General features: G+C 71.9%; 104 protein-coding genes (1 of these 104 only partly in view). 68 read left to right on the forward strand and 36 right to left on the reverse strand.

All coding sequences use genetic code 11. The features are described 5' to 3' along the window. Positions 1-394: 394 nt before the first annotated feature. Together ACH4RC_RS18050 and ACH4RC_RS18055 are read right to left on the reverse strand one after the other, a co-directional pair. The gene (locus tag ACH4RC_RS18050; RefSeq protein WP_398201619.1) at positions 395-835 is read right to left on the reverse strand and encodes an OsmC family protein; all 441 of its coding nucleotides are present in this window, start codon (positions 833-835) and stop codon (positions 395-397) included. A 19-nt stretch (positions 836-854) separates the two neighbouring features. Continuing rightward, positions 855-1,724, reverse strand: a complete 870-nt coding sequence (locus tag ACH4RC_RS18055) for a GntR family transcriptional regulator (protein WP_398201622.1) — start codon at positions 1,722-1,724, stop codon at positions 855-857. Positions 1,725-1,919: 195 nt separating this feature from the next. Here ACH4RC_RS18055 and ACH4RC_RS18060 point away from each other — a divergent pair, with 195 nt between their 5' ends. The 5 genes from ACH4RC_RS18060 to ACH4RC_RS18080 are packed head-to-tail and all read left to right on the forward strand — an operon-like array spanning position 1,920 to position 8,075. Next, the gene (locus ACH4RC_RS18060; RefSeq protein WP_398201625.1) at positions 1,920-3,191 is read left to right on the forward strand and encodes an extracellular solute-binding protein; all 1,272 of its coding nucleotides are present in this window, start codon (positions 1,920-1,922) and stop codon (positions 3,189-3,191) included. Positions 3,192-3,229: 38 nt separating this feature from the next. Next, complete coding sequence (locus ACH4RC_RS18065) at positions 3,230-4,198, forward strand: carbohydrate ABC transporter permease (protein ID WP_398201628.1); 969 nt, start codon at positions 3,230-3,232, stop codon at positions 4,196-4,198. Further along, positions 4,195-5,034, forward strand: a complete 840-nt coding sequence (locus ACH4RC_RS18070) for a carbohydrate ABC transporter permease (RefSeq protein ID WP_398201630.1) — start codon at positions 4,195-4,197, stop codon at positions 5,032-5,034. The genes ACH4RC_RS18065 and ACH4RC_RS18070 overlap by 4 nt, the downstream gene beginning before the upstream one ends. A gap of 45 nt (positions 5,035-5,079) precedes the next feature. Beyond that, positions 5,080-6,645 (forward strand): beta-N-acetylhexosaminidase, encoded by a 1,566-nt coding sequence (locus tag ACH4RC_RS18075; protein WP_398201633.1) that lies wholly within the window; start codon positions 5,080-5,082, stop codon positions 6,643-6,645. Then, on the forward strand, positions 6,642-8,075 hold the full coding sequence (locus tag ACH4RC_RS18080) for a cellulose binding domain-containing protein (protein WP_398201635.1): 1,434 nt from the start codon (positions 6,642-6,644) through the stop codon (positions 8,073-8,075). The genes ACH4RC_RS18075 and ACH4RC_RS18080 overlap by 4 nt, the downstream gene beginning before the upstream one ends. 289 nt (positions 8,076-8,364) lie before the next feature. On the opposite strand, the gene ACH4RC_RS18085 is transcribed toward ACH4RC_RS18080, so the two are convergent. Both ACH4RC_RS18085 and ACH4RC_RS18090 read right to left on the reverse strand, forming a co-directional pair. Further along, positions 8,365-8,862 carry a hypothetical protein gene (locus ACH4RC_RS18085; protein ID WP_398201638.1) on the reverse strand — a complete coding sequence of 166 codons (498 nt, stop codon included), beginning with the start codon at positions 8,860-8,862 and terminating at the stop codon, positions 8,365-8,367. After that, the gene (locus tag ACH4RC_RS18090) at positions 8,826-9,695 is read right to left on the reverse strand and encodes an alpha/beta fold hydrolase (RefSeq protein ID WP_398201641.1); all 870 of its coding nucleotides are present in this window, start codon (positions 9,693-9,695) and stop codon (positions 8,826-8,828) included. The genes ACH4RC_RS18085 and ACH4RC_RS18090 overlap by 37 nt, the downstream gene beginning before the upstream one ends. A gap of 210 nt (positions 9,696-9,905) precedes the next feature. Between ACH4RC_RS18090 and ACH4RC_RS18095 the strand changes: the two genes are divergently transcribed. The 4 genes from ACH4RC_RS18095 to pgm all read left to right on the forward strand — a co-directional run bounded on the left by ACH4RC_RS18095 (position 9,906) and on the right by pgm (position 17,934). Continuing rightward, positions 9,906-14,219 carry a discoidin domain-containing protein gene (locus tag ACH4RC_RS18095; protein WP_398201643.1) on the forward strand — a complete coding sequence of 1,438 codons (4,314 nt, stop codon included), beginning with the start codon at positions 9,906-9,908 and terminating at the stop codon, positions 14,217-14,219. A 124-nt stretch (positions 14,220-14,343) separates the two neighbouring features. After that, positions 14,344-15,378 carry an aldo/keto reductase gene (locus ACH4RC_RS18100; RefSeq protein ID WP_398201646.1) on the forward strand — a complete coding sequence of 345 codons (1,035 nt, stop codon included), beginning with the start codon at positions 14,344-14,346 and terminating at the stop codon, positions 15,376-15,378. A 63-nt stretch (positions 15,379-15,441) separates the two neighbouring features. Beyond that, positions 15,442-16,212, forward strand: a complete 771-nt coding sequence (locus ACH4RC_RS18105; protein ID WP_398201648.1) for a Clp protease N-terminal domain-containing protein — start codon at positions 15,442-15,444, stop codon at positions 16,210-16,212. 99 nt (positions 16,213-16,311) lie between these two features. Beyond that, the gene (gene pgm / locus ACH4RC_RS18110) at positions 16,312-17,934 is read left to right on the forward strand and encodes a phosphoglucomutase (alpha-D-glucose-1,6-bisphosphate-dependent) (RefSeq protein WP_398201652.1); all 1,623 of its coding nucleotides are present in this window, start codon (positions 16,312-16,314) and stop codon (positions 17,932-17,934) included. Here the strand turns inward: pgm and ACH4RC_RS18115 are convergent. Both ACH4RC_RS18115 and ACH4RC_RS18120 read right to left on the reverse strand, forming a co-directional pair. Beyond that, on the reverse strand, positions 17,927-18,610 hold the full coding sequence (locus ACH4RC_RS18115; RefSeq protein ID WP_398201655.1) for a phosphonatase-like hydrolase: 684 nt from the start codon (positions 18,608-18,610) through the stop codon (positions 17,927-17,929). The genes pgm and ACH4RC_RS18115 overlap by 8 nt on opposite strands. Beyond that, complete coding sequence (locus tag ACH4RC_RS18120; protein WP_398201657.1) at positions 18,607-19,413, reverse strand: GntR family transcriptional regulator; 807 nt, start codon at positions 19,411-19,413, stop codon at positions 18,607-18,609. The genes ACH4RC_RS18115 and ACH4RC_RS18120 overlap by 4 nt, the downstream gene beginning before the upstream one ends. Positions 19,414-19,540: 127 nt before the next feature. On the opposite strand from ACH4RC_RS18120, the gene ACH4RC_RS18125 reads away from it, so the two are divergent. From ACH4RC_RS18125 to ACH4RC_RS18135, 3 genes are all read left to right on the forward strand, one after another. Beyond that, positions 19,541-20,716: a TIGR03364 family FAD-dependent oxidoreductase gene (locus ACH4RC_RS18125; protein WP_398201661.1), complete on the forward strand. Its 1,176-nt coding sequence runs from the start codon at positions 19,541-19,543 to the stop codon at positions 20,714-20,716. A 557-nt stretch (positions 20,717-21,273) separates the two neighbouring features. Next, the gene (asnB, locus tag ACH4RC_RS18130; protein WP_398201663.1) at positions 21,274-23,115 is read left to right on the forward strand and encodes an asparagine synthase (glutamine-hydrolyzing); all 1,842 of its coding nucleotides are present in this window, start codon (positions 21,274-21,276) and stop codon (positions 23,113-23,115) included. Between the two features lie 128 nt (positions 23,116-23,243). Further along, a complete protein-coding gene (locus ACH4RC_RS18135; protein WP_398201666.1) occupies positions 23,244-23,633 on the forward strand; it encodes a VOC family protein in 390 nt (129 codons plus the stop codon). Between the two features lie 59 nt (positions 23,634-23,692). On the opposite strand, the gene ACH4RC_RS18140 is transcribed toward ACH4RC_RS18135, so the two are convergent. Then, positions 23,693-23,929, reverse strand: a complete 237-nt coding sequence (locus tag ACH4RC_RS18140) for a hypothetical protein (protein WP_398201668.1) — start codon at positions 23,927-23,929, stop codon at positions 23,693-23,695. A gap of 73 nt (positions 23,930-24,002) precedes the next feature. Beyond that, entirely contained in the window at positions 24,003-25,757 is a 1,755-nt protein-coding gene (locus ACH4RC_RS18145) for a flavodoxin domain-containing protein (RefSeq protein WP_398201671.1), read from the reverse strand. A 105-nt stretch (positions 25,758-25,862) separates the two neighbouring features. On the opposite strand from ACH4RC_RS18145, the gene ACH4RC_RS18150 reads away from it, so the two are divergent. Both ACH4RC_RS18150 and ACH4RC_RS18155 read left to right on the forward strand, forming a co-directional pair. Further along, positions 25,863-26,834, forward strand: a complete 972-nt coding sequence (locus tag ACH4RC_RS18150; RefSeq protein WP_398201673.1) for a glutathione S-transferase family protein — start codon at positions 25,863-25,865, stop codon at positions 26,832-26,834. 38 nt (positions 26,835-26,872) lie between these two features. After that, a complete protein-coding gene (locus ACH4RC_RS18155; protein WP_398201675.1) occupies positions 26,873-28,030 on the forward strand; it encodes a dihydrofolate reductase family protein in 1,158 nt (385 codons plus the stop codon). Here ACH4RC_RS18155 and ACH4RC_RS18160 read toward each other — a convergent pair. Then, positions 28,021-28,965, reverse strand: coding sequence for a DMT family transporter (locus tag ACH4RC_RS18160; protein WP_398201678.1), 945 nt, complete (start codon positions 28,963-28,965; stop codon positions 28,021-28,023). The genes ACH4RC_RS18155 and ACH4RC_RS18160 overlap by 10 nt on opposite strands. Positions 28,966-29,059: 94 nt before the next feature. Between ACH4RC_RS18160 and ACH4RC_RS18165 the strand changes: the two genes are divergently transcribed. The 4 genes from ACH4RC_RS18165 to ACH4RC_RS18180 all read left to right on the forward strand — a co-directional run bounded on the left by ACH4RC_RS18165 (position 29,060) and on the right by ACH4RC_RS18180 (position 32,871). Continuing rightward, entirely contained in the window at positions 29,060-29,692 is a 633-nt protein-coding gene (locus tag ACH4RC_RS18165) for a TetR/AcrR family transcriptional regulator (protein WP_398201680.1), read from the forward strand. Continuing rightward, positions 29,689-30,123, forward strand: coding sequence for a protein phosphatase (locus ACH4RC_RS18170; RefSeq protein ID WP_398201682.1), 435 nt, complete (start codon positions 29,689-29,691; stop codon positions 30,121-30,123). The genes ACH4RC_RS18165 and ACH4RC_RS18170 overlap by 4 nt, the downstream gene beginning before the upstream one ends. 136 nt (positions 30,124-30,259) lie before the next feature. Continuing rightward, positions 30,260-32,161: a tetracycline resistance ribosomal protection protein Otr(A) gene (gene otr(A) / locus ACH4RC_RS18175; RefSeq protein ID WP_398201685.1), complete on the forward strand. Its 1,902-nt coding sequence runs from the start codon at positions 30,260-30,262 to the stop codon at positions 32,159-32,161. Positions 32,162-32,226: 65 nt separating this feature from the next. Continuing rightward, positions 32,227-32,871 (forward strand): DUF4230 domain-containing protein, encoded by a 645-nt coding sequence (locus tag ACH4RC_RS18180; protein WP_398201688.1) that lies wholly within the window; start codon positions 32,227-32,229, stop codon positions 32,869-32,871. On the opposite strand, the gene ACH4RC_RS18185 is transcribed toward ACH4RC_RS18180, so the two are convergent. Beyond that, a complete protein-coding gene (locus ACH4RC_RS18185; RefSeq protein ID WP_398201690.1) occupies positions 32,859-33,725 on the reverse strand; it encodes a putative protein N(5)-glutamine methyltransferase in 867 nt (288 codons plus the stop codon). The two genes, ACH4RC_RS18180 and ACH4RC_RS18185, sit on opposite strands and share 13 nt — an antisense overlap. 250 nt (positions 33,726-33,975) lie before the next feature. On the opposite strand from ACH4RC_RS18185, the gene ACH4RC_RS18190 reads away from it, so the two are divergent. Further along, the gene (locus ACH4RC_RS18190) at positions 33,976-34,710 is read left to right on the forward strand and encodes a 2OG-Fe(II) oxygenase (RefSeq protein WP_398201692.1); all 735 of its coding nucleotides are present in this window, start codon (positions 33,976-33,978) and stop codon (positions 34,708-34,710) included. A gap of 26 nt (positions 34,711-34,736) precedes the next feature. Here ACH4RC_RS18190 and ACH4RC_RS18195 read toward each other — a convergent pair whose 3' ends face one another. From ACH4RC_RS18195 to ACH4RC_RS18205, 3 genes are all read right to left on the reverse strand, one after another. After that, entirely contained in the window at positions 34,737-36,164 is a 1,428-nt protein-coding gene (locus ACH4RC_RS18195) for an MFS transporter (protein ID WP_398202309.1), read from the reverse strand. A gap of 50 nt (positions 36,165-36,214) precedes the next feature. Then, entirely contained in the window at positions 36,215-36,670 is a 456-nt protein-coding gene (locus tag ACH4RC_RS18200) for a MarR family winged helix-turn-helix transcriptional regulator (RefSeq protein WP_398201694.1), read from the reverse strand. A gap of 125 nt (positions 36,671-36,795) precedes the next feature. Continuing rightward, the gene (locus ACH4RC_RS18205) at positions 36,796-37,425 is read right to left on the reverse strand and encodes a TetR/AcrR family transcriptional regulator (protein WP_398201695.1); all 630 of its coding nucleotides are present in this window, start codon (positions 37,423-37,425) and stop codon (positions 36,796-36,798) included. Positions 37,426-37,577: 152 nt separating this feature from the next. On the opposite strand from ACH4RC_RS18205, the gene ACH4RC_RS18210 reads away from it, so the two are divergent. Further along, positions 37,578-39,032, forward strand: coding sequence for a cytochrome P450 (locus ACH4RC_RS18210; protein WP_398201697.1), 1,455 nt, complete (start codon positions 37,578-37,580; stop codon positions 39,030-39,032). 18 nt (positions 39,033-39,050) lie between these two features. Here the strand turns inward: ACH4RC_RS18210 and ACH4RC_RS18215 are convergent, their stop codons facing one another. Beyond that, positions 39,051-39,794, reverse strand: a complete 744-nt coding sequence (locus ACH4RC_RS18215; RefSeq protein WP_398201700.1) for an MgtC/SapB family protein — start codon at positions 39,792-39,794, stop codon at positions 39,051-39,053. Between the two features lie 136 nt (positions 39,795-39,930). Between ACH4RC_RS18215 and ACH4RC_RS18220 the strand changes: the two genes are divergently transcribed. From ACH4RC_RS18220 to ACH4RC_RS18260, 9 genes are all read left to right on the forward strand, one after another. Then, positions 39,931-40,191, forward strand: coding sequence for a hypothetical protein (locus ACH4RC_RS18220; protein WP_398201701.1), 261 nt, complete (start codon positions 39,931-39,933; stop codon positions 40,189-40,191). A 232-nt stretch (positions 40,192-40,423) separates the two neighbouring features. Beyond that, positions 40,424-41,599 carry a cytochrome P450 gene (locus ACH4RC_RS18225; protein WP_398202311.1) on the forward strand — a complete coding sequence of 392 codons (1,176 nt, stop codon included), beginning with the start codon at positions 40,424-40,426 and terminating at the stop codon, positions 41,597-41,599. 34 nt (positions 41,600-41,633) lie between these two features. Next, the gene (locus ACH4RC_RS18230) at positions 41,634-42,422 is read left to right on the forward strand and encodes an arylamine N-acetyltransferase (RefSeq protein WP_398201703.1); all 789 of its coding nucleotides are present in this window, start codon (positions 41,634-41,636) and stop codon (positions 42,420-42,422) included. Positions 42,423-42,507: 85 nt separating this feature from the next. Then, positions 42,508-43,644, forward strand: coding sequence for a substrate-binding domain-containing protein (locus ACH4RC_RS18235; RefSeq protein WP_398201705.1), 1,137 nt, complete (start codon positions 42,508-42,510; stop codon positions 43,642-43,644). A 103-nt stretch (positions 43,645-43,747) separates the two neighbouring features. Then, complete coding sequence (locus ACH4RC_RS18240) at positions 43,748-45,103, forward strand: ABC transporter substrate-binding protein (protein ID WP_398201707.1); 1,356 nt, start codon at positions 43,748-43,750, stop codon at positions 45,101-45,103. Positions 45,104-45,134: 31 nt separating this feature from the next. Next, a complete protein-coding gene (locus tag ACH4RC_RS18245; RefSeq protein ID WP_398201708.1) occupies positions 45,135-46,118 on the forward strand; it encodes a carbohydrate ABC transporter permease in 984 nt (327 codons plus the stop codon). Beyond that, positions 46,115-46,987 (forward strand): carbohydrate ABC transporter permease, encoded by an 873-nt coding sequence (locus ACH4RC_RS18250; RefSeq protein ID WP_398201711.1) that lies wholly within the window; start codon positions 46,115-46,117, stop codon positions 46,985-46,987. The genes ACH4RC_RS18245 and ACH4RC_RS18250 overlap by 4 nt, the downstream gene beginning before the upstream one ends. Before the next feature lie 23 nt (positions 46,988-47,010). Next, complete coding sequence (locus ACH4RC_RS18255; RefSeq protein WP_398202313.1) at positions 47,011-47,991, forward strand: hydroxyacid dehydrogenase; 981 nt, start codon at positions 47,011-47,013, stop codon at positions 47,989-47,991. Beyond that, on the forward strand, positions 47,988-49,877 hold the full coding sequence (locus ACH4RC_RS18260) for a DUF2264 domain-containing protein (protein WP_398201713.1): 1,890 nt from the start codon (positions 47,988-47,990) through the stop codon (positions 49,875-49,877). Before ACH4RC_RS18255 ends, ACH4RC_RS18260 begins: the two co-directional genes overlap by 4 nt. On the opposite strand, the gene ACH4RC_RS18265 is transcribed toward ACH4RC_RS18260, so the two are convergent. Together ACH4RC_RS18265 and ACH4RC_RS18270 are read right to left on the reverse strand one after the other, a co-directional pair. Then, positions 49,865-50,509, reverse strand: a complete 645-nt coding sequence (locus ACH4RC_RS18265; protein WP_398201715.1) for a TetR family transcriptional regulator — start codon at positions 50,507-50,509, stop codon at positions 49,865-49,867. The two genes, ACH4RC_RS18260 and ACH4RC_RS18265, sit on opposite strands and share 13 nt — an antisense overlap. Before the next feature lie 4 nt (positions 50,510-50,513). Further along, positions 50,514-51,989, reverse strand: a complete 1,476-nt coding sequence (locus ACH4RC_RS18270) for an MFS transporter (protein WP_398201717.1) — start codon at positions 51,987-51,989, stop codon at positions 50,514-50,516. A gap of 226 nt (positions 51,990-52,215) precedes the next feature. Between ACH4RC_RS18270 and ACH4RC_RS18275 the strand changes: the two genes are divergently transcribed. Both ACH4RC_RS18275 and ACH4RC_RS18280 read left to right on the forward strand, forming a co-directional pair. Further along, complete coding sequence (locus ACH4RC_RS18275) at positions 52,216-53,115, forward strand: Gfo/Idh/MocA family protein (RefSeq protein ID WP_398201720.1); 900 nt, start codon at positions 52,216-52,218, stop codon at positions 53,113-53,115. Positions 53,116-53,209: 94 nt separating this feature from the next. Then, positions 53,210-54,400, forward strand: coding sequence for a DUF4032 domain-containing protein (locus tag ACH4RC_RS18280; protein WP_398201723.1), 1,191 nt, complete (start codon positions 53,210-53,212; stop codon positions 54,398-54,400). A 13-nt stretch (positions 54,401-54,413) separates the two neighbouring features. Here ACH4RC_RS18280 and ACH4RC_RS18285 read toward each other — a convergent pair whose 3' ends face one another. Further along, positions 54,414-54,962 (reverse strand): hypothetical protein, encoded by a 549-nt coding sequence (locus ACH4RC_RS18285; protein WP_398201726.1) that lies wholly within the window; start codon positions 54,960-54,962, stop codon positions 54,414-54,416. 461 nt (positions 54,963-55,423) lie between these two features. Here ACH4RC_RS18285 and ACH4RC_RS18290 point away from each other — a divergent pair, with 461 nt between their 5' ends. From ACH4RC_RS18290 to ACH4RC_RS18310, 5 genes are all read left to right on the forward strand, one after another. Beyond that, complete coding sequence (locus tag ACH4RC_RS18290) at positions 55,424-56,245, forward strand: helix-turn-helix domain-containing protein (RefSeq protein ID WP_398201728.1); 822 nt, start codon at positions 55,424-55,426, stop codon at positions 56,243-56,245. A 132-nt stretch (positions 56,246-56,377) separates the two neighbouring features. Next, a complete protein-coding gene (locus tag ACH4RC_RS18295; RefSeq protein ID WP_398201729.1) occupies positions 56,378-57,370 on the forward strand; it encodes a PhlD in 993 nt (330 codons plus the stop codon). 74 nt (positions 57,371-57,444) lie between these two features. Beyond that, positions 57,445-58,134, forward strand: a complete 690-nt coding sequence (locus tag ACH4RC_RS18300) for a TetR/AcrR family transcriptional regulator (protein ID WP_398201731.1) — start codon at positions 57,445-57,447, stop codon at positions 58,132-58,134. Positions 58,135-58,142: 8 nt separating this feature from the next. Continuing rightward, on the forward strand, positions 58,143-58,922 hold the full coding sequence (locus ACH4RC_RS18305; RefSeq protein WP_398201732.1) for an SDR family NAD(P)-dependent oxidoreductase: 780 nt from the start codon (positions 58,143-58,145) through the stop codon (positions 58,920-58,922). A gap of 151 nt (positions 58,923-59,073) precedes the next feature. Beyond that, a complete protein-coding gene (locus tag ACH4RC_RS18310; protein ID WP_398201735.1) occupies positions 59,074-60,177 on the forward strand; it encodes an acyltransferase family protein in 1,104 nt (367 codons plus the stop codon). On the opposite strand, the gene ACH4RC_RS18315 is transcribed toward ACH4RC_RS18310, so the two are convergent. Then, a complete protein-coding gene (locus tag ACH4RC_RS18315; protein ID WP_398201737.1) occupies positions 60,158-60,847 on the reverse strand; it encodes a DUF2470 domain-containing protein in 690 nt (229 codons plus the stop codon). The genes ACH4RC_RS18310 and ACH4RC_RS18315 overlap by 20 nt on opposite strands. A gap of 196 nt (positions 60,848-61,043) precedes the next feature. On the opposite strand from ACH4RC_RS18315, the gene ACH4RC_RS18320 reads away from it, so the two are divergent. Genes ACH4RC_RS18320 through ACH4RC_RS18330 form a run of 3 tightly spaced genes read left to right on the forward strand, consistent with a single transcriptional unit; the run spans position 61,044 to position 62,401 of the window. Beyond that, positions 61,044-61,358, forward strand: coding sequence for a plasmid mobilization protein (locus ACH4RC_RS18320; RefSeq protein ID WP_398201739.1), 315 nt, complete (start codon positions 61,044-61,046; stop codon positions 61,356-61,358). Positions 61,359-61,406: 48 nt separating this feature from the next. Beyond that, positions 61,407-61,994, forward strand: a complete 588-nt coding sequence (locus ACH4RC_RS18325; protein WP_398201741.1) for a VanZ family protein — start codon at positions 61,407-61,409, stop codon at positions 61,992-61,994. Positions 61,995-61,999: 5 nt separating this feature from the next. Then, a complete protein-coding gene (locus tag ACH4RC_RS18330) occupies positions 62,000-62,401 on the forward strand; it encodes an ATP-binding protein (protein ID WP_398201743.1) in 402 nt (133 codons plus the stop codon). Positions 62,402-62,434: 33 nt separating this feature from the next. Here ACH4RC_RS18330 and ACH4RC_RS18335 read toward each other — a convergent pair whose 3' ends face one another. Together ACH4RC_RS18335 and ACH4RC_RS18340 are read right to left on the reverse strand one after the other, a co-directional pair. Next, entirely contained in the window at positions 62,435-63,079 is a 645-nt protein-coding gene (locus ACH4RC_RS18335; RefSeq protein ID WP_398201746.1) for an MBL fold metallo-hydrolase, read from the reverse strand. After that, complete coding sequence (locus tag ACH4RC_RS18340) at positions 63,079-64,164, reverse strand: S-(hydroxymethyl)mycothiol dehydrogenase (protein WP_398201748.1); 1,086 nt, start codon at positions 64,162-64,164, stop codon at positions 63,079-63,081. The genes ACH4RC_RS18335 and ACH4RC_RS18340 overlap by 1 nt, the downstream gene beginning before the upstream one ends. A gap of 176 nt (positions 64,165-64,340) precedes the next feature. Between ACH4RC_RS18340 and ACH4RC_RS18345 the strand changes: the two genes are divergently transcribed. Beyond that, positions 64,341-65,126: an ABC transporter permease gene (locus tag ACH4RC_RS18345; protein WP_398201751.1), complete on the forward strand. Its 786-nt coding sequence runs from the start codon at positions 64,341-64,343 to the stop codon at positions 65,124-65,126. Between the two features lie 6 nt (positions 65,127-65,132). Here ACH4RC_RS18345 and ACH4RC_RS18350 read toward each other — a convergent pair whose 3' ends face one another. Further along, the gene (locus ACH4RC_RS18350; RefSeq protein ID WP_398201753.1) at positions 65,133-65,576 is read right to left on the reverse strand and encodes an anthrone oxygenase family protein; all 444 of its coding nucleotides are present in this window, start codon (positions 65,574-65,576) and stop codon (positions 65,133-65,135) included. A 99-nt stretch (positions 65,577-65,675) separates the two neighbouring features. Here ACH4RC_RS18350 and ACH4RC_RS18355 point away from each other — a divergent pair, with 99 nt between their 5' ends. From ACH4RC_RS18355 to ACH4RC_RS18365, 3 genes are read left to right on the forward strand one after another with little or no spacing between them, the layout of a single operon-like run. Continuing rightward, positions 65,676-66,254: a TetR/AcrR family transcriptional regulator gene (locus tag ACH4RC_RS18355; protein WP_398201756.1), complete on the forward strand. Its 579-nt coding sequence runs from the start codon at positions 65,676-65,678 to the stop codon at positions 66,252-66,254. A gap of 48 nt (positions 66,255-66,302) precedes the next feature. Next, the gene (locus ACH4RC_RS18360) at positions 66,303-66,794 is read left to right on the forward strand and encodes a glutathione peroxidase (RefSeq protein WP_398201759.1); all 492 of its coding nucleotides are present in this window, start codon (positions 66,303-66,305) and stop codon (positions 66,792-66,794) included. A 53-nt stretch (positions 66,795-66,847) separates the two neighbouring features. Continuing rightward, complete coding sequence (locus ACH4RC_RS18365; RefSeq protein WP_398201761.1) at positions 66,848-67,042, forward strand: hypothetical protein; 195 nt, start codon at positions 66,848-66,850, stop codon at positions 67,040-67,042. Positions 67,043-67,051: 9 nt separating this feature from the next. Here the strand turns inward: ACH4RC_RS18365 and ACH4RC_RS18370 are convergent, their stop codons facing one another. The 3 genes from ACH4RC_RS18370 to ACH4RC_RS18380 form a co-directional block, all read right to left on the reverse strand. Beyond that, positions 67,052-67,258: a hypothetical protein gene (locus tag ACH4RC_RS18370; protein WP_398201764.1), complete on the reverse strand. Its 207-nt coding sequence runs from the start codon at positions 67,256-67,258 to the stop codon at positions 67,052-67,054. Beyond that, positions 67,255-67,458, reverse strand: coding sequence for a hypothetical protein (locus ACH4RC_RS18375; RefSeq protein ID WP_398201766.1), 204 nt, complete (start codon positions 67,456-67,458; stop codon positions 67,255-67,257). Before ACH4RC_RS18375 ends, ACH4RC_RS18370 begins: the two co-directional genes overlap by 4 nt. Positions 67,459-67,551: 93 nt before the next feature. Continuing rightward, positions 67,552-68,109 carry a YciI family protein gene (locus ACH4RC_RS18380; protein ID WP_398202316.1) on the reverse strand — a complete coding sequence of 186 codons (558 nt, stop codon included), beginning with the start codon at positions 68,107-68,109 and terminating at the stop codon, positions 67,552-67,554. A 112-nt stretch (positions 68,110-68,221) separates the two neighbouring features. Between ACH4RC_RS18380 and ACH4RC_RS18385 the strand changes: the two genes are divergently transcribed. From ACH4RC_RS18385 to ACH4RC_RS18430, 10 genes are all read left to right on the forward strand, one after another. Continuing rightward, on the forward strand, positions 68,222-69,733 hold the full coding sequence (locus ACH4RC_RS18385) for an MFS transporter (RefSeq protein ID WP_398201769.1): 1,512 nt from the start codon (positions 68,222-68,224) through the stop codon (positions 69,731-69,733). Positions 69,734-69,776: 43 nt separating this feature from the next. Further along, a complete protein-coding gene (locus ACH4RC_RS18390) occupies positions 69,777-71,348 on the forward strand; it encodes an ATP-dependent DNA ligase (protein WP_398201771.1) in 1,572 nt (523 codons plus the stop codon). A gap of 115 nt (positions 71,349-71,463) precedes the next feature. Next, entirely contained in the window at positions 71,464-71,949 is a 486-nt protein-coding gene (locus ACH4RC_RS18395) for a cation:proton antiporter regulatory subunit (RefSeq protein WP_398201774.1), read from the forward strand. Between the two features lie 4 nt (positions 71,950-71,953). After that, positions 71,954-73,192 carry a cation:proton antiporter gene (locus tag ACH4RC_RS18400; protein WP_398201776.1) on the forward strand — a complete coding sequence of 413 codons (1,239 nt, stop codon included), beginning with the start codon at positions 71,954-71,956 and terminating at the stop codon, positions 73,190-73,192. Between the two features lie 129 nt (positions 73,193-73,321). Next, positions 73,322-74,860: an MFS transporter gene (locus ACH4RC_RS18405; RefSeq protein ID WP_398201778.1), complete on the forward strand. Its 1,539-nt coding sequence runs from the start codon at positions 73,322-73,324 to the stop codon at positions 74,858-74,860. Between the two features lie 187 nt (positions 74,861-75,047). After that, positions 75,048-75,569 carry a hypothetical protein gene (locus tag ACH4RC_RS18410; protein ID WP_398201780.1) on the forward strand — a complete coding sequence of 174 codons (522 nt, stop codon included), beginning with the start codon at positions 75,048-75,050 and terminating at the stop codon, positions 75,567-75,569. Positions 75,570-75,673: 104 nt separating this feature from the next. Then, positions 75,674-75,886, forward strand: a complete 213-nt coding sequence (locus ACH4RC_RS18415; protein WP_398201782.1) for a LuxR C-terminal-related transcriptional regulator — start codon at positions 75,674-75,676, stop codon at positions 75,884-75,886. Beyond that, on the forward strand, positions 75,879-76,355 hold the full coding sequence (locus ACH4RC_RS18420) for an NUDIX domain-containing protein (protein WP_398201784.1): 477 nt from the start codon (positions 75,879-75,881) through the stop codon (positions 76,353-76,355). Before ACH4RC_RS18415 ends, ACH4RC_RS18420 begins: the two co-directional genes overlap by 8 nt. A gap of 91 nt (positions 76,356-76,446) precedes the next feature. Beyond that, complete coding sequence (locus tag ACH4RC_RS18425; protein ID WP_398201786.1) at positions 76,447-77,841, forward strand: NADP-dependent succinic semialdehyde dehydrogenase; 1,395 nt, start codon at positions 76,447-76,449, stop codon at positions 77,839-77,841. Positions 77,842-77,967: 126 nt separating this feature from the next. After that, positions 77,968-80,442, forward strand: a complete 2,475-nt coding sequence (locus ACH4RC_RS18430) for a polysaccharide lyase 8 family protein (protein ID WP_398201789.1) — start codon at positions 77,968-77,970, stop codon at positions 80,440-80,442. 5 nt (positions 80,443-80,447) lie between these two features. On the opposite strand, the gene ACH4RC_RS18435 is transcribed toward ACH4RC_RS18430, so the two are convergent. The 4 genes from ACH4RC_RS18435 to xylA all read right to left on the reverse strand — a co-directional run bounded on the left by ACH4RC_RS18435 (position 80,448) and on the right by xylA (position 84,209). Then, entirely contained in the window at positions 80,448-81,644 is a 1,197-nt protein-coding gene (locus ACH4RC_RS18435) for a substrate-binding domain-containing protein (protein ID WP_398201791.1), read from the reverse strand. A gap of 63 nt (positions 81,645-81,707) precedes the next feature. After that, the gene (locus tag ACH4RC_RS18440; protein WP_398201794.1) at positions 81,708-82,247 is read right to left on the reverse strand and encodes a GNAT family N-acetyltransferase; all 540 of its coding nucleotides are present in this window, start codon (positions 82,245-82,247) and stop codon (positions 81,708-81,710) included. 95 nt (positions 82,248-82,342) lie between these two features. Continuing rightward, positions 82,343-82,633: a hypothetical protein gene (locus tag ACH4RC_RS18445; RefSeq protein ID WP_398201797.1), complete on the reverse strand. Its 291-nt coding sequence runs from the start codon at positions 82,631-82,633 to the stop codon at positions 82,343-82,345. 409 nt (positions 82,634-83,042) lie between these two features. Further along, the gene (gene xylA, locus ACH4RC_RS18450) at positions 83,043-84,209 is read right to left on the reverse strand and encodes a xylose isomerase (protein ID WP_398201800.1); all 1,167 of its coding nucleotides are present in this window, start codon (positions 84,207-84,209) and stop codon (positions 83,043-83,045) included. A 167-nt stretch (positions 84,210-84,376) separates the two neighbouring features. Between xylA and xylB the strand changes: the two genes are divergently transcribed. The 6 genes from xylB (at position 84,377) to ACH4RC_RS18480 (ending at position 92,410) form a co-directional block, all read left to right on the forward strand. Next, positions 84,377-85,816, forward strand: a complete 1,440-nt coding sequence (gene xylB / locus ACH4RC_RS18455) for a xylulokinase (RefSeq protein WP_398201802.1) — start codon at positions 84,377-84,379, stop codon at positions 85,814-85,816. 195 nt (positions 85,817-86,011) lie between these two features. Further along, a complete protein-coding gene (locus ACH4RC_RS18460; RefSeq protein ID WP_398201805.1) occupies positions 86,012-87,205 on the forward strand; it encodes an ROK family protein in 1,194 nt (397 codons plus the stop codon). A gap of 400 nt (positions 87,206-87,605) precedes the next feature. Beyond that, positions 87,606-88,628, forward strand: a complete 1,023-nt coding sequence (locus ACH4RC_RS18465; protein WP_398201808.1) for an acetamidase/formamidase family protein — start codon at positions 87,606-87,608, stop codon at positions 88,626-88,628. Positions 88,629-88,661: 33 nt separating this feature from the next. After that, positions 88,662-89,282, forward strand: coding sequence for an N-acetylmuramoyl-L-alanine amidase (locus ACH4RC_RS18470; protein WP_398201811.1), 621 nt, complete (start codon positions 88,662-88,664; stop codon positions 89,280-89,282). Positions 89,283-89,390: 108 nt separating this feature from the next. Next, on the forward strand, positions 89,391-90,662 hold the full coding sequence (locus ACH4RC_RS18475) for a GAF domain-containing protein (RefSeq protein WP_398201814.1): 1,272 nt from the start codon (positions 89,391-89,393) through the stop codon (positions 90,660-90,662). A 224-nt stretch (positions 90,663-90,886) separates the two neighbouring features. Then, positions 90,887-92,410, forward strand: coding sequence for an aldehyde dehydrogenase family protein (locus ACH4RC_RS18480; protein ID WP_398201817.1), 1,524 nt, complete (start codon positions 90,887-90,889; stop codon positions 92,408-92,410). A gap of 401 nt (positions 92,411-92,811) precedes the next feature. Here the strand turns inward: ACH4RC_RS18480 and ACH4RC_RS18485 are convergent, their stop codons facing one another. Beyond that, complete coding sequence (locus ACH4RC_RS18485; protein ID WP_398201819.1) at positions 92,812-93,534, reverse strand: NUDIX hydrolase; 723 nt, start codon at positions 93,532-93,534, stop codon at positions 92,812-92,814. Between the two features lie 86 nt (positions 93,535-93,620). Here ACH4RC_RS18485 and ACH4RC_RS18490 point away from each other — a divergent pair, with 86 nt between their 5' ends. From ACH4RC_RS18490 to ACH4RC_RS18500, 3 genes are read left to right on the forward strand one after another with little or no spacing between them, the layout of a single operon-like run. Further along, the gene (locus ACH4RC_RS18490; RefSeq protein WP_398201821.1) at positions 93,621-95,366 is read left to right on the forward strand and encodes a hypothetical protein; all 1,746 of its coding nucleotides are present in this window, start codon (positions 93,621-93,623) and stop codon (positions 95,364-95,366) included. Beyond that, the gene (locus ACH4RC_RS18495; RefSeq protein ID WP_398201823.1) at positions 95,363-96,295 is read left to right on the forward strand and encodes a hypothetical protein; all 933 of its coding nucleotides are present in this window, start codon (positions 95,363-95,365) and stop codon (positions 96,293-96,295) included. Before ACH4RC_RS18490 ends, ACH4RC_RS18495 begins: the two co-directional genes overlap by 4 nt. A 26-nt stretch (positions 96,296-96,321) precedes the next feature. Then, positions 96,322-96,990, forward strand: coding sequence for a hypothetical protein (locus ACH4RC_RS18500; RefSeq protein ID WP_398201825.1), 669 nt, complete (start codon positions 96,322-96,324; stop codon positions 96,988-96,990). Positions 96,991-97,505: 515 nt separating this feature from the next. Here the strand turns inward: ACH4RC_RS18500 and lysA are convergent. After that, a complete protein-coding gene (lysA, locus tag ACH4RC_RS18505; protein WP_398201827.1) occupies positions 97,506-98,834 on the reverse strand; it encodes a diaminopimelate decarboxylase in 1,329 nt (442 codons plus the stop codon). A gap of 14 nt (positions 98,835-98,848) precedes the next feature. After that, the gene (locus tag ACH4RC_RS18510) at positions 98,849-99,175 is read right to left on the reverse strand and encodes an SAV_915 family protein (RefSeq protein WP_398201830.1); all 327 of its coding nucleotides are present in this window, start codon (positions 99,173-99,175) and stop codon (positions 98,849-98,851) included. Positions 99,176-99,856: 681 nt separating this feature from the next. Here ACH4RC_RS18510 and ACH4RC_RS18515 point away from each other — a divergent pair. After that, on the forward strand, positions 99,857-101,380 hold the full coding sequence (locus tag ACH4RC_RS18515) for a carboxylesterase/lipase family protein (protein WP_398201833.1): 1,524 nt from the start codon (positions 99,857-99,859) through the stop codon (positions 101,378-101,380). A 70-nt stretch (positions 101,381-101,450) separates the two neighbouring features. On the opposite strand, the gene ACH4RC_RS18520 is transcribed toward ACH4RC_RS18515, so the two are convergent. The 5 genes from ACH4RC_RS18520 to ACH4RC_RS18540 all read right to left on the reverse strand — a co-directional run bounded on the left by ACH4RC_RS18520 (position 101,451) and on the right by ACH4RC_RS18540 (position 106,406). Further along, positions 101,451-102,422, reverse strand: a complete 972-nt coding sequence (locus tag ACH4RC_RS18520) for a zinc-binding alcohol dehydrogenase family protein (RefSeq protein ID WP_398201836.1) — start codon at positions 102,420-102,422, stop codon at positions 101,451-101,453. A 90-nt stretch (positions 102,423-102,512) separates the two neighbouring features. Then, the gene (locus ACH4RC_RS18525; RefSeq protein ID WP_398201838.1) at positions 102,513-103,352 is read right to left on the reverse strand and encodes an ABC transporter permease; all 840 of its coding nucleotides are present in this window, start codon (positions 103,350-103,352) and stop codon (positions 102,513-102,515) included. Further along, entirely contained in the window at positions 103,349-104,257 is a 909-nt protein-coding gene (locus tag ACH4RC_RS18530) for an ABC transporter ATP-binding protein (RefSeq protein WP_398201841.1), read from the reverse strand. Before ACH4RC_RS18530 ends, ACH4RC_RS18525 begins: the two co-directional genes overlap by 4 nt. Beyond that, the gene (locus ACH4RC_RS18535; RefSeq protein WP_398201844.1) at positions 104,257-105,270 is read right to left on the reverse strand and encodes an ABC transporter substrate-binding protein; all 1,014 of its coding nucleotides are present in this window, start codon (positions 105,268-105,270) and stop codon (positions 104,257-104,259) included. Before ACH4RC_RS18535 ends, ACH4RC_RS18530 begins: the two co-directional genes overlap by 1 nt. A 143-nt stretch (positions 105,271-105,413) precedes the next feature. Continuing rightward, the gene (locus tag ACH4RC_RS18540; RefSeq protein WP_398201846.1) at positions 105,414-106,406 is read right to left on the reverse strand and encodes an ABC transporter substrate-binding protein; all 993 of its coding nucleotides are present in this window, start codon (positions 106,404-106,406) and stop codon (positions 105,414-105,416) included. A gap of 164 nt (positions 106,407-106,570) precedes the next feature. Here ACH4RC_RS18540 and ACH4RC_RS18545 point away from each other — a divergent pair, with 164 nt between their 5' ends. The 5 genes from ACH4RC_RS18545 to ACH4RC_RS18565 all read left to right on the forward strand — a co-directional run. Continuing rightward, positions 106,571-107,920 (forward strand): MFS transporter, encoded by a 1,350-nt coding sequence (locus tag ACH4RC_RS18545; protein ID WP_398201848.1) that lies wholly within the window; start codon positions 106,571-106,573, stop codon positions 107,918-107,920. Between the two features lie 87 nt (positions 107,921-108,007). Next, the gene (locus ACH4RC_RS18550; RefSeq protein ID WP_398201851.1) at positions 108,008-108,838 is read left to right on the forward strand and encodes an IclR family transcriptional regulator; all 831 of its coding nucleotides are present in this window, start codon (positions 108,008-108,010) and stop codon (positions 108,836-108,838) included. Between the two features lie 129 nt (positions 108,839-108,967). Beyond that, positions 108,968-111,289, forward strand: coding sequence for a CoA transferase (locus ACH4RC_RS18555; protein WP_398201854.1), 2,322 nt, complete (start codon positions 108,968-108,970; stop codon positions 111,287-111,289). Further along, complete coding sequence (locus tag ACH4RC_RS18560; protein ID WP_398201855.1) at positions 111,286-112,086, forward strand: enoyl-CoA hydratase/isomerase family protein; 801 nt, start codon at positions 111,286-111,288, stop codon at positions 112,084-112,086. Before ACH4RC_RS18555 ends, ACH4RC_RS18560 begins: the two co-directional genes overlap by 4 nt. A 321-nt stretch (positions 112,087-112,407) precedes the next feature. After that, positions 112,408-112,518: the 5' end (the start) of an SDR family NAD(P)-dependent oxidoreductase gene (locus ACH4RC_RS18565; RefSeq protein WP_398201858.1), read on the forward strand. 669 nt of this gene lie beyond the right edge of the window; 111 of the gene's 780 nt are visible here — the first part of the coding sequence; its start codon is at positions 112,408-112,410; its stop codon lies off the right edge, out of view.

The raw sequence follows: 112,518 nt of genomic DNA on the forward strand, positions 1-112,518 counted from the left end.
CACCGCGTGCGTTCGCGGGCCTTGGGGTGCGGTGGGGTGGTGGCGGTGGCGGGGGGACACGGGCCCCGCCAGACTGGGCCCCGGTCTCCGCGGTGGGGGACGCGGGGGAGGGCCGCCGGAGGGCCGGCGGCACTCCTCGGTGCTGTGGCGCCATGGCTGACACGGTGAAAGGTTCAGGTGAGCACGGTGAGCGGTGACGTGGCGACGAGCGTCCGCCGCCTGACCCGCCTGTTCCGCGCGGAGACGGGGACACGGCTGCGCACAGCGACGGTGATGGGGCGGGCTGAGCGGATCCACCTCGTCGGCCGGGGCGCGGGGACAACGGCCTGGGCGCCCCGCGCCCGAAGTCGCCGGTCAGCCGCTCCGCGGGGCGGACGGGCGCGGGCCCACCCCCTCACCCGCCCATGAAAAGCACCGTTCCGTCCGGCCCCCACGCCTCCACCCGGGCCCCGTGCTCCACCGTGCGGCTGACCGTGCAGTACTTCTCGTGGGTCAGGCGGATGCCGTTCTCCAGGATCTCGGCGGTGCGCGCGTCGCCCTCGGGGAGCTCGATCTCGTAGCGGACGCGGACCGTGCCGACGCGGCCGTCGTCCTCGGGGCGCGAGACGGACTCGACGACGATACGCAGGTCGTCGTGGTCGGCGGTGCGGGCGGTGCGGTCGACGACGAGGCCGCCGCAGCCGCCGAGCGCCGCGAGGAGGAGTTCGACGGGGGTGAAGGAAGGCGGTGAGCCTTCGGCGTCGGCGGGGGCGATGCGGACCTCGGCGCCGCGTTCGTTGCGGGCGGTCCAGTCGCGCTCGCCGTTGCGGACGGTTTCGATGCGGTAGTCGGCCATGGCGGAACCGTAACGACCTTCAGGGCGCCTGCTGCACATCGCCGCGCGTCGAGGAGGCCACCGTGTCGCGGTGCGCGAAATCGCCGGGCGGGATGCCCGGGTGGTGCCCGGCCGACGGTTCCGCGGCGGCCGCGGTGGCCGCCGCGGGGCCGAGCGTGAGCCGGGAGACGATGCGGTAGCGGTCGCCGCGGTAGACGGAGTGGACGTACTCGACGGGCTGCCCCGACGTGTCCGAGGTGAGCCGCTCGAAGAGCAGCGCCGGGGACAGCTCGGGCACGTCGAGGAGGTCGGCCTCGGCGCGGGTGACGACCGTCGGCTCGATGGCCTGGACGGCTTCGCGGACGTGTACGTCGTGGTGTTCGCGCAAGTGGGCGTAGAGGTCGCCGCTCTCCAGCTCCTGGGCGCTCAGCCCCGGAACCAGGTCGGCGCGGATGTGCAGATGCTCGATGGCCATCGGCGCGCCGTCCACCAAGCGCAGCCGGGCCACGTACACGATCTTCGCAGCCGGTGAGAGCCGCAGCTTGCGGCCGACGCGGGCGCCCGCCTGGATGGTGGTGAACTCCAGGAGCCGGCTCGACCAGGCCCCGGCCGCCTGCGGCACCGTGAGCGCCTGTTCCCTCGCGACGAGTTCCTGGGTGATCTTCTCGGGGGCGACGAACATCCCCCGGCCGTGTTCGCGGACGAGAAGACCGGAAGCGACGAGTTCGTCGACCGCGGCGCGCAGCGTGGGCCGGGAGACGCCGAAGCGGGCGCAGAGCGTCCGCTCGGAGGGGATCGCGTCGCCGGGGCGGTGCGACTCGATGAGCTCCAGGATGTGATCGCGCACCCGCTCGCGCTTGAGCACCGCCCCCGGCGCGGCCGGGTTCTCGATGGTCCCGTCGGCGTTCACTGCCGCCCCCTCGTCCCGTACGACCAGTTACCTGACCAGTTGACCACGGCGCGGCCTTGATCGACAACAACTCCTCAACTGGCCTGCATTTCCCAGGGGGTTGACGTGCCCAGTGGTCTATGCCAGCTTTCTCCACCACCAGAGGTCACCTGACCAGTTGGACAACTGGTCAGGTCCGGCTCCCAGAGGTGAACCGTGAAGCTCCGTATGCTCGCCGGTCTGTCCGCGCTCGTCGCGGTCGCCGGGCTCAGCGCCTGCAGTTCGTCCGGCTCCGGCGACGGCGAAGCCGGGGACGGCGGGCGGACCGGCATCGACGTGTGGCTGATGCGCGACAGCGTCTCGGCCGACTTCCAGAAGGAGTTCGAGAAGGGGTTCGAGGCCGCCCACCCGGACATCGACGTACGCGTCCAGATCCAGGAGTGGGACGGCATCGGCGAGAAGGTCACGGCCGCGCTCGCCAGCAACGACGCCCCGGACGTGATCGAGACCGGCAACACCCAGGTCGCCCAGTTCGCCCAGAGCGGCGGCCTCCTCGACCTGTCCGACAAGGTCGACGAACTCGGCGGCGAGGACTGGCTGAAGGGCCTCGCCGAGCCGGGCGCGTACGAGGGCAAGCAGTACGGCATCCCGTACTACGCGGCCAACCGCGTCGTCATCTACCGCACCGACTTGTTCGAGAAGGCCGGCGTCGACGCCACGAAGATCAAGACCCGTGAGCAGTGGATCGCCGCGACGAAGAAGCTCAACAAGGGTGCGCAGCAAGGCATCTATCTGCCCGGCCAGAACTGGTACACGTACTCCGGCTTCGTCTGGGACGAGGGCGGTGACCTCGCCACTCAGTCCGGCGACACGTGGAAGGGCACCCTCGACACCCCCGAGGCGCTGCGCGGCATGGCCTTCTACGAGCGGCTGCAAGCGCTCGGCAAGGGCCCCAAGGACTCCGACGAGGCCCAGCCCCCGCAGGCCGAGGTGATGGCGAAGGGGCAGGTGGCGCAGGTCATCAGCTCGCCGGGCGGCGCCAATGTCGTCATCCAGAGCAACGCCGCCCTCAAGGGCAAGCTGGGCTTCTTCCCGATTCCGGGCAAGACGGCCGGCAAGCCCGGCGCGGTCTTCACCGGCGGCTCCGACCTCGTCATCCCGACGGTGTCGCAGCACCACGACGCCGCGTACACCTTCGTCAAGGAGCTGACCGGCGACGCCTGGCAGAAGAAGCTCGCCGTCGCAATGAGCTACGTACCGAACAAGACGACGCTCGCGAGCGCGGTCGCCACCGACCCGGGCGCCTCCGCGATGGCGGTCGGCGCGGCCGAGGGGCACGCGACGCCGAACACGCCCGGCTGGGCCGCCGTCGAGGCGAAGAACCCGGTCAAGGACTACATGACGGCGGTCCTCACGGGCGGTGACCCGGCCGACGAGGCGAAGAAGGCGTCCGAGGCGATCACGTCGGCGATGAACTCCGGCTCCTGAGCACCCCTCCCCCGTAAGGAACGAAAGGAGTGTGCGCCGTGTCGGTCGTCCGCGAGCGGACCGCGCCCCGCCCCCTCACCCGGCCGCCCCGGCGCCCCCAGGGCCCGTCCCGCCGCGCCGCCATGTCCGGTGTCTGGCCCTACCTGCTCGTGGCGCCCGCCGTCCTCGGCATGCTGTACCTGCTGGTCTACCCGCTGGGCCGCGCGGTCCTGATCTCCTTCCAGGACTTCGGCCTGCGCCAGCTCATCCTCGGTGACGCGCGCTTCACCGGGTTCGACAACTACACGACGCTCCTCTGCGACCCCCGGTTCTGGACCGTCGTCCGCCGCACGTTCCTGTTCATGGCGGTCAACGTCGTCCTGATCATGGGAATCTCCACGCTCGTGGCGCTGATGGCCGAGCGGCTCGGCCGGGTCTGGCGCACCGCCGTGCTCAGCGCGCTCGTGCTGACGTGGGCGATGCCGGTGGTCGCGGCGACGACCGTGTTCCAGTGGCTGTTCCACTCGGAGTTCGGCATCGTCAACCACGCGCTGACCGGCCTCGGGTTCTCGTCGTTCGACGGGTACCCGTGGCTGGCGCACGGCCCGGCGGCGTTCGCCATCCTCGTCACGCTCGTGGTGTGGCAGTCGGTGCCGTTCGCCACGATCACCCTGTACTCCGCGCTGACCACGGTCCCGTCCGAGCTGCACGAGGCCGCGCGCATCGACGGCGCGTCAGGCTTCCGTGTCTTCCGCTCGGTCACACTGCCCATCGTGCGGCCGATCTTCATGCTGGTGCTCTCGCTCGAAGTGATCTGGACGTTCAAGGCGTTCGTGCAGATCTGGGTGATGACGCGCGGCGGCCCCGGCGACGCGACCACGATCCTGCCCGTGTACGCCGTGCAGACGGCGTTGTCCGGGCAGCGCTACGACCTCGGCTCCGCGGCCTCGATGGTGACCGTGCTCCTCATGTCGGGTGTCCTCGTCGCCTACTTCCGGCAGATGTTCCGGCAGGAGGGCGAGCTGTGACGACGCCCGCGCGCACCCTGCGCCGCCTCCCGCTGCACCTCGCCGCGACGGCCACCGTCGTCGTCTGCCTCTTCCCCGTCTACTGGATGGTCACGACGGCGTTCAAGCCGAACCGCGACATCCAGTCCGACCACCCGCGGCTCCTGCCGCGGAGCTGGACGCTGGACCACTTCCAACGGGCCGTCGACGCCGACGGCTTCGGCCTCTTCTGGCGCAACAGCGTGCTCGTGACGCTCAGCGCGGTGCTGCTCGCCCTGCTCGTCGCGCTCGGCGCGTCGTTCGCGGTGGCGCGGATGCGGTGGCACGGGCGGCGGCAGTTCATGCTGATGGTGTTCATCGCGCAGATGGCGCCCTGGGAGTCGCTGATCATCCCGGTCTACATCATCTCCCGCGACACCGGGATGCTGGACCGGCTGCCGACCCTGACCCTCGTCTACTTCATGATCACGCTGCCGTTCACCATCGTGGTCCTGCGCGGCTTCATCGCGACGATCCCCGCCGAGCTGGAGGAGTCGGCGCAGGTCGACGGCTGCACGCGGGCCGGCGCCTTCCGGCACATCGCGTTCCCGCTGCTCGCGCCGGGCCTGATGGCGACCTCGCTGTTCGGCTACATCACGGCGTGGAACGAGTTCGCGTACGCCAACTTCCTCATCATCAAGCAGCAGGACCACCGGACGCTGCCGGTGTGGCTGTCCTCGTTCCACAACACGTTCGGCACCGACTGGGGCGCCACGATGGCCGCCTCCACCCTCTTCGCGCTGCCCGCGCTGGTGATCTTCCTGCTTCTTCAGCGGCACGTCACGTCCGGCTTCGCGGCCGGCGCCGTCAAGGGCTGACCCACGCCTGCCCGTGCCCCCTCCCCCGTCGTCCGGAGGCCCGCCGTGCCCGCTCACCGCCCCTCGCTGCTCCCCCTGCCCCGCCAGCTCTCCTACCGACCCGGCCATTTCACGATCGGGCCCGGCACGACGGTCCGGGTTCCGCCCGGCGCCGAACCCGCCGCCGCCCTGCTCCGTACGCTCCTCGCGCCGGCCACCGGGCTTCCGCTCACCACCTCCACCGACGGCTCCTTCGTGCTCGCCCTCGACCCACGGCTCAGCGGCCTCGGCGAGGAGGGGTACGGCCTGACAGTGGCGCCGGACGCGGTGCTGTTACGGGCCGCGCACCTGACCGGGCTCCTGCGCGGAGTCCAGACCCTGCGCCAGCTCCTGCCCGCGAAGGCCCTGTGGGGCACGGCCCAGCCCGGTGTCGCCTGGCGCGTGCCCTGCGTGGAGATCACCGACGTGCCCCGGCACCCGTGGCGCGGCTTCATGCTCGACGTGGCCCGGCACTTCCAGCCGGTCCCGCAACTGCGCCGCTACGTCGATCTGCTCGCCCTGCACAAGCTGAACGTGCTCCACCTGCATCTCACCGACGACCAGGGCTGGCGGATGCCGGTCGCCGCGTACCCCCGCCTGACCGAGGTGGGCGGGCGGCGCGCCGAGTCGATGGTCGGCCCCTCCGGGAGCACCGTCTTCGACGGGACACCGCACGAAGGGGCGTACGAGCGACGGGAGTTGGCGGACCTCGTCGCGTACGCCGCCGCGCGCGGCGTGACCGTCGTGCCGGAGACAGAGATGCCGGGGCACACGCGTGCCGCGCTCGCCGCCCACCCCGAGCTCGGCACCGTACCCGGGCGACGCCTCGACGTATGGACGCGGTGGGGGGTGTGCGAGAACGTCCTCGGCGTCCACGACGAGGTCCTCGACTTCTGCCGCGCCGTCCTCGACGAGGTCTGCGACGTCTTCCCTTCGTCGCACGTGCACATCGGCGGCGACGAGTGCCCCACCACCGAGTGGGCGGCGAGCCCGGCTGCGCGGGCACGGGCCGCCGCCGAGGGCCTCCCGGACACGTCCGCGCTACGGGGCTGGTTCCTGGGCCGCGTCGGGGAGTTCCTGACCGAGCGCGGCCGCGTGCCGACGGCGTGGGCGGAGAACGGTGAGGGCCTGCCGCCGCACTTCACCGTCATGACCTGGCGCGACCCCGAACACACCCGCATCGCGCTCAAGCGCGGCCACACGGTGATCAGCGGCCAGCACCGCGCGAGCTACCTGGACTACGCGCAGTCCTACGCCCCGGGCGAACCGCAGGGGCAGCCCGGCGCCGTGGTCGACCTGCGCGCGGTCCACGACCACGAGCTGCCGGACGACACCGATGCCCCCGGCCGGCTCCTCGGGATGCAGGCGCACCTGTGGACCGAGTTCGCGCCGACCGCCGCGCACGTGGACCGGCTCGTCTTCCCCCGACTGTGCGCGTTCGCCGACCGCGCCTGGCACGGATCCCCCTCCTGGCCGGGCTTTCGCGAGCGGCTTTCCGCACACACGGCCCGGCTCGCCGCGCTCGGCGTGCGCCACGGGCCGCTCGACCCGCACCTCCCCGTCCCCCACCGTTCCGGAAAGGAACTGTCATGAGCAACACCGCACGAAGGAAGACCGCGCTCGGCAGAAGCGTCACGGCCGCCGTCGCCGCCACGCTCGGCTGCGCGGGCCTCGTCGCCCTCCCGCCGGCCGCTTCCGCCGCCGCGGGCGATCTGACCGTGCAGTACCACACCGGCAGCACCGGCAGTGACCAGGCCGAACCGTGGCTGAAGGTGCGCAACTCCGGCAGCGGCGGCGTCGCCCTGAGCGGCGTGAAGGTCCGCTACTACTTCAAGGCGGACACGGCGAGCACGAACTACCGCTTCGCGTGCTCGTGGGCCGTCAAGGGCTGCGGGAACGTCACCGGCACGTTCGGCACCCTGGCCAAGCCGACGCCGACCGCCGACCGGTACCTGGAGATCGGCTTCACGTCCGGCGCCGGATCGCTCGCGGCGGGCGCGGACACCGGCGATCTCCAACTGCGGTTCCACCGCTCCGACTGGCAGTCCTTGAACCAGAACGACGACTACTCGTTCGGCGCGGCGCAGACCTCGTACGCGAACTGGTCGAAGGTCACCGCACAGCTCGACGGCGCCCTCGTCTGGGGCACCGCCCCCGCGGGCAACGACCCGGGCGATCCGGGTGACCCCGGCGACCCGGGCGACCCCGGCACGCCCGGCGGCTCACTGTTCGACGACTTCAACTACAGCTCGTACACCGACCCGAAGATGAACGCGCACGGCTGGAACGTGCGCTCCAACTCCGGCGGCCCCGGCGTACCGGGCGCGACCTGGGCACCCGACAAGGTCACCTTCCCCACCTCGGGCGGCAACGCCGTGATGAACCTGGAGACCTCGACCTCCGGGACCGGCGAGAGCACCAAGCAGACCGAGGTCCTCACCAAGGCGCTGAAGTTCAGGAACGGGACGTACGCGGCGCGTGTGAAGTTCAGCGACGCGCCCAGGAGCGGCCCCGACGGGGACCACCTGGTGCAGACGTTCTTCACGATCAACGATCTGAAGGCGCCGATGGCGGACGACTACGCCGAGTACGACTTCGAGTACCTGCCCAACGGAGGCTGGGGCGAGCCGTCGAACATCCTGTACACGACGTCCTGGGAGACCTACAACCCGGACCCGTGGCAGGCGGTGAACCAGCACACCGAGAGCCGGCGGTCCTACGCGGGCTGGCACGATCTGGTCGTCACCATCGACAGCAGCGGCATCCGGTACTACGTGGACGGGCAGGCGTTCGGCACGCACGACGCCGCCTACTTGCCGGAGCGGCCCATGTCGATCAACTTCAACCAGTGGCTGATCGACCTCGCGGGCCTGACGAGCACCAGCCCGCGCGCGTACGACCAGCAGGTCGACTACGTGCTGCACGTGAAGGACCAGGTGCTCACGCCCGCCCAGGTGGCGGCGAAGGTGGCCGCGTACCGCTCGGCCGGTACCACGTTCGAGGACACGGTCCCGGGGTCCTGACCCGGCCCGCGGTACCGGTCCGCCGACGGGGCGGGGAGCCCGCGCGCCCCACACGCGCGGGCTCCCCCAGTGGTGCTTCCCCTCCCCAGGCCGGCCGCCGCGGGAGTTCGGCGACCGCCTGCGGCAGAGTCTGCCGTGGGCGCGGCCGGAACTCATCCCGGACCCCCGCCTTTCGGTAACCTTGTGTGTTGAATCAGTGGCGAGAAGTGACGGAAGCGGAGCCCCGGGACCCTTGCGCCAGGGCGGGAGCGAGGGTGCGGAACTCGCCGTATGGCGTGATCCCTCGCAATCAAGGACGGCCGGAAGTCTGTCCTGGCAAGCGCTCTCCACAGCGGCCGCAGAACCGTGCGTCCGCCTCCTCGGTGACCCGGCCGCACTCGGTGCACACGCGCGGAAGCGAACAAGGCGCCTCGCCGCCCTCGGTCGCGGCCTTCGTCGCGGCGCGGCCGATCGTCATGCCGGGGCGCCTGCGGTGCGCCGTGATGTAGACGAGCCCGTCCTCGCCCGCGCTGACGGCACGCCGTTCGCCGCGCGGCACGAACACCAGGGTGCCGGGCGCCAGTTCCTCCTCCGCGTCGGCGCGGCGCAGGGTGCCGTGCCCCTCGACGACGACGAGGAGAACGTCCAGATCGTTCTCGACGTACGCCTCGCCGCGCGCCCCGGGCCGTACGCGGATCACGTTGGAGTCGAGCTGGCGGGCCGCGCCCTCCAGGCGCCACAGCGCGCCGGTCGCGGCCGGGTCCGCGGCCTTCAGGAGTTGTTCGAACCGGACATGGGCGGCGGGCATCGCGTGGGTTCCTCCGTCGGAAGCGGGGAGACGGCTCGGCAAGCCGTCCGGGTCTGGGCGTTCAGGAAATCGAGGACCGGCGGCGTCGCCTCGTCGGCGAACTCCTCGAAGTAGGCGTGCCGCCCGCCGGGGACCAGCAGGAGCCGCGCGTCGGGTATGCGCTCGGCCAGGAGCGGCGCGTTGGCCGTGGGGTTGAAGTCGTCGTCGCCGCCGTGCACGACGAGGGTGGGTGCGGTGATCCGGGGCAGCGCGTCCCACGCGTCGTGCCGGGCGCTGGCGCGCAGATGGCGGCGGCGGGCGTAGGCGGGCATCGCCGGATCGCCGAGCGTGTGGAACGGGCCGGGGCACGCGGCCACGTACGCGGGCGTGTACATCAGGTCGAGCAGTGCGGCGCGTGAGACCGCCGGGTCCGGGTCGGCCAGCGCCTCGCGGACGGCGGGGCCGCGCTCGATGCCGTGCGGCGCGCCCGGCGACGTACAGCCGAGGACGAGGCGGTCGACGCGGCCGGGATGGTCCGCCGCGAGCCACTGCGCGACCCGGCCGCCCATCGAAGTCCCGTACACATGCGCGCGGCCGATCCCGGCGTGGTCGAGCACGGCGACGGCGTCGCGGGCGAAGTTCTCGGTGCTGTACGTGTCCGAGTCGGGCCGGTCGCTCTCCCCGGTGCCGCGCCAGTCCATGACGACGGTGGTGAAGGCCGCGGCGAACCGGTCGAGGACCGGCTCCCACCAGCGGTGACTGTTCGACTGGCCGGCCAGCAGGAGCAACGGGGCGCCGCTGCCGCGGACTTGGTAGTGGAGTGCGGCGCCGTCGGCCGCCGGTGCGTGGGACATGGTCGTCCATTGTCCCTCATCGCAACTAACTCTGTTCAAACAGTGGACTCATCAACATCACTCTGCAATTCTCCAACAACTGAACGCAAGAAACGGATGGCGACTCTTCTTCGTCCCTCTTCATTCGTAGCTCACTCCACAGCTCACTCCACAGGTCAGTCCACAGGTCACTCGCTTCACTGCACGGGACGGTGCAGGGACAGGGGCAGCATGATCGGCCAGTTTTTGCTCAGATCCAGGTGGCGGGGCGGGAGGCGCGGCCTGCTGGTCGCGTTCCTCGCGCTCTCCCTGGCGTTCCTCGGCCTGCCGGCGATATCGGCGGCGGGGGCCTCGGGCGGCCCGAACCTCGCGGCGGGCGCCCCGGCGAAGGCGAGCAGCGCGAAGCCGGGCTACGAGGCGGCGAAGGTCTCCGACGGCAACGCCTCGACGTACTGGGAGAGTTCGGGCTCCGACCTGCCGCAGTGGGCCCAGGTCGACCTCGGCCGGACGGCCCGCGTCGACGAGGTGGTGCTGCGCCTGCCCAGCGGCTGGGAGAGCCGCGACCAGACCCTGGCGGTGCAGGGCAGCGCGGACGGCACCTCGTTCGACACGCTGAAGGCGTCGGCCTCGTACACCTTCGCGCCCGGTTCGGCGAACACGGTGACGGTGTCGTTCGTGGCGACGCAGACCCGCTACGTGCGCGTCGTCGTGAACGCCAACTCCGCATGGCAGGCGGCACAGCTGGCGGAGCTGGAGGTGCACGGCGCGGGCGAGTCGTCGACGAACCTGGCGCGCGGCAAGACCTTCTCGGCCAGCTCGTACACGCAGACCTACGCGGCGGCCAACGCCGGGGACGGTGACGCCTCCAGCTACTGGGAGTCCAGGAACGACGCGCTGCCGCAGTGGGTCCAGGCCGACCTGGGCGCCTCCGTGCGCGTGAACCGCGTCGTGCTGCGCCTGCCCACCACCTGGGAGACCCGGACGCAGACGCTCACGGTGCGGGGCAGCACCGACGGCACGAACTTCAGCGACCTGGTCGCGTCGAAGGCGTACGAGTTCAGCGCGGCGGGCGGGCAGGCGCAGACCCTGTCGTTCAACACGGTGACCACGCGCTACGTACGGGTCCAGGTCACCGCGAACACGAGGCAGCCGGCCGGTCAGCTCTCCGAGCTGGAGGTCTACGGGCCGACGACCGGCGACACCGAGGCTCCCGGCGCGCCCGGCGGCCTCGCCTGCACCGAGCCCGCGACCGGCCAGATCAAGCTGACCTGGAAGGCCGCGACGGACAACGTCGGCGTCACCGGCTACGACATCTACGCGAACGGGACGCTGCGCGCCTCGGTCGACGGGTCCGCGCTCACCTACACCGACACCCAGCCGGCGTCGGCGACGCTCACGTACACCGTGCGCGCCAAGGACGCGGCGGGAAACCAGTCGCCGGACTCCGACCCGGTGACCCGCAAGGGCGATTCGGGTGACACACAGGCGCCGACCGCGCCCGGCGATCTGGCCTTCACCGAGGCCACGAAGGGTCAGGTCAAGCTCGCCTGGAAGGCGTCGGCCGACAATGTGAAGGTCACCGGCTACGACCTCTACGCGAACGGCACCCTGCTCAAGTCGGTCGCCGGGGACGTCACCACGTACACCGACTCCCAGCCCGCGTCGGCGACGGTGACGTACACCGTGCGCGCGAAGGACGCGGCGGGCAACGAGTCGGCGAACAGCAACGCCGTCACGCGCAACGGCTCGACGGCCAACGACGCCAACCTGGCCGTACGCAAGCCGGTCACGGCGTCCTCCTCCACGCAGACCTTCGTCGCGGAGAACGCGGTCGACGACAGCACCAGCACGTACTGGGAGGGCGGCAGCGGCTACCCGAACACGCTGACCGTCAAGCTGGGCGCGAACGCGGACGTGTCCTCGGTCGTCCTGAAGCTGAACCCGGACGCCGCCTGGGCCACCCGCACCCAGAAGATCGAGGTGCAGGGCCGCGAACAGAAGGCGTCGGACTTCACGACGCTCTCCGCCGCGAAGGAGTACTCGTTCAACCCGGCGAGCGGTAACACGGTGACGGTCCCGGTCACCGCGCGCGTCGCGGACGTCCGGCTCGTGTTCACTTCCAACTCCGGTGCTCCGGCGGGCCAGTTGGCGGAGTTCCAGGTCCTGGGCACGCCGGCACCCAACCCCGACCTCCAGGTCACGGGCGTCACCTCGGCCCCCACCTCGCCCGTCGAGTCCGACAGGATCACTCTCTCCGCCACGGTCCGCAACGCGGGCAGCGAGGCGAGCGGCGCCACGACCCTGGACCTCAAGCTGGGCTCCGACAAGGTCGGCTCCGCCACCGTGGGCGCGCTCGCGGCCGGGGCGACGACGACCGTCAGTGCCGACATCGGGGCGCACGACGCGGGCACCTACCAGGTCGGCGCGGTCGTCGACCCGGACAACAAGGTGGTCGAGAGCAACGAGGGCAACAACGCCTACACCAGCCCGACGGGTCTCGTCGTCAAGCCGGTGACCAGCGCCGACCTCATCGCCTCCCCCGTCTCCTGGTCGCCGAGCGCGCCCGCCGAGGGCTCCACGGTGAACTTCTCCGTCGGGATCAGGAACCAGGGCAACCAGGCCAGTGCGTCCGGCGCCCACGCCATCACGCTCACGGTCGCCGACTCCGGCGGCACGGTCGTGAAGACGCTGACCGGCTCCTACGACGGGCCGATCGCGGCCGGTGCCACGACCGCGCCGGTCAAGCTCGGCACCTGGAGCGCGGGCAAGGGCAAGTTCACGGTGAAGACCGTGATCGCCGCCGACGCCAACGAGCTGCCGGTCAAGCGCGACAACAACACCACCTCACAGCCGCTGTTCGTCGGGCGCGGCGCCAATATGCCCTACGACACCTACGAGGCGGAGGACGGCTCGACCGGCGGCGGCGCGAAGGTGCTCGGCCCCAACCGCACGGTCGGTGACCTCGCGGGCGAGGCGTCGGGCCGCAAGGCCGTCACCCTCGACAGCAACGGCGCCTACGTCGAGTTCACCACCAAGGCGCCGACGAACACCCTGGTCACCCGCTTCTCCATCCCGGACGCGGCGGGCGGCGGCGGCCGCAACTCGACGCTCAACGTCTACGTCGACGGCAAGTACCTCAAGGCCATCGACCTGACCTCGAAGTACGCCTGGCTGTACGGGAACGAGACCGGGCCCGGCAACGCGCCGAGCGCGGGCGCGGCACGGCACATCTACGACGAGGCCAACCTGCTGCTCGGCCAGACCGTCCCGGCGGGCAGCAGGATCCGGCTCCAGAAGGACGCCGCGAACGACACCACGTACGCGATCGACTTCGTCAGCCTGGAGCAGGCGACACAGCTGCCGAACCCGGACCCGGCGACGTACGCCGTCCCGACCGGGTTCTCGCACCAGGCCGTGCAGGACGCCCTCGACAAGGTCCGCATGGACACGACGGGCAAGCTCGTCGGCGTGTACCTGCCGGCCGGTGACTACGAGACGTCGAACAAGTTCCAGGTCTACGGGAAGGCGGTGAAGGTCGTCGGCGCCGGGCCGTGGTTCACGCGGTTCCACACGCCGTCGTCGCAGGAGAACACGGACGCCGGGTTCCGCGCGGAGGCGAGTGCCAACGGGTCGGCGTTCGCGCACTTCTCCTTCTTCGGGAACTACACGTCCCGGATCGACGGCCCCGGCAAGGTCTTCGACCTCTCCAACGTCGCGGACATCACCATCGACGACGTGTGGAACGAGCACACGGTGTGCCTGTACTGGGGCGCCAACACCGACCGGGTCACGGTCAAGAACTCCCGGATCCGTGACACGTTCGCCGACGGCGTCAACATGACGAACGGCTCGACCGACAACCACGTCGTGAACAACGAGTCCCGGGCGACCGGCGACGACAGCTTCGCGCTGTTCTCGGCGATCGACGCGGGCGGCGCCGACGAGAAGAACAACGTGTTCGAGAACCTGACGTCGCTGCTCACGTGGCGCGCGGCGGGCATCGCCGTGTACGGCGGGTACGACAACACGTTCCGCAACATCCTCGTCGCGGACACCCTCGTCTACTCCGGTGTCACCATCAGCTCGCTCGACTTCGGCTATCCGATGAACGGGTTCGGTACCGGTCCGACAACCCTGGAGAACAGCTCGGTCATCCGCTCCGGTGGCCACTTCTGGGGCGGGCAGACGTTCCCGGGCATCTGGATGTTCTCGGCGTCGAAGGTGTTCCAGGGCATCCGGGTCACCAACGTCGACATCGTCGACCCGACCTACAGCGGGATCATGTTCCAGACCAACTACGTGGGAGGCCAGCCGCAGTTCCCGATCAAGGACACGATCCTGACCGACGTCACCATCTCGGGCGCGCGCAAGAGCGGTGACGCGTACGACGCGAAGTCCGGCTTCGGGCTGTGGGCGAACGAGATGCCGGAGGCGGGCCAGGGCCCGGCCGTCGGCGAAGTCACGTTCAAGAACCTGAAGTTGAGCGACAACGCGGTGGACATCCGCAACACGACGTCCACATTCAAGATCAACCTGCAGCCGTAGTACGCGGTCGCGGATCTCTCCCCACGGCGCCTAAAGGAACTCTGGTTCCTTTAGGCGCCGTTCCACTGCTACAGTCACCTCACGTACTAACGGAACCGCAGAACCGTTTACGAAGGAGACTGTCATGGAGTACCGCCGACTCGGGACCTCCGGCCTGAAAGTTCCCGCGCTCAGCTTCGGCGCGGGTACGTTCGGCGGACGCGGCCCCCTGTTCTCCGCCTGGGGCAACAACGGCGTCGACGAGGCGCGGCGCATGGTCGACCTGAGCCTGGAAGCCGGGGTCACCATGTTCGACACGGCCGACGTCTACTCGGACGGCGCGTCGGAGGAGGTCCTCGGCGCGGCGCTCAAGGGCCGCCGCGACCAGGCGCTCATCTCCACGAAGGCGGCCCTGCCCACGGGCGTCGGACCGCAGGACGCCGGAGTCTCCCGCTCGCGCCTGATCAAGTCGGTCGAGGCGGCGCTGCGCCGCCTGGACACCGACTACATCGACCTCTTCCAGCTGCACGCCTACGACGCGAGCACCCCGGTCGAGGAAGTCCTGGCGACCCTCGACGACCTGGTCCGGGCGGGCAAGATCCGTTACACCGGCGTCTCCAACTACTCGGGCTGGCAGCTGATGAAGGGGCTCTCCGAGGCCGAGAAGCAGGGGCGGCCGAGGTTCGCCGCGCACCAGGTGTACTACTCGCTCGTCGGCCGCGACTACGAGTGGGAGCTGATGCCGCTCGGCCTCGACCAGGGCGTGGGCGCCGTGGTGTGGAGCCCGCTCGGCTGGGGGCGGCTCACGGGGAAGATCCGGCGCGGGCAGCCGCTGCCCGACGGCAGCCGGCTGCACCGGACCGCGCGGTTCGGTCCGCCGATCGAGGACGAGCACCTGTACCGGGTCGTCGACGCGCTCGACGAGATCGCCGAGGAGACCGGCAAGGCGATTCCGCAGATCGCCATCAACTGGCTGCTGCGCCGGCCCACCGTCTCCTCGGTGCTCATCGGGGCGCGCAACGAGGAGCAGCTGAAGCAGAATCTGGGCGCCGTGGGCTGGGAGCTGACAGCGGATCAGGTCGCCCGGCTCGACGCGGCGAGCGAGGTGAAGGCGCCCTACCCGTACTACCCGTACCGGATCCAGGACGGCTTCCGGCAGCTGAACCCGCCGGCCGTGTGAGAGGCGTCGAGCGCCTGTCAACCGAAGGTTGACACCCCGATACTGTCAACCTACGGTTGTCACATGACGGAATCAGTCGCCTCCACGCATCCCGTGCGCCTCGACGACCTGATCGAGGCCATCAAGAAGGTCCACACCGACGCGCTCGACCAGCTTCAGGACGCAATGCTCGCCGCCGACCACCTCGGTGACGTGGCCGACCACCTGATCGGGCACTTCGTCGACCAGGCCCGCCGCTCCGGCGCCTCCTGGACCGACATCGGCAAGAGCATGGGCGTCACCCGGCAGGCCGCGCAGAAGCGCTTCGTCCCCAAGGGCGCCGAGACCGACATCGACCCGAGCCAGGGCTTCAGCCGCTACACGCCCCGCGCCCGCAACGTGGTGATGGGCGCGCAGCACGAGGCCCGCGCGGCGAAGAACTCCACCATCACCACCGCCCACCTCGCCCTCGGCCTGCTGCACGAGCCGGACGGCCTGGCCGCCAAGGCGATCCGCGCACAGGACGTGCTCCTGGACGCGGTGCGCCAGGCCGCGACGGCGACGCTGCCCCCGGCCGTCGAGGACGGCCCCGACCTTGTGCCGTTCGACGCCGACGCCAAGAAGGCCCTGGAGCTGACGTTCCGTGAGGCGCTGCGCCTCGGGCACAACTACGTCGGCACGGAGCACATCCTGCTCGCCCTCCTGGAGCAGGAGAACGGCTCGGGGGTCCTCAGCGGTCTGGGCATCGACAAGGGCGCGGTCGAAACCCATGTCCTGGCCGCCGTCGCCGCGATCGTCGAGGCCCGCGAGAGCGCGGTCGCCGAGGCGGGCGAGGCGGCGGACAAGAAAGGGTGAGCAGCGCGGTGCCGCCCCGCGTCGGCCGGACCCGCCGAAGTACCCGACGCGGGGCGGCGCTTTCCGACGCCCCATAGCCGCAGGTGGGACACTGTCCGCATGACTGACCGCTCAGGAACCCCCGCCCTGCCGGACGATCTCGTCGACGTAGCTGAACTGGTCGACGCCTACTACACCAGGGAACCCGACGTCGCGCGCCCCGAGCAGCGCGTCGTCTTCGGCACGAGTGGCCATCGCGGCTCCAGCCTCGACGGCGCCTTCAACGAGAAGCACATCGCGGCGATCACCCAGGCCATCGTCGAGCACCGCGAGAGCGAGGGAATCACCGGGCCGCTGTTCATCGGCCCGGACACGCACGCGCTCTCCGGGCCCGCGCTCAAGACGGCGCTCGGCGTCCTCGCGGCCCACGGCGTACGCACCATGGCCGACTCGCTCGACGGCTTCGTGCCGACGCCCGCGCTCAGCCACGCGATCCTGCGCTGGAACCGCGACGAACCCGCCGACCGCGCCGACGGCATCGTGATCACGCCGAGCCACAACCCGCCGCGCGACGGCGGTTTCAAGTACAACCCGCCGCACGGCGGCCCCGCCGACTCGGCGACCACCTCGTGGATCGCCCAGCGCGCCAACGAGCTGCTGGAGGACGCGAGTTGGACGCCGCGCACGGCCGAGAACCCGGCCCCGGAGCCGTACGACTTCCGTGAGCGTTACGTCGAGGACCTGAAGAACATCATCGACGTGGACGCCATCCGCGCGGCGGGCGTGCGCATCGGCGCCGACCCGCTGGGCGGCGCGAGCGTCGACTACTGGGCGCGGATCGCCGAGATGTACGAGCTGGACCTCACGGTGGTCAATCCCGAGACCGATCCCACGTGGCGGTTCATGACGCTCGACTGGGACGGCAAGATCCGGATGGACCCGTCCTCCGCGCCCGCGATGGCCTCCGTGCTCGCGCGCCGCAACGACTACGAACTGCTCACCGGCAATGACGCCGACGCGGACCGGCACGGCATCGTCACCCCCGACGCCGGGCTGATGAACCCGAACCACTACCTGGCCGTCGCCATCCACTACCTGTTCTCGCACCGGCCGCAGTGGTCGGAGTCGGCGGCGGTCGGCAAGACGCTGGTGTCGAGCGCCGTCATCGACCGCGTCGCCGCCTCGCTCGGCCGCGAACTGGTCGAGGTCCCCGTCGGCTTCAAGTGGTTCGTGCCGGGACTGGTCGACGGCTCGGTCGCGTTCGGCGGCGAGGAGAGCGCCGGGGCGAGCTTCGTGCGCAAGGACGGCAGCGTCTGGACGACCGACAAGGACGGCATCCTCCTCGCCCTGCTCGCCGCCGAGATCCTCGCGGTGACGGGCAGGACGCCGTCCGTGTACTACGCCGAACTCGCCGAGCGGTACGGGGCGTCCGGCGCCGCGTACGCCCGTATCGACGCGAAGGCGACGAAGGAGCAGAAGGCCCGCCTGTCGAAGCTGTCCGGCGACGCCGTCACCGCCGGCGCCCTCGCCGGGGAGCCGATCACCGCCCGCCTCAGCGAGGCGCCGGGCAACGGGGCGGCGATCGGCGGCCTCAAGGTCACCACGGAGAACGCCTGGTTCGCGGCGCGGCCCAGCGGCACGGAGGACGTGTACAAGATCTACGCCGAGTCGTTCCGCGGCGCTGAACACCTCGCGCAGGTGCAGTCCGAGGCGCAGGCGATCGTGGACGCGGCGCTCAGCTGAGCAGCTCCGGGAGGCCGGGGATGTCGGCGACGCTGTCCACCACGTGGGTGTGCGGGCCGGCTTCGAGCTGCCCACGGGTCAACCGGCCCGTGAGTACGCCGACCACGACGCCCGCGCCCGCGTTCGCCCCGGCCTCCAGATCGACCGTCGTGTCCCCGGCGACCAGCACCTCGCGCACGTCGACGACGCCCGTCTTCTCCATCGCGCGGTGGATCATGTACGGGGCCGGCCGGCCGCGCTCCACCTCGTCGGACGTGACCACGGCGTCCAGGTTGCCGCCCTCGCCGGTCGACCAGCCGAGCGAGGCGAGCAGCGGCAGCGCCACATCGTCGCTGAAACCGGTGGTCAGGGCGACCTTGATGCCACGGGCGCGCAGCTCCGCGAGCGCCTTGTCGGCGTGGGCGATCGGCTGGGGCGGCACCTCCTCGTAGCGCCGCGTCAGATACGTACGGAAGACGCCGTACTGCCGCTCGACCAGTTGGGCGTCGGGGCTGCCGCCGCCGATGCGGACGAGCGAGGCGATGGCCTCGCGCTTGTCGGTGCCCATCCAGGTCTGCAGGTCGGCGGCGGCGACGGTGGCCCCGGTCGATTCGACGGCGTGGCGCAGCGCCTCGTAGACGGCGCCGTGCTCCTCGATCGTCGTGCCTGCCATGTCGAGGACGGCGAGTTGTGTCACTGGGGTTTCCTAGCGTCGGAGTGGAGTGTCGGGCGGGTGCCGGTGGCGTCGTCCGAGCGGTCGCGTCCCGCGACGGTGCGGCCGCCGACGGTGTTCTCGATGGTGAAGGTGGCCATGGACGGCAGGTAGCGGTCGTCGGCGTACTCGACGGACCTGCCGTCGCCGGTGAACGCCAACCTCCGTACGCGCAGCAGGGGATGGCCTTCGGCCGTGTGGAGCAGGTCCGCGTCGGTGGGGTCCGCCGCGATGGCGTCGATGGTGTGGCGGGCGTGGTGCAGGTCGACACCGTGGGAGGTGAGGGCCTCGTAGACGGAGCCCGCGTCGGGGTCGACCGTGAACAGGTGCGCGCCCACGTCGAGGACGAAGGTGGAGCGTTCGACCATGGCGGGCACCCCGTCCAGGTGGCGCAGTCGTACGAGGTCGACGACGGGGGCGCCCTCGTCGAGGCCGAGGCGCGCCGCCGCGTCGGGTCCCGCACGTCTGCGGGCGACCTCGACCGTGTGCTGGCCCGGCGTGCGGCCGATGGAGTGCGCCCATTGCGTGAACGACATCAGCGAGGCGAACGGCTGCGACGGCGTCACCCGGCGCGCGACCGGCGGTCTGCCCCGGCCCCCGACGAGGTGACCCTCGGCGCGGAGCTGGGCGAGCGCCTGGCGGACCGGGCCGCGCGAGGTGCCGAACTCCTCGCACAGCCGGCCCTCGCTCGGCACGGGCTGCCCCTCGGGCCACTCCCCCGTCTCGACGCGCCGCCGGAACTCGGCTCCGAGCCGCTGGTGCAGCGGCCCGCCCTCACTTGTATTCACAAGTCGAGTCTCGCAGGATTCGGATGCGCTCAGCAAGACCACTCAGGGCGCCTATCTGGTAAACATCCGGAAAACTTGTATAGACAGCTCTTGCCGGGGTCGGCCGATGCTCCGCAGGGTGGGTGGCATGACGCTCGCCACCGCACCCCCCGCCCCCGTCTCTCTCCCGCGCGACCGCAGCGACCTCGTCGTGGTCGGCGCGGGCATCGTCGGCCTCGCGCACGCCGTCGAGGCGGTGCGGCGCGGGCTGCGCGTGACGGTCGTCGAGCGCGACCGGCGGCCCGTCGGGGCGTCCGTACGGAACTTCGGGCACTGCTGCGTCACCGCCCAGCGCGGCGAACTCCTCGACCTCGCGACCCGTTCGCGCGCGGGCTGGCTGGACGCCGCCGCGCGGGCCGGACTGTGGGCGCCTGAGGCGGGCGCCCTCGTGGTGGCCCGTTCGGCGACGGAGCTGGCCGTCCTGGAGGAGCTGCGCGAGGAGCGCGGCGCGGACGCGGTGCGGCTGCGGACCCGGGACGAGACCGGCGACGCGCTGGGCCGGGCCGCCGACGACCGGGCCGATCTCGCCGGCGGTGCCCTGCTCCCGGCCGACCTGCGGGTCAACCCGCGCGAGGCGGCGCCGCAACTCGCCGCGTGGCTCGCGCGGCAGCCCGGTGTGAGCATCGCGTGGGGCACGAACGTCACCGGCGTCGAGACCGGCACCGTGCACACCAGCCGCGGCCCGGTCCACGGCGACCAGATCCTGCTCTGCGTGGGCCACGACCTCGACCGCCTCTACCCCGACGAGGCGGCGGCCCACGGCATCGAACGCTGCCGCCTGTCCATGGCCCGGATCGAGGCGCCCGCCGCCTTCCGCAGCGACGCGGCGATCCTGACCGCCACGTCGATGCTGCGCTACGACGCCTTCACGGCGACCCCGTCGGCCGCCGCCCTGCGGGCCGAAGTCAACGGTCACAGCGCGGAGCTGCTCGACGTAGGGGCCAACGTGATGTTCACCCGGCTGTCCGACGGATCCGTCCTCGTCGGCGACTCGCACGCGTACGACACCACGGAGGTCCCGTTCCAGGACGAGGCGGTCACCGCACTGCTCCTGCGCGAGGTCGCGCGGGTCCTGGGCGTGCCCGAGGTGCGGGTCACCGAGCGCTGGCAGGGCGTGTACGCGAGCAGCCGACGGGGCCCGCTCTTCGTACGGGACGTGGCGACCGGGGTGCGCGCGGTGTCGGTGACGTCGGGGGTCGGGATGACGCTGTCGTTCGGGCTGGCGGCGGCGACGTTCGAGGGGACGCTGCGAGCGACCGCGTAGGAGGACACCCGGCCACATTTCGGCCGGGGCCGGAACGACCGGTCCCGCACTCCCGCACCCCCGCCGTGCTCCTGCCGGCGGAGAACGAGGACGGCACCTTCGACCTGGCCCCGATGTCCCCGGCCTGGGCCTCGGGCACACGCTGGTGCTCGGCCTCGGCGCCGGCGGGCGGACGGTCCGCAATCCGGCCGCGCGCCCCGACCTCGTGCTCAAGCCTGCCGGGGCCCGGCCTCCGGCAGCCGGTCGAGCGCCTCGCCCCGCCGACCGGCGGGATGTGCCGCCAGGATTGATCAAACCTTTGCCGTTGGCCGGATCACGATGATCGCCCGAGGCAACCGGTCGCCGGACCTGCGCAGGATCGGGGATTTGCGAAGGGAATCATTCCGGTCGACCCTGCCGCGAGCGGCCGAAACCCTCCGGTTCGGGCGGTTGGCGCTGTTACGGCCACGTTGACCGGGCCCGCCGCCATGACACACGCTCGACATATAGATGCCGTGTACAACCGGTTCGGCTGCGACCGGTTGACCACGGCGGTACGGGAAGCAGGAGGAGCACTTATGTGTGGCATCACCGGCTGGATCTCCTTCGACCGTGACCTGCGGGGCTCGGCCGACGCGTTGCACGCGATGACGCAGACGATGGAGTGCCGCGGCCCCGACGACCGCGGCACCTGGATCGAGGGTCCGGCAGCGCTCGGCCACCGCAGGCTCGCCATCATCGACCTGCCGGGCGGCCGGCAGCCCATGACGGCGTCGGTGCCGGGCGGCACGGTCGCTCTCGTCTACTCGGGAGAGACCTACAACTACACCGAGCTGCGCGCCGAACTCGCCGCTCTCGGGCACGAGTTCAGGACCGACTCGGACACCGAGGTGGTGCTGCGCGGCTACCTCGAATGGGGTGAGGGCCTGCCCTCGCGGCTCAACGGCATGTACGCGTTCGCCCTCTGGGACAGCCGCGTCGAGAAGCTGTTCATGATCCGCGACCGCATGGGCATCAAGCCGTTCTACTTCTACCGGACCGCGGACGGCGTGCTGTTCGGCTCCGAGCCCAAGGCGATCCTCGCGAACCCGCTCGCCAAGCCGCGGGTCACCCTGGACGGATTCCGCGAGCTGTTCACGTTCGTGAAGACTCCGGGCCATGCCGTGTGGGACGGCATGCACGAGGTCGAGCCGGGAACGATCGTCACCGTCGACCGCTCCGGGCTGCGCAGCCGCGCGTACTGGACTCTTGAGACCCGGGCGCACACCGACGACCGCGACACGACCATCGCCACCGTGCGCGAGCTGCTCGACGACATCGTGCGCCGCCAGCTCGTCTCCGACGTCCCGCGCTGCACGCTGCTCTCCGGCGGCCTCGACTCCTCCGCGATGACGGCGATCGCGGCGCGGCAGCTCGGGCAGCGGGGCGAGACCGTACGGAGCTTCGCGGTCGACTTCGTCGGCCAGGCGGAGAACTTCGTCGCGGACGAGTTGCGCGGCACTCCGGACACCCCGTTCGTGCACGACGTGGCGCGCCTCGCGGGCACCGACCACCGCGACATCGTGCTCGACTCGCACGCGCTCGCCGACCCCGAGGTGCGGGCCAAGGTGATCCGGGCGCGCGACATCCCCGCCGGTTTCGGCGACATGGACGCCTCGCTCTACCTCCTCTTCCGCGCGATCCGCGAGCACTCCACCGTCGCGCTGTCCGGCGAGTCGGCGGACGAGGTGTTCGGCGGCTATCTGCAGTTCTTCGACGAGGAGGCCCGCACCGCGGACACCTTCCCCTGGCTGGTGCGGATGGGGCAGCACTTCGGCGACGACTCGGACGTGCTCCGGCCCGAACTCACCAAGCGGCTCGACCTCGCGGGGTACGTCGCCGACAGCTACGCGGGCGCGGTCCGCTCCATCCAGCGCCTCGACGGCGAGAGCGACTTCGAGTACCGGATGCGGCGCATCTGCCACCTCCACCTGACCCGGTTCGTACGGGTCCTGCTCGACCGCAAGGACCGGGCGAGCATGGCGGTGGGCCTGGAGGTGCGGGTGCCGTTCTGCGACCACCGGCTCGTGGAGTACGTGTACAACACGCCCTGGGCGCTGAAGTCGTTCGACGGCCGGGAGAAGAGCCTGCTGCGCGAGGCGACCGCGGACGTGCTCCCGCAGTCGGTGTACGACCGGGTCAAGAGCCCGTACCCGTCGACGCAGGACCCGAAGTACGCGCTCGCGCTCCAGGACCACGCGAAGGACCTCCTTTCGCGCCCCTCGCACCGCGTCTTCGACCTCGTCGACCGCGAGCGCGTGGCCCATGCCGCGCACCGCGAGGGTCCGCAGATCAACCACGCGGCGCGGCGCGGGCTCGAACGCACCCTGGACCTCGCGCTCTGGCTGGACATGTACGACCCGGAGCTGGTCCTGGACTGACGCACCGGCCGGGAACAGGGTGGCGGACCGTCGCGCGATGTGCCTACGATCCACGGCAGCATCGCGTGCCGGTCACCGTCCGGGTGAGGCATGGAGGTGCCGGAGTTGCCTTCTGGAGGCAATCCATCATGGCCGTTCAGCTCGACCACACCATCGTGCACGCCCGCGACAAGCGGGAGTCCGCCGACTTCCTGGCCCACGTCCTGGGGCTCGAGGCGGGCGCCGAATGGGGCCCGTTCATCCCGCTCGACCTCAGCAACGGCGTGACGCTGGACTTCGCGTCCATCCCCGCCGAGTCCATCGTGACCCAGCACTACGCCTTCCTCGTCACCGAGGAGGAGTTCGACGGGATCTTCCAGCGCATCAAGGACGCCGGTATCACGTACTACGCGGACCCGCACGGCAAGCAGCCCGGCGAGATCAACCATCAGGACGGCGGCCGCGGCGTGTACTTCAAGGATCCGGCGAACCACGGCATGGAGGTCATCACCCGCCCCTACGGGAGCGGCGGGAACTGACCGGGGGCTTCGGGGCCGCGTCGGTGACGCGGCCCCGTCGCGCGCCTCCGGCCAAAACCTCAGCGGAAGCGCGTGACGTGCAGGACGAAGTACACCGAACCCACGACGAACGCCGTCATCCCCAGACAGCCCAGGACCACGGCGGTCCGCCGCGCCAGACAGCAGACCCCTTCCGCGTCCTCCTCGCGGACGGTCTCCCTGCACGGGAGCGTCGCGAGGCCGTACGTCACCAGCCCGGCCATGTCGAGCGTCAGGCCGAGCCCGAGCCACGTCACACTCGCGGACAAAAGGGACATACGACTGATTCTGCGTCCGGTTCGGTGATCCCGCTAGCCCGGCGGGACTCCGCCGAACGGGGTAACCCCGGCGTCAGCCGCCGTACACGTCCTCCACGTACCGGCCCTCGGCGACCAGCCCGGCCAGCCACTCCTCGGCCGCGGTTGCGTCCGCGCCGGGTACGTGCTCGCGGTGGAGGTCGCGGAACGCGGCCCGCACCCCGGGCGCCATCCGGGCGCCGTCCCCGCACACGTAGACCCGGGCTCCGGAGTCGAGCAGGGTCCACAGTTCGTCGCCCTCGGCGGCGATGCGGTGCTGCACGAAAGCGTGTCCGTCGACCGGGGCCCCGCTGAAGACGGGACGCAGCGAGAGCGCGCCGGCGGTGTCGGCGGCGCGCAACTCACCGGCGTGCAGGAAGTCGCGGTCCGGGTGGTCGCAGCCGAAGTACAGCAGCGCCGGTGCGGAGGCGGCGGCGTGGTGCAGCCGTTCGGCGACCGCTCCCCGGAACGGCGCCAGACCCGTACCCGCCGCGATCATGACGACCGGTTCGGGCGCGTCGTGCCGGATCCGGAAGACGTCGCGGCACGGCTGGATCCGGCCGAGCACGGTGTCACCCGGGCGGAGCGCCGCCATGTGGGTGGAGCCCGTTCCCCGGTAGCGGCCACTGCCGGAAGCGGCGGGCGCGTCGAGCACGGAGACCATCAGGTCGACGTGGCCGGGGCTGACCGCGGGCGTCGAGGAGACGGAGTAGTGGCGCGGCCGCAACGGCGGGAGCAGGTCCAGGAGTTGCCCCCAGGACAGCGCCCCGCGCAGCGCCGGATGGGCCTCGACGAGTTCGACGAACGTACGGGGGTCGTCGGCGGGCAGCGCGGCGAGCGCCGCGGCCTCCGGCGGGCACGGGTTCGCGGCGGCGAGCACGGCGACCTGCCCTGCCGTCGGCCGGTGCTGCAACTCCACGTGGCGGGTGAGGAGTTCGCGCACGGTCAGCGGCCGGTCGACGGCGAGGGCGTCGCGGCGCGGCCGGCCCGTACGGATGTCGAGCACGGTGTCCGGGGCGACGCCGAGCGCGCGCAGCGCACGGTCGACGAGGGCGGTCTCGTGCGCGGGCAGCACGGTGAGGTGGTCGCCGGTCCGGTAGGTGACCCCGTCCGGCAGCGCCAGCCGCACGAACCGCTTGGCGCGCGGATGGCCCGCCGCCGTCAGGTCGTACGCCTCCGTGACGGTGAGCGGCGCGAGCCCGTGGCGCTCGGCGGCGAGGCCGAGGGGGCCGCCGGTGATCTCCCGGATCTCGTACGCGGATGTGGGCGCGGGCCCGTCGTCCGTGGCGTCGGGGTCGCCGTACCGCTCCAGGAGTGCGGCGCGCAGGCTCGCGGTGAAGGTGCGTACGGCGGCGTTCAGGTCGCCGGAGGCGTCGGCGGCGGCGCGCTCGCACAGCCGCTCGGCGCCGAGCGCGGCGAGCCGGTCGTCGATGCGGGTGGGCACGTGCTGGTAGGTGGCGGCCCAGTTGCGGTCGCCGACGCCCAGCACGGCGTGCACGGCGCCGTCGAGCGAGCCGTCGGGGGCCTCGTCGAGCGCGGTGACGAAGTTGCGGGCGTCGTCGGTCGGTTGTCCGTTGTAGGAGGCGGCGACGACGATGACCGGGCGGTCGGTGGGCAGGGCGCCCGCGTACGTGTCGAGCGGGGTGACCTCGGTCGCGCACCCGAGGGCGGCGGCCTCGTCGGCGAGCTGGGCGGCGAGGCCGCGGCAGGTGCCGTAGTTGCTGCCGTGCAGGAACAGGGCGCGGGTCCCGGGCCGGACCCGTACCGGTGACTCCTGAGCGCCGACGCCCTGATCGGGAAACGGCGACATGGCCCGGCAGCGACGCGTGGTGGCGGCCTGCTGGTGTACGGCCCGTTTTCCGGGCAGGCTCGGCAGCGAGGCCCGCGCAGGGACCCGGCTTTGGGAGGATGATCGGTGAACGGCAACGACTCGCTCGGCAAGAAGGCCTTCAAACGGTCCCGGAGCCACTTCGCGGACCGGGTCACGGCCGACGGGCGGGACGGCTGGCCCGTGGAGGCGGGCCGCTACCGCCTCGTCGTCAGTTACGCCTGCCCGTGGGCGAGCCGCGCCCTGGTGGTGCGGCGCCTGCTCGGCCTGGAGGACGCCCTCTCCCTCGCGGTCACCGACCCGATCCAGGACGACCGCAGCTGGCGCTTCACCCTCGACCCCGACGGCCGGGACCCGGTGCTCGGCATCCGCTACCTCAGCGAGGCCTATGACACCCGCGAGAAGGACTACCCGGGCGGCGTCAGCGTGCCCGCGCTCGTCGACGTACCGTCCGGGCAGCTCGTCACCAACGACTACCAGCAGCTCACCCTCGACCTGAGCACCGAGTGGTCGGCGCTGCACCGCGAGGGCGCGCCCGACCTCTACCCGGAGCCGCTGCGCGACGAGATCGACGACGTCATGGAGGGCGTGTACCGGGACCTGAACAACGGCGTCTACCGGGCCGGTTTCGCCACGAACCAGGACGAGTACGAGGCCGCGTACCGGGATGTGTTCGGGCGCCTGGACGCGCTGTCCGAGCGGCTCGCCGGGCAGCGCTACCTCGTCGGCGACACGATCACCGAGGCGGACATCCGGCTGTTCACGACGCTGGTCCGCTTCGACGCCGTCTACCACGGCCACTTCAAGTGCAACCGGAACAAGCTCACCGAGGACCCGGTCCTGTGGGGTTACGCGCGGGACCTGTTCCAGACGCCCGGTTTCGGCGACACCGTCCACTTCGACCACATCAAGCGCCACTACTACCAGGTGCACACCGGCATCAACCCGTCGGCGATCGTGCCGCTCGGCCCCGACCTGTCCGGCTGGCACACGCCGCACGGCCGGGAGCAGCTGGGCGGACGCCCGTTCGGCGACGGAACACCGCCCGCGCCCCAGTAGGGTCGGGGGGTACGTCCCCCCTGGTCACGGAGTTCGCCATGCCCCGCCCTTACGTGCTGCTGTCCGCCGCCGTCTCGCTCGACGGCTGCCTCGACGACATCGGGCCCGAGCGGCTGCTCCTTTCCGGGCCCGAGGACTTCGACCAGGTCGACGAGGAGCGGGCGGCGAGCGACGCGATCCTCGTCGGCGCGGGCACCCTGCGCGCGGACCGGCCCCGGCTGCTGGTGAACTCCGCGGAGCGGCGCGCGCGGCGGGAGGAGGCGGGGCGCCCCGCGTACCCGTTGAAGGTGGCGGTGAGCGGGTCCGGCGACCTGTCCCCCGGCGACCCGTTCTGGACGACCGGCGGCGAGCGGCTGCTCTACACGACGGACAAGGGCGCGGAGGTCGCGGGTGCCCGGCTCGGCGGCAGCGCCGACGTGAGGGCGCTCGGTCCGGCCGTCGACTGGGCAGCGCTCCTCGACGACCTCGGGGCGCGGGGTGTGCGCCGCCTGATGGTCGAGGGCGGCGCCCGCGTGCACACGCAGTTGCTCCAGCTGGGGTTCGCCGACGAACTGCGGCTCGCTGTCGCCCCGTTGGTGGTGGGCGAGCCGGACGCGCCCCGCCTGTTCGGGCCCGGCGCGTATCCGGGCGGGCCGCGCGGGCGGATGGCGGTGCTCTCCACCCAGCGGCTCGGCGACGTCGTCGTGGTGCGGTACGCGCCGACCGTGCCGGGCACGACGGACGCGGCCACGGCGGCGGACCGGCACTGGCTGCGCATCGCCTGCGAACTGGCCGCCGGCTGCCCGCCGTCAAAGACCGCGTTCAGCGTCGGCGCGGTGATCGTCGGGGCCGACGGTTCCGAACTCGCGCGGGGTCGTTCGCGGGAGGGCGGTGACCCCGTCGTGCACGCCGAGGAGGCGGCGTTCGCCAAGCTCGCCGCCGACGATCCGCGCCTCGCGGCCGCCACCGTCTACAGCAGCCTGGAGCCGTGCGCGCGCCGGGCGTCGCGGCCGAGGCCGTGCGCGCGGCTGATCGTCGACGCGGGGGTGCGGCGGGTGGTGACGGCGTGGCGGGAGCCGGACACGTTCGTGCCGGGCGCCGACGGGATCGGGCTGCTCGCCGGGGCGGGCGTCGTCGTGGCGGAGGTGCCGGAACTGGCAAAGGAGGCCGTCCGGCCGAACCGGCATCTGGTCCCGCCGCGTTCCGGTCAGGAGTGAGCGGGCTCGCGTCCAGGGGCGGTGTCGTGCTCCACGCGCGCGTGGCGGTGCCTGTCGCCCCGGTGGCGCTGCTTGTCGCCCCGCTGCACCACCACGACGGCGGCGAGCCCGAGCGCGAGCCCGATGGCGGTGCGCACGCCGAACGGCTCGCCGAACATGAGCGCGCCCCACACCGCGGTCACCGGCGCCATCAGGAACATCAGCGTGTTGACCTGCGTGAGCCCGCGCCGCCGCAGCACGACCCAGTACAGGCCGTAGCCGCCGAACGTGGACAGGGCGACCAGCCAGGCGATCGCCAGCCAGAAGGACGGCGCGGCGGGCGGCGCGCCCTCGCCGAGCGCCAGGGCGAGACCGGTGAAGACGACGGCGCTGGTGGCGCAGTGCACGGTCAGGGCCGCCATCGGCTCCACGCCCGTGGGTGAGCGGCTCTCCACGAAGGTGGCCGCCACGAGGGCCAGCATGCCGAGGAACGGGACGAGGTAGGCCCAGCCGGCGACGCCCGTCACCGCCGCCGCGTCGGCCGTGGTGACGACCAGGACCCCGGCCACTCCGAGACACAGGCCGAGCCACTGCCGCGCGGTGACGTACTGCCGCAGCAGCGGTCCGGCGAGCGCGCCCGCGACGAGCGGCTGCGTGCCGTCGATCAGTGCGGTGGTGCCGCTGGAGACGCCGAGCTGGATGGCGTAGTACACGGTCAGCAGGTAGCCGCTCTGCGACAGCAGCCCGACGACGACCTGGCGCCCCGCGTCGCGCGCCGTCATCCCGCGCCACCATCGCCGTCCGGCCGTCGCGGCCACCACCCCGAGCACGAGGGCCAGCGGCAGGAACCGCCACATCAGCGTGGTCACGGCGCTCGCCTCACCGGCGCCGAGCTTGGCGCCGATGAAGCCGGAGCTCCAGGTGAGGACGAAACCGAGGGACAGCAGGACGTTCATGGCGCGGACACCGCCTCGCGTACTGGGCGTACAGATACCGGGTATACAGATCGGTCTACTGGCCCGAGTATACAGATCGGTTTAGTGTGGAGGCATGCGTACGACCCCACCCCCGGTGACAGCCCCTCCGGCCGCCGTCGAACCCGACCGGCCCGACCTCACCCCGGCCGCCCGCCGGGTCCTGGACACCGCCTCGCGGCTGTTCTACGAGCGCGGCATCCACGCCGTCGGGGTCGACCTGATCGCGGCGGAGGCGGGCGTCACGAAGAAGACGCTCTACGACCGGTTCGGCTCCAAGGAGCGGATCGTGGTCGACTACCTGCTCACCCGGGACGCACGCTGGCGGGCGTTCCTCGCCGCGCACCACGACCCGGCCGCCCTGACCCCGGTCGAGCGGATCCTCGCCGTCTTCGACGCGTCGAAGGAGTGGTCGGCGGGGGCGTACGCCGGAAAGGGCTGCGGCATGGTGAACGCGCACGCCGAGATCAGCGATCCGGCCCATCCCGCGTACGCCGTGATCACCGGCCAGAAGCAGTGGACCCTCGACCTCTTCACCCGGCTCGCGCACGACGTGTCACCGGACGCGGCACGGGAGTTGGGGCGCTCCTTGACGCTCCTGCACGAGGGCGCGCTGGTCTCGGACGGTTTGGACGTCTTCCCCGACGCGTTCGACCGCGCCCGCCGCCTCGCGGCCTTCCTGCTCTCCGCCGCGCGGGAGCTGCGATGACCTGGGACCCGGAGGCGCCCGGCGTGCTGCGCCTCCCGTCGGGACGGCTCGTACGCGGCCGGGGGCTGCGCGCCCCGCTGCCGCCCGGCCCGCCGCCGGCGTACGGCGTCTACCTTCTGGGTCAGCAGCCACCGCCGGTCGACTGGGAGTCGGCCTGGCTGCGCTGGCCCGACTTCCGGCTCCCGGCCGACGCCCGCCGGGCACGCGCCGTGCTGCTCGACGCCTGGCGCAGATCGGCCGGCGAGCGGGTGGAGCTGGCGTGCGGCGGCGGCCGCGGCAGGACCGGCACGGCGCTCGCCTGCGTCGCCGTCCTCGACGGAGTGCCGCCCGCCGAGGCCGTCGCGTACGTGCGCCGCCACTACGACCCGCGCGCCGTGGAGACTCCGTGGCAGAAGCGGTACGTACGCCGTTTCGAACCGCCAGGAAAATAGTTTGCGCCTCCCGGTGGCCCTCTGCGCATGCTGAGCGCGCCACTGATCCGTTCGTTCAGGAGAAACCGCATGCGCCGAGTCCTCGAAGCAGTTCAGCGCCCCCGCCGGACCACAGCTTTCGAGGACTCGACCTTCCATGCAGACCCCGCGGCTTCGCACGACCCTGAACATCGGCGTCCTGGCCCACGTCGACGCCGGTAAGACCAGCCTCACCGAGCGGCTCCTGTTCGACACGGGCGCCATCGAGCGGCTCGGCAGCGTCGACGGCGGCGACACCCGCACCGACACCGGCGCGATCGAGCGGCGGCGCGGCATCACGATCCGCTCGGCCGTCGCCGCGTTCACCGTCGGCGACACTCAGATCAACCTCATCGACACGCCCGGCCACAGCGACTTCGTCGCCGAGGTCGAGCGGGCGCTCGACGTGCTCGACGGCGCCGTCCTGCTGCTCTCCGCCGTGGAGGGCGTGCAGGCGCGGACGCGCGTGCTGCTCAAGACACTGCGTCGGCTCGACCTGCCCACGCTCGTCTTCGTCAACAAGATCGACCGGGCGGGCGCGCGCGTCGCCCCGCTCCTCGACGACATCCGCCGCAGGCTCACCCCGCACGTGGTGGCCCTTGCGGACGTGCGCGGCGCCGGTACGCCGGACGCCGCCGTCACCGCCCGGAGCCTCGACGATCCGGCGGTGCGCGACGAGACGGCCCGCGCCTTGGCGGAGGTCGACGACACGATCCTCGCCGCGCTGGTCGACGGGGAGCCGCCGGAGGCCGCCACCGTGCGCACCGCGCTGACGGCACGCATCGGGGACGGCTCGTTCCACCCCGTCCTGTTCGGCTCGGCACTCGGCGGCCAGGGGGTACCGCAACTGATCGCCGCCGTACGGTCGTTCATCCCCGTACCCGCGAAGGCGGAGGCGGCCTCGGCGCGCCCGACCGGCACAGTGTTCGCCGTACGTCGCGGCCCCGCCGGGGAGCGCGTCGGCTATCTGCGCCTGTACGAGGGCGAGGTGAGAGCGCGGCAGAAGGTGACCTTCTTTCGACGGGATGCCGAGGGCGACGCGGTGCGGGTCGCCGCGCGACTCACCGGGATCGAGGTCGTCGGCGCCGGCGGCAACCTCGTGGGGCCCGGCCAGATCGCCGAGGTGCGCGCCGCCGCGGGGCTCCGCGTGGGTGACCGCCTGGGCCGACCGAGGGGTGACGGCGGGCGGTTCGCACCGCCGACGCTCCAGACGCTGGCCCGCGCCGTCCGCCCCGGCCAGGGCGGAGCGCTCCGCTCGGCCCTGCTGGAACTGGCCGACCAGGACCCGCTCCTGCACGCCCGCCCCGAACCGGACGGCAGCACCGCGCTCCTCCTCTACGGCGACGTGCAGAGGGAGGTTCTCGCGGCCACGCTCGCCGAGGAGTTCGGCATCGAGGCCGCGTTCGCACCGACCCGCGTCCGCTGCGTCGAGCGGCCCCTGGGCACGGGCGAGGCGGTCGAGGAGATGGGCCGCCACAGCACGACCGGGCTGCCCGCGACCGTGGGCCTCCGCGTCGAGCCGGGACCGCACGGCTCCGGCCGCGTCTTCGGCTACGTGACCGAACTCGGGGCGCTGCCACGGGCGTTCCACCAAGCCGTCGAGGACACGGTGCACGCCACCATGGCGCAGGGCGGGCCGCACGGATGGCCGGTGACCGACTGCCGGGTGACGCTGATCCGCTCGGGGTTCGACTCCCCGGTGAGCACGGCGGGCGACTTCAGGACCGTGACCGCGCTCATCACCCGGCAGGCTCTGGCACGCGCCGGGACCCGCGTGTACGAGCCGGTGCACGCCTTCGAGGCGGAGGTGCCGCTCGACGCGCTCGCCCCGGTCACCGCCCGGCTCGCCACCCTCGGCGCGCAGTTCGGCACGACAACGGGCGGCCGCGAGGCGTGGCTGATCACCGGGGAGCTGACGGCGCGCAAGGTGCGGGAGATGGAGCGGGCGCTGCCGGGGCTCACGCGCGGCGAGGGGGTGTGGTGGTCACGGGTGTCGGGCGACCGCCCGATCCAGGGGTAGGGCGCCGCCGAAGGCGTGATACGCCGATACGGTGGAACAAGTCCTCCTGGAGAGGAGGTACCGCCATGACGTCAAAGGTTGCGGCGTTGCCCCGGTGGGCGAAGCTCCTGGGTGTGCTCGCGGTGGTGCTGGTGCTCGTCCTCACGGGCCTGCGTCTCGTGCACCGGCTGACCGACGTGTTCGGCACCGAGACGCACGACCGCTCGGGCCCCGCGCTGCTCAAGTCCGTACGGGATCTGAGCCGTTTCGAGGCGGCGTCCGGGAACTTCCAGGTCGTCGTCGACCTGGAGAAGGACACCAAGTACCTCCCGGACGCGATCCGCGGGACCCGGACCCTGTACATCGGGGCCGGCAGCGTGGACGCGTACGTGGACCTCGGGCAGGTCGGTTCCGGGGACGTGCGGGTCAACGACGCGCGGACGTCGGCGACGCTGGAGCTGCCGCACGCCAAGCTCGGGGACCCCACGCTGGACACGGACCGCTCCTACGCCGTGTCGAAGCAGCGCGGTCTCCTCGACCGGCTCGGCGACATGTTCTCGGACAACCCGAACGACGAGCAGGCCGTGCGCAAACTCGCCGCCAAGCACATCGGGGAGGCGGCGAAGGACAGCGGTCTCACCGCCCGCGCCGAGCGCAACACGACCGACATGCTGCGCGGCCTGCTGCGCTCCCTCGGGTTCAAGGACGTCAAGGTCTCCTACGGGACCTGAGGGCCTGCCTCCGGTCCCCGCTCAGCGATCTCCCGATCAGCGATGATCCGCTCAGCGATGATCACCGTCGCGTAGAGGTCGTCGTCCCGCGCCACCCGCGGCCGCAGACCGGCGGAGCGTACCGCCGTCTCCGCGGCCGCGGCCTGGCGTTCGCTGGTCTCCACGAACAGCCGACCGCCGGGCGCCAGCCAGCGCGGCGCCCCCGCGGCCACCCGGCGCAGGACGTCGAGGCCGTCGGCGCCGCCGTCCAGGGCCATGCGCCGCTCGTGGTCGCGGGCCTCGGGCGGCAGCAGGGGCACGTCGCCCGTGGGCACGTAGGGGCCGTTCGCGATGAGGATGTCGACGCGGCCCGCCAGCTCCGCGGGGAGCGGCTCGTACAGGTCGCCCTCGTGGACCTCGCCCCCGAGCGGCGCGATGTTGCGCTCGGCGCAGCGCACCGCGGCCGGGTCGAGGTCCGCCGCGTGCAGCCGCGCCGGGCGCCGTGCGGCGAGCACGGCGGCGACCGCGCCGCTGCCGCAGCACAGGTCGACCACGACGGCGTCGGACGGTGTGTGCGCGAGCGCCTCCCGGGCCAGGAACTCGGTGCGGCGCCGCGGCACGAAGACGCCGGGGTCGACCGTGACGCGCAGACCGCAGAACTCGGCCCAGCCCACGACGTGTTCGAGCGGGAGCCCGGCCGCGCGGCGCTCGACCATCGCGGTCAGCTCGGCCGTGTCCCGTGCGCTGGAGAGCAGGACACGCGCCTCGTCCTCGGCGAAGACGCACCCGGCGCGGCGCAGGGCGGCCACGACGGGGGCCGCTTCGGCAGCCAGGGGGGACGTGGACGTAAGGGGTGAAGAGGGAAGCGACGACATGGCTGATGTATGACCTCTCGGAAGCCGGTGGGGCTCCCGGCCGCCGGACGGCCGCCGGTCCGCGGCGAAGCTCAGAGCGCGCGGACGGTGCGTACGGCGGGAGAAGGGAGCTCCTGACCTGACACAGCGGTGATCGGGCTCACCTCCTCGTTTCCTCGTGGCACCTGTGGGGCCCGGTCACACTACCGCACCGGGACGCGCCGTCCGATTCCCGCCAGCGCCGCTCCACGCGCGCGTGCAGCCTGGACGCATGACCAGTACCAGCACCCCGCTCGGCACGGCGCGGGACCGGATCGAGGCCGTCGACCGAAGCAGGCTCGCCGCCGAACTGGACGAGTTCGGGCACGCCCTGACCGCCCGGTCCGTGCTCACGCCCGCCGAGTGCCGGGACATCGCCGCGCTCTACGACGACGTGGCCCGGTTCCGCTCGACGATCGACATGGCGCGCTACCGGTTCGGGCGGGGCCAGTACCGCTACTTCGACCACCCGTTGCCCGGCCTGATCCAGGAGTTGCGGGCCGCTTTCTACCCACTGCTGCTGCCGATCGCCCGGTCCTGGGCGCGGCGCCTGAACCGGCCCGCGCCCTGGCCCGACACGCTGGAGGAGTGGCTGGAGCGCTGTCACGCGGCGGGACAGACCCGGCCGACACCGATCCTGCTGCGGTACGGACCCGGCGACTGGAACGCCCTGCACCGCGACCTCTACGGCGAGCTGGTCTTCCCGCTCCAGGTCGTGATCGGCCTGGACGAGCCCGGCGTCGGCTACCAGGGCGGCGAGTTCCTGATGACGGAGCAACGGGCCCGCGCGCAGACGCGCGGTTTCGCCACGACGCTCACGCAAGGGCACGCGCTGGTGTTCACGACCCGGGACCGGCCGGTGCGCTCGGTGCGGGGCTGGTCCAACGGGCCGATGCGGCACGGGGTGAACACGGTGCGCTCGGGCCGCCGCCACACGCTGGGGCTGGTGTTCCACGACGCGGAGTGAAGCGGGCGGGGGTCGAGAAGGGGGCTCTACCGGCCTGCCCGGCGCAGCGCCCGGTCCGTCACCGTGACGATCACGAGCAAGACCCCCAGGACGACCGAGGCGCCCGCCATGAGGTGCAGGCCGCCGTCGTCGGCGCGCTGCCCGTAGGCGAGGGCGATCAGGCTGGAGGCGGTGATGGCGCCGATGTACTGGGCGGTGCGCTGGAGGCCCGCGGCGGCGCCGATGTCGGCGGCGGGCGCGTACTCCTGGACCGCGGCCTGGTTGCTGGTGCCGATGAGGCCCTGCGGGATGCCGAAGCAGGCGCCCGCGATCAGCAGGACCACGAGCGGGGTGTGCCCGGAGACGACGGTGAGCAGGCCCGCGCCCGCCGTCAGCAGGACGCAGGCGACGATGAGCGGCGCCCGGATCCCCTTGGTGCGCGCGCCGAGCAGCGAGCAGACCAGGGCGGCTACGGACATCGGCAGCATGAGCAGTCCCGTGTGCCCGGAGGAGTAGCCGCGCCCCTCCTCCAGCCACTGGGTGAAGCCGTACATGACGCAGTAGATGAGCAGATAGCCCAGGCCGTGGCGGAGGTAGGTGCGGGCGAGCGGCCCGTTCCCGGCGAGCATGCGGACGTCTATGAACGGGGTGCGGCAGCGCAGCTGCCACCACAGCAGTCCGGCCGTGAGGACCGCGAAGGGGCCGAGCAGCCACCACATGGGGTGGGCCAGGTCGAGGAGGAAGAAGACGAGGACGGTCAGGGCGGTGGAGAACAGGCCGATGCCGAGCGGGTCGAGGGCGAGCTTCGGGCTCGGTTCTTCGCTGCTCGTGGTGCGCGGCGGATCGGCGGGGATCCAGGCGAGGGCGCAGCCGAAGGCGACGGCCGCCACGGGGATGTTCACCGCGAAGATGCCGCGCCAGCCGACGACGGTGACGAGCAGCCCGCCCAGCGTCGGACCGACGGCGGCGCTGCCCAGCGCCGCGAAGGACAGCCGGGCCATGACCGGCCGGGGCGGGCGGCGCCCCACGCGCCGCCCTTCGTCGCGCAGGACGGCCATCGCGGCCGGGTAGGCGGCGGACGTGCCGATGCCGAGCAGCAGCCGGGAGACGATGAGCCAGCCGAAGCCGGGGGCCACGGCGCCGACGACGCCCGAGGCGCACACGACGACGAGCCCCGCGAGGAAGACGCGGCGCGGGCCGAGCGCGTCGGCCAGCTTGCCGAGCACCGGCTGGGCTACGGCGCTGGCGAGATAGAGGACGGAGATCAGCCAGGCCGTGTCGGCGGCGCCGATCCCGTAGGTGTGCCCGATCGCCACCAGGGCGGTCGAGATCATCGTGGTGTTGAGCGGGTTCAGGAGCGAACCGAGGAGAAGCGGGGCGGTCAGTCGGGTGGCGAAGCCCCCGGCTGACTCGGCGGCCGGTTCCCGGGGGACCGCGACCCGGGCGGGCGCCGTCCCGCTCGCATCACCGCTCAGCTCTGCATCACCGCTCACCTCTGCATCAGGGCTCACTTCTGCACCAGGGCTCACTTCTGCACCAAGCGTTCGAGGAGCAGCGTCGCCTCGGCGAGGGTGCGCCGCTCGTCCGCGTCCAGCTCGGCGGCGAGCGCCTGGCTGAGCCAGCCATGCTTGGCGGCGCGTACGGAGGCGAGGGTGGCCCGGCCGCTGTCGGTGATCGACATGACGGACTGCCGCCCGTCGTGCGGGTCCGGCGAGCGCGACACGAAGCCCTGGTCCTCCAGGGCGCCGACGGTCAGGCGCATGGACTGCGGCCGTACGTACTCGGAGCGGGCCAGGGCCGCGGTGGTGGCGGGCCCCTCGGTGTCGAGGCGGGCCAGGACCGTGCGCTGCGTGGGCGTGAGGAGGCTGTCCGGCGACGCGCTGCGCAGCCGGCGCGAGAGGCGGCCGACGACGGTGGCGAGATCGGCGGCGATCCGCTCGGTGGGCGGTTCGGCGGCGGCGGGTCCCTGCGTTCCTGACATGCGTCCACCGTAAGAGGTATACAGGTAGCCTTGCAAGTTTCCCTTACGATCCTACGGGGCGCAGAGCTAGGGCCCTCAGGGGCACAGCGCACGATTCCCACAGGCGCGGCGCTACGGGGCCGGGCTCAGACCTCCAGCGCCCCGAGCAGCGCCCGCGCGCACAGGTCGCGCACCTGCTCGCGGGTCAGCTGGGGCTCGTCCAGCCAGTCCAGGCAGACGGCGACGAGGAAGGCGAGCCAGCCGCGTACGGCAAGGCGCAGTGCCGCCGGTTCCGGTAGGCGGTCCACGAGCTGCGGGTCGGCGGCGAGCGCGGCCCTGATCTGCTCCTCGTGGGCGGCGAGCCCCTCCTGGTAGACGGCGCGCACAGCGACGTCGCCGGTGGCCTCCGCGCGGTGGAAGGCGCGGAATCCCTGCGCGTGCGAGGCGACGAACTCGAGGAAGGTGTCCAGGCCGGTGCTGATCTGGTCGCGCGCGGGGACGCCGGGGACGGCGGCCGTCAGACGCAGCATGCGGTCGCTCTCGCGGCGGACCACGGCGGCGAAGAAGTCCCGCTTGGTCGGGAAGTAGTGGTACAGCAGCCCGCGGGAGACTCCGGCGATCTCGGCGACCTGCTCGATCCAGACGTCGTCGTACGGGTCCTGCGCGAACAGTCGGGCCCCGACGGACAGCAGCTGTTCGCGCCGCTCCTCGGTGCTCATCCTGCGCCGGGCCCGCTCCCCCGGCGCCGCTCCTCCCCGCTCCCGCTCTGCGCTCATGCGGGCACCCTACTGGACCTTTCACCGGCCCTTCTCCCGCTTACTTGACGTCAGTTCAACAACGGGACCACACTGTGGCGCACTATTGAATCCACGTCCAACAACGCGCGGGGCGAGTCCAACCGGTCCATCGCGCAGGGGAGATGGGCACCATGGCGCAGGTGACGCAGACGGCGGACGGCGTGCTGCCGCGGGGTTTTCGCAGCGCCGAGCAGGGCTGGCCGCGTCTGGAACGGATACCGCACCCGCCGCGCCGTGTGCCGCTGATCGGCGATGTCCTCGGCGCCAGTGTGCGGACGCCGCTCCAGGACTCGATGCGGGTCGCGGCCGATCTCGGGCCGATCTTCCGGCGCAAGGCGTTCGGCAAGGAGGTCGTGTTCGTGGCGGGCGCCGGGCTGGCCGCGGAGCTGGCGGACGAGTCGCGGTTCGCCAAGCACGTCGGGCTCGGGGTCGCCAACCTGCGCCCCGTGGCGGGGGACGGCCTGTTCACCGCCTACAACCACGAGCCGAACTGGCAGCTCGCGCACGACATCCTGGCGCCCGGGTTCAGCCGCGAGGCGATGGGCGGCTACCACCCGCTGATGCTGGACGTGGCGGGCCGGCTGATGGCGGCGTGGGACGCGGACGAGGCCGCCGGGCGCGCGGTGGACGTGCCCGGGGACATGACGAAGCTGACCCTGGAGACGATCGCGCGGACCGGTTTCGGGCACGACTTCGGCTCGTTCGAGCGGAACTTCGACAAGGAGGGCCCGCATCCGTTCGTGACGGCGATGGTCGGCGCCCTGTCGTTCGCCCAGCGCCGCAATGTGGTGCCGCCGCTGCTCTCGCCCTTGCTGCGCGGCGCGGAGCGGCGCAATGCGGCGGACCGCGCGTACCTGAACCGCACGGTGGACGAGGTGGTCGCCGCGCGCCGGGCCGCCGGCGGCGGAGCCGGTGACCTCCTCGACCGGATGCTGGAGGTGACGCACCCCGGGACGGGCGAGCGTCTCGCGCCGGAGAACATCCGCCGCCAGGTGATCACGTTCCTGGTCGCCGGGCACGAGACGACATCGGGCGCGCTGTCGTTCGCCCTGCATTACCTCGCGCAGGACCGGGCCGTGCTCGCCAAGGCGCAGGAGGAGGTCGACCGTGTCTGGGGCGATGCGGCCGTCCCCGCCTACGGCCACGTCGCCAAGCTCCGCTACCTGCGCCGGGTCCTCGACGAGTCGCTCCGCCTGTGGCCGACGGCCCCCGCGTTCGCGCGGGAGGCGATCACGGACACGACGCTCGGCGGGCGTCACCCCATGCGGCGCGGCGCCTGGGCACTGGTCCTGACGACGATGCTGCACCGGGACCGGGCCGCCTGGGGCGAGAACCCCGAGAGCTTCGACCCGGACCGATTCACTCCGCAGGCGGTGCGGGCCCGCCCCGCGCACGTCTTCAAGCCGTTCGGCACGGGCGCCCGCGCCTGCATCGGCCGCCAGTTCGCCCTGCACGAGTCGATGCTGGTCCTGGGGCTGCTGTTGCGCCGCTACGACCTCCACCCGGAGCCGGGGTACCGCCTGGCGATCGACGAGCGGCTGACGCTGATGCCGAGGGGTCTGCGCCTGCGGCTGACGCGCCGCTGAGCCCCACGCGCGCGTGCCCTACTCGTCCGCCGCCGACTCCATGGACGTCACGTCGAGCACCCCGTCCAGCTCCGCCAGCACAGCGACCAGGCTGGGGACGTCCGCCGTGCCCTCGATCTCCATGCGGACGGCCATCGTGCCGGGCCGGCCGGGGGCCTCGTCCCAGGCGGTGCGGTCGGTGCGGAGTTCGACGACGCGGAAGCCGCGGCTCGTGCACTGTTCCAGGACGCGGGTCAGGACGCTGCTGCCGACCCGGTAGGCGAGGTGCAGCCCCGAGCGGCGCTCGGTGGCCAGGGCCGGGACGCGCCGGGTCAGACAGGGGTAGCCCCGCACCACCAGGAAGTGGCAGGCGGTCGCGGCGAGGGCGAGCAAGGGCAGACCGCCCCCGCAGGCCATCCCTATGGCGCAGGTCAGCCAGACCGTGGCGGCGGTGGTGAGGCCCCGTACGGCGTCCCGTCGTACGAAGATGAGCCCGCCACCGATGAAGCCGATGCCGGAGACGATCTGCGCGGCGACGCGGGACGGGTCGAACGACACGCCCTCGAGAGCGAGCACGGAGTTGAAGCCGTGCTGCGACACCTCCATGAACAGGGCGCTGCCCACCCCGACGAGCGTGTGCGTGCGCAGGCCCGCGCTCTTCTGCTGAACGGCGCGCTCCGCACCGATCAGGGTGGACAGGACGAGCGCGAGACCCAACTCGGCGAGCTGTCGGAGCCCTTGGCCCGCCGCGGGGTCGAACAGGGGAACCGCGAGCGACGACAAGTGCGGACGCCTCCCTTCCGGACAGTGCTGCATGACCTTTTCCCATATGCCCCGGCCAGGTGATCCGAGGCTCACACGAGGCTAGCCCTGCCCGCTTGGAGACGGATTGTCAGACCCGTGCGCAAGAGTGGGAACCATGAATGGGACCAGGGACTTCGATCAGCAGGACCGCAGGCCGACGAGGAACCACGAGCTGGCGGCCGCGCAGGCCTGTCTGCGGCTGCTGCACACGGCACGCGCCGCGCTCTCCGGCACGGAGCCTCCGGCCACCGCGTCGGTGCTCGCCGTGCCCATCGCGGAGGCCGACGAGGCGCTGAGCCGGGCGGGCCTCGCGGGCAACGAGGCGTGGCTCCTGGAGCGGATCTACGACCTGGGTCTTGAGCCACATGCGCAATAGGATGCGAAAGCCGCTGCGCGCGGGGGGAGTTGACGGACGTCCGGGCCGGGCGCTCCCCCGCGCGCGCCCGTCACCCGCCCGCCACCTTCAGGAGCCCCGGTTGACCTCCTCCGCAGCCGACGCAGCAGCCTCCGCAGCAGCCTCAGCAGCAACCGACGCGACGGACGCTGCCGACGACGCCCCCTACCGCCTCGACCCCGCCGGCGGCTGCCCGCACGCGCGCAACGCGCGGTTGCGGGAGCGCGGCGCGGTCGCCCCGGTCGTGCTCCCGGGCGATGTGCCGGGCGCGCTCGTCCTCGGCCACGACGCGCTCCGGGAGTTCCTCGCGCATCCCGACGTCGCCAAGGACGCGCGGCACTTCACCGCGTTGGCGGAAGGCAGGATCCCGCCGGGCTGGCCGCTGCGCACGTTCGCGACGGTGCGCGGGATGACGACGGCGGACGGCGAGGACCACCGGCGGCTGCGGTCGCTGGTGAGCCGCGCGTTCACGGTCCGGCGCGTGGAGGCGCTGCGGCCGCGCGTCGAGCGGATCGTGGACGAGCTGCTCGACGGAGTGGCCGGGCAGGCGGCGGCCGGGGACGTCGTCGAGTTGCGGGCCCGCTTCGCGCTTCCGCTCCCGATGCGCGTCATCTGCGAGCTGTTCGGCGTCGACGAGGAGTTCCGGGACCGCCTGCACCACCTGTCGAGCCAGGTCGTCTCCACGGGCACGACCCCGCAGGAGGCCCTTGCCGCGAACCAGGAAATGGTGCGCGTGCTTGCCCAGGTCGCGGCGGTCCGGGCGGAGAAGCCCGGCGACGATCTGACCAGTGCCCTCATAGCGGCGCGCGAGGAGGGCGGCGACCGGCTCGGCCAGGAGGAGCTGATCGGCACGCTCATCCTGTTCGTCGTAGCGGGGCACGAGACGACGCTGAACCTGATCACGAACGCGGTGCGGGCGCTCTGCGGGCATCGCGACCAGCTCGCCCTGGTCCGGGCCGACGACGCCACCTGGGCGGACGTGGTCGAGGAGACGCTGCGCTGGGACAGCCCGGTCAGCTACTTCCCGTTCCGCTATCCGACGCGGGACCTCACCGTCGACGGCACGGTGATCCCGCGCGGCACCCCCGTGCTCGCCGGCTACTCGGGCGCGGGCCGCGACCCGGCCGCGCACGGCCCGGACGCCGACCGCTTCGACGTCACCCGCCCGGGTCGCGGCCGCCACCTGTCGCTCGGCCACGGCGCCCACTACTGCCTGGGCGCACCGCTGGCCCGTATGGAGGCGACGGTCGCCCTGGAGCGGCTGTTCTCCCGGTTCCCCGATCTCGACCTGGCCGTGCCGGACGCGGAGCTTCCCGCGCACGCGGGCTTCGTCGGCAACAGCGTCCGCCGCCTGCCGGTCCGTCCGGGACCCGAGGCACGGGAGCGATGACCCGGAGCACCATCCCCGTCAGGAGACTGTCCTCATGGATCACCCGCGTACCGACGCCTACCTGGCCCGCATCGGCGCGCACCGCCCCGCCGCCCCGACCGGTGACGTGCTGCGCGCCCTGCACCTGGCGCACCTGCGCACCGTGCCGTTCGAGAACCTCTCCGTGCACCTGGAGGAGGACATCACGCTCGACGCGGACGCGCTCGTCGCCAAGCTGGTCGACCGGCACCGCGGCGGTTTCTGCTACGAGCTCAACGGCGCGTTCGGCGCCCTGCTCACCGCGCTCGGATTCGAGGTGACGCTGTTGCAGGCGCGCGGCGTGGGCGAGGGCGGGCGGCCCGGCATCCCGTACGACCATCTCGCGCTGCGCGTGCGCGACAGCGAGGGCGGCGACTGGCTCGCCGACGTCGGTTTCGGCACGCATACACACTTCCCGCTGCGGTACGGCGAGCGCGGGGACCAGACCGACCCCGGCGGTGTCTTCCGCGTCGAGGAGGCGGACGACGGTGATCTGCTCGTGCTGCGGGAGGGGGAACCGCAGTACCTGCTCGACCCACGCCCGCGCGCGCTCCGGGACTTCGAGGCGGGCGCCTGGTACCACCGCACCTCCCCCGCCTCCCACTTCACCCGGTCCCTGGTCTGTTCACTGCTGACCAAGGAGGGACGGATCACCCTCAGCGGTCATATGCTCACCACGACGGCCGCCGGGGAGCGCACCCGCGCCGAACTGCCCACGGACGCCGCCGTCCGCGACGCCTACGACCAGTACTTCGGCATCGCCCTCGACCGCCTCCCGCCGGAACCGGACCCGGCCAAGGGCTGACCCCGCCCCGCGCCCGCTGGTTATGCTGCGGCCGAAGCGTTCACCGAAGCGCTCAATCGAACAGCGGTCGTGAAGGGGCCTCAGCATGCGCGAACCGGTCGATCTCAGGCGGCAGCGGATTCTCGCCGTCGTGCAGTCGCGCGGCGCGACACGGGTCAGCGACCTCGCCGCCGAACTCGCGGTGTCGGTGGTGACGCTCCGCCGCGACGTGGAGGAGCTGGCCCGCGAGGGCAAACTGCGCCGCGGCCACGGCGTGGCCCGCCCGGTGCTGCCCGATACCGAGCAGACCGCCGCGCCCGCGGCGCCGCCCCAGGCGGACGGCGGCCCGGTCGCGCTCGTCGTGCCCGAGCGCCACGCCTATCTGTACGAGACGCTGCACGGCGCCCGCACCGCCTTCGAGGAGGCCGGCGTGCGCATCGCACTGCACATAGCCCCGAACGCTCCGGGCGCCGAACAGCCCATCGTGGAGCGGGCGTTGGCGGAGGGCGCGCGGGGGCTCCTGATCGCGCCGCGCTGGCGCAGCCGCGCCGTCGAGGAGGCGGACTACGCCTGGCTGGCCCGGCTCGACGTGCCCGCCGTGGTGATGGAGCGCAGGCCGCGGCGCGGCAGCGCGCTGCACGCCCTGGACACGGTCTGCACGGATCACTGGTACGGCATCCATCTCGCCGTCGAGCACCTCACGGGCCTCGGCCATCGCCGTATCGTGCTCGCCGCGCGCGACGACAGCCCGACGGCGCGCGCCCTGCGCTCGGCGTTCGCCGGCATCGCGGCGGACCACCCGGACGTCGACAAGTGGGCGATCGCTCTCAGCTCCCCGGGCGCGGCCCCCGACCCCGGATCGGGCACCGCCGAGAAGGCCGTCGAAATCCCCGCGCTCCTGGCCGAGCTGGGCGCGACCGCCGCCGTCCTGCACGGTGACGTGGACGCGCTGATGCTGGTGCAGTCGTTGCGCGACAGCGGCGTACGAGTCCCGGAGGACTGCTCGGTGATCGCGTACGACGACGTGGTCGCGGCGCTCGGCAGCACGCCGCTGACCGCGGTGTCGCCGCCCAAGGCGGACGTCGGCCGGGCCGCCGCGGAGCTGCTTCTCCGCCGGCTCGGCGACCCGGTGCCGGGCCGCTCCGGGGGCCCGGTGCGGCGGATGGAGCTGCTGCCCACCCTGGAGGTCCGCGGCTCGACCCAGGCCCCTGCCGTCATGTCCTCAACTGCACCCTCCGCATGAGCGTTTGACCGTTTCATTTTCTTCTGATCGATCTATTGACCGCGACCGCTCAGCCGATCAGTATTCCCGTGACTCGAACACGCAGGAGCCGCGGGAGGCGCCCATGCCTGGTCGACAGAGCCGTCGATCCGTGCTCGCCGCGATCACCGCGCTGCCGCTGACGGGCGCCCTGAGCGCCTGCGGCGGGAACGACAGCGCGTCATCCGGGAGCAGCAGCAAGTCCGGTACCACGAGCACCAAGGGCACGACCACGATCACGTTCTGGTCCGCACTGCGCGGCAGCCAGGAAGTGGTCGACGCGTTCAACAAGACCCACGACCACATCCGGGTCGACTTCGAGCAGATCCCCTCCGGCACGCAGGGCGGGTATCTGAAGCTCAGCAACGCGGCGCGCGCGGGCAACGCCCCCGACGTCGCCACCATCGAGTACCCCCAGCTCCCGGGCTTCGCCATCGACGGTGTCGCCCGGGACATCACCTCGCTCATCAGTGACGGCCTGCGGGCCAAGCTGCTGCCCCAGTCGCTGGCCCAGACGACGTTCGAGAAGCGCACGTACAGCGTGCCGCTCGACATAGAGCCGATGGTGATGCACTACCGCGCGGACCTCTTCGACAGGTACGGCTTCGAGGCGCCCACCACGTGGGACGAGTACGCGGAGCTCGCCCGCAAGGTGCGCCGTACCGGCGGGGGCCGCAAGGTCGGCACGTTCCCCACGGACGGCATGACGCAGTTCGCCGCCTGGTCCTGGCAGGCGGGCGCACAGTGGTTCGACACGTCGAAGGGCGCGTGGAACGTCTCCCTGGCGGACGCGCCGACCCGCAAGGTGGCCGCGTACTGGCAGCGCCTCCTCGACGAGGACCTCGTCTACGTCAACTCCTCCACGGCCCGCCTCTACGACGCGCAGATCGGCAACAGCCTGATCCTGACCCGGCTGAGCGGCGCCTGGGACGCGGGCGCGCAGATGAACGCGCGCCCCGAGCAGAAGGGCAAGTGGCGCATCGCCCCGCTCCCCCAGTGGAGCCCGGACAAGCCCTCGCTCGGCACCCACGGCGGCTCCACCTTCGCCGTGACGAAGGACAGCGCGCACCCCGAGGCCGCGATGGAGTTCATCGAGTGGCAGGTCTCCCACCCGGACGCCCTGAAGGCCCGGCTCTCCAGCGGCGCGAGCAGCCAGTACCCGGCCGCGACCGAGCTGATCGACGTGGGCCGCGCCGCCTTCGACCGCGCGTACTACGGCGGCCAGGACATCTACACGCTGTTCGAGCGGGAGGCGCGGAAGATCGACGACGGCTGGGTCTGGGGTCCGCGCATGACCGCGACCGCCTCCGTCATGCAGGACGCCTTCGCGCGCGCGGGCGCCGGATCGGGCACCTTGCTGTCCTCCGTGCGCGCCGCCCAGGACGGCACGATGCCGGACCTGAAGGCGCTCGGCCTCTCCACGACCCAGCACTCCACCTGAGCGCCCGCGCTCCGAAAGGCAGGTGAACCCCGTGACCGCGACCACCCACGCCCCCACCGCGACACCCGCGCCGCAGCGCAGCGCCGACACCGCAGGGCGCAAGGCACACCAGGCGGCCAGACGCCGCCGCAACGGCGCCGCGGGCGTCCTCATGACGCCGTTCTTCATCCTCCTCACCCTGGTCTTCCTGATCCCGGTCGGCACGGCGGTGTGGCTGAGCTTCTTCAGCGACGACCAGCCGGGCCTCGGCTTCGGCGCGGAGCGCACCGTCTTCGTCGGGCTCCGCTCGTACGCCGCCGTACTCACCGACCCGACGTTCCTGTCAGGGCTCGGCACGGTCGCGCTGTACTGCGTGCTCTACATCCCGCTGATGGTCATCGGCTCGCTCGCGCTCGCGCTGCTGCTCGACTCGGGCGTCGTACGGCTGCGCGCCTCGGCACAGCTCGGGCTGTTCCTGCCGCACGCCGTGCCCGGCATCATCGCCTCGCTGATCTGGCTGTACCTCTACACGCCCGGCATCAGCCCGATCATCGACATCCTCGGCAAGGCCGACATCACGGTCGACTTCCTCGGCCTGCACACCACCTTGCCGTCGATCGTGAACATCGCCCTGTGGAGCAATCTCGGCTACAACATGGTCGTCTTCTACGCGGCCTTGCAGGCGGTCCCCCGTGAGGTCCTGGAGGCGTCCGTGGTCGACGGCGCCGGTCCTGTGCGCACCGCGCTCCAGGTGAAGGCGCCGCTGGTCCGCTCCTCCATCGTCATGGTCGCGATGTTCACCCTCATCTGGGCGCTGCAACTGTTCACCGAGCCGATGCTGCTCCACCAGTCCTCGCAGATGATCAACTCGCGGTTCTCGCCGAGCATGTACATCTACGACGCGGCGTTCAGCCGCAACAACTACTCCCTCGCGGCCGCCGCCTCGGTGATCCTCCTGCTCCTGACGATCGCCCTCTCCTACGGCGTCACCCGCTGGACCAACCGCGTCGACTCGGCCGAGGAGAACGCCCGATGAGCACAGTCGCGCCCGCGAACCCCGCCCTGCTGCGCCCGCGCCTGCTCGGCCGCGCCACCGTCAACGTCGTCGTCACCATCTCCGTCCTCTACACGCTGCTGCCGGTGCTCTGGCTGGTCCTCGCCTCGTCGAAGTCCCGCGACGCGCTGTTCAGCAGCAACATCCTGTCCTTCAGCGACTTCTCCCTGACGCAGAACATCAAGGACCTGTTCGCGATGGACGGCGGCCTCTACAGCCGCTGGTACGGCAACAGCCTCCTGTACGCCGTCCTCGGTGCCGCGATCGGCGCGCTGATCAGCGTCGCCTGCGGGTACGCCTTCGACAAGTACCACTTCCGGCACAAGGAGAAGCTGTTCGGCCTGGTCCTGGCCGCCGTGATGGTGCCGCAGACGGTGCTCGCGCTGCCGCTGTACCTGATCGCGTCCGCGACCGGCGTCGTCAACACCTTCTGGTCGGTGTTCATCCCGGTCCTCTTCAACCCGTTCGGCGTGTACCTGGGCCGGATCTTCGCGCAGGGCTATGTGCCGAACGAGGTCCTGGAGGCGGCGCGGGTCGACGGCGCCGGCGAGCTCACCACGTACGTCAAGGTCGCCCTGCGCATGCTCGGCCCCGGCCTGATCACGGTCTTCCTCTTCCAGCTGACCGCCATCTGGAACAACTTCTTCCTGCCGATGGTGATGCTGTCGAACCAGGACCTGTACCCCGTCAGCCTGGGGCTCTACCAGTGGAACAGCCAGGCGTCCGTCTCTCCCGAGTACTACCCGGTGGTGATCATGGGTTCGCTTCTCGCGGTCCTCCCCCTCATTCTCGCGTTCGTCCTCCTCCAGCGGTTCTGGCGCTCCGGCCTCACAGCGGGGGCGGTCAAGTGAGCGAGCCCCGCGTGGCGCTGGCCATGTCCCCCCAGGCCGCGGCGGCCGTCTTCACGCCGCGGTCCGTGGCCGCGCTGCGAGGCGTCTGCGACCTGGCGCCGCTCCCCGCCCTGGACGACCTGAGCACCGTACGGGCGAAGGAGATCCTCGCCGACGTGGACGTCCTGGTCACCGGCTGGGGCTGCCCGCCCCTCGACGCGGACGTCCTGGCCGCCGCCCCGAACCTCAAGGCCGTGGTGCACGCGGCCGGTTCGGTGCGCGGGCACGTCACCGACGCCTGCTGGGAGCGCGGCATCCAGGTCACCTCGGCGGCCGCGGCCAACGCGCTGCCCGTCGCCGAGTACACCCTCGCCATGCTCCTCCTGCACGGCAAGCACGTCCTGGAGCGCGCCCGCGACTTCCGCCGCGAGCGCGCCCGCGACGCCTGGCTGCTCACCCCGCACGAGGTCGGCAACTACCGCCGCACCGTCGGCCTGCTCTCGGCCTCCCTGATCGGCCGCCGCGTCATCGAACTGCTCCGCCCCTTCGACTACGAGGTCCTGCTCCACGACCCGTACGTCACCGAGGCGGAAGCCGCCGAGCTGGGCGTGGAGTGGGTCGAGCTGCCCGACCTCTTCACCCGCAGCGACCTGCTGAGCGTCCACACCCCGCTGCTCCCGGCCACGCGCGGCCTCGTCAGCCGCGACCTGCTGGCCTCCATGCGGCCCGGCGCCACCCTCATCAACACCTCGCGCGGCGCCGTCGTCGACCAGGACGCGCTCACCGACGTGGTCCGCGCGGGCCGCGTACGGGCCGTCCTCGACGTCACCGACCCCGAGGTCCTGCCCGCGGACCACCCGCTGTGGGACTGCCCCGACGCGCTCATCACCCCGCACCTCGCCGGATCGCAGGGCAGCGAGTGGGAGCGGCTCGCCGACACGGCCGTCGGCGAGGTGGCGCGCTGGGCCGCGGGCGACGGTTTCGCCCATCCCGTACGACGCGAAAGGCTGGCGTTCCTCGCATGAGCGTTTCCGGTGCCAAGGCAATACCGTTCCAACTCCCCGACGAGGACCGGGCCCTGAGCCCGTACACCGGCTACACCCGCGCCCACTGGGAGGCCGTCGCCGACGGGCTGCTCACCGCCGCCTGGCGCTGGGCCACCCCGGAGGGCGCCCTCCTCGACCTGCCGGGCCGCCCGTCCGCGTCGGGGGTCCGCTCGGACGGCCTCGAAGGCTACGCCCGTACGTTCCTGGCGGCCGGGTTCCGGATCGCGGGCGCCGACGGCAAGGACCCGCACAACTTCCTCGAGCGGTACGCGAGCGGCCTCACCGCCGGCACCCGCACGCCCGGCGCGAACGACGCCGAGTCGTGGCCGCTGATCCTCGACCACCACGTGCAGGGCCAGCCGATGGTCGAGTCCGCGTCGGTGGCGCTCGGCCTGATGCTGACCCGGCCGTGGCTGTGGGACCGGCTCGACGGCGACGTACAGGACCGCGCCGAACAATGGCTGCGGGGCGCGATCGACCACACGCCCGCCCCCAACAACTGGTACCTGTTCCCCTTCATGGTGGCCTCGTTCCTCGAGTCGGCGGGCCGCGGCGACGCGGCGACGGCCCGCGCCATGGAGCGCGCCCTGTACCTGATGGACACGTGGTACCGGGGCGACGGCTGGTACGCGGACGGCGACGGCCGCGCCTTCGACCACTACAACGGCTGGGCCCTGCACCTCTACCCGATGCTCCACGCCCACCTGTCGGGCGACACGGCGTCGGCCGACCGCTTCGGCCCCCGCCTGCGCGAGCACCTGGAGAGCTTCTCCCTGCTCTTCGGCGGGGACGGGGCCCCGATCCACTTCGGGCGCTCGCTCACCTACCGCTTCGCGGCGTCGGCGGCGATCGGCGCGGGCGCGGTCACCGGCCACACCCCGCTGTCCCCGGGCGCCTCGCGCCGCCTCATCAGCGGCAACCTGCGCTACTTCCTCGACCGCGGCGGCATCACCGACGACGGCCTGCTCAGCCTCGGCTGGCACGGCCCGCACACGGCCACCCTCCAGTCGTACTCGGGGCCCGCGTCGCCGTACTGGGCGTCGAAGGGCTTCGTCGCGCTGCTCGCGCCGCGGGACGCTCCGCTGTGGACCGCGACCGAGGAGGCCGCCCCCGTCGAGGGCCCCGGCCGGGTGCTCGCGCTGCCCGCGCCCGGACTGCTCGTCCAGTCCACGCGGGACGACGGGATCGTCCGCCTGCACAACCACGGCAGCGACCACGTCCGCCCGCACGAGGGCGAGTCCGCCGAGCAGGACGACCCGCTGTACGGGCGCCAGGCGTACTCCACGCACACCGGGCCGACCTCCCGCACCAACATCGCCGACAACCACCTGTCGGTGGAGGTCGGCGGTGTCGCGAGCGTACGACGCCGGGTCCACCCGCTCGGCGCGGAGCACGGGGACGGCTGGGGCTGGGCCGCGTCCTGGCACCGCCCGGTCTTCGCGTCCGGGCCGCCGATGGTGCCGGGGCTCCGCGTGGAGAGCGTGACCGTGGCGCGGGGGCGTCATGAGTTGCGGGTCCACCGGGTCGTGGGGGCGCCGCCCGGGGCCCGGGTCTCCCTCACCGGGTGGGCTACGAACGCGGTTCGCTCGGAGCTGGTGGGGGTGTACGGGTGGGACGAGCGGGATGACGTGCGGGCGCCTGAGGGGACGGCGTTCGAGTCGTGGGTGCGGGTGCCACGCCTTTCGGCGGGTGTTGAGGGGGGCGGGGTCCTTGTGGCGCTGGCCTGTCTTGGTGGGGAGTCCGACCCCGGGCTCGCCGAAGCCGTGACCGGTGTCGTGGTCGGACAAGGTGAACTGACCGTGCGGTGGGCCGATGGGTTCGAGACCGTCGTCGGCTTCGAGCCGCTGCGCGTTCAGTCCGGCTGAGCGGGGGCTGGTCGCCCCCCGCGGCGCAGCCGCTGATCGACACGGTCCCGCGCCCCTAGGGTGCTCTGCACCGCCGGGGCGTAACGCGTGACCACCTCCTCGATGTCCGCGGCGCGCACATGTGGGCCGCGGGCTATGCCGTACATGACGCCGAGGCCCAGGAGCATCGAGACCGCCAGTTCGGCGCGCAGACCCGCGTCCCCGCCGGGGAGGCGTCGCGCCAGGCGGGCGCTGACCTGGGTGCGGAAGTTCTCGCGGAGGATCTCGCCCTGTTCACCGTGGAGCGGGGCGAAGACGATGCGGAGGATGGGGTCGGCGCCGCGTTCCGCCTGGCCGGTGAGGACGTGGCGGACCATGTGGGCGCCCAGGTCCTCCAGCGGCGCGTCGAGGAAGGTCTCCACGTCGGCCTCGAAGTTCATGACGCGGGAGAACAGGGCGTCCTTGTTGCCGAAGTACTTGAGGACGAGGGGCGGGCTGACTCCGGCACGTTCGGCGACGGCCTTGAGCGTGATGTCGCCGTGGGGGTGCCGGGCGAGCAGGTGCCGGGCGGCCTTCACGATGGCCGCCTTGGTCGCCTCGGCGTCGCGGCGGCCCGCGCGGGGCGCCCGCTCGCTCGCGTGCACCATGGTCATCGCCCTACGCTCCCTTCGCCGGCGCCGCCTGGCCGGGGACGGCCGCGCCCGCGCTCTCCCGCGCGGTGTCGGACGGGACCGCCAGGGCGACGGCCGTGGCCACCAGCGCGACCGTTCCCGCCATGGCGAACGCGAGCTGGTAACCGCCCAGAGTGGGCACTTCGGCGCCGCCCACGCGCGTGGTGTGGTGGACGAGGACGGCGGCGACGGCGGCGCTGGAGACGGCCTGGCCGATGGTGCGCATCAGGACGTTGACGCCGTTCGCGGAGGCGGTGGCGTGGGAGGGGACCGCGCGCAGAATCAGCGTGGGCAGCGCCGAGTAGGCGAGGGTGGTGCCGGTCGACACGACGGCGGCGCCGACGAGGACGACCCACAGGTCGGTGCTGTCGGCGATGCGTACGGCGTAGCCGAGGGCCAGGACGACGCCGCCGATCGCGAGGGTGGTGCGGGGGCCGCGGGCGGCGGAGACGCGGGCGGAGACCGGGGAGAACAGCAGCATGATGACGCCGCTGGGCAGCATGACCAGGCCGGTCGCGACGATGGACAGGCCGAGGCCGTAGCCGGTGGCGACGGGCGCCTGCACGAGTTGTGCGGTGACCAGGGAGTTGGCGTAGAAGGCGAACCCGGTGAAGAGCGCGGCGACGTGCGGCAGCCCGACGCGGCGGCCCACGGCGAGCCGCAGGTCCACCAAGGGGCGGGCGGTGTGGAGTTGATGCCAGGCCCAGAGAGCGAGGATCACGGCCGCGCCCGCGAACAGGCCGGTCACCCGGGCGCTGCCCCAGCCCCACTGGCCGCCCTGCGAGACGCCGAGCAGGAGGCAGATCAGGCCCGCGGCCAGGCCGGCGGTGCCGAGGGCGTCGAAGCGGCCCGGTGATCTGACGGGTGACTCGCGCACCGTCCACCAGGCGAGCGCTAGGCCGAGCGCGCCGAGGGCGCCGGTCGCCCAGAACATGGCGTGCCAGTTCGCGTACTGCACGATCAGCGCGGCCAGCGGCAGGCCGAGGGCGGCGCCGATACCGACGGTGGAGCTCATCAGGGCGACGGCGGAGCCGGTGCGGTGCGGCGGGAGTTCGTCGCGCAGGATGCTGATGGACAGCGGCACGACGGCCGCGGCGGCGCCCTGGAGCGCGCGGGCCGCGATCAGGACGCGGATGTCGGAGGTCAGCGCGCAGAGCACCGAGCCGGCGGTCATCAGGCCGAGCGCGATCAGCAGGACCCGGCGCTTGCCGTACATGTCACCGGCCCGGCCGAGCACCGGGGTGAGGACCGCGCCGGCCAGGAGCGTCGCGGTGACCATCCAGGAGACGGCCGCCGGGGACGCGCCGGTCAGCCGCGGCAGGTCGGGCAGGAGCGGGACGACGACGGTCTGCATGACCGCCATGAGGATGCCGCCGAACGCGAGCACGGGCACGGTGAGGCGCTCGCGCAGGCGCGGCGGCACGGGTGCCGGGACCGGTATCGGGGCGGGTGCGGCGTCCATGGGGCTCCTGCCGGGGACGGCGGGCGGGCGGCCCGGCGCGTCGGGAAGGGCGGGTGAATCGGCATTCACCCGTCGGTGAATGAGTATTCACCGGCCGGAGCCCGCTGTCTGTGCCTCTCGCGGCCTCTTGACCCACCCTCTGCCGGCCCTCGACCCGGCCGGGCCCGGCGGCGCGCGGAACCCCCGCACCTGCGGTTCCCGCCGGGTCCGGGTGATACTGCCGGTCATGACCTCGACTGACGCGCCGCGCTTCGGACTTGTCGGCACCGGACCCTGGGCCCGGCGGACCCACGCCCCCGCGCTCGCCGCCCATCCGCACACCGAGTTCACCGGCGTCTGGGGACGCCGCCCGGAGGCCGCCGCGGAGCTCGCGGCCGAGCACGGCACGACCGCGTACGACGACGTGGACGCCCTCTTCGCGGCGTGCGACGCGGTGGCGTTCGCCGTGCCGCCGGACGTACAGGCGCCGCTCGCGGCCCGCGCCGCTGCCGCCGGGTGCCATCTGCTGCTCGACAAACCGCTGGCCACCGAGGTGGAGGCGGCCCGCGCCGTCGTGGAGGCCGCGGACGCGGCGGGCGTCGCCACGGCCGTCTTCTGCACGCTGCGCTACGCGCCGGCCCCTTCCGCCTGGATCGCCGAACGGACCGCCGTGGACGGCTGGTTCACCGGCCGCGCCGACTGGTACGGCAGCCTCTACACCCCCGGTGACGACGCCGAGGTGCGCGCCTCCACGCCGTGGCGCGCCGAACGGGGCGCCCTGTGGGACGTGGGCCCGCACGCCCTGTCGGTGCTGCTGCCGATCCTCGGTGACGTGGAGGCGCTGACGGCGCGGAGCGGTCCGGGCGACACCGTGCACCTGGTGATGGCGCACGCGTCCGGCGCGTCCAGCACGGCGACGCTCAGCCTGACGGCGCCGAAGGCGGCCGGCGGGACGGCGGTGGAACTGCGCGGCACGGCCGGGACGTTCACGATGCCGACGGGCGGCACGGCCCCGGAGTCCTTCGCCGTGGCGATCGACGTGCTGCGTGAGTCGGCGCGCACGGGCACCCCTGCCCCGTGCGACGCCCGTTTCGGCCTGCGCATCACGGAGATCCTCGCCAGGGCGGAGCACTCCCTGCGGTGCTGAGACAGCGGTACTGGAACTGCGGTACTGAGACCCCGGTACCGCAGGGAGTGTCCTCGGAAACCGCTCGTGCGGCGGGCCGCTTACGCTGATGACCATGCCGCTCCAGATCAGCGCCACCAACCCCGAGCACCCGGTGCTCCTGCTCGCCCTGCCCTGGCACATCCCGCTGGAGGAGTGGCCGGAGGAGTATCTCGTACCGCTGCCGCGCGGCATCTCGCGGCACGTGGTGCGCTACGCGCGCGCGGGTGACGAGGTCGTGGCCGTGAAGGAGCTGGCGGAGCGGCCCGCGCTGCGCGAGTACGAGCTGCTGCGCACCCTCGACCGCATCGGGATACCCGCCGTCGATCCGCTGGCCGTCGTCACCGGCCGCGAGCAGCCCGACGGCACTCCGCTCGAACCGGTCCTGATCACCCGGCACCTCGGCGGCTCCCAGCCCTACCGGTCCATGTTCGAGACCACGATGCGCCCGACGACCGTGCACCGCCTGATGGACGCCCTCGCCGTGCTCCTGGTCCGGCTGCACCTCGCCGGTTTCGCGTGGGGCGACTGCTCGCTCTCCAACACCCTGTTCCGGCGGGACGCGGGCGCGTACGCCGCGTACCTGGTGGACGCCGAGACCGGCGAGCTGCACCCGAAGCTGAGCGACGGGCAGCGCGAGTACGACATCGATCTGGCCCGCGTCAACATCAGCGGCGAGATGCTCGACCTGGAGGCGTCCGGGGCGCTGCACCCGTCGATCGACCCCATCGAGTTCGGCACGGAGATAGAGCAGCGCTACACGAACCTGTGGAGCGAACTGACCCGGACGTCGGTGTACCCGGCGGGCAAGCACCACTACATGGAGCGCCGGATCCGCCGCCTGAACGACCTGGGTTTCGACGTCGCCGAGATGCAGATCTCCCGCTCCCCGCTCGGTGACACGGTCACGTTCGTGCCGAAGGTCGTCGACGCGGGGCACCACCAGCGCCAGCTCCTCCGCCTCACCGGCATGGACGCGGAGGAGAACCAGGCGCGGCGGCTCCTCAACGACCTGGAGAGCTGGATGGCTACCCAGGACGACGCGCCCGACGCCCGCCCCGAGGTCCTCGCCCACCGGTGGGTGCGTGACGTGTTCCGGCCGACGGTCCGCGCGATCCGCGACCGGATCCCGACCCCGGTCGACCCGGCCGAGCTCTACCACGAACTGCTCGAACACCGCTGGTACCTGTCCGAGCGCGCCCAGCACGACATCGGCCTGGACGCCGCGGCGGAGGACTATGTACGCAATATGCGCGAACCGGAGTGACTCGCCGTCGGTGTCAGTGACCGCCCCGCGGCTTCACGCAGCCGGTGCCCTCGATGTACACGCCGTGCGTCTCCACGTTCACCACTCCGGCGACGGAGCCCTCGACGCACACCGGGGCGAGGTCGACGATGTACGTCACGATGGCGCCGTCACCGCTCGTGCTCACCTTGCCGGTCGCGTAGCCGAGACGGGTCAGCGCTGCCCTGACCTGGCCCTGCGTCACGTCGTCCCGGCCGGCGAACCGCGCGAGCGCACCCTTGACCCGCTCCTCCTGACGGGCGGCCGTGCACAGAGCGGCGCCCTTGAGCCGGACAGTGCTCTGGAAGGCGTGGTTCTCGAGGTACTTCGAGGCGTCGTCGCCCGTTACGGTGGGCTGCTCGGCCGGCGCACTGGAGGCGGCGGCCGCCGCGGCGCAGCCGGCATCGGCGGACCCAACGGGCGACGGTGGCACGGTGGCCGTACGGGCCGCCGTCCCGGCCGCCTTCTCCTCACCGCACCCGGCGAGCACCAGCCCCGCGGCGAGCATGCCGGCAGCGGCGACGGCGGATCTTCGTATCGTCATGGGCCCGAGTATGCCCGGGGTGTGCACGGGCGGCGGCGCTGGACCGGGCGCGGCCGATGCCGTGGCCGCTACGTAATGGCGAGTGACGGCACCGACCGCAGCCAGTGACCCCCGGGGACCGCTCGCGTCGAGAGAGGGACGTGCGTCGTTGCAACGCATTTTCCGGCCACATCGAACATATTAGGTGGCCCGGTCCCGCCTCTCTTCCACGAACAGCCCGAAGGCTCGTGAGTTACCCGACGCCGGGAAATTTCGGCCATTTTCGAGCGGCCGGGGACAGGTGCCCCATCACTGTGTCCAAGTGTTCACAGACGATGAAACCGGCAGGTGGGTAACCCCGCGCCACTCATCATGACGGACCGTCTGATCGTTTTCTTCGGGCAATGTTTATTACCAAAGGCGATGGGAGTATTTAGACTGCTCACGCTCAACTCGGCGTGTACGAAGAGGGATTACCCACCATGAACAAGAAGGCGCTCCGCGCCCTGCTCCGTGAACGGCGCGCCCTCATAGCTCCCGAGTCCCACGGCTTCACCCGCCCCACGGGCCAGGGCCGGCGCGCGCCCGGCCTGTCGCAGCACCAGGTCGACCAGTTGCTGCACCGCACCCTCGGGACGTATCACCGGCTGGAGTCGGGCAGTTACCCGAGCCCACCCGCGGAACTGCTGCGCGACGTGGCCCGGCTGTTCGGCCTGAACGAACAGGAATGGGTGCTGTTGTGCCGGTACGCCCTGCTGCAGGACCCGCCCGGCCCGCTGTACCTGTCCTCCGGCAAGGAGGTGCCCGGCGTCTGGCAGGAGGCGGTCGACGGCATCAACCACATCGCCTACGTGTCCGACGCCTCCTGGGACCTGCTCGCCTGCAACGACGCGTTCACGGAACTCTTCCCCGACCGGCGGCCCCCGCAGAACACCATGCGCTGGATGCTCCTCGACCAGCACGCGCGGAACATGCTGACGGACTGGACGACCGCGTGGGCGCCGCTGCTGCTCCCCCAGTTGCGGGCGGCACTGGCCGCGCGCCCCGACGACGACACGCTGCGCCAGATCGAGAAGGAGGTGCTGTCCGACCCGGAAGCGGCACCGATCTACGACGCGGGCGGCTCGGCCATCCACCCGGACGGTGACGAACGGCCGCTTCTGCACGCCCGGTTGGGACCAGGGTGGGCGACCATGTGCGCGGCGCAGCCGCTCACCACGCCCGGGGCGCGTCTGATGATCCTGGTCTTCCATCCGGGCGTCCGGCGCGAACATCCCCGCATGCCCGCACTGCAGGCGGGGTGACACTCACGCCTTCAACCATCGCCCGTGGTGACGTAGGTTGACCTGGCCCCCCACACCCCCTACCGCCCCCGTGGGAGCCATCACATGCCTGTCTACGTGTCCCGACCTCGCACAGCCCTGGGTGCCCACAAGGTGACCACCGACGAGATCGCGGACGACATACGCGCGCACCACCCGGACCACCCCCGGCTCGCGGCGGCCGTCCGCGCGGTCGCCGGGTGCGGCGTACGGACCCGCTTCTTCACGCGTCCGCTCACCTCGGCGACCGTGGCGGGCGAGGGCGAGGTCGGCGAGCGTGCCCGCGCCGCGTTCGCCGACGCGCTGGACCTCGCCCAGGAGGCGGCCGGGGCGGCGCTCGCGAGCGCCGGCCTCTCGGCGGCGGATCTCGGCGGGATCGTCACGACGCACTCCACCGGCTGGTCGGTGCCCAACCTCGACGTACACCTCATGACCCGCCTCGGGATGCGCCCCACCGCCAGCGCCCTCGCGCACACCACGCTCGCCTGCACCGGAGGCACCAAGTGCCTGATCCGCGCGGCGGACATGGTGACGGCCAGGCCCGGCGGTCCCGTCCTGGTCGTGGCCGCGGAGGTGATCTCCGCCGTCTACCACCACAGTGACACCGGTATCGACGCGATGATCTACAAGGCCCTGTTCGGCGACTCGGCCGGTGCCGCCGTCGTCAGCGCCGAGCCGCTCGGTCCGGGCTTCGTGATCGAGGACAGCTTCGAGCACGTCCTGCCGGGCACCATGAACCATCTGGCCGGCCGGATCACCTCCGCCGGGCTGCACTTCGACGCGACGAAGGAAGGGCGCGCCGCCTCGCGCGAAGCGCTGCCCGCCTTTCAGGACTGGCTCGGCGACCGGCGCTCCGACTTCGCCGTGATCCACCCGGGCAGCCCCCGCATCATCACCGACACCGCGGAAGCGCTCGGCCTCGACGCCCACGCCGCCCGCCACTCCACCGACACCCTGACCGACGAGGGCAACCTGGGCGGCGTCAGCGTCCTGCGCGTCCTGGAGCGCACGCACGACGAGGCACCGGCGCCGGGGGCCCGCGGCACCGTGGTCGCGTACGGCCCCGGTTTCGCCACCGCAGCGCTGCACGGCCACTGGCACGCCTGAGCCCTCCGCCCCGTCCGCGAAATGTCCCGCAGGGACATATGTCCCATCGGGACATTCGGGTGTACGGTGAAGACATGAAGGCGAACGAGCCCCTCCCCGAGCGGCCCCCCGAGGACCGCCGACAGGTCAAGGCCCGCCGGACGCGCGAAGCGCTGGCGGAGGCGGCCGTCGAGCTGGTGCTCGAACGGGGGCTCGGGGCCGTCACCGTCGAGGCGATCGCCGAGCGCGCGGACGTCACGCGCCGCACGTTCAGCCGCCACTTCTCCGGCAAGGAGGACGCGGCGCTCGACTTCACCCGCGCCGACGGCGCCCGTATCAACGCGGCGCTGCGCGCCCGCCCCGAGAGCGAGCCGCCGCTGCTCGCGTACCGGGGCGCCGTCGCGGACTGGCTCGCGGACCACGAGAGCCCCGGCTGGCACCACCGCCCCAGGCTGCGCGAGCTGTACGCCGCCGTGGACGAGGAGCCCGCCCTGTTCGCCGCGTACGAACGCATCCGGGTCGACGCCCAGGACGAGTCCGTCCGCATCATCGCCGACCGGCTCGGCACCGACCCGGCCCGGGACCTGCGCCCCGAGGTCGTCGTCGGCGCCGCCGCCGGTGTACTGACCGCCGCGCTGCGCGCGTGGGCGCGCGGCACGGACAAGGACGCCACGGATCTCGCCGCCCTGGTGGCGACGGCCTACGACGCCCTCGTCGGGGAGGCCGCCCGTGCGACGGCGACCGTCACCGGCGTACCCAGTGAGAACAGCGCAAGCAGAGAGTGACACGCACCATGAGCACCACCAGCACCAGCACCACCGACGGCGGCGAGTTCGCCGGCAAGACCGCCCTCGTCACCGGCGCCGCCTCCGGCATCGGCCTGGCCACCGCCCGCCGCCTCGGCCGCGACGGCGCCGCCGTCGTCATCGCCGACTACAACGAGCAGGGCGCGAAGGAAGCCGCCGAGACGCTGAAGGGCGAGGGCATCGAGGCCGCCGCCGTCGCGGTGGACGTGACCGACCCCGCCTCCGTCGAGGCCGCCGTCCGGTTCACCGTCGACACCTTCGGCGGGCTCGACCTGGCCGTGAACAACGCGGGGATCGGCGGTGCCTCCGCCCCGACCGGCGCGTACGACATCGACACGTACGACCGCGTCATCCGCACCAACCTCGACGGTGTCTTCTACTCGATGCGTCACGAACTGCCCGTCATGGAGGCCGCGGGCGGCGGCGCGATCGTGAACGTCGCCTCGATCCTCGGCTCGGTCGGCTTCGCGGGCTCCCCCGCGTACGTCGCGGCCAAGCACGGTGTGGTCGGCTTGACGAAGACGGCGGGCGCCGAGTACGCGTCGAAGGGCGTCCGCGTCAACGCGGTGGGCCCGGGCTTCATCGAGACCCCGCTCCTGAAGGAGATGGACAAGGCCGCCTACGACGGTCTCGTCGGTCTGCACCCGGCGAGCCGGCTCGGACAGTCCGAGGAGGTCGCCGAGTTGATCGTGTTCCTGCTCTCGGACCGCGCCTCGTTCATCGCGGGCAGCTACCACCTCGTGGACGGCGCCTACACCGCCGTCTGATCCGGGATTCGAGGACCGCGCCGCATGCGCTCCTCCTCTTGTGTCACGACCGTCACCTGGCGGCGCTTGTGTCACGGCTCAACTCATGGAACGGTCTGCAGGGGGCAGGCGGGGGGCCCGGGTTGAGTTCGAGGAGGGGCGCAGAAGCGCAATGGCAGGGCAAGCAGCGCAAGCAATAACCGGTGGCGGCAAGGCACGCGAGTCGTACTTCGACAACGTGAAGTACCTGACCATCGTCCTCGTGGTCTGTGGCCACGCATGGGAACCGTTGACATACGGCAGCCGAGCGGTGACGGCTTTGTATCTCACCGTCTACGCCTTTCATATGCCGGCTTTCGCGCTGGTGTCGGGATATATGTCCCGAAGTTTTGACATGTCGCCCCGGCGGTTGAAGCGCCTGGTGACGGGGGTCGTCGTCCCCTACGTCGTCTTCGAGGTGGCGTACACCCTGTTCTACAAGGTGGTGCAGGACGACTGGAAGTACCCGTTCAGCCTGCTCGACCCCTGGTACCTGATGTGGTTCCTGCTCGCGCTCTTCGTGTGGCGGATCACGACGCCGCTGTGGCTGGCGATCCGTCAGCCGGTGCTCGTCTCCCTGGTGATCGCGACGGCCGTGTCGATGTCCCCCGACACCGGTGGCGACATGGCGCTCCAGCGCGTGCTGCAGTTCCTGCCGTTCTTCGTGGTGGGCCTGGTCCTCCGGCCGGAGCACTTCGAGCGGGTGCGGACCTGGCGGATGCGGGTCGTGGCCCTGCCGGTGGGCCTGGCCGCGGTCGTGGCGGCGTACTGGGTGGCGCCGCGGTTCGACGCCGGCTGGTTCTACCACCGCGGCAGCGTCGTCGGGCGTGACGGAATGACCGCATGGGACGGGCTGTGGGCGACGCCCGCCCTGTTCCTGCTCGCGCTCGTGCTCACGGCCTGCTTCCTGGCCTGGGTGCCGGGGCGCAAGTTCTGGTTCACGGCGCTGGGCGCCGGCACCATCTACGCGTACCTGCTGCACGGCTTCGTCATCAAGACCGCGCGGTGGGACGGCTGGTACAAGCACGAGTGGCTGCACACCCCCCTCGGTGAAGTGGCCGTGACGCTGGCGGGGATCGCCCTCATCACCGTGCTGTGCACGAATCCGGTACGGCGCGTCTTCCGGTTCGTCGTCGAACCGCGCATGGAGTGGGCGTTCCGGCCCACGGAGCCGAAGAAGCGGCCCGAACCGGCCGCCGGACGGGATCGCGAGCGCGTCACCGTCGCCGGCGGCTGACGGCCTGCGCCAGCAGGCAGTGCATGCGCTCGGTGAGCGCGGTCAGGTCGTCGGCGGGACTGTGGAACGGGATCCGTACGTCGGCCTGGCCCCGGGCGCGCTCCAGACGGAGCGTGAGCCCGTGGCGGTCGACGGCGAGCGGCTGGACCCGTACGACGCCGTGCAGGCTGTCGGGGGCGATGAGCCGGGTGAGCTGCTCCACCGCCTCGGGGTGCGCGTCCGCGAGATGCGTCAGGAGGCGCGGCTCGGCGAGCGCCAGCGGGTCGGGCGCGGCGGCGGCGAGTTCGCCGAGGTCGATGACCTGGCGCTCGGTGCGCGTCTGCAGCACGGCGCGCTCCAGGCGCAGCACCATCTCTTCCGCGTCGGGCACGAGTTCGCCCGAGAGCCACAGACGGGCGCGGACCCGGTCCCGTACGGGGACGGGCGCCGCGTCGGCGAACTCGACGAGCGTGCTGGGGCGGCCGTGCGGCGAGCACAGCACGGCGGCGGCGAGCACGCTGTCCTGCGGCGGCGCGATCCGCACGGTGCCGTCCTCGGTGACACGGTGGGCGCCGACGAGGTCGTCCTGCCCCACGTCGGTGGTGACGCCGCAGGTCCAGGCGGCGGCGAGCACGGAGCGTGCGCGGGTCGCCGTGGTGGGCACGGCGGTGGCGATCTGTCGGACACCCATCCCGACCTCCAGTCAGGTACGTGGCTCATGTCAGGCGTGTGGCCCATGGCAACCTTTAGGTAAGCCTTGCCTAACTTAACGGAGATCGACGACGGGGGTCCACCCCACCGCCACCGGTACCGGCCGAGTCCACGCGAACGGGTGCGAATATGCCATCCGCCCCCGCCCCGCGATCCGGAGCGGCATCATGCCGCGCATGGACGGAACTGCGCTGCTGCGCGAGCTCTTCACCCCCGACGAGTACGAGGCCGTGCGCGGCCACGCCGACCATCTGGGCGTAACGGTCGCCGAGTACGTTCGCCGCACCGCCGCCGAGCGCGCGCTCGGCCGGCTGCAGCTGACCGAGGCCATGGAGAGCCGGGCACCGCACCTCGGAAACCTGGGGGCCCTCGGGAACCTCGGCAAGGCGTCGATACCGCAGGTCGACCGGGTGCGCTGCGCGGGCGGTACCTCCTCCCCCGCCCTGGACCGGTTCCTGGACACGCTCGCCCATCCCACAGACGGAAGTTGACGGGCCGTCACCCGGCGTGTTCCGGCTCCGCCGGGGCAACCGATGCCCATGACATCGGCGACGGCACAGATGAGCAAGACGGACCGGTCACGCCCGGGACGCTGGTGGCGGGTGCTTCTGCGGGTCGTGGTGGCGATCGTCGCCTTCCTCGCCCTCGTCGCGTTCTCCGCCGTCCTCGCCCGGCTCACGCTCACCCCGTCCCCGGCATCCGACCGGATCGCCGGGTCCAACCTGCGGCCCGGTGCCTCGCTGCGGCAGTACGCGGACCAGTACACGTTCGCGGCCGCGTGCAAGCAGATCGGCGGCAACCTCCTGCTCGGGGCGCCCTTCGGGCTGCTCCTGCCGGTGCTGGTGGCGCGGCGGATGCGCTGGCTGCGAGTCCTTGCGCTGACCGCGATCGTCATGGTCCTGGTCGAGCTGGCGCAGGGCGCGCTCGTGCAGGGCCGCGCGTTCGACGTGGACGACGTCATCCTCAACACGGCGGGCGCGCTCATCGCGTACGTCCTGGTCGGCCGGCGCATCGGGCACGGCTACCACGCGCTGGCGGAGCGGCCGGCGCACGACAGCAGTGACGACACGGACAGCAGGGACAGCAGGACCGAGGAGATCCCCGCTGGGGAGACCGAGAGGAAGTGATGGTCATGCGTGCGTTCCGGAGCGCCGAACGGCGCGCCGCACGCGTGGAGTACCTGATGCCACCGGGGACGGGCGCCGCCCGCTGGGCGCGGCGCCTGACCCGTTCGTTCCTGGCGGACCACGCCGACGGGACGGCCGCCGACGCCGAGCTCGTCGTGTCGGAACTCGTCACCAACGCGACCCGGGCCTCCGCGCGGCGCTGCCGCATGAGCCTGCGCATGGACGCGGGCGAGCTGGTCGTGGAGGTGCGCGACGAGAGTCCTGGCCTCCCCCGCCTCGAACCGGCCTCGGAGACGGCCGAGTCGGGCCGCGGCATCGCCCTGGTGCACGCGCTCGCCGAACGCTGGAGCGTGCGGCCGGACCGGCGCGGCGGCAAGACGGTGCGGGCGGTCCTCGCCCCGTCCTGACGCCGCGCCGGGCCTCGTACGGCCGCGTGCGGTTCAGTGGCCGCGCTTGATCCACTCGTCGAGGTGCGGGGACTCCGCGCCGATCGTCGTGGTGTCCCCGTGACCGGTGCGTACGACGGTCTCGGCGGGCAGGGTGAGCAGCCGGTCCCGGATCGAGTCGACGATCGTCGGGAAGTCGCTGAAGGTCCGGCCGGTCGCGCCCGGGCCGCCCTGGAACAGGGTGTCCCCGGTGAAGACGGTGGTCAGCTCGGGCGCGTACAGGCTGACCGCGCCGTGGCAGTGGCCCGGCGTGTGCAGCACGGTCAGCTCGACGCCCGCGACGGAAAGGCGCTGCCCGTCCGTGAGTTCGGCGTCGGGCGCCCGGTCCGGGTGCGTGCGCTTCCACAGCTCCGTGTCGGCGGGGTGCAGCAGGATCGGCGCACCCGTGCGCGCGGCGAGCGCCGGGGCGGCGTCGATGTGGTCGTCGTGGGCGTGCGTGCACACGATCGCGACGAGCCGCCGGTCGCCGACGGCCTCGGCGATGGCGTCGGCGTCGTGCGCCGCGTCGATGACGAGCACCTCGGCGTCGTCCCCGACGAGCCATACGTTGTTGTCGACGTCCCAGGTGCCTCCGTCGAGGGAGAAGGTGCCGGAGGTGACGAGGTGCTCGATCCGCGCGCCGCTGCCGTTGGCGGCCATCAGAACATCACCACCGAACGCAGCACGTCACCGTGGTGCATCCGCTCGAACGCCTTCTCCACGTCCTCGAGCGCGATGGTCTCGGTGACGAACGCGTCGAGGTCGAGCCGCCCCTGCAGGTACAGGTCGATGAGCATCGGGAAGTCGCGGGAGGGCAGGCAGTCGCCGTACCAGGACGACTTGAGCGCGCCGCCGCGGCCGAACACGTCGAGCAGCGGCAGCTCGATCTTCATCTCGGGGGTGGGGACCCCGACGAGGACGACCGTGCCCGCCAGGTCGCGGGCGTAGAACGCCTGCTCGTACGTCTCCGGGCGGCCGACCGCCTCGATGACGACGTCCGCGCCGAAGCCGCCGGTCAGCTGGCGCACGGCCTCGATGGCGTCCGTGGAGCGGGAGTTGACGGTGTGGGTGGCGCCGAGCGCGCGGGCCGTCTCCAGCTTCTTGTCGTCGATGTCGACGGCGATGATGGTGCCGGCGCCGGCGAGGCGGGCGCCGACCACCGACGCGTTGCCGACGCCGCCGCAGCCGATGACGGCGACCGAGTCGCCCCGGGTGACGTTGCCGGTGTTGATGGCGGCGCCGATCCCGGCCATCACGCCACAGCCGAGCAGTCCGGCCGCGGCGGGCGACGCGGCCGGGTCGACCTTGGTGCACTGGCCCGCGGCGACGAGCGTCTTCTCGGCGAACGCGCCGATGCCGAGCGCCGGGGTCAGCTCGGTGCCGTCGGAGAGGGTCATCCTCTGCTTCGCGTTGTGCGTGTCGAAGCAGTACTCGGGGCGGCCCCGGCGACAGGCCCGGCACTGGCCGCACACCGCGCGCCAGTTGAGGATCACGAAGTCACCGGGGGCGACCTCGCTGACCCCCTCCCCCACGGACTCCACGACACCGGCCGCCTCGTGCCCGAGCAGGAACGGGAAGTCGTCGTTGATCCCGCCGTCCCGGTAGTGCAGGTCGGTGTGGCAGACACCGCACGCCTGGATCTTCACGACGGCCTCGCCCGGGCCCGGGTCCGGCACCGTGATCGTCTCGATCGCCACGGGGGCGCCCTTGGACCGCGCGATCACGCCCTGCACCTGCTGTGCCATGACGGTCAGCCTTCTTTCTCTCGGCGGCATCTTGCGAAGCGGCATCTTGCGAAGCGGCATCTTCACGCTGCGTCTTCGCGTTGCGTCTTCACGCTGCTTCTGTGCACCCATCGTCGCTCATGCGGGGGATGCGGAACAGCACCGGTGCCCAGGTCGGAGGGTTCTACGCTGCACGGATGCCCGAACGAACGGTGGCGCAGGCCGCCCTCCTGCCCGTCGACGGCGTCCTCGCCGCCGTACTCGTCGCCCTGCTGCTGCTCGCCGCCGCGACCGCCGCGGTGTTCCGGCTCGCCCCGGACGCGTCCCGGCGACGGGCCCGCGACATCGCGGTCGCGGGCGTACGCGCGACGCTGCAGCTCGGCGCGGTCTCCCTGGTGATCGGCTGGGTCGTCCGCCACGGGGCCGCGCTGCTCGCCTTCGTCCTGCTCATGTTCTGCGTCGCCGCGTGGACGGCGGGCCGGCGCATCACCGCCGACCGGAGCTGGACATGGGCGGCGCTGCCGATCGCGGCGCCGGTCGCCCCGGTCGTCGGCGCGCTCATCGTCTCGGGGCTCCTCCCGGCGGACGGCATCGCGCTGATCCCCGTCACCGGCATCCTCATCGGCGGCGCGCTCACCGCGACCGTCCTCGCGGGCCGCCGCGCCCTGGACGAACTCACCGCACGCCACGGCGAGGTGGAGGCGTGCCTGGCCATCGGCCTCCTGCCGCACGACGCCCGCCTGGAGATAGCCCGCCCCGCCGCCTCCGACGCCCTCCTGCCCGGCCTCGACCAGACCCGTACGGTCGGCCTGGTCACCCTGCCCGGCGCGTTCGTCGGGATGCTTCTCGGCGGCGCGTCCCCGGTGATGGCGGGCGCGGTCCAGCTGTTCGTCCTCGTGGCGCTCATGGCCGTACAGACGGTCGCGGTGGCGACGACGGTGGAGCTGGTGGCACGGGGCCGCCTGCGCCGACCGTCCCGGTGAGCCGGCTCAGAGCGCGATGGTCAGCAGGGCGAAAGCGCCGATGAGGATCACCACGCGGACGTAGTGGAGGCGCTCCCACCGCCTCAGCTGCTGCTTCCAGTCCGCGGGCCGGTTCTCCGGGGTCCACGTCCTGTTCCGGTTGTTGATCGGGACGAGCAGCAGGACCGACATGACGACGCTGAGGAGCAGCAGCCCGCCCGCGGTGACGACGAGACCCGCGCCGTGGTGGTGCCACCCGGCGCCGGCCCAGATGCCGACGAGGACGAGCGAGCCGATGTACCAGAACGGCATCACGGTGCCGAGCATCCGGCCCCCGTGGGCGTGGCCGAGCTGGGCGCTGTCCTCGGGAAGGGCGTTGAGGACCGGGCCCATGACGAAGGCCACGGCGAACTCCACCCCCACCATCAGGCCGACGACCACGGTGGTGACGACCTCGAGCGAATCAAGCATGACAACCCTCTCCGGAGCTACGGAATCTAGCGTCGCTAGCTGCTGAAGCAACGCTAGACCTACTGCCGCTCGGTTGTCTAGCAGTGCTAGCATCCATCCATGTCGGTACAGGAACGCAAGGAACGCGAACGGGCGGAGCGCGAGCGCCTCATCGTGGCCACCGCCCGCGAACTCGCCGAGCAGCAGGGCTGGGACGCGGTCACCACCCGGCGGCTCGCCGAGCGGATCGAGTACAGCCAGCCCGTCCTCTACAGCCACTTCCGCGGCAAACGCGAGATCATCGGCGCCGTGGCGCTCCAGGGCGCGACCGAGATGGCCGTGGCGGTACGGGCCGCGACCGCCGCCGCGGACGGCCCCCGGGCCCGCGCGTACGCGCTCGCCCGCGCCTACCTCGACTTCGCCGAGAGCAACCCGGCGGTCTACGACGCCATCTTCCAGCTCGACGGCGGCCTCGCCTACGCCCAGGAAGAAACCCCGGGCCCCCTCAAGGACGCCTTCTCCGCCCTCCTCGAATGCCTCGGTGAGGTCGCCGGCAAGGGCATCGCCCCGGGCCTGTTCACCGAGGTGTTCTGGGCGTCCCTGCACGGAGTGGCGACCTTGACCCGGTCGGGCCGACTGCCGCCGCGGTACACGGAGCAACGACTGGAACTGCTGGTGGACCGGCTCGCCGTGGTCTGACCCGGTGTGCGGCCGGAGCCCGGTCGGGGCAGGCGTACGCTCCGGACCATGTCTGTTTACGACGCAGTGGAGATCGAGCGCCTCCAGGGCGGCCCCGCCGAGCTGGACCGGTACAAGGGCAAGGCCGTCCTGATCGTCAATGTCGCATCCAAGTGCGGCCTCACCCCGCAGTACGCGGGGCTTGAGCGGCTGCACGAGCAGTACGCGGAGCGCGGCTTCACCGTGCTCGGGGTGCCGTGCAACCAGTTCATGGGCCAGGAGCCCGGGAGCGCCGACGAGATCGCCGAGTTCTGCTCGGCCACGTACGGGGTGACGTTCCCGATGACGGAGAAGGTGGACGTCAACGGGGCGGAGCGGCACCCGCTGTACAAGAAGTTGGTCGAGGTGCCGGACGGCGAGGGCTACACCGGAGACGTCCGGTGGAACTTCGAGAAGGTCCTGGTCGATCGGGACGGCAACGCCGTGGCCCGCTTCTCGCCGCAGACCGAGCCCGACGCCCCCGAGCTGGTGGCGGCCGTCGAGGCGCACCTGCCGCGCTGAACCCCGCCGGGGGCGTGTGCGTGCCCGGCCGACGGGGGTCTCGTTAGCCGGTCATGCGCAAGCCGAACGTTCTGACCTTCGCCCTGGCGGTCGCCGCCGCGCTCACCGCGGTGGCGCCGCTGGCGTTCGCCGCCTCCCCGGTCACGGTCGCCCCTGCCGCGGGCGACCCGTTCGTCCACCCTCAGCCGGAGGGCATGCCAGGCGGCACGGCCTCCGGGCCGGTACCGGACGCCGGCCGCGCCGCCTGACGGCGGCGCCTATATCGCCCCGTACTCGTGCGCGGGCGCCCCGCGCCACTCGATGTCGGGAGAGTCGCCGAGCACGAGGTCCTCGGCGTTCTCCAGGCCCGCCCGGCGCAGGAACTCGATGACGTCCGCGTCCGAGTGCGCGAGCCCGAGGGGCACGTCCGCGACCGTCACACTGCGCCCGCCGCCCGGCGCCGGGCGCTGCACCGCCACCTTCATGACGCGCCCCCGCCCTGCCGCGCCCGCAGACGCAGCTCCGCTCTCTCGGCGGGGGTCAGCCGCTCCTCCGCCAGTTGACGGGAGAGATGCAGCAAGCGGCGCCGCAGGACGGTGCGGCCGGGCTGTTCGGCGAGGCGCCGATAGGTCTCGGTCCATTCCTGGCGTGTCTGTACGAGGTCGTCGGTGATCGTGTGCCGCATGGCTAGGATTAGATCGCATGTTCGAATTTACGTGCAACCGGCCGAGCCCTCACCGTTCGCGGCCCCGGCGTTCGTGGCCCCCGTCCGGTCCCCTCAGTCGCGCCGCCCGCCGAACTCCCACGGATGCACCTCGACGGCCGCGTACCGGCCGGCCGTGAGGACCGTCCGCGCCGTTGCCGGGTCCGCCGCCCTGACCAGGGCCGCCGTACCGAGCCAAGCCGTGTCGTCGTCGCTGTACAGGGGTCCGTAGGCGATCAGGTCGGCCGCGCGTGGGCCGGACGGCACGTCGAGGTCGGCCGCCGGACCGGCGCCGAGGCCGAGCACGAGGTAGCGGTCCTCGCCGGTCGGCCCGCCGGGGAAGTCCCACATGGTGCGGCCGAGCAGGTCGTGCCAGCGGCGCAGCAGCACGTCCCGGTAGGCACCGGCCTGATAGGTGGGCTCGTCGAACGCGAACGCGCGGGCCGTCGCCGGATCCGGCAGGTCGACGATGTGCACGCTGCCCGTCGGGGTCTCCCCGTCCTCGGCGAAGGTCGGACCGCGTGCGATCAACTCCCGCTCGAACCGGTCCATGTAGGACCAGTGCTCCTCCACCAGCTGCAGGCGCAGCTCGAGGGAGTCGGGGCGGTCACGGTGGTAGCAGAAGAACATCATGGGCACGCACTCTCCCTGGCCCGCCCGCACTTGCGCACGCGCTTTTCCGCGAGGCGCCGACCGCTCGGGACATGCCCTCGCGTCCGCACTCCGCGTCCATGACAATGAGCCGGTGACCGCGACGACACACCCCTCCGCAGGCGCCGCCCCCGACGTCCGGCTCGCGTCGGCGCGCGGGCGGTGGATCCTTTCGTGCGTGGTCCTTGCGTCCGGGATGGCGATGCTGGACGGGACGGTCGTGAACATCGCCCTGCCGACCATGGGGCGCGATCTCGGGGCGTCGCTGTCCGCGCTGCAATGGGTCGTCAACGCGTACATGCTGACGCTCTCCGCGCTGCTGCTGTGGGGCGGCGCGCTCGGTGACCGGCTGGGGCGGCGGCGCACGCTGATGCTGGGCGTGGCGTGGTTCGCGGGTGCGTCGGCGCTGTGCGGGTTCGCGCCGGACGAGGGCACGCTGATCGCGGCGCGCGCCTTGCAGGGGGTCGGGGCGGCGCTGCTCACGCCCGGGTCGCTCGCGCTGGTGCGGTCGGTGTTCCACCCCGACGACCAGGCGCGGGCCGTGGGCGCGTGGTCCGCGCTGACCGGTGTGGCGGGGGCGCTCGGGCCGTTCCTGGGCGGATGGCTGATCGACGGGCCCGGATGGCGGTGGATCTTCTACATCAATGTGCCGCTCGCCGCGCTCGTCCTGGTCATCGCGGTGCGGTACGTGCCCGAGAGCCGGGACGCCACCGCTGCCGACACCCCCTTCGACCAGGTCGGCGCCGTGCTCGCCGCGCTGAGCCTGGCCGGGGTGAGCTACGCGCTGATCTCGTCGTCCGGCGGCGCCTCCGCGCTCTCCACCGGCCTGCCCGCGCTCCTCGGTGTCGTCGCCGGTGCCGCGTTCGTGTACGTGGAGCGGCATCGGGCGGCGCCGATGCTCCCGCCGTCGCTGTTCGCCTCGCGGCTGTTCAGCGCGGCGAACGGGATGACGCTGTGCCTGTACGCGGGGATCGGCGGCATTCTGTTCCTGCTGCCGGTTCAGTTGCAGGTCACTGTCGGGTACGACGCGCTTCAGGCGGGGACCGCGACGCTTCCGGTGACCCTGCTGATGCTGCTGCTCTCCGCGCGCGCCGCCGACCTGGCCCACCGGATCGGGCCGACGCTGCCGCTCGTCGTCGGGCCCCTCGTCGCCGCGACCGGGGTGCTGCTGATGCTGCGGATAGGCCCGGACTCCTCGTACGTCGCCGATGTGCTGCCCGCGGTCGGCGTCCTGGGGCTCGGGATGAGCATGTTCGTGGCCCCGCTGACGGCGACCGTCCTGGCGTCGGTGGAACCGGCCCGTGCCGGGCTCGCGAGCGGGGTGAACAACACGGCGGCGCGGGTGGCGCAGCTCCTGGTCGTCGCCGGGCTGCCGCTGGTCGTGGGCCTGTCGGGCGAGGCGTACACGCGGCCCTCCGCCGTGAACGTCTCGTTCCACCGGGCGGCCTTCGGGTGCGCCCTGCTGTTCCTCCTCGCGGCCGTGGTGGCGGTCCTCTTCGTGCGCCCGCGCCATGTGCGGAGCCGGGCCGCCGAGGCGCCGCGGCCGCAGTGCCGGTCCCATTGCGGGGTCGGCGCACCGGCCCTGGAACCCGGCGACGAGCGCTGAGGCTACTGGTGCGTCCCGCGCCCGCCCGTTGCACCATGGCTGCATGCTCTTTGCCCGATTGGCCCAGGTGTCCCAGGAGGTCGCCGCCACCTCGGCGCGCTCGAAGAAGATCGAGCTGCTCGCCGAGCTGTTCCGGGACGCGGACCCGGACGACGTGCCGATCGTCATCCCCTACCTTGCCGGACGCCTCCCGCAGGGGCGGCTCGGGGTGGGCTGGCGGGTGCTCGGCGAGCGGGTGGAACCGGCGGCCGGGCCGCGCCTGAGCGTCCAGGACGTCGACGCGGCCCTGACCACCCTCGGCGATGTGAGCGGCGCCGGTTCGCAGACCGAACGCAAGCGCCTCGTCGGTGAGTTGATGGCCGCCGCCACGGAGGTCGAGCAGCGGTTCCTGTTCGGGCTCGTCACCGGCGAGGTGCGGCAGGGCGCTCTCGACGCCGTCGCGCTGGAGGGGCTGGCCCGGGCGACCGGCTCTGTGCCCGGGGACGTACGGCGTGCGGTGATGCTGGCGGGCGGGCTCCAGCCGGTCGCGAGGGCGCTGCTCGCCGGGGGCCCGGAGGCGCTCGCACAGTTCCGGCTCACCGTGGGCGGGCCCGTGCAGCCGATGCTGGCGCACTCGGCGGGGTCGGTCGGCGAGGGGCTCGACAAGCTGGGCGCGTGCGCCGTGGAGGAGAAGCTCGACGGCATCCGTATCCAGGTGCACCGGGACGGGAACGACATCCGGATCTTCACACGGACGCTCGACGAGATCACCGACCGGTTGCCGGAAGTCGTCGCGGCGGCGCGGGATTTGCGGGCCGAGCGGCTCATCCTCGACGGCGAGGTCATCGCCGTCGACGAGGCCGGGCGGCCGCGCGCGTTCCAGGACGTGGCCGGGCGGGTCGGCTCGCGGGTGGACGTGGAGCGCGCCGCACGGGCACTGCCCGTCTCGGCCGTCTTCTTCGACGTGCTCTACGCCGACGGGCGCGACCTGCTCGACCTGCCGTTCGCCCAGCGCCACGAGCACCTGGCGCGGGTGGTGCCGGAGCCGATGCGGGTGCGGCGGACCGTCGTCGAGGACGCGGCCGAGGCGGAGCAGCGGACGGCGGCGCAGGACTTCTTCGAGGAGACGCTGAACCGGGGGCACGAGGGGGTCGTGCTCAAAGGGCTCGAAGCGCCGTACAGCGCGGGGCGCCGTGGTGCGTCCTGGCTGAAGGTGAAGCCGGTGCACACGCTCGACCTCGTGGTGCTCGGCGCCGAGTGGGGCCACGGGCGGCGTACGGGCAAGCTGTCCAACCTGCACCTGGGCGCGCGGCGCGAGGACGGGTCGTTCGCGATGCTCGGCAAGACGTTCAAGGGGCTCACGGACGCGCTGCTCACCTGGCAGACCGAGCGCCTCGGTGAGCTGACGGTCGAGGACGACGGGATCGTCGTGAAGGTCCGGCCCGAGCTGGTCGTGGAGATCGCCTACGACGGGCTGCAGCGCTCGACGCGGTATCCGGCGGGCGTGACGCTGCGGTTCGCCCGCGTGCTGCGGTACCGGGAGGACAAGACGCCCGAGCAGGCCGACACGGTGGAGACGGTGCTGGCCGCACACCCGGCCGTGTCCGACCGGCGATCCCCCCGCCCCCTCCCCTGACCTTTTCTTTGCCAAAACATGAACCGTATAAGGTGACAGTCGCCGCGAAAGATGCAGCTGCCACCTAATACTCGCCGGGACCGCAGCCCGGACACGCACGGACAAGGGGAGAGACGTGCCCGCTTCACGCCTGAGCAGGACACCATTGCCGGGGATCGGCTTCCGCTACGACCTGACCACCCGAGAACAACGCCAGCTGTCGGTCGTCGCGCACCGGGACGGGGGCCGCACGCTCAGCGCGTACCAGGCGGACGACCCCGACGCCTGTGCCCTGTCACTGAAACTGACCTCGGGCGAGGCCGCGTACCTCATCGACGCGCTGATGCCCTCGCACCACAGCCCCAACCTGCTGCACACCACCGACCTGGGCCTGGTCGCCGAGCGCATCGAGCTCCCGGCGACCTCGCACTGGAACGGCCGGCTGCTCGGTGAGACGCACATGCGCACCGAGACGGGCACCTCGATCGTCGCCGTGCTGCGCCGGACCGAGGCGATCCCGTCGCCGACGCCGGACTTCCGGCTCGCGGGCGGCGACACGCTCATCGTGATCGGTACGCGCGAGGGCGTCGAGGCGGCCGCCGCGATCCTGGGGCGGGAGTGATCGGATGCATTCCGCTGTCTTCCTCATCGAGTTCGGTGCGATCATCCTGGCGCTCGGCCTCCTCGGCCGGCTCGCCGGGCGGCTGAGCTTCTCGCCCATCCCGCTCTACCTCCTCGCGGGCCTCGCGTTCGGCGAGGGCGGGCTGCTCCCGCTCGGCGCGAGCGAGGAGTTCGTCGCGATCGGCGCCGAGATAGGCGTGATCCTGCTGCTCCTCATGCTCGGCCTCGAGTACACGGCGAGCGATCTCGTCAGCAACCTCAAGACGCAGTACCCGGCGGGGCTCGTCGACATGACGTTCAACGCGCTGCCCGGCGCGGCCGCCGCGCTCCTCATGGGCTGGGGCCCGGTGGCGGCCGTCGTGCTCGCCGGTGTCACCTGGATCTCGTCGTCCGGCGTGATCGCCAAGGTGCTCGGCGACCTCGGCCGGCTCGGCAACCGCGAGACGCCGGTCATCCTGAGCATCCTGGTGCTCGAAGACCTGGCGATGGCGGTCTACCTGCCCATCATCACCGCGCTGCTCGCGGGGGTCGGCTGGGCGGCGGGCGGGCTCACGCTCGCCATCGCCCTCGGCGCGGCCGGGCTCGTCCTGTTCGTCGCCGTGCGCTACGGACGGCACATCTCCCGGTTCGTGTCGAGCGACGACCCGGAGAAGCTCCTCCTGGTCGTCCTCGGTCTGACCATCCTGGTCGCCGGGCTCGCCCAGCAGCTCCAGGTCTCCGCCGCCGTCGGCGCGTTCCTCGTCGGCATCGCGCTCTCCGGTGAGGTCGCCGATGGCGCGCACACCCTGCTGTCGCCGCTGCGGGACCTGTTCGCCGCCGTGTTCTTCGTCTTCTTCGGGCTGCACACCGACCCGGCGAGCATCCCGCCGGTGCTCCTCCCCGCGCTGCTCCTCGCGGTCGTCACGGCCTGCACGAAGATCTTCACCGGATGGTGGGCGGCGCGCCGCGCCGGGATCTCCGTGAAGGGACGCTGGCGGGCCGGCGGAGCGCTCGTCGCGCGCGGCGAGTTCTCCATCGTCATCGCGGGGCTCGCGGTGACCTCCGGCATCGAGCCCCGGCTCGGGCCGCTCGCCACCGCGTACGTGCTGATCCTGGTGATCGTGGGCCCGCTCACCGCCCGCTACACCGAGCCGCTGGCCCTGAAGCTGTTCGCCGGGCGCAAGGACAAGGCGGCCCCGGCGGCCCCGGTCCCGGCGCCGCGCGCGGCGGAGGAGTCCGCGTCCGTGGACGAGCGGCTCGGCTGAGCCGCTGCCGTACCGGACGGCGACCGGGGGAGAACGGCTCCGTTCTCCCCCGGTCGCCGTCCGTGAGCAGGGCGCTTAGCGTGGTGGACGGGGTTGATCAGAGGTGCACCCGGATGTCTGGAGGCCACCATGGATCGCTCGTCCGAGCCCACCGGGGCGTCGGCGGGATCGTCTGAGCCCGGCATAGGCTCCACGCCCGGTGACGGCGCGACGCCGTACGCGGGCGGCGGCGCTCACGAACACCGGTGGCTGATCCTCGCCGTCATCGGTATCGCGCAATTGATGGTCGTCCTCGACGCGACGATCGTGAACATCGCACTGCCCTCCGCCCAGCAGGACCTCGGCTTCAGCGACGGCAACCGGCAGTGGATCGTCACCGCCTACGCGCTCGCGTTCGGCTCCCTGCTGCTGCTCGGCGGGCGCATCGCCGACCTCGTGGGCCGCAAAACCGTCTTCATCGCGGGCCTGATCGGCTTCGCGGTGGCCTCGGCGCTCGGCGGCGCGGCTCCCAGCTTCGGGGTGCTCGTGTTCGCCCGCGCCCTGCAAGGCCTGTTCGGCGCGCTGCTCGCACCGGCCGCGCTCTCCCTGCTGACCACGACGTTCACGGACCCGCGCGAGCGCGCGAAGGCGTTCGGCATCTACGGCGCCATCGCGGGCGCGGGCGGCGCCGTCGGTCTGCTGCTCGGCGGCATCCTCACCGAGTACCTGGACTGGCGCTGGTGCCTGTACGTGAACCTGCTGTTCGCGGTGGTCGCCATCGTCGGCGGCATGCGTCTGCTGCACGGCGGCCGCCCCAAGGACCGGCCCGAACTGGACGTGCCCGGCACGGCCCTCGTCACGGTCGGCCTGTTCTGCATCGTCTACGGGTTCTCCAACGCCGAGTCGCACCACTGGAGCTCGTTCCTGACCTGGGGCTTCCTGGTCATCGGCGTACTGCTGCTCACCGCGTTCACCTGGTGGGAGATGCGGGCGCCGCATCCGCTCCTTCCGCTGCGCGTGGTCCTGGACCGGGACCGCGGGGCGTCGTACCTGGCGATGTTCCTGTCGGGCGCGGGCATGTTCGGCGTGTTCCTGTTCCTCACGTACTACCTGCAGCAGATCCTCGCGTACTCGCCGGTCATCACCGGTGTGGCGTTCCTGCCGATGGTGGCGTGCATGGTGTTCTCGTCCGTCGTCACGACGAACTACCTGGTGCCCATGCTGGGCCCGAAACCGATCGTGCCGCTCGGCATGGCCCTGACCGCCGGCGGCATGGCATGGCTGACCGCGCTCGACCTGCACAGCACCTACGCGGCGCATGTGCTGCCGCCGCTGCTCCTCGCCGGTATCGGCCTCGGCCTGATCTTCGCCACGGCGATGAACCTCGCGACGGCCGGGGTCGAGACGCACGACGCGGGTGTCGCCTCCGCGATGGTCAACACCAGCCAGCAGGTCGGCGGCTCGATCGGCACGGCGCTGCTCAACTCGCTCGCCACCAGCGCCGCGACCAACTACCTCAAGGGCAAGCAGCCCTCGCCCCTGACCCAGGCGGAGGCGTCGATGGAGAGCTACTCGACCGCGTTCTGGTGGTCGGCGCTCTTCTTCGCCATCGGCTTCGTGGTGACGCTCGTGCTGTACCGGCCCGGCGTCCCGAAGTCGGCCGCGACCGACGGCGCCGTGCACATGTGACCCCGCCGTGCACGGGCGACCCCGCCGCGCCCCTGTGACACCACAGCGCCCCGTTGCTCCGGTTCGGCTCCGTCATTCAGCGGGCATACCCCCTCTGCAAAGTCCGCCCGTCCGGCCGCGCGCCGGGCGGGCGGCACTTCCTGCGGCGGGGCAGACGGACCAGGGCAAGACCAAGGGGGAAACAGCCATGCGCGGCGTGCCGTACGAGGCGTACCAAGTGGACAGCGAACAGCTCGCGACGGCCTTCGTCGAAGTGGCGGACGCCGCTGTACGAGGCGGTCCGCAAGCCCTGATCGCCCTGGTCGGAAGCTGTATCTCACTGCTCGACGTGCCCGCGGCCACGGCCGTGCTCAAACCGCCGACGGGCCGGGTCGAGCTGGCCGCGTCCGACAACCGGGGCCTGCGTCTGGAGCGCGCCTCACTGTCGTGGGGCGAGGGCCCCGGAGCGGACTGCCGGGCCTCGGCGCAGCCCATCCGGGGCGTGCCACTGGCACATCCCTACGCGCGGGCCAACTGGCCGTCGTACACGGCGATGGCGCGCTCGCTCGGCTTCGCGTGCGTGGTGGCGGTACCGCTGCGCGCCCCGGACCGGACGGTCGGCTCGCTCAGCCTGCTCTCGGAGAGCTCGGGCCCGCCCGGCGCGCTGCAACTGCGCCTCGGGCAGCATCTGGCGGACGCGACGGCCCTCGGCATGCTGCCCCGCGTCTGAACCCCTCACGGCCTGGGGGCTCACGACCCGGAGGTGGTGACCCAGCCGGCCGGACGGGGCGGCGCGCGGAGGAGCTCGGCTCGCTGACCGGCCGGGAGCGGGACGTGCTGACCCTGATGGCCGAGGGCCGCTCGAACGCGTCGACCGCCCAGTCCCCGCACGTCTCCGCGGGCACCGTCGAGAAGCATGGGGCGGCGGTCTTCGGCAAGCTCGGACTGCCCGCGTCGGAGGATTGCAACCGCCGGGTACTCGCGGTCATCCGCTCTTTGCGCAGAGACTGGCCCATGGCCGACGGGAGGACCACGACTCATGGCTGACGGGACGAAGCGCACCAGACGCAGCGCGGGCCTGCTCCTCTTCCGCCGCACCCCCGCCGGGCCCGAGGTGCTGCTCGGGCACATGGGCGGCCCCTTCTGGGCGCGCAAGCACGCGGGCGCGTGGAGCGTGCCGAAGGGCGAGTACGAGCCGGACGAGGCGCCCTGGGACGCGGCGCGGCGCGAGTTCCAGGAGGAGCTGGGGCTGCCCGCGCCGGACGGGACGCCGCTGCCGCTCGGCGAGACGGTCCAGTCGAGCGGGAAGCGCGTCACCGTGTGGGCGGTGGAGGGCGACCTCGACCCGGCGGAGATGGTGCCGGGCACGTTCACGATGGAGTGGCCGCGCGGCTCGGGCCGGACGGCCGAGTTCCCGGAGCTGGACCGGGTGGCGTGGTTCGGCCTGGACGCGGCGCGGGAGGTCGTCGTGAAGGCACAGGCGGTGTTCATGGACCGGCTCGCCGAGCACGTCTGACAGCGAGGGGGCCGGGTACGCGGGGGACTCCGCGTTGCGCGCCCGCGCACCGCGCGGGAAGGTCGAAGAAACCCGCTCAGGAGGTCGCCCCATGCCCATCGCGACGGTCAACCCCGCGAACGGCGAGACGCTGAAGACGTACGACGCCCTCTCCTCCGAGGACATCGAGCAGAAGCTGGCCCTGGCGGCCCGGACGTTCGACTCGTACCGCACCGTGACGTTCTTCGACCGGGCGAGGATGCTCCAGCAGGCCGCCGACCTGCTGGACGCGGACACCCCGGACATCGCGCGCGTCATGACGACGGAGATGGGCAAGCCGGTCGCGGCGGCCCGCGCCGAGGCGGCGAAGTGCGCGAAGGCGATGCGCTGGTACGCGGAGAACGCCCAGCACCTGCTGGCCGAGGAGCACCCCGCCGAGTCCGACGTACGGGACTCGGGCGCGTCCCGCGCGGTCGTGCGCTACCGGCCGCTCGGCGTCGTGCTCGCGGTGATGCCGTGGAACTTCCCGCTGTGGCAGGTCGTACGGTTCGCGGCGCCCGCCCTGATGGCCGGGAACGTGGGCCTCCTGAAGCATGCGTCGAACGTCCCGCAGACCGCCCTCTACCTGGAGGACCTGTTCCGCAGGGCCGGGTTCCCCGAGGGCTGTTTCCAGACGCTCCTGGTCGGGTCCGGGGAGATCGAGGGCATCCTGCGCGACGAGCGCGTGGCGGCCGCGACCCTGACGGGCAGCGAGCCCGCGGGCCGCTCCGTCGCCTCGATCGCCGGTGACGAGGTGAAGAAGACGGTCCTTGAGCTGGGCGGCAGCGACCCGTACCTGGTCATGCCGTCGGCGGACATCGCCAAGGCGGCGAAGACGGCGGTGACGGCCCGGGTGCAGAACAACGGCCAGTCGTGCATCGCGGCGAAGCGGTTCATCGTGCACGAGGACGTCTTCGAGGAGTTCCGTGACGCGTTTGTGGCGGGCATGCGGGAGCTGACCGTGGGCGATCCGCTCGACGAGTCGACGGACGTCGGCCCGCTCTCCAGCGAGCAGGGCCGCGAGGATCTGGAGGAACTGGTCGACGAGGCCGTCGAGTCCGGCGCGACCGTGCTGTGCGGCGGGCAGCGGCCGAAGGAGCTCGCGGACCGCGGCTGGTTCTACGAGCCGACGGTGCTGACGGACATCACGCCCGAGATGCGGATCCACCGCGAGGAGACGTTCGGCCCGGTCGCCACCCTGTACCGGGTCGCGGACCTGGACGAGGCGATCGCGGTCGCCAACGACACCCCGTTCGGCCTCAGCTCCAACCTGTGGACCGGCGACGAGGACGAGATCGAGCGGTTCGCCCGCGACAGCCAGGCGGGCGGTGTCTTCGTGAACGGCATGACGGCCTCGCACCCGGCGCTGCCGTTCGGCGGCGCGAAGCGGTCCGGGTACGGGCGTGAGCTGGCGGACCACGGGATCAAGGAGTTCTGCAACATCACGACGGTGTGGGTCGCGGCTTGAGCCACAAGAGGGAACTGAAACATTTCGATCGAAACGCTCAACTTGGTCGATCCTCTTGAGCGTTTGAAACTCTGGATGCTAGAAACCGCTTACTCCCAGCGGTCACTCCAGCATCCGGAGCCTTTCATGACGTCGCAGACACCCTCTTCGCCCTTCCCCCACTGGTCCCGGCGCGGTTTCCTCGGCACGGCCGCGGTCGCCGGGGCCGTGCTCGCCGTCGGACTTCCCCGGCAGCAGGCGGTGGCCGCCGCCGACGACGAAGGCGACGAGTTCGCCGCCCTGCGGGCGAAGTGGCGGGCGCTGTACCTCGGCGAAGGGTTCAGCCCGACCGCCGAGCCGTTCAGGTCGAAGCTCGCCACGCTCGGCACGCAGGCCAAGGCGTGGCGCGACGCGATGGCCCCGGCGGACGGTTCACTGTGGCCGGACGCGGTGTTCGGCGACCCGGACCCCGACACGGACACCGAGTCGTACGGCTACTCGGAGAAGATCCAGACCAGCTACGAGCGCGTACGGCTGATGGCGGAGGCGTTCTGCCGGCCCGGCACGGGCCTGACCGGCGACGAGAGCCTGAAGACCGCCGTCCTCACCGCCATGGACCACCTGAGCGCACAGGTCTACAACAAGTCCGCGGCACAGTACGGCAATTGGTACAACTTCCAGATCGGCGCCCCGCAGCGGCTCCTCGACATCGCGATCCTGATGTACGAGCACCTGAGCGCGGCGCGGCTGACGGCGGCGGTCGAGGCGATCGACCACTTCGTCCCGGACTCGCTCGTCGCGAAGTACACCGGCACGAGCACCGGCGCCAACCGCATCGACCTGTGCCGCGTCCTCGCGCTGCGCGGCATCCTCGACGGCACGGCGGCCAAGGTCGCGCTCGCGCGGGACGCCGTCTCGCCGGTCTTCCCGTACGTCACCTCGGGCGACGGCCTGTACGCCGACGGCTCGCTGATCCAGCACACGTACGTGCCGTACACCGGCTCCTACGGCGCCGTCCTCATCGACGGCCTGAGCAAGCTGTTCGCCCTGCTCGGCGGCTCCACATGGGCGATCACCGACAGCGGGCGGCAGATCTTCCTGGACTCGGTGGAAAGCGCGTACGCGCCGTTCCTGCACGACGGGCTGATGATCGACAACGTGTCCGGGCGGGCCATCAGCCGCGGGCTCGTCGCCACCGACACGCTCAAGATCCAGCAGGACGACCACGCGCGCGGGCACGCGATCATCGCCTCGATCCTGCTGCTCGGGCAGGGCGCGAGCGCCGACGAGAACGCGCGCTGGCAGGCGCTCGCCAAGGGCTGGTACACGCGTGACCGCTACAGCGACGTGACGACGGGCCGCACGCTCGGGGTCGCCGCCCTCTCCCGCGTGACGTCCCTCCTCGGCGACCCCGCGGTGAAGCCCGCCGCCGAACCGGCCGGCCACCACGTGTTCCCGTCGATGGCGCGGGCGACGCACCGCAGCGCGGGGTTCACGGCGTCCGTCTCGATGTCCTCGAAGGCGATCACGTTCTACGAGACCGGCAACGGCGAGAACGTCCGGGGCTGGCACACCGGTTCGGGGATGCTCTGTTGGTGGGCCGGGGGTTCCGGAACCGCGGGCGGTGGCCAGTACAGCGACGGCTACTGGCCGACCGTGGACCCGTACCGGCTGCCCGGCACCACGGTCTCGCGCAAGCCGCTCGCGGACGCCGAGGGCGGCGCGTGGGGCGCGGCACGGCCCGACACGACGTGGGTGGGCGGTGCGACGGACGGCACGTACGCGGCGCTCGCCCAGGACGTGCGCGGCCTGTCGTCGACGCTCCGGGCGAAGAAGTCGTGGTTCTTCCTCGACGACGCGGTGGTGTGCCTGGGCGCGGGCATCACGAGCGCCGACGGGGCGGGCGTGGAGAGCGTCCTCGACACCCGGAACCTGGGGGCGGCGGGCACGGCACGGCTGACGGTCGACGGCCGCGCGCAACCGCCGCGCCACCCCTGGAACGCCACGTTCCCACGCGCGCGTTGGGCGCACGTGGCGGGCCACGGCGGTTACGTCTTCCCCGGCGGTACGTCGCTGACGGCGCTCCGCGAGGAACGCACGGGCACCTGGAAGTCCATCAACGGCGGCGGCTCGGCCGACCCCGTGACGCGCCGCTACGTGTCCCTGCTCGCGGACCACGGCACCGACCCCGCGGACGCCTCCTACGCCTACCTGCTGATGCCGGGCGCGTCCGAACCGCGCACGGCGGCGCGGGCCCTCGACCGGAACTGGCTGCACATCGACGCCAACTCCGGCGCGTGCCAGGGCGTCCGCGTCCCGTCCCTCGGCTTCACCGGCGCGACGTTCTGGGAGCCCGGAACGGTCGGCCTCGTCACCGTCGACGCCCCGCTGATCGTGCAGATCCGCGAGAAGCGGGACGGCACGGCGACGGTCACGGTGGCCGATCCGAACCGGTCGGTGAAGGGCGCCACGCTGGTCTGGCGGCGCCCGGTGAGGTCGGTGACGTCGAAGCCGGGCCCGGTGACAGAGGCGACGACGACCGGCCGGGAACTGCGCCTCACCTTCGCGGACCTGAGCGCGACGGGCGGGGTCTCGCAGAAGGTCACCGTACGGCTGCGGTGAGCGGTTCACGGGGCGGCGGCGCAGGACGCCCGGACGTGCAACCGCGGCAGGACGTCGATGTGCTGACCCGGCTCGTCGGCGCCCTGCGGCGCGGTGAGGCGGGACAGGAGGAGTTCGGCCGCGCGGCGGCCCACGGTCCGTTTGGCCGGGGCCACCGCCGTGAGCGGCAGATCGGCGAGCGCGGCGATCTCGTCGTCGTACGTGATCACGGAGAGGTCCTCGGGCACGCGTACGCCGTGGGCCCGCAGCCGGGGTACGAGGACGATCGCGTCGGCGTCGCTGTGCAGGATCGCGGCGGTCACCCCGTGCTCCTCGACCGCCTCGCGCAGGAAACCGAAGGTGCGGTCGAACCGCTCGGCCTCCGACGTGGCGGCGGGCCTCCGGGACGGTGACGGCTCCGGGACGCTGCTCAGCCCCAGCGCCGCCACCGCCGCCTCGTAGCCCCGCTGCAACTGGGCGCTGGTGGGCGACTCCTGGGCGGCCAGGGCCAGCGTGCGGTGGCCGAGCGAGGCGAGGTGGCGGACGGCCTCGGCGGCGCCGTGGGCGTGGTCGGAGCGGACCCGGTCAAGGGCGGCGGCAGGGTGGCCGTGCGGGGCGGAACGTTCGACGAGGACCGTCGGCACGGGCCGCTCGGTGATCCGCAGCCCCTCCCCCGGGCCCGGCACACCACGCTCCCAACTGGGGGTCAGGAGCAGCCCGTTCACCCCCGCGCCGAGCAGCCGCTCGACCTGGGCGGAGTCTTCGCCGGGCAGGTATCGCGACAGAGCTACGACGAGGCGGGCGCCGCGCTCCTCGACGGCCTCCCGGGCGCCGCGTACGACTTCGGCGTAGTAGTACTCGGTGGTCGGGACCACCATGCCGACGACGACGCCGACGGCCGATCGGGCTGTCGTCTGCGTTTGCGCCTGCGCCTGCGTCTGCGTCTGCGTCTGCGTCTGCGTCTGCGTCTGCGTCTGCGTCTGCGTCTGCGTCTGCGTCTGCGTCTGCGGGAGTTCGCGGCCGTCCGTCTCGTCCTCCCCCGACCACACCACCGCGCCGTGCAGCCGCTGGAGCCGGCCCTGCGCGGCGAGCGTCTCTACGTCGCGGCGCAGGGTGACCGGCGAGACGTCCAGCTCACGGGCGAGGTCGGCGACGCGCAAGGTGCCGCGTTCCCGCAGCAGTTCGAGCACGCGCGCGTGGCGCCGATCGACGTGCAGCCGCATGACTCCGGCCCTCCCCGCTGGTCCCTGCCCCGGCCCGCCCGCTGTCCCGCCCGGACGGCCACATCATCGTATCGATCGGATGCGCTCGGAACGATCCGTCGGATCCCCTCGGAACGATCCGTCGGGCGGGGGTGGGGCAGAAAGGGAGCGGGGCGTGCGGATCATGAAGACATCCACCGGGTCCTGCGACTCCACGACGAAGCCGTGCCGTTCGTACAGGCGCCGGGCCGGGCTGCCCGTGAGCACGTTGAGCCGGACGGCCCGGTCGTCCGCGTCGGCCCGGTCCAGGAGCCCGCGCAGCACGGCCGAGCCGAGTCCGCGCCCCTGCAGCCCGGGCGCGAGGTAGAAGTGCTCGAGGAGCAGCCGGTCCCCGTCGGACCGCAGCGTGACGCACCCGGCGAACGCGCCGTCCGCCTCGACCACGGACGTGGGCCCCGGGACGAACGAGTCCCTGAACCGCTGCCGCACCCGGTGCGGGTCGTACCGGCCGAGCCGTTGGAGATCGGGGCGCATGACGACCGCGCGCAGTTCGACGATGGCCTCTATGTCGTCCGGCCGGGCCGGTCGCAACGACCAGGCAGGAAGGCTCGTACTGTTGTTCACCGCCGCAGTATCGCAACGGGGCGGGGCACTCGGGGGCGCGCGGAGGTTCCCGAGCCCGGGGCCCGGAAGCGGCGGAAGCGGCGGAAGCGGCGGGCTCAGGGCAGCAGTGACTCGACGTCGCTGGGCAGCAGCCCGCTGGGCAGTTCGCTGGGCAGTTCGCTGGGCAACTCGGACGGCAGCGCCGACGGCAACTCGCTGGGAAGCTCACTGGGCAGCTCGCTCGGCAACTCGCTCGGCAACTCGCTCGGGACGCTCAGCGAGGGCGAGGGCCGGTTCGTCCGTTCGTCGTCGCCGGGGGACTTGTCGTCGCCGTCGTCCGAGGAGCGCGTCACCAGAATCACGACGACGGCGACGACCACGGCGAGGGCGACCAGCACAGCGATCACGAGATACGGGCGCCGTCCCGGCCCGCGCGAACCCCCGGGCGGTCCCCCGGGCGGTCCTCCAGGCGGTTCTTCTGGCGGCGGTCCTCCGAACGACCCTCCGGGCGGCGGTCCGAACCCGCCGCCGTCCGGGGGCGGTTGATCACTGGGTGGCCAGGGCGGCTGCTGCGGTGGCGGCGGGGGCATGGACATACGTTCAGAATCCCGGCCGTGGCGCCGACGCGCGACCCTTTGGCGACAATGCACGCCTTACAGGGGAGAGCCGACCCGCTGACGTAGGGCACGCGTGCGCACGTGCGCGCCCTGATGGCGGGAGAACAAGACGAGAGCAAGGCGAGAGCAGGGCGTGAACAAGGCGGCTCCCCCGGGGCGACACACGCCCCGGGGGAGCCGCCGCCGTTCACGTACCGGCTCAGCCGCGCGCGGCCAGCAGGTGGTCCATCGCCAGCTGGTCCAGGCGCTCGAACGCCATGCCGCGCTCGGCCGCCGCGTCGACGTCGAACTCCTCGAACGCCGACTTGTCCGCGCGCAGGCCGGCAAGGCCGTCCGCCGCGGTCGGCTGCGCCAGCTCGTCCAGGCGCGACGCGCGCAGCGCCTCCTGGACCTCCGGGTCTGCGCGGAAGGCGGCCGCGCGCTCCTTGAGGATCAGGTAGTTGCGCATGCAGCCCGCGGCCGACGCCCAGACGCCCTCGAAGTCCTCGGTCCGCGGCGGCTTGAAGTCGAAGTGGCGGGGGCCCTCGTACCCGGCGGTCTCCAGGAGGTCGACGAGCCAGAACGCGGAGCGCAGGTCGCCCGCGCCGAACCGCAGGTCCTGGTCGTACTTGATGCCGGACTGGCCGTTGAGGTCGATGTGGAAGAGCTTGCCGGCCCAGATCGCCTGGGCGATGCCGTGCGGGAAGTTGAGCCCGGCCATCTGCTCGTGGCCGACCTCGGGGTTGACGCCGTACATCTCCGGGCGCTCCAGGCGCTCGATGAAGGCGAGGGCGTGGCCGACGGTGGGCAGGAGGATGTCGCCGCGCGGCTCGTTCGGCTTGGGCTCGATGGCGAACTTGAGGTCGTAGCCCTGCTCGATGACGTACTCGCCGAGGAGGTCGAAGGCCTCCTTCATCCGGTCGAGGGCGGCGCGCACGTCCTTGGCGCCACCGGACTCGGCACCCTCGCGGCCGCCCCAGGCGACGTACGTCTTCGCGCCGAGCTCGGCGGCGAGGTCCATGTTGCGCATGGTCTTGCGGATCGCGTAGCGGCGTACGTCGCGGTCGTTGGCGGTGAAGCCGCCGTCCTTGAAGACGGGGTGCGTGAACAGGTTCGTCGTGGCCATCGGGACGACCATGCCCGCGGCGTCGAGCGCCTGCCGGAAGCGCTTGATGTGGCCCTCGCGCTCGGTGTCGGAGGAGCCGAAGGGGATCAGGTCGTCGTCGTGGAACGTGACGCCGTGCGCGCCCAGCTCGGACAGCCGCTTGACCGACTCGACGGGGTCGAGCGCGGGCCGGGTGGCGTCACCGAACGGGTCGCGGCCCTGCCAGCCGACCGTCCACAGGCCGAAGGTGAACTTGTCGTCGGGGGTGGGCTGGTACGTCATCTTGCGGCTCCCTCGCCGTTCGTGGACATGGCACGGCCGACAACACGATGCCGCGCATCGCGAAGTCCTGCCGCCCGCCTATTTCGTCATGGCGCTTTACAAATTAGTATGCGGGCACGCCGCTGGGAAGAGCCACCCTCGGTACCGCCCGAAATCAGGAGAGCCGCATGTCAGCTGCCGAGGGCCCCCTCGGGCCGTACGTCGTAGGGGTGGACAGCTCCACGCAGTCCACGAAGGCCCTGGTCGTGGATGTCGCCACGGGCGAGGTCGTGGCCAGTGGGCAGGCCCCGCACACGGTCACCTCGGGCGCGGGGCGCGAGAGCGACCCCGAGGAGTGGTACACCGCGCTGCGCACGGCGCTCGCCCAATGCGGTGACGCGGCGCGCCAGGCGTCGGCCGTCTCGGTCGGCGGGCAGCAGCACGGCCTGGTGACGCTCGACGCGCAGGGGCGCCCGGTACGTCCCGCTCTGCTCTGGAACGACGTGCGCTCCGCGCCGCAGGCCCGGCGCCTCGTCGAGGAGCTGGGCGGGCCGAAGGCGTGGGCGGACCGGTTCGGCAGCGTGCCCGGCGCGTCCTTCACCGTGTCGAAGTGGGCATGGCTGGCCGAGCACGAGCCGGAGGCCGTCCGCGCGACGGCGGCGGTGCGTCTCCCCCACGACTACCTGACCGGACGGCTCACGGGCGACGGCACGACGGACCGCGGTGACGCATCCGGTACGGGATGGTGGGCGTCGGCGACCGAGACGTACGACGAGGAGATCCTCGGGCGGGTGGGACTCGACCCCGCGCTCCTGCCGAGGGTCGTCGGGCCGGGCGAGGTGGCGGGCACGGTCCACGACACCGAGCTCCCCTTCTCGAAGGGCACGCTGGTCGCGGCCGGTACCGGCGACAACGCCGCCGCCGCGCTCGGCCTCGGCCTGCTCCCCGGCACGCCCGTCCTGAGCCTCGGCACGTCGGGGACGGTGTACGCGGTGTCGCGCCGCAGGCCCACGGACCCGACCGGCACCGTCGCCGGTTTCGCCGCCGCCCACGGGGACTGGCTGCCGCTCGCCTGCACCCTGAACTGCACGCTCGCCGTGGACCGGATCGCCGCGCTGCTCGGCCTGGACCGGGAGGCCGTGGAAGGCGGCGGCGCGGCGACGATCCTCCCCTACCTGGACGGCGAGCGGACGCCCGATCTCCCGCACGCCTCCGGCCTGTTGACCGGTCTGCGCCACGACACGACCGGCGGACAGCTGCTCCAGGCGGCGTACGACGGTGCCGTGCACGCCCTGCTCGGCGCCCTCGACCGCGTCCTGGACGACGACGCCGACCGCTCCACGCCCCTCCTGCTGATCGGCGGCGGCGCGCGCGGCACTGCCTGGCAGCAGACGGTCCGCCGCCTCTCCGGCCGCCCCGTCCAGGTCCCCGAGGCCCGCGAACTGGTCGCCCTCGGTGCCGCCGCACAGGCCGCCGGCGTCCTGACCGGCGAGAACCCGGCGGCGGTCGCTCGCCGCTGGGGTACGGCGCGGGGTCCTGTGCTCGACCCTGTCGAGCGGGACGAGGCGGCGTTGGAGCGGATCTCGGGGGTGTTGCGAGGGGCGGCGGGGCTGCTGGAAGGGCCCTGAGGCGGCTGATCGCGCGCGACCGGGCGCCGACCTGCACGCGGCGCCACCCGTCCACCGCGACCGGGCTCCGACCTGCACGCGGCGCCACCCGCCCACCGCGACCGGGCGCCGACCTGCACACGGCGCCACCCGTCCACCGTGACCGGGCGCCGACCTGCACGCGGCGCCACCCGCCCACCCTGGGAGCATGACCGCATGACCGCACCATTGCACCGCCCCCGGGCGGGGACACCCGACAACCAGCAGGGCATGCGCCGCCGCAATCTGTCCCGCGTGCTGCACGCCGTCGCCGCCGAGGGGCCGTTGTCGCGGGCCGCGGTGGCGGGGCGGATCGGGTTGACCCGGGCCGCCGTCTCCACCCTGGTCGACGAGCTGATCCGGGCCGGCCTGCTCGAGGAGCTGGGTCCGCAGCGGCCCGGCGGGGTGGGCCGGCCCGGATCAGCGCTCGCGGTCAGCGGCGAGGGCCCTGCCGGGCTCGGCGCCGAGGTGGGCGTCGATCACCTCGCGGTCTGCGCGGTGGATCTGCGCGGCGAGGTACGGGCCCGTGCCGAGCTGCGGGTCGACAACCGGGGGCGCGCGCCCGGCCCCGTACTCGACGACCTCGCCGAGCTGCTGCGGGAGGTGACCGACCGGGCCGAGGCCGAGGGGCTGCGCCCGGCGGGCCTCTCCGTCGCGGTGCCGGGCCTGGTGGCGCGCGGCACGCACACCGTCGTGCGCGCCCCCAACCTGGACTGGCACGACACGGACGTGGCCGCGCTGCTGCCGTGCGAGGTGCCGCTGCGCGTCGACAACGAGGCGAACTTCGGCGCGCTCGCCGAGCTCTGGCTCGCCGCCGAGTCCCCGGCGGACTTCCTGCACGTCTCGGCGGAGATCGGTATCGGCGCCGCTCTTGTGGTGGACGGTCGGCTTCTGCGCGGAACCAGGGGGTTCGCGGGCGAGTTGGGCCACGTCCCCGTACGTCCCGACGGTCCGGCCTGCCCGTGCGGCGGGCGCGGCTGCCTCGAGCAGTACGCGGGTGAGGAGGCGGTCCTGCGCGCGGCGGGCGTCGAACCGGGCGCGGGCCGGGTCTCGCTGCTCGCGGAACGGGCCGAGTCCGGCGACGCGGCCACCCGGCGCGCGCTGCGTGACGCGGGCACCGCGCTGGGCATCGCCCTGACCGGCGCGGTCAATCTGCTCGACCCGCGCGCGGTGGTGCTCGGCGGCGCCCTGTCCCGCCTGGCACCGTGGCTCCTCCCGTCCCTGGAGGCCGAGTTGACGGGCCGCACGGCAACCCCGGCCGACGGCGTCGCCGTCTCCCGCTTCGGCTCGGACGGCCCGCTGCTCGGCGCGGCGCACTCGGTGGTGCGGGCGGTGCTCGACGACCCGATGGGTGTGGTGCAGGCGGCGTAGCCGACGGTTCGGCCCTCGGATCCACCGACGGGTCGGTCGCCGGGACGGCGCCCGCAAGGCGCTCAACGGCGCGCACCGGGTGCACTCGCCGAGGTCCCCACCGGTCGGCCGTCGACGTCACCGGCGGGCCACTCACCCGGACACGGACGGCCTCGCCGCCACTGGTTCGAACACTGCTTCGGTAACTGGTTCGGTCACTGCTTCGGTAACTGGTTCGGTAACTGGTTCAATCACTGGTTCGGACCTCTGACGTGCGGTTGTTCACAACTCGCGGGTTATCCACAGATGCCCATCACCCCCTTCCACCCCAACCTGCGGGCTGCGTAACGTACTTCACGCGAGACGCCGGATCTCCGTCCGACCGACCGGGTGGCGGCGTGCGCGCGGGAAGGGGGGTCCCATGAGCGACCCGCGCATGCTCACCGTCCGGCCCGAACCCGGCACCTACGCCTGGACCTTCGGCGGCGCCCCGCCCATCGCCCGGATCGCGCCGGGCACGGTCCTGGACCTGTACACGGAGGACTGTTTCGCGGGCCGCGTCCGCTCGGAGAAGGACCTCGTCTCGCAGGTATGCGAGTTCCCGTACCTGAACCCGCAGACGGGCCCGTTCCACATCGAGGGCGCCGAACCGGGCGACACGGTCGCGGTGCATTTCGCGTCCATCGAGCCCGCCCGGGACTGGGCCGCGTCCACGACCGTGCCGCTGTTCGGCGCGCTGACGTCCACGCACGCCACGGCCACGCTGCAGCCGCCGCTGCCCGAGACCGTCTGGATCTGGGAGCTCGACCGGGAGCGCCGAACCGCCCGGTTCTCCGCGCGGGACAGCGCGTTCACGGCCGAGCTGCCGATGGACCCGATGCACGGCACGGTCGGCGTCGCGCCCGCCGATCTGGAGGTGCGCTCCGCCCTCGTCCCGGACGCCCACGGCGGCAACATGGACACGCCCGAGATGCGCGCGGGCGTCACCTGCTACCTCGGAGTGAACGTCGAGGGCGCGCTGCTCAGCCTCGGCGACGGGCACGCGCGCCAGGGCGAGGGTGAGACGTGCGGTGTCGCCGTCGAGTGTGCGATGCGCACCGTCGTCGTCGTGGAGCTGCTCAAGGGCGTGGCCACGCCGTGGCCGCGCATCGAGTCGGACTCGCACATCATCTCGACGGGCTCGGCGCGCCCGCTGGAGGACGCCTTCCGGATATCCCAGCTCGACCTGGTGCGGTGGCTCGTACGGGACTACGGGTTCAGCGAGCTGGACGCCTACCAGTTCGCGACGCAGACCGTCGAGTCGCCGCTGGCCAACGTCTGCGACACGAACTACACGTGCGTCGCCAAACTCCGCAAGGAGTGGCTGCCCGCGCGCGAGACGCACCGCGGGATGCACGCGCACCTGCGCGAGACAGCGGCGGCCTTGCCGCGCCCCGAGCGCTGAACACCGGTTTCCCCCACGAGAGGCAGGATCGTCATGACCGGACCAAGACAGCTCCCCGGCCGCCCCCACCGGCCGAGCCGCCGACGTCTGCTCCAGGCAGGGGCCGCGGCCGCGGTGTCCGGCGCCTTGCTGCCCGCGGGCCGGGCCGCCGCGCAGGCGCGGGCCGTCGACTACCCGCCGGCGCAGTCCGTCCCCGCCAGCACCTCCAACTACACCGTCTCCAGCCGCCCGTCCTCGTACCGGGTCGACCACGTCGTCATCCATGTCACGCAGGAGACGTACGCCGACACCGTCAAGATCTTCCAGAACCCGGCCAAACAGGTCTCCGCCCACTACCTGGTCCGCTCGGCCGACGGCCACATCGCACAGCTCGTGCGCGAGAAGGACATCGCCTGGCACGCGGGCAACTGGGACTACAACACGCGCAGCATCGGCATCGAGCACGAGGGCTGGGTCGACAAGCCCGCGTACTTCACCGACGCGATGTACGAGGCGTCGGCGGCGCTGACCGCCTCGGTCTGCGCGCGGTACGGGGTTCCGATGGACCGCGAGCACATCATCGGCCACATCGAGGTGCCGGGCACGGACCACACCGATCCCGGCCCGTACTGGGACTGGTCACGCTACATAAGGATGGTCAACTTCGCTCAGTAGGAGCCTGCCCAGGCCCGGCTCCTTGTCGGCCCGCGCCCACGGAGCGACGATGTCCCCACCGCATCGTCGTCCCGCTGGCCGTATCGCACGCCGTACCTGGAGGCCGACTTGTCCGATCCCTGGGTCGCCCTCGAACCCGGCGCCGATCCGGCCGAGCGGGTCCGGGCGCTGCGCACCGCCCACGACCGGTTCACCGCGGCGGGCACGGTCGCCCGCCCGGTCCGCCCGGTGGTCGCCGATTCCTGGCGCCGTTCGGCGGGCGCGCGGGTGAGCCCGGACGCGTCCGCGGCTGTGGAACTGACCGACGGCGACCTCGGAACGTACCGCGCGGAGCACCCCCTCGCACGGGTGATGCCGCTGTTCCGCGAGCTGATGGGCACGTTCGCGACGGACGGCGAACATCTCCTCGCGGTCTGCGACGCGCAGGGCCGGCTCCTGTGGGTCGAGGGGCATCCGTCGACCCGGCGCCGGGCGGGCGGCATGAACTTCGTGCCGGGAGCCCGCTGGTCGGAGTCGGCGATGGGGACCAACGCGCCCGGCACGGCGGTCGCCGTCGACCGTCCCGTGCAGGTCTTCGCCGCCGAGCACTTCATCCGCGAGGTGCAGCCGTGGACGTGCGCGGCGGCCCCGGTGCACGACCCGCACTCCGGGCGGCTGCTCGGTGCGGTCGACATCACCGGCGGGGACGGGCTCGCGCACCCGCACAGCCTGGCGTTCGTGCAGGCGGTGGCGCGCGCGGCCGAGTCGCAGCTCGCGCTGCTCACACCCGCCCCCGTACACCGGCCCGCCCTGCGCCTGTTCGCCCTGGGCCGCGACGAGGCACTGCTCCGGACGGCATCCGGCCACAAGATCCGCCTCAGCCGCCGCCACAGCGAGCTGCTCGTCCTCCTCTCCCGCCACCCCGAGGGCCTGACCGGCGACGAACTGCTCTGCCGCCTGTACGAGGACGAGTCGGTGACCCCGGTGACGTTGCGGGCCGAACTCGCGCGCCTGCGCCGGGTCCTCGGCCCCGACGTGCTGACATCGCGCCCGTACCGTCTGGCGTTCCCGGTCGAATCGGACCTGACGACGGTCGAGCGACGCCTGGGCACCGGGGCGGTGACGGCGGCGGCGACCGCGTACACAGGCCCGCTGCTGCCCACGTCGCAGGCGCCGGCGGTGGCCCGTCTGCGCCGCGAACTGGCGGACGGGCTGCGCGCGGCGCTCATCGCGCGCGGTGACCCGGACCTCCTCTCCGACTGGGCGCACGCCCCGTGGGGCGAGGACGACCTCGACGTATGGCAGGCGCTCGCGGCGGCCCGCCCGTCCCCGCCGGTCCTGGCCCGGCTCGCCGCGCTCGATGAGGACCAGCGAAACTCCTGGGGCCCGTACGCGACGTAGCTCCCGGGCCCATACGCGACGTAGCTCCCGGCCCGTGCGGTACGTAGCTCCCGGGCCCGTGCGGTATGTAACCCCCGACGTCCGTACGCGACGTAGCTCCCGACGCCCGTACGCAACGTAGCCCCTGGCGCCCGTACGCAACGTAGCTGCAACGTCCGGAGTCCTAGCCTCCACGGCGACGGCCGCCCAACGGCGGGCGGCCCGCACAGGAGAGGCCAGCCAAGATGACCCGTTACTCCGCGCCCGGCACCGAGGGCTCCGTCGTCTCCTACCAGGCCCGTTACGACCATTTCATCGGCGGCGAGTACGCTCCGCCCGCCCGCGGCCGGTACTTCGACAACCCGAGCCCGGTCAACGGGCAGCCGTTCACGGAGATCGCGCGGGGCACGGCGGAGGACGTCGAGCGTGCCCTCGACGCCGCGCACGCCGCCGCGCCCGCCTGGGGCCGCACCTCCGCCGGTGACCGCGCCGACATCCTCAACAAGATCGCCGACCGGATGGAGGCCAACCTCGAACAGCTCGCGGTCGCGGAGACCTGGGAGAACGGCAAACCGGTCCGCGAGACGCTCGCCGCCGACATCCCCCTCGCCATCGACCACTTCCGCTACTTCGCGGGCGCGATCCGCTCGCAGGAAGGCAGCCTCTCCGAGATCGACGACGACACGGTGGCCTACCACTTCCACGAGCCGCTCGGCGTGGTCGCGCAGATCATCCCGTGGAACTTCCCGATCCTCATGGCTGCGTGGAAGCTGGCCCCGGCACTCGCGGCGGGCAACGCGGTCGTCATCAAGCCGGCCGAGCAGACCCCGGCCTCGATCCACTTCTGGCTGAGCCTGGTCTCGGACCTGATCCCGCCGGGCGTGGTGAACATCGTCAACGGCTTCGGCGTGGAGGCGGGCAAGCCCCTGGCCTCCAGCCCGCGCGTCGCGAAGGTCGCCTTCACGGGGGAGACGACGACGGGCCGCCTGATCATGCAGTACGCCTCGGAGAACATCAAACCGGTCACCCTGGAACTCGGCGGCAAGTCCCCCAACATCTTCTTCGACGACGTCTGGGCCAAGGACGACGACTTCCGCGACAAGGCGCTCGAAGGCTTCACGATGTTCGCCCTGAACCAGGGCGAGGTCTGCACCTGCCCGTCCCGGGCGCTCATCCAGCAGGGCCACTACAGCGAGTTCATCGAGGCGGCTATCGCCCGCACCGAGGCCATCAAGCCCGGCCACCCGCTCGACACGGACACGATGATCGGCGCCCAGGCCTCCAACGACCAGCTCCAGAAGATCCTCTCCTACCTGGACATCGGCCAGCAGGAAGGCGCGAAGGTCCTGACCGGCGGCCGGCGCATCGAATACGACGGCGAACTGGCGGGCGGCTACTACGTCCAGCCCACCATCTTCGAGGGCTCCAACCGCATGCGCGTCTTCCAGGAGGAGATCTTCGGCCCCATCGTCTCGGTCGCCTCCTTCACCGACTACGACGACGCCATCAAGATCGCCAACGACACCCTGTACGGCCTCGGCGCCGGCGTCTGGACCCGCGACATCAACACGGCCTACCGCGCGGGCCGCTCGATCCAGGCGGGCCGCGTCTGGACGAACTGCTACCACGCGTACCCGGCCCACGCGGCGTTCGGCGGCTACAAGCAGTCGGGAATCGGCCGGGAGAACCACAAGATGATGCTGGACCACTACCAGCAGACGAAGAACATTCTTTGTTCTTACAGCGCTCAGAAGCTCGGGTTCTTCTAGGGCCCCAAGTTGGGTGCCTGGAGGGGTTCTCCTATCCAGGCACCGTAGGCGACGCTCACCGCGGCCGACAGTGCGCGCCGGGGACCTGCGAGGCGGGCTCCGGCGAGTACAGGGCGACGTACAGGCCCAGAGTGGCGAACGCGGTCGCATAGCCGAGGGCCTGGTGGGCGAAGAGCGGCGGCCAGCATCGCGGCACGGATGGCGCCGCACACCGGCGTGGAGCCGGTCGCTACCGCAGGCCGGACGCCGCCGAGCCTCCCCACAACCCAGCAGCAGGCGGGCACTCAGGCCACCGCGTTCTGCCACCTCGGCCGGGGTGGGTGATGGCGAAAGGCAGGTATCGCTCCTGCGCCGATGTCGCGGAGGAGGACGCGCCCCTCACGCGAGGGCGCGGACATCGGCTAGGCAGCTCCTCCGGCTCCACGCATGAGCGGCGGGTTCAGCAGCGTCGCGTTCCCCCGGCGGTAGAGGGCAGCCGGGCGGCCAATGGGAGGGAGCCGCTGCTCCCCCGTGGGCTCGACGAATCCTGGGGTGTTGAGAACTTTGCGACGGAAGTTGCTCGGGTCCAGGTGCTGCCCCCAGACCACTTCGTAGACCGTACGCAGCTCGCTCAGAGTGAACGGCTCCCGGCAGAAGGAGGCGGCAACAGCCGTGTACTCCAGCTTGCCGCGCACCTCCTCCAGAGCCTCCCTGAGGATGTGCGGGTGGTCGAAGGCCAACAACACGCTCCCTGAGACCACTTGGGACACGGGCGCCCAGAAGGCTCGCTTCGCATCCGTGCCGCCCACAGGGACAGGCAGATCCGGCCCCAAAGCGATATAGGCAATGGTGACCACGCGCCCCCTCGGGTCCCGTCGAGGGTCCCCATAGGCTCCGAGCTGTTCCAGGTGGAGCCGACCTCCGTCAATACCGGCTTCCTCCTGGAGCTCGCGCAGCGCCCCCTCGCGCAGCGTCTCGTCCTTCTGCACGTAGCCGCCGGGCAGCGCGGGCCGCCCCATGAAAGGTTCCAGCCCACGCTCGATCAAGAGCACCATCAACTGGTCATCCCTGACCGTAAAGATCGCCAGGTCCACTGTGACCCACGAAGCCTCCACTTCGGTGGAATCCCTCAGCCAGTCATCCATCAGAATCCCCTAAAGGTCGTATTGACTGAAACACTTCTTCCGCTTATGGTCTCATGGACCTTAGGTCTAACAGGTGGGGGCAGAACGTGAGCACTTCCCAGGTGTCATCGGCCGAGACGGCAACCAGCGAACCGACCGCCGCCACCCGCCACTTGTGCACAGGCGTGTACGTGGACGAGAGGTTCCGAGACCTCGTGTTGGACGAGGTGTGCACGGCCCCACACCGCAGGGTCGCCCCGTCCTACGGTTTCGACATCGTTCCCGTCATGCATCACGCATGGCGAGCCGCCGCCCTGAGCGCGCTCCTGCGCATGGCGATGCTGGGTGCGGTGGTCGCGCCGGCGCTCTCGGGCGCCCTGCCTGCCGCCGCTCTTGTCATCTGCGGCTTCGCCCTCCTGTGGCTGATCCACCTCGCCACACTGCTCCGGGACATCGACCGTGCCCCTCGACCCCGTCGGCGGTCCCGACGCCGCGGTCTCGGTCCGGTACGACGTGAGTGGCACCTCGTGAGGATGCTGTCTCCACGGCGGCGCTCGGAGACGACCTGGGCACTCAAGCGCATCGGAACAGCCGCCGCGACGCTGATCCTGACAGCCGCGGTTATCGCCTTGATCCATCCGGATCACGCCACCATCGCCTTCTATGTGGCCCTTGGTTTCACGCTCGCGTGCCTCGGCATCGGAGCGTTGCGCCAGCTCACGCTCAACCACATCCTGCGCGCCCCTGCCCTGCGCCCCGCGCGGCTGACCGCTCGGCAACGGGCCGCGAGCAGACAACAGGAAGATATCTGTGCCGTGTACCGCCGCCCCCGGCACAGCGAGGACGAAGACGAGGACGATCTCACCGTCTTCACCCTGTTCGGGGAGGAGTCACCCTTCATCGGCGCCGGCGAGATCGTTTACCAGTGGAACCCACCGATGAGCATCCAGTTGCTGCGCCCTGGAGATGATGACGCACCGCTCCACGAACGCGAGTACCTCATCCCGCCCTTCAAAGCGCACGAACTGGTCGAGTCTCTGCGTGAGGCAGTTCAATCGCTGGATACCGACAGCGCGGACGTCCGGCTTCCCGTTCAGGTTCGCGACCGTGTCTACGTTGCCGAAACCGATGTCGCGGCGGATCGCTCTCTTCTGCTCCAGAAGTTCAACGATGATCATTTGCGCACGATCATCAACACTCCTGGATCCAAACAGCATCACTTTCTTGAGGTGACAACACCCGCGGAGGGAGCGGAGTTCGTCTCCACCGTTCTGTTACATGTAAGCCTCCAAGGGCGCACCCTCAGCATCTCCACAGCCGCATGCGTCCTTGCCCACACGCCCCGGTCCTTCCAACGCACCGCAGAGTTCGGCCATCACGGATTCACGGCTGTTGTATGGGCGGCGCTCCACGAACTGACCACATTACCCGCGGAGATCCCGCGTACCTGGCGACTCGTCCGCTATCTCTACACCGTGGGGAAGGCAGTCGTCCTCCCCCGAGACCTCACTTCACGCCCCATACGGAATGTGTTGATCGGCAGCCGGGTCAGCATAAGGGAGCGGTCGGCCCAAGCCTGGTCCAAGATTCAGCTGGAGAAGACTGACATCCTGGGCCGAATGAAGACCATCGAACAGCGTCTGCTTCACGCAGCGGGCGACTTCCTGAACGACAAGGGTGTGGACACCTCGGAGTTCAATGACCGTGCCCTCAAAATCATCAACAGCGGCATATTCAACTTCGGCGACAACAACAGCTTCAACAACAACGCTGTCGGAGACGCGGCTCACGTCGGCACTTCGGCAGGCCAGCCAGTAAGTACCGGAAACCCCAGTAGCGGAGGAAGCTCATGATCTCCAACCATGGTATCGCCAACAACGGCGACAACAACAGCTTCAACAACAACGCCATCGGTGACCGCGCTCATGTCTCCCCACCACCTCCATCCCGTTTCACTAGTCAAACCGGAGGGGAGGCGGCGAGGACCACCCGCTGGGACGTCGGTGTAGTGACGATCCTCAGCGAGGAACTCCGTTCCTTGGTGGAGGAGTTACACCTGGAGCGACACAGGGAGCCCAACGGGCTTCACTTCTACCGAGGTGAACACGCCACCCCGGACATGACCGTTCGCATTGTGGCCACCCAGACCCAGAGCCAGGGACAGCGCTCGGCGATGGCCGCCCTGGAAAATCTGCGCCGCTATTACGAACCGAGCCTCTGGGCCCTCGTCGGAGTGGGCGGCGGAATTCACGAAGATCATGCCCGCATCGGCAACGTCATCGTCTCCACCGACATCGTCTACTACGAAAACCGAAAGATCAATCCGCATGGGGATGTCCGCCACCGCGGGGAACACCGGCAGGCACCGGCGCCAGCCGTCCACGCGGTGAACGCCTTCTTCGCAGACCACGGCACCCCGGCACACATTGACGGCCAGCACTCCGCGCATGCATCCGAGACCTTCGAGGTCTACCCGGGTGTCATCGGGTCGGGCGAAGCCGTCATAGCTGACGGAGAGAGCGAGATCCGCAGCTACCTAACGAAGTACAACGAAAAGGTCCTGGCGGTGGACATGGAAGCCGGAGGACTGAGCCAGTATTGGCAGGAGAACTCCGTCCACCACGGCATCAACCCTGGCTGGATCGTCATTCGCGGCGTGTCCGACAACGCGGACGACGCAAAGGGACACGGCTATCACGAACTCGCGGCAAGAAACGCCGCACACGTTCTCCGACGGCTCCTGCCGTACATCTGCTGGCCGCAGAGCCCCGACGCCTCGTGATCGGACGAACCAGGGAGACGACTCTCATGACTGCCTTTCTCTTCGGGATAATCAGCTCTCTGGCAGCCAGTGCCATCCTGCTTCTTCTCGGCCTTCTCCGAGGTTCACGCCCGCTGTGGTGGCTGGTTGCCGCCTTCTCCCGGTGCACCGGCACCGGACTGGGGCGCGTTTACCGCCATCAGTCGTCCACCGAGCAGGACATGGCACGCGATCTCAGCCGGGCTCGCTGGATCAAGGTGATGGCGGGGCGTGGCAATGTGCTCACCCGAGAGGTCTTCTCTCCACTGTGGTCGGGTGATCTATCCCCTGAGTTCATTCAAGTTCTACTGCCGGACCCGGAGCCACGTGGAGACTCCTGGCTCGAGAAGCGCTCGCACGATCTGCGCCGGTTCGACCCCGGCTACGAAACCCCGGAGCTGCTAAGGAACCAGGTCCGGGCGAACATGCACTATCTCGCTCACGCCACCCGTGCTCAACACAACTTCGAACTACGCAGCTTCAACCTGCCCAATACCTGTCGTGTCATCGCAACGGACCGGGCGGCCTACCTCACCTTCTACAACAGCTCGGATCACGGCAGAAACTCCCCGTGTCTCTATGTCCGGGCCCCCGGCCTCTTGTACTTCATCGCCTTACAGCAGTTCGACACGGCTTGGATGAACAGTTCACCTGCACTTCCCGCGCCGCGGCTCTGACGTTTCGAGCAGCCAGCGTGTCCGCCAAAGCAGCTGACCGGCCCCGGCGTTCCCAACCCACAACAAAGATCCGGACCGTCCACGGTCCGCACCCGCCACCTCCCCGTCAACACCTGCATTCTTGCTGGTCAGGGCTATGCATACGGCGTACCAACAGTAGACGAAGAACATTCTTTGTTCTTACAGCGCTCAGAAGCTCGGGTTCTTCTAGGGCTTGCAACTCCAAGATCTCGTGCACCCTCGTCTCCTCGCACATCTACGCCTATGAACCAACATCAACAAGGCGCAGGACACGCGCAGAAGATGAACGCCGACAACCACACGGCACACCTGCCTCAACCACGGACTACGGCCCCGGCTGCCGGTACTGAGCGAGCCGAGCGCCGGCCCGCGAGATCACGTACTGGCGGCTGATGGGATCAGCTCGGCGTATCCGGAGGAGCGCCGCGCGCAGATGGGCTTCTTGAGTCCATCTGCGCGCGGTCGGGCCTCGGAACGTCGGGAGTGATGTGGGGTTACAGGCCCACGTCGCGGCCGCGGAAGTCCTCCAGGGACTCGCGGCGTACGAGGAGGCGGGCGGATCCGTCGCGTACGGCCACCACCGGCGGGCGGCCGACCAGGTTGTAGCCGGAGGCCATGGACAGGTGGTAGGCGCCGGCCACAGGGACGGCAAGCAGGTCTCCCGGGCGCAGGTCGGCGGGGAGTTCGGCGTCGGTGGCCAGGATGTCGCCCGCCTCGCAGTGCCGGCCCACCACGGTGACCCGCTCGGGATCGGCCGTACCGCGGCGTCCGATCAGGCGTGGCGAGTAGCGGACGCCGTACAGGGCCGGGCGCGGGTTGTCACTCATGCCGCCGTCGACGGCCACGAAGACGCGCTCGCCGGTGTGCTTCACCGACAGGACGCGGTACACGGCGATGCCCGCGGGGCCTGCGATCGCCCGCCCCGGCTCGATGATCAGCCGGGGAACGGGCAGCCGGGCCGTCGCGCAGGCGTCGGCGAGTTCCGCGCGGATCCCGCGGGACAGCGCCGTCAGGTCCAGGGCCGGCTCGCCGGGGCGGTAGGCGATGCCGTGGCCCCCGCCGAGGTCGAGTTCGGGCAGCAGCAGGCCGTGCCGCTCGTACAGGCGGGCCATGAGGCCGACCACACGGCGAACTGCCACGAGGTAAGGCTTGACGCTCGTGATCTGAGAGCCCAAGTGGCAGTGCAGGCCGGTGAGGTCCAGCTGGGGCTGGTCCAGAAGGCGGGCGATGGCGTGCTGGGCGTGACCGTCCGCGATCGACAGGCCGAACTTCTGGTCGTCCGTTCCGGTACGGATCTTCACGTGGCCGCCCGCGCTGATCCCCGGCACCACCCGCACCATCACCTTCTGGTGCCCGTCCGGCCCGACGGCCGCCGCCAGCCTCGCGATCTCCGAGGAACTGTCGATGACGATCCGGCCGACCCCCAGGCGCAGCGCGGTGTCCACGTCGCGCGGCGACTTGGCGTTGCCGTGCAGCACGATCCGTTCGGCCGGAAAGCCGGTGGTGACGGCGAGTTCCAGCTCTCCGGCGGAGCAGACGTCGAGCCCGAGGCCCTCCTCGTCCATCCAGCGGGCCATGGCCCGGCACAGGAACGCCTTGGCCGCGTAGACGACTTCGGCGTCGGGGAAGGCGTCCCGATAGGTGCGGCAGCGCCCGCGCACCTCCGCCTCGTCCAGGATGTAGGCGGGCGTTCCGACGCGGTCGGCGATCTCGGCGAGCGGTACGCCGCCCACGGCGAGGTCGCCCGGGCGGGGCTCGGTCGTGGACGCGGGCCACACCGCCGACTCGGCGGCGACCGTGGCGGGCTCGTGAACCGTGGTCATCGTGTCGTCCCCTCTCAGGCCGCGAAACCCATGGCCGGTGCGGGCACCGGCCTGGGGGCGGGGGCGGTGAACCGCGGGTTCACCGTGACGGTGGTGACACCGAGCGGGCCGGCCAGTGCGCGCAGGGCGGGCTCGGCGAGGCGGATCCACGGCTGGTCGGGGCCGAGAGTGGCGTGCAGGCGGAATACGGAGGTGAAGCCGACGGCCGTGCGGGTACCGAGCGGGGTGCGAAAGATGCGGGCCGCACAACCGCGGTGGCCCGGCCGGACCGGGACGTACAGCGGCCCGGCCGGGAACGGATCGGAGGGCTCGGGGTCTTCTCCGCGGAGAAGTTCTGCCATGGGGTACCTCCCGTGAGGCAAGGAGTGTGGAGTCTGGGATGCCTGGGACGCGGCAGCGCGGCCCGGGGCTCGACCTCGACCGTATGCCCGGTGTTCCTGGGACCCGGACGCGTCCTGACGGGACGCTGATGGCGTGGACGCCGACCTTGACGGGGCGCTGATGCCCTGGTGAGCGGCGAGGGACGGGCCACCGCCAGGAGACCGTCAGGAGACCGCCAGGAGAGTGCCAGGAGAGTGCCAAGGACTGGTGTGCGGGCTGTGCGACAGCCTCGGTCGGAGGCGAGACGAAGAAGTTCCGAAGCAGCGATGCCCCGGGCAGCCTCAACGCCTTGCGCCGGACGGCCGCAGCGGCCCGGTGCCGGCAAGCCGGGCTCTGGCCGGTGCTGGCCCGGCAGCCGCGGCGAGCGCGGTTCCCGGCATGGAGAGGCTTGAGGCGGAGCGGACGATGAGACGCTCAACTGCGGCCATGACAACGGACGTTGAAGCATTCAGCTGGTCCATAGAGTGGAACGAGAAGCTCGCACACCCGCGGCCCGGGACGGAACATGGCTCCCCCATCGCTCCGGCCTCTCAGGAGATTCAGTGCGAACTACCGTCCGACAGGGCCTTGCGGGTCTCGTGAGCCTGCTCGTCCTGTTGACCGTGCTATCAGCCGTACCCGCGTCCGCCACCCCCCGCTCCTTGACGGTACCCACCGACAAGGGGCCGGTCGCGGGGGCCTCGGCGGACGGGGTCGACCGGTTCCTCGGCATCCCGTACGCGGCTCCGCCCGTCGGTGCCCGACGCTGGCAGCCTCCGGCCCCCGCCGCCGCCTGGACAGGCACCCGGGCGGCGACCGCCCCCGGCTCACGCTGCCTGCAGCTCCGCGACAGCGGCGGCCCCGGGACGAGCGAGGACTGTCTGTACCTGAACGTCCACACCCCGGCCCACCGGACGAGCCGTCCGCTGCCGGTGCTGTTCTGGATCCACGGTGGCGGCTTCTCCGCCGGTTCGGGTGACGGAGAGGACGGCTCCCGGATCGCCGAGGCCAACGACGTCGTGGTCGTCACGATCAACTATCGCCTCGGCGTGTTCGGCTTTCTCGACCTGCCCGGCCTGAGCGAGCGGGGCGCGGGCAACTACGGCCTGCTCGACCAGCAGGCGGCGCTGCGCTGGACCCAGCGGAACATCGGCGCCTTCGGCGGCGACGCGGGCAGGGTGACCATCGCCGGTGAATCGGCCGGCGGCCACTCCGTCTGTGCGCTCCTGGCCTCACCGCCGGCCCGCGGGCTGTTCTCCGGCGCGATCATTCAGAGCGGTGGCTGCCCCAGCCACACGGTCGGGCAGGCCGTCGCCCGCGGGAAGAAGTACGCGGCTGCCGCGGGCTGTGCCGACACGTCCTGCCTGCGGGCCAAGCCCGCCGGTGAACTGCTGGCGTCCGGCGCGGAGTTCGTCGGCGGCATCCTGAGCGGGCCGCTTCCCGTGTCGGGAGTGCCCGAGCTGCCCCTCCCGCCGAGCGAGGCCGTCCGCACAGGCCGGGCCGCGAACGTCCCCCTTCTCATCGGTCACACGCGCGACGAAGTACGGCAATGGGCGCTGCCGTTCGCGGGCGCGACGAAGGCGCAGTACGAGCGGGCGGTGCGCATCGAGTTCGGGGCGCGGGCCGACGCCGTACTCGCGCACTATCCGTACAGTGCGTACGGCGGCGACCCGTACGCCGCGACGTACGCCTTCAGCGCCCTGTGGGGCGACAGCAGCGTCTTCTACGGGCTCGGAGGCTGCCAGTACCACGACCTCGCGGGTGAGTTCGCGAGCCGGCAACCGCGGACCTACTTCTACGAGTTCGACGACCCGCACCCGCCCGTCGGCGGCAGCCCGTCCGGCTTCGACCCGGGCGCGCCGCACGCGAGCGAGATGGCGTACTTGTTCCCGTCGGCCGCCTCCCAGCTGTTCTCACCCGGCCAGCGGCAGCTGTCCACGGAGATGGTGCGCTACTGGGGCTCGTTCGTGAAGCACGGCGACCCGGCGACCGCGGGTCATGCCGCCTGGCCGTCGTACCGGGCCGGGAAGTACATGTCGCTGCTGCCGGGTGGTGAGAGCCGGGCCCTGACGTCCGGGGTGTACGCGGCACGGCACCAGTGCGCCTTCTGGGACTCACTCGATTACGGCTGGCTTCCCGTCAATCCGGACCAACTCGCGGCGCAAGCAGGGGTTCTGCACTCCTGAACCTGCCAGTTATACGAAGGGCCCCTCCTGCCGGAGGGGCCCTTCGCCGATCGCACCGAAAGCGGCGCGCTCAGCGCACCGTGTCCTCCATGGCGAGCACGATCTTGCCGACCGCCGCGCCCGTGCGCAGCCGCTCGACCGCCTCGCCGAGCGCGTCCATCCCGTACCGCTCGTACGGCAGCGACAGCGCGCCCGAGGACAGGTCCGGCAGCAGGCGCAGCACCTCGGGGGCGACCTCCTCGCCGCGGCTGATCATGTTGACCGGGAGCAGGGAGACGTCGGCGAGGAAGAAGTCGGCCAGGTCCAGGGTGAGTTCGCGGCCTGCCGTGTAGCCGAGGAGCGCGGCCCGGCCGCGCGGACGGACCAGGGTGAGCGCGTCGCGCAGAATGGCGCCGCCGACCGTGTCGATGAGTACGTCGGCCTTGCCGCCGATCGCCTCCTCGGAGAGGTCCGAGGCGAGCAGCGCCTTCGCGACGCCGGGCACGTGCGCGAGCTTCGCCGGGCGGCCGACCGCGCCGATCACCTCCGCGCCGGCGCGCGCCGCGAGCTGTACGGCCATGGCGCCGACCGCGCCGGACGCGCCGGTGACCAGGACCCGCTCCCCCGGCCGCACCTGGGCGATGGCGTGCACGGTCGCCCAGGCGGTGCCGACCGGCGAGAAGTAGATGCAGGCGAGGGCGGGGTCGGTGCCTTCGGGCATGGGCTCCGCGGCGGCGTCCGGCACGAGGGCGTGCTCGGCCCAGGCGCCGTCACGGCTCAGGCCGAGTCCTTCGCCGCGCAGCCGGACGAGGGCGCCCTCGGGGTGCGTGTCCGAGGCGATGACGTAGCCGCTGCCCTGGGTGCCGGGGATGAACGGCAGCTCGGGCAGGATGCCGAACTTGCCGTCGAGGATGTTCAGGTCCAGGTGGGCGACGGTGGCCGCCGCCACCCGTACGAGGGTGTGCCCGGGGCGCGGCTCGGGCACGGCCCGCTCCCCGAGCCGCGGCAGAGTGCCGAACTCCTCGAGGGTCAGGGTGCGCGAGGTGTTCGTGGAAGTGCTCACGTGCTGCGTTCTCCTGTTCTGCCCCCGTCGGTCACTGTTCTGCGCCCGTCGGTCACTGCGCTGCCCCCGTTTTGATCACTGGGTCCCCGTCTACACCTTAGCTCCGTACTTGTGCAGTACACGCATCGCGATCACGCGCAGGATCCGGTCGTAGACGAGGCCCAGGATTCCCAGGGTGATGATGCCGACGAAGACCCAGTCGATGCGGCCGTAGTTGCGGGAGGTCCAGATCAGGGAGCCGAGGCCCACCTGGGCGGCGACGATCTCCGCGGAGACGATCGTGAGGAAGCTGTTGCCCATGGCGAGGCGGGCACCCGTGAGGATGTACGGGACGGTGGACGGCAGCACGACGCGCTGGAGGATCTGGCGGCGGCTCGCCCCGAGGCTGGCCGCGGCCCGCAGCTTGTTCTCGTTGACGACCATCACGCCCGCGCTGGTGTTGAGGGTGACGATGAAGACGGCCGTGTAGAAGATCAGGACCACCTTCGACGTCTCGCCGATGCCCAGCCACACCACCGCCAGGGTCACGAAGGCGACCGGCGGGATGAAGCGGAAGAACTCGATGTACGGCTCCAGGAGCTGGCGGACGATCCTGATCTGGCCGATGAGCAGGCCGAGCGGGGCACCGACGACGACGCCGAGGCCCCAGCCGATGAGGATGCGGCGGCTGGAGGCGATGACCGAGTTGCCCAGGGTGCCGTCGGCCGCCAGTTCGCGGGCGGCCGACAGGGTCTCTTTCGGGGAGGCGACCAGCGAGGGGCCGTACTTCACGGCGATCAGCTGCCAGACCCCCAGGCCGACGAGGACGGCGAGGACGTACAGGCCGAGGGTGCGCAGGCCCTGTCCGCCGCCCGTCCCGCCGGTGCGGCGTGGGCGGGTGCGGATACGTGTGCGTGCCGGGGCCGTGGGCTCCGTGGTGGTGATCGTCATGCGCCCTTCGCCTCTCGGTCGAGCTGGTCGTCGAGTCCTTGGTCGCGCATGGCCTTGCGGACCTCTTCTCCGATGTCCTCGCGCAGTCTGGTGCGCAGGCGCAGGGCGGCGGGGTCGGACTCGTCACGGGGGCGCGGCAGGTCGACCGTGTACAGGGACTTGATGGAGGCGGCGGGGCCCGCCGTCATGACGGCCACCCGGTCGGCGAGCAGGATCGCCTCGTCGATGTCATGGGTGACGAAGACGACGGTGCAGCCGGACGCCCGCCAGATGCGGGCCGTCTCCTGTTGCAGCACCTGCCGGGTCTGCGCGTCGAGGGCGCCGAAGGGCTCGTCCATGAGGACGACGCCCGGCTCGTTGGCGAGGACGCGGGCGATCTGGACGCGCTGGCGCATGCCGCCGCTGAGCTGCCCGGGGTAGCGGTCCGCGCAGTGGCGCAGGCCGACCAGGCCGAGGTACTCGTCGGCGACCCGGTTCTGTTCGGCGCGGGAGCGGCCGCGCATGCGGGGCCCGAAGGTGACGTTCTGGTGCACGGTCATCCAGTCGAACAGGGCCTCGCTGCTCTGGAAGACCATGCCGAGCTCGGGGTCGGGGCCGCTGACGGGGACGCCGTCGGCGGTCAGCGTGCCCTCGCTGACCTGCATGAATCCCGCCATCGCGGACAGCAGTGTGGACTTGCCGCAGCCGCTCGGGCCGAGCAGGCAGAGGAACTCGCCGGCCGGGATGTCCAGATCGATGCCCTGGACGGCCCGGAAGTCACCGAAGGAGATCGCGGCGCCTTCGACGCGCAGGGCCGCCCCGCGTCTGGCCGCCACCGCCTCCGTACGCGTGCGGGGGGCTGGCACGGTGGCCGCTGCCGCGGCGGGTTCACCCGCCGCCGTCTCTTTCTCGATGCCGTTGGCCATCAGGACTTCTCCGTGTTTTCGAGGTTGCCGGGAAGCCAGCCGCGCTGGACGGCGCGGGCCACGTCGGGACGGGCCTTGACCTTGCCGGTGTCCAGGTAGAGGCGGGCCGTGTCGTCGTAGCCCTTGAGGTCCTTCGCGGTGAAGTCACGGACGCCGAAGTCGATCTCCTTCACCGCGTTCACGGTCTGGGCCGTGGGGATCTTCGCGGCGTCCTTGGTGGCCTTCGCCGCGGCGTCCGGGTCGCTCTCGACCTTCTCGGCGGCTTCCGCGAGGGCCGCCGCCACCTTCGCTGCGGTGTCCTTGTGGTCCTTGAGCCAGGGGGAGGCCGCAAGGAGCCAGTGCTGGTAGCTGAGGCCGTAGTCCCCGGTGGTCTCCAGGATCCGCGCGCCCAGTTCCTTGCCCTTGGCGGGCCAGGGTTCCCACAGGACGTAGGCGTCCATGTCGCCCTTCTTGGTGAGGGCGGGGATCTCGGCGGGGTCGGACGTGACGAACTCGACCGAGCCGGGCTTGATGCCCTTCGATTCGAGGAACCGGGTGGCGGCCAGCTCGGACAGGCCCGGGACCACGGCCATCTTCTTGATCTGCCGGGGGGACTTCACATCGGGTCCCAGGACGACCTTGAGGTAGCGCCCGGAGTTCTCGTACACGAGCAGCGAGCGCAGGTCCGGGTTCTGGCCGAGCAGGCCGATGGTGGTGGCGTCGGAGTTCCCGGCCATCTGGACCTGTCCCGCGTTGAGGGCGTCGACGCCCTCGCCGCCCTTGGCGAACTGGACGAGGTCGACGTCGACCCCGTGCTCGGCCCACAGGCCCTCGGCACCGGCCAGGTAGAACGGCGCGTACGAGGCGTCGACGCCGACCGCGATCCGTAGGTGAGTGAGGCTCTCTCCGCCGCCGGAGCCGGGACCGGCCCCGGCGTCGGTGGTGCCCGCGCCGCACGCGGTCATCGAGAGGAGTGAGGCGGCAAGGAAGGCGGAGCCGGTGATGCGATGGATGGGGCGGAACGCTGTCTTCATGGTCACCTCGGATAGGGGCGCTTTTCGCCAGGTCATCGGGGTGGGGGTCCGCGAGTTGGCGCACGCTACTGCCGGTGTGAGGGCCGGTGCATGCGCGGCGGTCCGCTCAGCGGGACAGCGTGGGAATGGTGTGCCGGGGGCGGTCACCGGGCGTGCCGGTCGTACCAGCCGCGCAGCAGCACCGTGTCGAGGTCGGGCATGTTCTTGATGAGTTTCTGCCGGCGGAGGAAGTCCGCGATCCGGCGCGAGGACGTGGTGTCGGCGGAGGTCAGGCCACGGGCCTCGAAGGAGATCTCGCCGATGGCCTTCTCCGTTGCCGCGAGCGGGAGCTGGGCCTGCTCGTGGGCGGCGAGGGCGGCTGCGCGCGGGTCCTTGGTCACCAGCCGGTCGGCCTCGGCGACCACCTTGAAGACCTTCCCGGCGAGCTCCTCGTTCTCCTTCAGCCATCTCTGGTCCGCGAGCAGCCACTGCACGTAGGTGACGCCGAAGTCGCCGGTCGAACCGGCGATGTGGCCGCCCGCCTCGACCCCCTTGCTCACCCAGGGGTCGAAGAGGATGTAGCCGTCGATGTCGCCGCGCTGGAGCATGGTCGGGATCTCCTGCGGCGCGCTCTGCTGAATCTTCACGGAGTCCGGGTCGATGCCGTGATGCCGGAGGTATTCGTGCGTGGCGTAGAGGCCGAGGCCCTGGATCGAGCCCATCGTCCTGATCTGCCGCGGCGAGGTGACGCCCTTGCGCAGGACGACCTTGAGGTAGCGGCCCGAGGACTGGAAGGCGCCGAGGGCGCGCAGTCGCGGGTTGCCGACCATCTGCGGCAGCGCGGTGGAGTCGGCGTTGGCCGAGAGCTGTGCGGTACCGGCCGTCACCGCCTGGGCGGCGGCGGGCCCGCCCTCCACCTTCATCAGCTGCACGTCGAGGCCCGCCTTTTCGAACATGCCGCGCTCCGACGCGAGATAGAGCGGGGCGTAGGAGGCGTCGACGCCGAGCGCGATCCGTACGGTCGGGCTTGTGCCGCCCGCGGTTCCCGCCGAGTCGGTGGTGCCCGCGCCGCAGGCGGTACCAGTGGCGAGGAGGAGGGCCGGCAAGGCAAGGAGGGCGAGGACCGGGCGTCTGGTCGTGCGGGGGTGACGGAACATCGTTGCGACCTCCGGGTCGGAGTGCTGTCGAGGTGGCGGCACGCTGACACCCGGGAGGGGCGGCGGAAAGCGGGGCGTCCCATCTGGCGGACCGGGACGATTGAGGCGGCACCGGGCCGTTCGTACGCTCCACCGATCCCAGGGTCGATCGGCAAGGAGCACATATGACCCGCACGTGCACGACCGAGGACGCGTCCACGACGCGACGCGTGGTCATCGCGTCCGTCGCCGGCAACATGATGGAGTGGTACGACTTCTTCCTCTACACCACTGCCGCCGCGCTGGTCCTCGGCACGGTCTTCTTCCCTTCCGGCGGGCATCCGCTGCTCGGCACCATCGCGGCCCTGGCGGGGCATGCCGTGGGGTTCGCCGCCCGGCCGGTCGGGGGACTGATCTTCGGGCACATCGGTGACCGCCGGGGGCGCAAGGCCGCGCTCATGGGGACGCTCTCGCTGATGGGCGCCGCCACGTTCTGCATGGGGCTGCTGCCGTCGTACTCGACGGCCGGTCTGCTCTCCCCCGTGCTCCTGGTCCTGCTTCGGCTGTTGCAGGGCGCGGCGGCCGGCGGCGAGTGGGGCGGCGGCGTCCTGATCATCACCGAGAACGTCCCGGCCGAGCGGCGCGGGTTCCTCGCCTCGTTCAGCTCGTGCGGCATGGGCCTGGGCTTCGTCCTGTCCGCGCTGGCGCTGTGGCTGGCCCAGCAGGTGTCCGGGGACGGCTTCCTCGCCTGGGGCTGGCGGCTTCCGTTCCTGGCCAGCGCGGTGATCTTCGTGGTGGGCCTCTACATCCGCCGCAACCTCGGCGAGACGGACAGTTTCGAGGCCGAGTCCACGAAGGACGAGAAGGCAGCGCGTTCACCGCTGCGGGAAGTGCTGCGGCGCCACCCGCGCCAGATCCTCTTCGCGATGGCGCTGCGCTTCGCCGACAGCGGTGCCAGCTACATCTTCATGTCGTTCTCCCTCGTGTACGGGGCGTACGTGGGAATCTCCTCGACCGTGCTGCTGTGGGCGGGGATCACCGGGATGCTGGTGGACTCCGCGATGATGGTCGTCTTCGGCCGGCTCTCCGACAAGGTGGGCAGGCGCCCCGTCTATCTCGGCGGGGCGATCGGCATGCTGCTGTGGGCGGCACCCTTCTTCCTGCTCATGGACACGGGGCGGCCCGCCGCGGTGTGGGTGGCGTTCGTCGTCGGGCACATCGCCATCGCCGCGATGATCGGCGTCCAGCCCTCGTACTTCTCCGAGCTGTTCAGCACCAGCACCCGCTACTCCGGGATGGCGCTCGGCCATGAGCTGTCGTCGGCGATCGCCGGCGGTCTCTCGCCGGTGGTGGCGACCGCGCTGCTGGCCGCCACCGGTCACTTCCTGCCGGTGGCACTGCTCACCATGGGGATGGCGCTGGTCACGCTGGTGGCCCTGGTCTTCTTCGCACACGTGCCGGAAAGCGCCGGGATAGCCACCGTGCAGGAGGACGACCGGTCCCGGAAGGAGGACGTCAGCGCGCCCGTTGCCTGATGTTCACACCCCTGCCCCTCTATGCAACATGGCGTTGTTGCACTTCAAATGGCCTGTGCCGCCATGTGAAGATGTAAGGGGACGCTGATGGGGTCGTACGCCGACGAGGAAGTCCTGCTGCCCAATTCCGTACTGGGCAAGGCCCAGCTGCTGCTCGCCGCGTTCGAGTCGGGGGCGGGCCGGCTGCGGCTGAGCGAACTGAGCCGCCGGTCGGGCGTGCCCAAGGCGTCGGCGTACCGCCTCGCACAGGAACTGGTGCGGTGGGGGCTGCTGGACCGGCACGGCGAGACGTACGAACTCGGCATCAGACTCTTCCACCTGGGGCAGCGGGTGCCCGCTTCCGCGGTGCTGCGCACCGTGGCCCGCCCGCTGATGGCCGACCTGTTCACGCGGACCCGCGCCGCCGTGCACCTCGCGGTCCTCGACGCGGCCCATGTCCTGTTCCTGGAGAAGATCGCCGGAGAGGCCAACGTGCTCACCCACTCGTACGTCGGCGGCCGGCTGCCCGCCTCCTGCACGGCGACCGGTCAGATGCTGCTCGCCCTGGCTCCTGACCGGCCCGAGCGGGTGGCGGCGCTCGTGGACGCCGGGCTGCCCGTGCTGACCGCGCGCTCCGTGACGGACCCCCGGGTACTGGAGCGACGTCTGTCGACGGCGGCCCGCCAGGGGTACGCGCTTGAGGTCGAGGGGGTCAGGGCCGGTTACGCCAGCCTCGCCGTACCGGTGGCGCTGGGCCCGACGCGGTACGCGGCGCTCTCGGTCACCGCGCCGGTCGCGCAGGTGTCGGTGGAACGGTGCCTGGCGGCCTTGAAGGCCACGGCGGAGAGCATCGAGCGGGGTGTGGCGCAGAAGACGGCGTACGACGCGGAGCGCGCGGAGCGCGCGGAGCGCGTTCGGAAGGCGGCAGCGGTGAGCTGAGCCTTCCCCCGCTCCCGCTTCTCCTGCGGTCCCGGTCCGGTCAGCAGAACACGCCGGTGGCCCGCCTCCCCGCCCGCGGTGATCGTGAGATTCCGCAAAGGCTGCGGAGACGTAAGGGGAGGAGCCGTGGTGGGATCAGACACGGACCCGGCAGCACTGCGCGTGCCAGCAGCACTGCGCGTGCTCGACCTGACCGATGAGCTCGCCTTCCAGGGCGCCCGGTTGCTCGTGGGCATCGGCGCCGACGTCGTACGGACCGAGCCGGGCGCCGGGCTCGATCCGGCGGCCCGCACGCACTGGCACGCGGGCAAGCGCTGGACGCCGGTGCGCGACGCGGCGGAGCTCGACACGCTGGCGGCCGGCGCCGACGTCGTACTGGAGAGCGGGCCCGTGGCACGGCTGCGCGGGCTGCGTGAGGACGGTTCCTCGCGGTGGCCGCACGCCGTGCACGTGGTGGTGACGCCGTTCGGTCTCACCGGGCCGCGCCGCGACTGGCGCGGTGACGATCTGGTCCTGGCGTCGGCGGGCGGCATGACCTGGCTCGGCGGGCGCCCCGACGGACAGCCCAAGCCGCCGCCCCGCGAGCAGGCGCTGCAGACCGCGGGGGCGCACGCGGCGATCGGGGCGCTGCTCGGCATCGTGTCGGGCACCCCCCAGCTCGTCGACATCTCCGTGCAGGAGGCCGTCGCCGCCACGCTGGAGACCGCGGCCCTCGCATGGATCCACGCCGGACGTTTCCCCGTACGCAACGCGGGGGTGTACGAGCACGTCGCGCACCGGATCTTCGAGGCGGCGGACGGGTACGTGGCCGGGGGCTACTCCGGCAGCGACCGGATGTGGACGGATCTTCTGGCGTGGATGGCGGAGCGGGGCGAGGCCGGTGACCTGCTCGACGAGCGCTGGCAGGACGCCGCGTACCGGTGGGAGCGGCGCGCCCATGTCGACGAGCTCGTACAGCGGTTCGCGGCGCGGCAGCCCGCCGCCGGACTGGCCGCCGAGGCGCGGGCGCGAGCCCTGCCGTGGGCGGAGGTCGTACCGGCCGGGCGACTGACGGCCAACCCGCAGCTGCGTGCCCGCGACTCCCTCGTCACGGTCACCGGTGCGGGGCTGCCGGACGGCGGGGTCGAGGACGTCGGGTTCCCGTGGGCGGCGCTGCCGCGGCCGGTCACCCTGCCCGCGCTCCACGAGGCGGTGGGCGGCTCGCCGTGGCGCCACCCGGCCCAGGCACGCTCTCGTACGGAGCGGCCCGCGTCCGCTGCCCTGGAGGGGGTCCGGGTCCTCGATCTGACCTGGGTCCTCGCCGGTCCGTATGTGACCAAGCAGCTCGGGGAGCACGGCGCGGACATCGTCAAGATCGAGTCGCGGCACCGCCAGGACCCCACACGGTTCGCACCGTCGATGCATCTGCGGCCGGGCTCCGACCCCGACGACAGCGGCTACTTCCTCAACTTCAACCGCAACAAGCGCGGCGTCGCCCTGAACCTGCGCACCGAGGAAGGCCGGCGGCTGCTGCGTGAACTGGTCCCGCACTGCGACGTCGTCGTGGAGAACTTCAGCCCGGGGGTGCTCGCCCGCTGGGGCATGGACTACGCGTCGCTGCGCGAGCTGAACCCGGGCGTGATCCTGGTGTCGATGGCGGGGGTCGGGCAGACCGGGCCCTGGCGCAACGCCGTGACGTTCGCCGACACGCTCGCCGCGATGTCCGGCCTGGCCGCCGAGACCCGCGATCCGGGCGGCCCGCCGCAGGGCCTGACCTTCGGACTCGGCGACATGATCGCGGCCAACTCAGCGGTGCTCGCCACGCTCGATCTCCTTGCGGGGGGCCGGGGCGGGCACGTGGACCTGTCTCAGCTGGAGGCGATGGCCGCGGCGATGGGCCCGGCCGCGCTGGAACCGGTCCTGGGCGACGGTGTGCCGGATCCCCGGACCGCCGAGTTCCCGAACCGGTCGCCGCGTGCCGTGCCGCACGGGGTGTATCCGGCGGCCGGGGAAGACCGGTGGGTGGCGGTGTCGGTGACCGAAGAGGAACAGTGGCACGCCCTCACCCGACTCGTCGAACTGCCTTGTACGGGTGACGACTTGGCGGCCCGGCGAGGGCGCGAGGACGACATCGACGCCGCCCTCGCCGCCTGGACGCGCGGGCAGGACGCGCACAAGCTGGCCGAGCTCCTCCAGGCGGAGGGCGTCCCCGCTGCGGTCGTGGCGACCGGGCAGGACCTGGTCGAGGCCGATGAACAGCTCGCCGCCCGTGGCTTCTACCCCGTCCTGGACCATCCGCTGACCGGGCCGGTCAGGCACGAGGGGCTGGTCGCTCGGCTCGCCGCGACACCCGGCCGTCTCAGCCGGCCCGCCCCCCTGCTCGGCCAGCACACGGACGAGGTGCTGCGGGAACTGCTGGGCCTGACCGACGAACAACTGGCGGCACTGGCCGCCGAAGGAGTGACCGAATGAGCGAGGCGGACATGGACCAGGAGAACAGGGCCTCCGTACTCCACGTGACGTACGACGGCGCCGTCGCCACGATCCGCGTCGACCGGCCCAAGGCGAACGCCGTGAACCCGGCGATGATCGAGGAGTTCCTCACCGTCCTGCCGCCGCTGGCCGCCGACCCGGAGGTGCGCTGCATCGTCGTCACCGGCACCGGGCGGTTCTTCATCGCGGGCGCCGACATCGCCGTCATGCGGGACCTGTCGGCGGAGAACCAGGCGAGGATGCGCCGTTGGATCGACGTGCAACGGGTGATCGAGCAGGCGCCCAAGCCGGTCGTCGCGGCGATGAACGGCCACGCGCTGGGCGGCGGCGCCGAGCTGTCGCTCGCCTGCGACCTGCGAATCCTCTCGGCCGAGGCCACGTTCGGCTTCCCGGAGATGCGGCTCGGGCTGTTCCCGGGGGCGGGCGGCAGCCAGCGTCTCCCCCGGCTCGTCGGCCCCCACATGGCGAAGCGACTGATGATCGAGGGAGAGGGGCTGACGCCGCGGCGGGCCGCCGATCTCGGGCTCGTCGATGTCGTGGCGGAGCCCGCCGAGTTCGACGCGGTGGTCGCCGAGCGGGCCCGGCACCTCGCCACGCGGCCCACGGCCGCCATCGGGCTGCTCAAGCGAGTCGTCGACGAGGGCTACGGGCTGCCCGTCGAGCAAGCCCTGCGGCGCGAGGAGAAGGGGGTCGCCGACCTGACCGGAACCGCCGACGCGGCGGAGGGGTTGCAGGCGTTCCTCGACAAGCGGGCGCCGGTCTTCACCGGCCGGTGAGCGCGTGCGGCAGGCGTGGGCGACCTTCACCGTTCGGTGGCGACGCGCGGCAGGCGCGGGCCGTCATCACCGGCCGCTGACGACGCGCGGCAGGCGCGGGCCGTCATCACCGGCCGCTGACGACGTACGACCGACGTGAGCCGTCATCACCGGCCGCTGACGACGTACGACCGACGTGAGCCGTCATCACCGGCCGGTTGACGACGTACGACCGACACGGGCCGACCTCACCAACCGGTGACGACGTACGGCCGACACGGGCGGTCCGGTGAGCGGACCGCCCGCGTTGGCGTGTTCCTGGCCGAACCGCATTCTCGCCGGATGACCTCCACTCAGCACACCGAGGACGCCCTGTGGAACGGGCCCGTGCTCGTCACAGGCGGCACCAGCGGTATCGGCCTCGCGGTCGCCGAGGCAGCGGCCCGTGGGGGG

Origin of the sequence: Streptomyces sp. NPDC016845 (assembly GCF_044332585.1) — a bacterium.
Lineage (GTDB): Bacteria > Actinomycetota > Actinomycetes > Streptomycetales > Streptomycetaceae > Streptomyces.

What these genes read in the sequence shown, in the direction of transcription:
- ACH4RC_RS18050 (WP_398201619.1), bottom strand. Translation starts at nt 835, where the DNA reads ATGGCCGACTACCGCATCGAAACCGTCCGCAACGGCGAGCGCGACTGG.
- ACH4RC_RS18080 (WP_398201635.1), top strand. Translation starts at nt 6,642, where the DNA reads ATGAGCAACACCGCACGAAGGAAGACCGCGCTCGGCAGAAGCGTCACG.
- ACH4RC_RS18085 (WP_398201638.1), bottom strand. Translation starts at nt 8,862, where the DNA reads ATGCCCGCCGCCCATGTCCGGTTCGAACAACTCCTGAAGGCCGCGGAC.
- ACH4RC_RS18090 (WP_398201641.1), bottom strand. Translation starts at nt 9,695, where the DNA reads ATGTCCCACGCACCGGCGGCCGACGGCGCCGCACTCCACTACCAAGTC.
- ACH4RC_RS18095 (WP_398201643.1), top strand. Translation starts at nt 9,906, where the DNA reads ATGATCGGCCAGTTTTTGCTCAGATCCAGGTGGCGGGGCGGGAGGCGC.
- ACH4RC_RS18100 (WP_398201646.1), top strand. Translation starts at nt 14,344, where the DNA reads ATGGAGTACCGCCGACTCGGGACCTCCGGCCTGAAAGTTCCCGCGCTC.
- ACH4RC_RS18105 (WP_398201648.1), top strand. Translation starts at nt 15,442, where the DNA reads ATGACGGAATCAGTCGCCTCCACGCATCCCGTGCGCCTCGACGACCTG.
- pgm (WP_398201652.1), top strand. Translation starts at nt 16,312, where the DNA reads ATGACTGACCGCTCAGGAACCCCCGCCCTGCCGGACGATCTCGTCGAC.
- ACH4RC_RS18125 (WP_398201661.1), top strand. Translation starts at nt 19,541, where the DNA reads ATGACGCTCGCCACCGCACCCCCCGCCCCCGTCTCTCTCCCGCGCGAC.
- asnB (WP_398201663.1), top strand. Translation starts at nt 21,274, where the DNA reads ATGTGTGGCATCACCGGCTGGATCTCCTTCGACCGTGACCTGCGGGGC.
- ACH4RC_RS18135 (WP_398201666.1), top strand. Translation starts at nt 23,244, where the DNA reads ATGGCCGTTCAGCTCGACCACACCATCGTGCACGCCCGCGACAAGCGG.
- ACH4RC_RS18140 (WP_398201668.1), bottom strand. Translation starts at nt 23,929, where the DNA reads ATGTCCCTTTTGTCCGCGAGTGTGACGTGGCTCGGGCTCGGCCTGACG.
- ACH4RC_RS18145 (WP_398201671.1), bottom strand. Translation starts at nt 25,757, where the DNA reads ATGTCGCCGTTTCCCGATCAGGGCGTCGGCGCTCAGGAGTCACCGGTA.
- ACH4RC_RS18155 (WP_398201675.1), top strand. Translation starts at nt 26,873, where the DNA reads ATGCCCCGCCCTTACGTGCTGCTGTCCGCCGCCGTCTCGCTCGACGGC.
- ACH4RC_RS18160 (WP_398201678.1), bottom strand. Translation starts at nt 28,965, where the DNA reads ATGAACGTCCTGCTGTCCCTCGGTTTCGTCCTCACCTGGAGCTCCGGC.
- ACH4RC_RS18165 (WP_398201680.1), top strand. Translation starts at nt 29,060, where the DNA reads ATGCGTACGACCCCACCCCCGGTGACAGCCCCTCCGGCCGCCGTCGAA.
- ACH4RC_RS18170 (WP_398201682.1), top strand. Translation starts at nt 29,689, where the DNA reads ATGACCTGGGACCCGGAGGCGCCCGGCGTGCTGCGCCTCCCGTCGGGA.
- ACH4RC_RS18180 (WP_398201688.1), top strand. Translation starts at nt 32,227, where the DNA reads ATGACGTCAAAGGTTGCGGCGTTGCCCCGGTGGGCGAAGCTCCTGGGT.
- ACH4RC_RS18185 (WP_398201690.1), bottom strand. Translation starts at nt 33,725, where the DNA reads ATGTCGTCGCTTCCCTCTTCACCCCTTACGTCCACGTCCCCCCTGGCT.
- ACH4RC_RS18190 (WP_398201692.1), top strand. Translation starts at nt 33,976, where the DNA reads ATGACCAGTACCAGCACCCCGCTCGGCACGGCGCGGGACCGGATCGAG.
- ACH4RC_RS18200 (WP_398201694.1), bottom strand. Translation starts at nt 36,670, where the DNA reads ATGTCAGGAACGCAGGGACCCGCCGCCGCCGAACCGCCCACCGAGCGG.
- ACH4RC_RS18205 (WP_398201695.1), bottom strand. Translation starts at nt 37,425, where the DNA reads ATGAGCGCAGAGCGGGAGCGGGGAGGAGCGGCGCCGGGGGAGCGGGCC.
- ACH4RC_RS18210 (WP_398201697.1), top strand. Translation starts at nt 37,578, where the DNA reads ATGGCGCAGGTGACGCAGACGGCGGACGGCGTGCTGCCGCGGGGTTTT.
- ACH4RC_RS18220 (WP_398201701.1), top strand. Translation starts at nt 39,931, where the DNA reads ATGAATGGGACCAGGGACTTCGATCAGCAGGACCGCAGGCCGACGAGG.
- ACH4RC_RS18230 (WP_398201703.1), top strand. Translation starts at nt 41,634, where the DNA reads ATGGATCACCCGCGTACCGACGCCTACCTGGCCCGCATCGGCGCGCAC.
- ACH4RC_RS18235 (WP_398201705.1), top strand. Translation starts at nt 42,508, where the DNA reads ATGCGCGAACCGGTCGATCTCAGGCGGCAGCGGATTCTCGCCGTCGTG.
- ACH4RC_RS18240 (WP_398201707.1), top strand. Translation starts at nt 43,748, where the DNA reads ATGCCTGGTCGACAGAGCCGTCGATCCGTGCTCGCCGCGATCACCGCG.
- ACH4RC_RS18250 (WP_398201711.1), top strand. Translation starts at nt 46,115, where the DNA reads ATGAGCACAGTCGCGCCCGCGAACCCCGCCCTGCTGCGCCCGCGCCTG.
- ACH4RC_RS18255 (WP_398202313.1), top strand. Translation starts at nt 47,011, where the DNA reads ATGTCCCCCCAGGCCGCGGCGGCCGTCTTCACGCCGCGGTCCGTGGCC.
- ACH4RC_RS18260 (WP_398201713.1), top strand. Translation starts at nt 47,988, where the DNA reads ATGAGCGTTTCCGGTGCCAAGGCAATACCGTTCCAACTCCCCGACGAG.
- ACH4RC_RS18265 (WP_398201715.1), bottom strand. Translation starts at nt 50,509, where the DNA reads ATGACCATGGTGCACGCGAGCGAGCGGGCGCCCCGCGCGGGCCGCCGC.
- ACH4RC_RS18270 (WP_398201717.1), bottom strand. Translation starts at nt 51,989, where the DNA reads ATGGACGCCGCACCCGCCCCGATACCGGTCCCGGCACCCGTGCCGCCG.
- ACH4RC_RS18275 (WP_398201720.1), top strand. Translation starts at nt 52,216, where the DNA reads ATGACCTCGACTGACGCGCCGCGCTTCGGACTTGTCGGCACCGGACCC.
- ACH4RC_RS18280 (WP_398201723.1), top strand. Translation starts at nt 53,210, where the DNA reads ATGCCGCTCCAGATCAGCGCCACCAACCCCGAGCACCCGGTGCTCCTG.
- ACH4RC_RS18285 (WP_398201726.1), bottom strand. Translation starts at nt 54,962, where the DNA reads ATGACGATACGAAGATCCGCCGTCGCCGCTGCCGGCATGCTCGCCGCG.
- ACH4RC_RS18290 (WP_398201728.1), top strand. Translation starts at nt 55,424, where the DNA reads ATGAACAAGAAGGCGCTCCGCGCCCTGCTCCGTGAACGGCGCGCCCTC.
- ACH4RC_RS18300 (WP_398201731.1), top strand. Translation starts at nt 57,445, where the DNA reads ATGAAGGCGAACGAGCCCCTCCCCGAGCGGCCCCCCGAGGACCGCCGA.
- ACH4RC_RS18305 (WP_398201732.1), top strand. Translation starts at nt 58,143, where the DNA reads ATGAGCACCACCAGCACCAGCACCACCGACGGCGGCGAGTTCGCCGGC.
- ACH4RC_RS18310 (WP_398201735.1), top strand. Translation starts at nt 59,074, where the DNA reads ATGGCAGGGCAAGCAGCGCAAGCAATAACCGGTGGCGGCAAGGCACGC.
- ACH4RC_RS18315 (WP_398201737.1), bottom strand. Translation starts at nt 60,847, where the DNA reads ATGGGTGTCCGACAGATCGCCACCGCCGTGCCCACCACGGCGACCCGC.
- ACH4RC_RS18320 (WP_398201739.1), top strand. Translation starts at nt 61,044, where the DNA reads ATGGACGGAACTGCGCTGCTGCGCGAGCTCTTCACCCCCGACGAGTAC.
- ACH4RC_RS18325 (WP_398201741.1), top strand. Translation starts at nt 61,407, where the DNA reads ATGACATCGGCGACGGCACAGATGAGCAAGACGGACCGGTCACGCCCG.
- ACH4RC_RS18330 (WP_398201743.1), top strand. Translation starts at nt 62,000, where the DNA reads ATGCGTGCGTTCCGGAGCGCCGAACGGCGCGCCGCACGCGTGGAGTAC.
- ACH4RC_RS18335 (WP_398201746.1), bottom strand. Translation starts at nt 63,079, where the DNA reads ATGGCCGCCAACGGCAGCGGCGCGCGGATCGAGCACCTCGTCACCTCC.
- ACH4RC_RS18340 (WP_398201748.1), bottom strand. Translation starts at nt 64,164, where the DNA reads ATGGCACAGCAGGTGCAGGGCGTGATCGCGCGGTCCAAGGGCGCCCCC.
- ACH4RC_RS18345 (WP_398201751.1), top strand. Translation starts at nt 64,341, where the DNA reads ATGCCCGAACGAACGGTGGCGCAGGCCGCCCTCCTGCCCGTCGACGGC.
- ACH4RC_RS18350 (WP_398201753.1), bottom strand. Translation starts at nt 65,576, where the DNA reads ATGCTTGATTCGCTCGAGGTCGTCACCACCGTGGTCGTCGGCCTGATG.
- ACH4RC_RS18355 (WP_398201756.1), top strand. Translation starts at nt 65,676, where the DNA reads ATGTCGGTACAGGAACGCAAGGAACGCGAACGGGCGGAGCGCGAGCGC.
- ACH4RC_RS18360 (WP_398201759.1), top strand. Translation starts at nt 66,303, where the DNA reads ATGTCTGTTTACGACGCAGTGGAGATCGAGCGCCTCCAGGGCGGCCCC.
- ACH4RC_RS18365 (WP_398201761.1), top strand. Translation starts at nt 66,848, where the DNA reads ATGCGCAAGCCGAACGTTCTGACCTTCGCCCTGGCGGTCGCCGCCGCG.
- ACH4RC_RS18370 (WP_398201764.1), bottom strand. Translation starts at nt 67,258, where the DNA reads ATGAAGGTGGCGGTGCAGCGCCCGGCGCCGGGCGGCGGGCGCAGTGTG.
- ACH4RC_RS18375 (WP_398201766.1), bottom strand. Translation starts at nt 67,458, where the DNA reads ATGCGGCACACGATCACCGACGACCTCGTACAGACACGCCAGGAATGG.
- ACH4RC_RS18380 (WP_398202316.1), bottom strand. Translation starts at nt 68,109, where the DNA reads ATGATGTTCTTCTGCTACCACCGTGACCGCCCCGACTCCCTCGAGCTG.
- ACH4RC_RS18390 (WP_398201771.1), top strand. Translation starts at nt 69,777, where the DNA reads ATGCTCTTTGCCCGATTGGCCCAGGTGTCCCAGGAGGTCGCCGCCACC.
- ACH4RC_RS18400 (WP_398201776.1), top strand. Translation starts at nt 71,954, where the DNA reads ATGCATTCCGCTGTCTTCCTCATCGAGTTCGGTGCGATCATCCTGGCG.
- ACH4RC_RS18405 (WP_398201778.1), top strand. Translation starts at nt 73,322, where the DNA reads ATGGATCGCTCGTCCGAGCCCACCGGGGCGTCGGCGGGATCGTCTGAG.
- ACH4RC_RS18410 (WP_398201780.1), top strand. Translation starts at nt 75,048, where the DNA reads ATGCGCGGCGTGCCGTACGAGGCGTACCAAGTGGACAGCGAACAGCTC.
- ACH4RC_RS18420 (WP_398201784.1), top strand. Translation starts at nt 75,879, where the DNA reads ATGGCTGACGGGACGAAGCGCACCAGACGCAGCGCGGGCCTGCTCCTC.
- ACH4RC_RS18425 (WP_398201786.1), top strand. Translation starts at nt 76,447, where the DNA reads ATGCCCATCGCGACGGTCAACCCCGCGAACGGCGAGACGCTGAAGACG.
- ACH4RC_RS18430 (WP_398201789.1), top strand. Translation starts at nt 77,968, where the DNA reads ATGACGTCGCAGACACCCTCTTCGCCCTTCCCCCACTGGTCCCGGCGC.
- ACH4RC_RS18435 (WP_398201791.1), bottom strand. Translation starts at nt 81,644, where the DNA reads ATGCGGCTGCACGTCGATCGGCGCCACGCGCGCGTGCTCGAACTGCTG.
- xylA (WP_398201800.1), bottom strand. Translation starts at nt 84,209, where the DNA reads ATGACGTACCAGCCCACCCCCGACGACAAGTTCACCTTCGGCCTGTGG.
- xylB (WP_398201802.1), top strand. Translation starts at nt 84,377, where the DNA reads ATGTCAGCTGCCGAGGGCCCCCTCGGGCCGTACGTCGTAGGGGTGGAC.
- ACH4RC_RS18460 (WP_398201805.1), top strand. Translation starts at nt 86,012, where the DNA reads ATGACCGCACCATTGCACCGCCCCCGGGCGGGGACACCCGACAACCAG.
- ACH4RC_RS18465 (WP_398201808.1), top strand. Translation starts at nt 87,606, where the DNA reads ATGAGCGACCCGCGCATGCTCACCGTCCGGCCCGAACCCGGCACCTAC.
- ACH4RC_RS18470 (WP_398201811.1), top strand. Translation starts at nt 88,662, where the DNA reads ATGACCGGACCAAGACAGCTCCCCGGCCGCCCCCACCGGCCGAGCCGC.
- ACH4RC_RS18480 (WP_398201817.1), top strand. Translation starts at nt 90,887, where the DNA reads ATGACCCGTTACTCCGCGCCCGGCACCGAGGGCTCCGTCGTCTCCTAC.
- ACH4RC_RS18485 (WP_398201819.1), bottom strand. Translation starts at nt 93,534, where the DNA reads ATGGATGACTGGCTGAGGGATTCCACCGAAGTGGAGGCTTCGTGGGTC.
- ACH4RC_RS18495 (WP_398201823.1), top strand. Translation starts at nt 95,363, where the DNA reads ATGATCTCCAACCATGGTATCGCCAACAACGGCGACAACAACAGCTTC.
- ACH4RC_RS18500 (WP_398201825.1), top strand. Translation starts at nt 96,322, where the DNA reads ATGACTGCCTTTCTCTTCGGGATAATCAGCTCTCTGGCAGCCAGTGCC.
- lysA (WP_398201827.1), bottom strand. Translation starts at nt 98,834, where the DNA reads ATGACCACGGTTCACGAGCCCGCCACGGTCGCCGCCGAGTCGGCGGTG.
- ACH4RC_RS18510 (WP_398201830.1), bottom strand. Translation starts at nt 99,175, where the DNA reads ATGGCAGAACTTCTCCGCGGAGAAGACCCCGAGCCCTCCGATCCGTTC.
- ACH4RC_RS18525 (WP_398201838.1), bottom strand. Translation starts at nt 103,352, where the DNA reads ATGACGATCACCACCACGGAGCCCACGGCCCCGGCACGCACACGTATC.
- ACH4RC_RS18530 (WP_398201841.1), bottom strand. Translation starts at nt 104,257, where the DNA reads ATGGCCAACGGCATCGAGAAAGAGACGGCGGCGGGTGAACCCGCCGCG.
- ACH4RC_RS18535 (WP_398201844.1), bottom strand. Translation starts at nt 105,270, where the DNA reads ATGAAGACAGCGTTCCGCCCCATCCATCGCATCACCGGCTCCGCCTTC.
- ACH4RC_RS18540 (WP_398201846.1), bottom strand. Translation starts at nt 106,406, where the DNA reads ATGTTCCGTCACCCCCGCACGACCAGACGCCCGGTCCTCGCCCTCCTT.
- ACH4RC_RS18545 (WP_398201848.1), top strand. Translation starts at nt 106,571, where the DNA reads ATGACCCGCACGTGCACGACCGAGGACGCGTCCACGACGCGACGCGTG.
- ACH4RC_RS18550 (WP_398201851.1), top strand. Translation starts at nt 108,008, where the DNA reads ATGGGGTCGTACGCCGACGAGGAAGTCCTGCTGCCCAATTCCGTACTG.
- ACH4RC_RS18560 (WP_398201855.1), top strand. Translation starts at nt 111,286, where the DNA reads ATGAGCGAGGCGGACATGGACCAGGAGAACAGGGCCTCCGTACTCCAC.